112 protein-coding genes and 1 tRNA gene (2 of these 113 only partly in view) are annotated in these 110914 nt (G+C 68.4%); 49 read left to right on the forward strand and 64 right to left on the reverse strand.

The genetic code is table 11. The features are described from left to right. Together ACIPV5_RS13660 and ACIPV5_RS13665 are read right to left on the reverse strand one after the other, a co-directional pair. On the reverse strand, positions 1-800 hold the 5' portion of the coding sequence (locus ACIPV5_RS13660) for a flavin-dependent oxidoreductase (RefSeq protein WP_072591913.1). The gene continues 463 nt to the left of window position 1, outside the view; only the first 800 of its 1263 coding nucleotides appear in the window; the start codon lies at positions 798-800; its stop codon lies beyond the left edge, outside the window. Between the two features lie 94 nt (positions 801-894). Next, a complete protein-coding gene (locus ACIPV5_RS13665; RefSeq protein WP_400341345.1) occupies positions 895-1551 on the reverse strand; it encodes a TetR/AcrR family transcriptional regulator in 657 nt (218 codons plus the stop codon). A gap of 162 nt (positions 1552-1713) precedes the next feature. On the opposite strand from ACIPV5_RS13665, the gene ACIPV5_RS13670 reads away from it, so the two are divergent. The 5 genes from ACIPV5_RS13670 to ACIPV5_RS13690 are packed head-to-tail and all read left to right on the forward strand — an operon-like array spanning position 1714 to position 8465. Beyond that, positions 1714-3414 (forward strand): amidohydrolase, encoded by a 1701-nt coding sequence (locus ACIPV5_RS13670; RefSeq protein WP_400341348.1) that lies wholly within the window; start codon positions 1714-1716, stop codon positions 3412-3414. Then, on the forward strand, positions 3411-5069 hold the full coding sequence (locus ACIPV5_RS13675) for an ABC transporter substrate-binding protein (RefSeq protein WP_400341350.1): 1659 nt from the start codon (positions 3411-3413) through the stop codon (positions 5067-5069). The genes ACIPV5_RS13670 and ACIPV5_RS13675 overlap by 4 nt, the downstream gene beginning before the upstream one ends. Next, positions 5066-6022 carry an ABC transporter permease gene (locus tag ACIPV5_RS13680; protein ID WP_400341352.1) on the forward strand — a complete coding sequence of 319 codons (957 nt, stop codon included), beginning with the start codon at positions 5066-5068 and terminating at the stop codon, positions 6020-6022. Before ACIPV5_RS13675 ends, ACIPV5_RS13680 begins: the two co-directional genes overlap by 4 nt. Next, complete coding sequence (locus tag ACIPV5_RS13685) at positions 6019-6885, forward strand: ABC transporter permease (protein WP_400341355.1); 867 nt, start codon at positions 6019-6021, stop codon at positions 6883-6885. The genes ACIPV5_RS13680 and ACIPV5_RS13685 overlap by 4 nt, the downstream gene beginning before the upstream one ends. Continuing rightward, positions 6882-8465: an ABC transporter ATP-binding protein gene (locus tag ACIPV5_RS13690; RefSeq protein ID WP_400341357.1), complete on the forward strand. Its 1584-nt coding sequence runs from the start codon at positions 6882-6884 to the stop codon at positions 8463-8465. Before ACIPV5_RS13685 ends, ACIPV5_RS13690 begins: the two co-directional genes overlap by 4 nt. Before the next feature lie 42 nt (positions 8466-8507). Here ACIPV5_RS13690 and ACIPV5_RS13695 read toward each other — a convergent pair whose 3' ends face one another. The 8 genes from ACIPV5_RS13695 to ACIPV5_RS13730 all read right to left on the reverse strand — a co-directional run bounded on the left by ACIPV5_RS13695 (position 8508) and on the right by ACIPV5_RS13730 (position 18003). Then, positions 8508-10184 (reverse strand): amidohydrolase, encoded by a 1677-nt coding sequence (locus ACIPV5_RS13695; RefSeq protein ID WP_400341359.1) that lies wholly within the window; start codon positions 10182-10184, stop codon positions 8508-8510. Positions 10185-10188: 4 nt separating this feature from the next. After that, a complete protein-coding gene (locus tag ACIPV5_RS13700) occupies positions 10189-10656 on the reverse strand; it encodes a DUF3237 domain-containing protein (RefSeq protein ID WP_400341361.1) in 468 nt (155 codons plus the stop codon). Then, positions 10653-12356 (reverse strand): nickel ABC transporter ATP-binding protein NikE, encoded by a 1704-nt coding sequence (gene nikE / locus ACIPV5_RS13705; RefSeq protein ID WP_400341362.1) that lies wholly within the window; start codon positions 12354-12356, stop codon positions 10653-10655. Before nikE ends, ACIPV5_RS13700 begins: the two co-directional genes overlap by 4 nt. Next, positions 12353-13216: an ABC transporter permease gene (locus ACIPV5_RS13710; protein ID WP_400341364.1), complete on the reverse strand. Its 864-nt coding sequence runs from the start codon at positions 13214-13216 to the stop codon at positions 12353-12355. Before ACIPV5_RS13710 ends, nikE begins: the two co-directional genes overlap by 4 nt. After that, the gene (locus ACIPV5_RS13715) at positions 13213-14160 is read right to left on the reverse strand and encodes an ABC transporter permease (RefSeq protein WP_295100879.1); all 948 of its coding nucleotides are present in this window, start codon (positions 14158-14160) and stop codon (positions 13213-13215) included. The genes ACIPV5_RS13710 and ACIPV5_RS13715 overlap by 4 nt, the downstream gene beginning before the upstream one ends. A gap of 30 nt (positions 14161-14190) precedes the next feature. Next, positions 14191-15840 (reverse strand): ABC transporter substrate-binding protein, encoded by a 1650-nt coding sequence (locus tag ACIPV5_RS13720; RefSeq protein WP_400341365.1) that lies wholly within the window; start codon positions 15838-15840, stop codon positions 14191-14193. A 73-nt stretch (positions 15841-15913) separates the two neighbouring features. Next, a complete protein-coding gene (locus tag ACIPV5_RS13725) occupies positions 15914-16348 on the reverse strand; it encodes a DUF3237 domain-containing protein (protein WP_400341367.1) in 435 nt (144 codons plus the stop codon). Next, positions 16345-18003: a CocE/NonD family hydrolase gene (locus ACIPV5_RS13730; RefSeq protein ID WP_400341369.1), complete on the reverse strand. Its 1659-nt coding sequence runs from the start codon at positions 18001-18003 to the stop codon at positions 16345-16347. Before ACIPV5_RS13730 ends, ACIPV5_RS13725 begins: the two co-directional genes overlap by 4 nt. Before the next feature lie 146 nt (positions 18004-18149). Between ACIPV5_RS13730 and ACIPV5_RS13735 the strand changes: the two genes are divergently transcribed. Both ACIPV5_RS13735 and ACIPV5_RS13740 read left to right on the forward strand, forming a co-directional pair. Further along, a complete protein-coding gene (locus ACIPV5_RS13735) occupies positions 18150-18719 on the forward strand; it encodes a TetR family transcriptional regulator (protein ID WP_400341371.1) in 570 nt (189 codons plus the stop codon). Between the two features lie 168 nt (positions 18720-18887). After that, positions 18888-19322: an NUDIX domain-containing protein gene (locus ACIPV5_RS13740; RefSeq protein ID WP_400341374.1), complete on the forward strand. Its 435-nt coding sequence runs from the start codon at positions 18888-18890 to the stop codon at positions 19320-19322. A 170-nt stretch (positions 19323-19492) separates the two neighbouring features. Here ACIPV5_RS13740 and ACIPV5_RS13745 read toward each other — a convergent pair whose 3' ends face one another. Next, positions 19493-20032 carry a hypothetical protein gene (locus ACIPV5_RS13745; protein WP_400341376.1) on the reverse strand — a complete coding sequence of 180 codons (540 nt, stop codon included), beginning with the start codon at positions 20030-20032 and terminating at the stop codon, positions 19493-19495. Between the two features lie 379 nt (positions 20033-20411). Here ACIPV5_RS13745 and ACIPV5_RS13750 point away from each other — a divergent pair, with 379 nt between their 5' ends. Together ACIPV5_RS13750 and ACIPV5_RS13755 are read left to right on the forward strand one after the other, a co-directional pair. Next, the gene (locus ACIPV5_RS13750; protein WP_400341378.1) at positions 20412-20795 is read left to right on the forward strand and encodes a hypothetical protein; all 384 of its coding nucleotides are present in this window, start codon (positions 20412-20414) and stop codon (positions 20793-20795) included. Positions 20796-20876: 81 nt separating this feature from the next. Further along, on the forward strand, positions 20877-21128 hold the full coding sequence (locus ACIPV5_RS13755; protein WP_400341379.1) for a PASTA domain-containing protein: 252 nt from the start codon (positions 20877-20879) through the stop codon (positions 21126-21128). 24 nt (positions 21129-21152) lie between these two features. On the opposite strand, the gene ACIPV5_RS13760 is transcribed toward ACIPV5_RS13755, so the two are convergent. From ACIPV5_RS13760 to ACIPV5_RS13790, 7 genes are all read right to left on the reverse strand, one after another. Further along, complete coding sequence (locus tag ACIPV5_RS13760; protein ID WP_400341381.1) at positions 21153-21500, reverse strand: hypothetical protein; 348 nt, start codon at positions 21498-21500, stop codon at positions 21153-21155. 58 nt (positions 21501-21558) lie between these two features. Beyond that, positions 21559-22170, reverse strand: a complete 612-nt coding sequence (locus ACIPV5_RS13765) for a hypothetical protein (protein WP_400341382.1) — start codon at positions 22168-22170, stop codon at positions 21559-21561. A 23-nt stretch (positions 22171-22193) separates the two neighbouring features. After that, on the reverse strand, positions 22194-22607 hold the full coding sequence (locus ACIPV5_RS13770; RefSeq protein ID WP_400341384.1) for a hypothetical protein: 414 nt from the start codon (positions 22605-22607) through the stop codon (positions 22194-22196). 7 nt (positions 22608-22614) lie between these two features. Beyond that, positions 22615-23175, reverse strand: a complete 561-nt coding sequence (locus tag ACIPV5_RS13775) for a hypothetical protein (protein ID WP_400341386.1) — start codon at positions 23173-23175, stop codon at positions 22615-22617. A 143-nt stretch (positions 23176-23318) separates the two neighbouring features. Continuing rightward, positions 23319-23681, reverse strand: a complete 363-nt coding sequence (locus tag ACIPV5_RS13780) for a cupin domain-containing protein (RefSeq protein WP_233277244.1) — start codon at positions 23679-23681, stop codon at positions 23319-23321. Next, positions 23678-25084: an NAD(P)/FAD-dependent oxidoreductase gene (locus tag ACIPV5_RS13785; protein WP_400341388.1), complete on the reverse strand. Its 1407-nt coding sequence runs from the start codon at positions 25082-25084 to the stop codon at positions 23678-23680. The genes ACIPV5_RS13780 and ACIPV5_RS13785 overlap by 4 nt, the downstream gene beginning before the upstream one ends. A gap of 25 nt (positions 25085-25109) precedes the next feature. After that, complete coding sequence (locus ACIPV5_RS13790; protein ID WP_053097765.1) at positions 25110-25577, reverse strand: Lrp/AsnC family transcriptional regulator; 468 nt, start codon at positions 25575-25577, stop codon at positions 25110-25112. 100 nt (positions 25578-25677) lie between these two features. On the opposite strand from ACIPV5_RS13790, the gene ACIPV5_RS13795 reads away from it, so the two are divergent. Next, entirely contained in the window at positions 25678-27111 is a 1434-nt protein-coding gene (locus ACIPV5_RS13795; RefSeq protein ID WP_400341390.1) for a gamma-aminobutyraldehyde dehydrogenase, read from the forward strand. A gap of 14 nt (positions 27112-27125) precedes the next feature. Here the strand turns inward: ACIPV5_RS13795 and ACIPV5_RS13800 are convergent, their stop codons facing one another. Beyond that, positions 27126-27413: a hypothetical protein gene (locus ACIPV5_RS13800; RefSeq protein WP_053097764.1), complete on the reverse strand. Its 288-nt coding sequence runs from the start codon at positions 27411-27413 to the stop codon at positions 27126-27128. A gap of 157 nt (positions 27414-27570) precedes the next feature. Between ACIPV5_RS13800 and ACIPV5_RS13805 the strand changes: the two genes are divergently transcribed. Genes ACIPV5_RS13805 through ACIPV5_RS13815 form a run of 3 tightly spaced genes read left to right on the forward strand, consistent with a single transcriptional unit; the run spans position 27571 to position 30937 of the window. Then, positions 27571-28710, forward strand: coding sequence for an ROK family transcriptional regulator (locus tag ACIPV5_RS13805; protein ID WP_072591897.1), 1140 nt, complete (start codon positions 27571-27573; stop codon positions 28708-28710). After that, positions 28707-29615: a polysaccharide deacetylase family protein gene (locus tag ACIPV5_RS13810; protein ID WP_056279274.1), complete on the forward strand. Its 909-nt coding sequence runs from the start codon at positions 28707-28709 to the stop codon at positions 29613-29615. Before ACIPV5_RS13805 ends, ACIPV5_RS13810 begins: the two co-directional genes overlap by 4 nt. After that, positions 29612-30937 carry an MFS transporter gene (locus ACIPV5_RS13815; RefSeq protein ID WP_400341393.1) on the forward strand — a complete coding sequence of 442 codons (1326 nt, stop codon included), beginning with the start codon at positions 29612-29614 and terminating at the stop codon, positions 30935-30937. Before ACIPV5_RS13810 ends, ACIPV5_RS13815 begins: the two co-directional genes overlap by 4 nt. Positions 30938-30943: 6 nt before the next feature. Here the strand turns inward: ACIPV5_RS13815 and galE are convergent, their stop codons facing one another. From galE to galT, 3 genes are all read right to left on the reverse strand, one after another. Then, positions 30944-31921 (reverse strand): UDP-glucose 4-epimerase GalE, encoded by a 978-nt coding sequence (galE, locus tag ACIPV5_RS13820; protein WP_400341395.1) that lies wholly within the window; start codon positions 31919-31921, stop codon positions 30944-30946. A 94-nt stretch (positions 31922-32015) separates the two neighbouring features. Beyond that, positions 32016-33212, reverse strand: coding sequence for a galactokinase (gene galK / locus ACIPV5_RS13825; RefSeq protein ID WP_400341397.1), 1197 nt, complete (start codon positions 33210-33212; stop codon positions 32016-32018). Then, positions 33209-34441, reverse strand: a complete 1233-nt coding sequence (gene galT / locus ACIPV5_RS13830) for a galactose-1-phosphate uridylyltransferase (RefSeq protein ID WP_400341399.1) — start codon at positions 34439-34441, stop codon at positions 33209-33211. The genes galK and galT overlap by 4 nt, the downstream gene beginning before the upstream one ends. Positions 34442-34599: 158 nt before the next feature. On the opposite strand from galT, the gene ACIPV5_RS13835 reads away from it, so the two are divergent. The 7 genes from ACIPV5_RS13835 (at position 34600) to ACIPV5_RS13865 (ending at position 42302) form a co-directional block, all read left to right on the forward strand. After that, complete coding sequence (locus tag ACIPV5_RS13835) at positions 34600-35553, forward strand: LacI family DNA-binding transcriptional regulator (protein WP_400342150.1); 954 nt, start codon at positions 34600-34602, stop codon at positions 35551-35553. A gap of 237 nt (positions 35554-35790) precedes the next feature. Further along, entirely contained in the window at positions 35791-36954 is a 1164-nt protein-coding gene (locus ACIPV5_RS13840; protein WP_400341400.1) for a Gfo/Idh/MocA family protein, read from the forward strand. A gap of 2 nt (positions 36955-36956) precedes the next feature. Further along, positions 36957-38129 (forward strand): dihydrodipicolinate synthase family protein, encoded by a 1173-nt coding sequence (locus tag ACIPV5_RS13845; protein ID WP_400341402.1) that lies wholly within the window; start codon positions 36957-36959, stop codon positions 38127-38129. After that, complete coding sequence (locus tag ACIPV5_RS13850) at positions 38126-38989, forward strand: sugar phosphate isomerase/epimerase family protein (RefSeq protein ID WP_400341403.1); 864 nt, start codon at positions 38126-38128, stop codon at positions 38987-38989. Before ACIPV5_RS13845 ends, ACIPV5_RS13850 begins: the two co-directional genes overlap by 4 nt. A gap of 327 nt (positions 38990-39316) precedes the next feature. Then, positions 39317-40075, forward strand: a complete 759-nt coding sequence (locus tag ACIPV5_RS13855) for a sugar phosphate isomerase/epimerase family protein (RefSeq protein ID WP_400341405.1) — start codon at positions 39317-39319, stop codon at positions 40073-40075. A gap of 71 nt (positions 40076-40146) precedes the next feature. Next, entirely contained in the window at positions 40147-41205 is a 1059-nt protein-coding gene (locus tag ACIPV5_RS13860; protein WP_400341407.1) for a LacI family DNA-binding transcriptional regulator, read from the forward strand. Then, a complete protein-coding gene (locus ACIPV5_RS13865; RefSeq protein WP_400341408.1) occupies positions 41202-42302 on the forward strand; it encodes a glycerate kinase in 1101 nt (366 codons plus the stop codon). Before ACIPV5_RS13860 ends, ACIPV5_RS13865 begins: the two co-directional genes overlap by 4 nt. A 577-nt stretch (positions 42303-42879) precedes the next feature. Here ACIPV5_RS13865 and pgm read toward each other — a convergent pair. Continuing rightward, positions 42880-44523, reverse strand: a complete 1644-nt coding sequence (gene pgm / locus ACIPV5_RS13870; protein ID WP_400341410.1) for a phosphoglucomutase (alpha-D-glucose-1,6-bisphosphate-dependent) — start codon at positions 44521-44523, stop codon at positions 42880-42882. 62 nt (positions 44524-44585) lie between these two features. Between pgm and pheA the strand changes: the two genes are divergently transcribed. Beyond that, complete coding sequence (gene pheA / locus ACIPV5_RS13875; RefSeq protein ID WP_053097750.1) at positions 44586-45536, forward strand: prephenate dehydratase; 951 nt, start codon at positions 44586-44588, stop codon at positions 45534-45536. 15 nt (positions 45537-45551) lie between these two features. Here the strand turns inward: pheA and ACIPV5_RS13880 are convergent, their stop codons facing one another. The 11 genes from ACIPV5_RS13880 to ACIPV5_RS13930 all read right to left on the reverse strand — a co-directional run bounded on the left by ACIPV5_RS13880 (position 45552) and on the right by ACIPV5_RS13930 (position 56701). Continuing rightward, entirely contained in the window at positions 45552-47618 is a 2067-nt protein-coding gene (locus ACIPV5_RS13880) for a molybdopterin oxidoreductase family protein (RefSeq protein ID WP_400341411.1), read from the reverse strand. Continuing rightward, positions 47615-49159, reverse strand: a complete 1545-nt coding sequence (locus ACIPV5_RS13885) for an FAD-dependent oxidoreductase (protein WP_400341413.1) — start codon at positions 49157-49159, stop codon at positions 47615-47617. Before ACIPV5_RS13885 ends, ACIPV5_RS13880 begins: the two co-directional genes overlap by 4 nt. Before the next feature lie 2 nt (positions 49160-49161). Continuing rightward, the gene (locus ACIPV5_RS13890; RefSeq protein WP_372984559.1) at positions 49162-50553 is read right to left on the reverse strand and encodes an MFS transporter; all 1392 of its coding nucleotides are present in this window, start codon (positions 50551-50553) and stop codon (positions 49162-49164) included. Positions 50554-50678: 125 nt separating this feature from the next. Further along, entirely contained in the window at positions 50679-50963 is a 285-nt protein-coding gene (locus ACIPV5_RS13895; RefSeq protein ID WP_056279307.1) for a DUF6457 domain-containing protein, read from the reverse strand. Beyond that, complete coding sequence (locus tag ACIPV5_RS13900) at positions 50960-51709, reverse strand: molybdenum cofactor guanylyltransferase (protein ID WP_400341416.1); 750 nt, start codon at positions 51707-51709, stop codon at positions 50960-50962. Before ACIPV5_RS13900 ends, ACIPV5_RS13895 begins: the two co-directional genes overlap by 4 nt. Beyond that, positions 51706-52938, reverse strand: coding sequence for a gephyrin-like molybdotransferase Glp (gene glp, locus ACIPV5_RS13905; RefSeq protein WP_400341417.1), 1233 nt, complete (start codon positions 52936-52938; stop codon positions 51706-51708). The genes ACIPV5_RS13900 and glp overlap by 4 nt, the downstream gene beginning before the upstream one ends. A gap of 134 nt (positions 52939-53072) precedes the next feature. Then, a complete protein-coding gene (locus ACIPV5_RS13910; protein WP_053099248.1) occupies positions 53073-53282 on the reverse strand; it encodes a hypothetical protein in 210 nt (69 codons plus the stop codon). Between the two features lie 231 nt (positions 53283-53513). Next, complete coding sequence (locus tag ACIPV5_RS13915; RefSeq protein ID WP_400341419.1) at positions 53514-54434, reverse strand: hypothetical protein; 921 nt, start codon at positions 54432-54434, stop codon at positions 53514-53516. Between the two features lie 438 nt (positions 54435-54872). Then, positions 54873-55913, reverse strand: a complete 1041-nt coding sequence (locus tag ACIPV5_RS13920; protein WP_157538247.1) for an LLM class flavin-dependent oxidoreductase — start codon at positions 55911-55913, stop codon at positions 54873-54875. A gap of 63 nt (positions 55914-55976) precedes the next feature. Then, positions 55977-56213: a DUF2795 domain-containing protein gene (locus ACIPV5_RS13925; RefSeq protein ID WP_400341421.1), complete on the reverse strand. Its 237-nt coding sequence runs from the start codon at positions 56211-56213 to the stop codon at positions 55977-55979. A gap of 65 nt (positions 56214-56278) precedes the next feature. After that, on the reverse strand, positions 56279-56701 hold the full coding sequence (locus ACIPV5_RS13930; RefSeq protein WP_053097741.1) for an Hsp20/alpha crystallin family protein: 423 nt from the start codon (positions 56699-56701) through the stop codon (positions 56279-56281). Positions 56702-56824: 123 nt separating this feature from the next. Here ACIPV5_RS13930 and ACIPV5_RS13935 point away from each other — a divergent pair, with 123 nt between their 5' ends. Both ACIPV5_RS13935 and ACIPV5_RS13940 read left to right on the forward strand, forming a co-directional pair. After that, positions 56825-57109 carry a MerR family transcriptional regulator gene (locus ACIPV5_RS13935; RefSeq protein ID WP_187250757.1) on the forward strand — a complete coding sequence of 95 codons (285 nt, stop codon included), beginning with the start codon at positions 56825-56827 and terminating at the stop codon, positions 57107-57109. A 75-nt stretch (positions 57110-57184) separates the two neighbouring features. Beyond that, entirely contained in the window at positions 57185-58915 is a 1731-nt protein-coding gene (locus ACIPV5_RS13940; protein ID WP_053097739.1) for a sodium:proton antiporter, read from the forward strand. A gap of 63 nt (positions 58916-58978) precedes the next feature. On the opposite strand, the gene ACIPV5_RS13945 is transcribed toward ACIPV5_RS13940, so the two are convergent. The 5 genes from ACIPV5_RS13945 to ACIPV5_RS13965 all read right to left on the reverse strand — a co-directional run bounded on the left by ACIPV5_RS13945 (position 58979) and on the right by ACIPV5_RS13965 (position 62499). Next, a complete protein-coding gene (locus ACIPV5_RS13945; protein WP_053097738.1) occupies positions 58979-60406 on the reverse strand; it encodes a dicarboxylate/amino acid:cation symporter in 1428 nt (475 codons plus the stop codon). Between the two features lie 141 nt (positions 60407-60547). Continuing rightward, on the reverse strand, positions 60548-60886 hold the full coding sequence (locus ACIPV5_RS13950; protein WP_053097737.1) for a hypothetical protein: 339 nt from the start codon (positions 60884-60886) through the stop codon (positions 60548-60550). A 127-nt stretch (positions 60887-61013) separates the two neighbouring features. Continuing rightward, positions 61014-61244 (reverse strand): helix-turn-helix domain-containing protein, encoded by a 231-nt coding sequence (locus ACIPV5_RS13955; protein ID WP_400341424.1) that lies wholly within the window; start codon positions 61242-61244, stop codon positions 61014-61016. Beyond that, positions 61241-61876, reverse strand: coding sequence for a hypothetical protein (locus ACIPV5_RS13960; protein ID WP_320490650.1), 636 nt, complete (start codon positions 61874-61876; stop codon positions 61241-61243). The genes ACIPV5_RS13955 and ACIPV5_RS13960 overlap by 4 nt, the downstream gene beginning before the upstream one ends. Positions 61877-61878: 2 nt before the next feature. Beyond that, positions 61879-62499, reverse strand: a complete 621-nt coding sequence (locus ACIPV5_RS13965) for a DUF2975 domain-containing protein (RefSeq protein WP_053097734.1) — start codon at positions 62497-62499, stop codon at positions 61879-61881. A 226-nt stretch (positions 62500-62725) separates the two neighbouring features. On the opposite strand from ACIPV5_RS13965, the gene ACIPV5_RS13970 reads away from it, so the two are divergent. From ACIPV5_RS13970 to ACIPV5_RS13985, 4 genes are all read left to right on the forward strand, one after another. After that, the gene (locus ACIPV5_RS13970; protein ID WP_053097733.1) at positions 62726-65251 is read left to right on the forward strand and encodes an ATP-dependent Clp protease ATP-binding subunit; all 2526 of its coding nucleotides are present in this window, start codon (positions 62726-62728) and stop codon (positions 65249-65251) included. A gap of 124 nt (positions 65252-65375) precedes the next feature. Next, a complete protein-coding gene (locus tag ACIPV5_RS13975) occupies positions 65376-65879 on the forward strand; it encodes an amino-acid N-acetyltransferase (protein ID WP_042539928.1) in 504 nt (167 codons plus the stop codon). 9 nt (positions 65880-65888) lie between these two features. Continuing rightward, on the forward strand, positions 65889-66548 hold the full coding sequence (locus tag ACIPV5_RS13980) for a hypothetical protein (protein ID WP_053097731.1): 660 nt from the start codon (positions 65889-65891) through the stop codon (positions 66546-66548). A 279-nt stretch (positions 66549-66827) separates the two neighbouring features. After that, on the forward strand, positions 66828-67238 hold the full coding sequence (locus ACIPV5_RS13985; protein ID WP_053097730.1) for a hypothetical protein: 411 nt from the start codon (positions 66828-66830) through the stop codon (positions 67236-67238). Positions 67239-67523: 285 nt separating this feature from the next. Here the strand turns inward: ACIPV5_RS13985 and radA are convergent, their stop codons facing one another. Further along, positions 67524-68891: a DNA repair protein RadA gene (radA, locus tag ACIPV5_RS13990; RefSeq protein WP_400341428.1), complete on the reverse strand. Its 1368-nt coding sequence runs from the start codon at positions 68889-68891 to the stop codon at positions 67524-67526. Positions 68892-68991: 100 nt separating this feature from the next. On the opposite strand from radA, the gene ACIPV5_RS13995 reads away from it, so the two are divergent. The 5 genes from ACIPV5_RS13995 (at position 68992) to cydC (ending at position 75659) form a co-directional block, all read left to right on the forward strand. Next, complete coding sequence (locus ACIPV5_RS13995) at positions 68992-69672, forward strand: ArsR family transcriptional regulator (protein WP_295104657.1); 681 nt, start codon at positions 68992-68994, stop codon at positions 69670-69672. Positions 69673-69765: 93 nt separating this feature from the next. After that, positions 69766-71181 carry a cytochrome ubiquinol oxidase subunit I gene (locus tag ACIPV5_RS14000; protein ID WP_053097727.1) on the forward strand — a complete coding sequence of 472 codons (1416 nt, stop codon included), beginning with the start codon at positions 69766-69768 and terminating at the stop codon, positions 71179-71181. A gap of 14 nt (positions 71182-71195) precedes the next feature. Then, entirely contained in the window at positions 71196-72218 is a 1023-nt protein-coding gene (cydB, locus tag ACIPV5_RS14005) for a cytochrome d ubiquinol oxidase subunit II (RefSeq protein WP_056279330.1), read from the forward strand. A gap of 106 nt (positions 72219-72324) precedes the next feature. Further along, positions 72325-73992, forward strand: coding sequence for a thiol reductant ABC exporter subunit CydD (gene cydD, locus ACIPV5_RS14010; protein WP_400341430.1), 1668 nt, complete (start codon positions 72325-72327; stop codon positions 73990-73992). Continuing rightward, positions 73989-75659 carry a thiol reductant ABC exporter subunit CydC gene (gene cydC / locus ACIPV5_RS14015; RefSeq protein ID WP_400341432.1) on the forward strand — a complete coding sequence of 557 codons (1671 nt, stop codon included), beginning with the start codon at positions 73989-73991 and terminating at the stop codon, positions 75657-75659. Before cydD ends, cydC begins: the two co-directional genes overlap by 4 nt. A 333-nt stretch (positions 75660-75992) precedes the next feature. On the opposite strand, the gene ACIPV5_RS14020 is transcribed toward cydC, so the two are convergent. After that, positions 75993-76769: a hypothetical protein gene (locus tag ACIPV5_RS14020; RefSeq protein WP_295104665.1), complete on the reverse strand. Its 777-nt coding sequence runs from the start codon at positions 76767-76769 to the stop codon at positions 75993-75995. Positions 76770-76896: 127 nt separating this feature from the next. Here ACIPV5_RS14020 and ACIPV5_RS14025 point away from each other — a divergent pair, with 127 nt between their 5' ends. From ACIPV5_RS14025 to ACIPV5_RS14050, 6 genes are all read left to right on the forward strand, one after another. Then, positions 76897-77943, forward strand: a complete 1047-nt coding sequence (locus tag ACIPV5_RS14025) for a hypothetical protein (RefSeq protein WP_400341434.1) — start codon at positions 76897-76899, stop codon at positions 77941-77943. 57 nt (positions 77944-78000) lie between these two features. Then, a tRNA-Ser gene (locus ACIPV5_RS14030) sits at positions 78001-78091 on the forward strand. Positions 78092-78723: 632 nt separating this feature from the next. Beyond that, on the forward strand, positions 78724-79422 hold the full coding sequence (locus ACIPV5_RS14035) for an HIRAN domain-containing protein (RefSeq protein ID WP_400342152.1): 699 nt from the start codon (positions 78724-78726) through the stop codon (positions 79420-79422). A gap of 350 nt (positions 79423-79772) precedes the next feature. Further along, on the forward strand, positions 79773-79952 hold the full coding sequence (locus ACIPV5_RS14040; RefSeq protein ID WP_400341436.1) for a hypothetical protein: 180 nt from the start codon (positions 79773-79775) through the stop codon (positions 79950-79952). Continuing rightward, a complete protein-coding gene (locus ACIPV5_RS14045; RefSeq protein WP_400341438.1) occupies positions 79927-80241 on the forward strand; it encodes a hypothetical protein in 315 nt (104 codons plus the stop codon). The genes ACIPV5_RS14040 and ACIPV5_RS14045 overlap by 26 nt, the downstream gene beginning before the upstream one ends. Before the next feature lie 138 nt (positions 80242-80379). Beyond that, positions 80380-80880 carry a tetratricopeptide repeat protein gene (locus tag ACIPV5_RS14050; protein ID WP_400341439.1) on the forward strand — a complete coding sequence of 167 codons (501 nt, stop codon included), beginning with the start codon at positions 80380-80382 and terminating at the stop codon, positions 80878-80880. Between the two features lie 174 nt (positions 80881-81054). On the opposite strand, the gene ACIPV5_RS14055 is transcribed toward ACIPV5_RS14050, so the two are convergent. Both ACIPV5_RS14055 and ACIPV5_RS14060 read right to left on the reverse strand, forming a co-directional pair. After that, positions 81055-81198: a hypothetical protein gene (locus ACIPV5_RS14055; RefSeq protein ID WP_400341441.1), complete on the reverse strand. Its 144-nt coding sequence runs from the start codon at positions 81196-81198 to the stop codon at positions 81055-81057. Positions 81199-81275: 77 nt separating this feature from the next. After that, the gene (locus ACIPV5_RS14060; protein WP_400341443.1) at positions 81276-81998 is read right to left on the reverse strand and encodes a hypothetical protein; all 723 of its coding nucleotides are present in this window, start codon (positions 81996-81998) and stop codon (positions 81276-81278) included. Between the two features lie 387 nt (positions 81999-82385). Between ACIPV5_RS14060 and ACIPV5_RS14065 the strand changes: the two genes are divergently transcribed. Then, on the forward strand, positions 82386-82520 hold the full coding sequence (locus ACIPV5_RS14065) for a hypothetical protein (protein WP_285225713.1): 135 nt from the start codon (positions 82386-82388) through the stop codon (positions 82518-82520). A gap of 18 nt (positions 82521-82538) precedes the next feature. Here ACIPV5_RS14065 and ACIPV5_RS14070 read toward each other — a convergent pair whose 3' ends face one another. The 9 genes from ACIPV5_RS14070 to ACIPV5_RS14110 form a co-directional block, all read right to left on the reverse strand. Further along, a complete protein-coding gene (locus ACIPV5_RS14070; RefSeq protein WP_400341445.1) occupies positions 82539-82748 on the reverse strand; it encodes a hypothetical protein in 210 nt (69 codons plus the stop codon). 19 nt (positions 82749-82767) lie between these two features. Further along, positions 82768-83889: a hypothetical protein gene (locus ACIPV5_RS14075; protein ID WP_400341447.1), complete on the reverse strand. Its 1122-nt coding sequence runs from the start codon at positions 83887-83889 to the stop codon at positions 82768-82770. 13 nt (positions 83890-83902) lie between these two features. Beyond that, complete coding sequence (locus ACIPV5_RS14080) at positions 83903-84661, reverse strand: hypothetical protein (RefSeq protein ID WP_400341449.1); 759 nt, start codon at positions 84659-84661, stop codon at positions 83903-83905. Beyond that, positions 84658-85038 (reverse strand): hypothetical protein, encoded by a 381-nt coding sequence (locus ACIPV5_RS14085; RefSeq protein WP_400341450.1) that lies wholly within the window; start codon positions 85036-85038, stop codon positions 84658-84660. Before ACIPV5_RS14085 ends, ACIPV5_RS14080 begins: the two co-directional genes overlap by 4 nt. Positions 85039-85111: 73 nt before the next feature. Continuing rightward, the gene (locus ACIPV5_RS14090; RefSeq protein ID WP_400342154.1) at positions 85112-85798 is read right to left on the reverse strand and encodes an SOS response-associated peptidase; all 687 of its coding nucleotides are present in this window, start codon (positions 85796-85798) and stop codon (positions 85112-85114) included. Positions 85799-85902: 104 nt separating this feature from the next. Beyond that, the gene (locus ACIPV5_RS14095) at positions 85903-87498 is read right to left on the reverse strand and encodes an ABC transporter permease (protein WP_400341452.1); all 1596 of its coding nucleotides are present in this window, start codon (positions 87496-87498) and stop codon (positions 85903-85905) included. Then, on the reverse strand, positions 87498-88409 hold the full coding sequence (locus ACIPV5_RS14100) for an ABC transporter ATP-binding protein (protein WP_400341454.1): 912 nt from the start codon (positions 88407-88409) through the stop codon (positions 87498-87500). Before ACIPV5_RS14100 ends, ACIPV5_RS14095 begins: the two co-directional genes overlap by 1 nt. A 138-nt stretch (positions 88410-88547) precedes the next feature. Then, the gene (locus tag ACIPV5_RS14105; protein WP_400341455.1) at positions 88548-89174 is read right to left on the reverse strand and encodes an HXXEE domain-containing protein; all 627 of its coding nucleotides are present in this window, start codon (positions 89172-89174) and stop codon (positions 88548-88550) included. Positions 89175-89197: 23 nt separating this feature from the next. Then, the gene (locus ACIPV5_RS14110) at positions 89198-89788 is read right to left on the reverse strand and encodes a TetR/AcrR family transcriptional regulator (RefSeq protein WP_400341457.1); all 591 of its coding nucleotides are present in this window, start codon (positions 89786-89788) and stop codon (positions 89198-89200) included. Between the two features lie 67 nt (positions 89789-89855). Here ACIPV5_RS14110 and ACIPV5_RS14115 point away from each other — a divergent pair, with 67 nt between their 5' ends. Further along, positions 89856-90914: a hypothetical protein gene (locus ACIPV5_RS14115; RefSeq protein ID WP_400341458.1), complete on the forward strand. Its 1059-nt coding sequence runs from the start codon at positions 89856-89858 to the stop codon at positions 90912-90914. 64 nt (positions 90915-90978) lie between these two features. Here the strand turns inward: ACIPV5_RS14115 and ACIPV5_RS14120 are convergent, their stop codons facing one another. Next, the gene (locus ACIPV5_RS14120) at positions 90979-92244 is read right to left on the reverse strand and encodes a hypothetical protein (RefSeq protein ID WP_400341460.1); all 1266 of its coding nucleotides are present in this window, start codon (positions 92242-92244) and stop codon (positions 90979-90981) included. A gap of 1201 nt (positions 92245-93445) precedes the next feature. Here ACIPV5_RS14120 and ACIPV5_RS14125 point away from each other — a divergent pair. Both ACIPV5_RS14125 and ACIPV5_RS14130 read left to right on the forward strand, forming a co-directional pair. Next, entirely contained in the window at positions 93446-93802 is a 357-nt protein-coding gene (locus tag ACIPV5_RS14125) for a cupin domain-containing protein (RefSeq protein WP_400341461.1), read from the forward strand. Positions 93803-93984: 182 nt separating this feature from the next. Then, a complete protein-coding gene (locus ACIPV5_RS14130; RefSeq protein WP_400341463.1) occupies positions 93985-94374 on the forward strand; it encodes a tetratricopeptide repeat protein in 390 nt (129 codons plus the stop codon). A gap of 235 nt (positions 94375-94609) precedes the next feature. Here ACIPV5_RS14130 and ACIPV5_RS14135 read toward each other — a convergent pair whose 3' ends face one another. Beyond that, a complete protein-coding gene (locus ACIPV5_RS14135) occupies positions 94610-96967 on the reverse strand; it encodes an arylsulfatase (RefSeq protein WP_400341465.1) in 2358 nt (785 codons plus the stop codon). Positions 96968-97209: 242 nt separating this feature from the next. Between ACIPV5_RS14135 and ACIPV5_RS14140 the strand changes: the two genes are divergently transcribed. After that, entirely contained in the window at positions 97210-97701 is a 492-nt protein-coding gene (locus ACIPV5_RS14140) for a DUF1269 domain-containing protein (protein WP_201471033.1), read from the forward strand. A gap of 229 nt (positions 97702-97930) precedes the next feature. Continuing rightward, positions 97931-98881, forward strand: a complete 951-nt coding sequence (locus ACIPV5_RS14145; protein ID WP_400341467.1) for an FUSC family protein — start codon at positions 97931-97933, stop codon at positions 98879-98881. A 43-nt stretch (positions 98882-98924) separates the two neighbouring features. On the opposite strand, the gene ACIPV5_RS14150 is transcribed toward ACIPV5_RS14145, so the two are convergent. Further along, positions 98925-99107: a hypothetical protein gene (locus ACIPV5_RS14150; RefSeq protein WP_400341470.1), complete on the reverse strand. Its 183-nt coding sequence runs from the start codon at positions 99105-99107 to the stop codon at positions 98925-98927. Between the two features lie 45 nt (positions 99108-99152). Further along, positions 99153-99296 (reverse strand): hypothetical protein, encoded by a 144-nt coding sequence (locus ACIPV5_RS14155; RefSeq protein ID WP_157538179.1) that lies wholly within the window; start codon positions 99294-99296, stop codon positions 99153-99155. Positions 99297-99525: 229 nt separating this feature from the next. Between ACIPV5_RS14155 and ACIPV5_RS14160 the strand changes: the two genes are divergently transcribed. Beyond that, a complete protein-coding gene (locus ACIPV5_RS14160) occupies positions 99526-99657 on the forward strand; it encodes a hypothetical protein (RefSeq protein WP_268776162.1) in 132 nt (43 codons plus the stop codon). Positions 99658-99835: 178 nt separating this feature from the next. Here ACIPV5_RS14160 and ACIPV5_RS14165 read toward each other — a convergent pair whose 3' ends face one another. Then, entirely contained in the window at positions 99836-101077 is a 1242-nt protein-coding gene (locus ACIPV5_RS14165) for a Fic family protein (protein WP_400341472.1), read from the reverse strand. 733 nt (positions 101078-101810) lie between these two features. Here ACIPV5_RS14165 and ACIPV5_RS14170 point away from each other — a divergent pair. Then, the gene (locus ACIPV5_RS14170; protein WP_400341474.1) at positions 101811-102251 is read left to right on the forward strand and encodes a GNAT family N-acetyltransferase; all 441 of its coding nucleotides are present in this window, start codon (positions 101811-101813) and stop codon (positions 102249-102251) included. Positions 102252-102323: 72 nt separating this feature from the next. Here the strand turns inward: ACIPV5_RS14170 and ACIPV5_RS14175 are convergent, their stop codons facing one another. The 3 genes from ACIPV5_RS14175 to ACIPV5_RS14185 form a co-directional block, all read right to left on the reverse strand. After that, entirely contained in the window at positions 102324-102980 is a 657-nt protein-coding gene (locus tag ACIPV5_RS14175) for a hypothetical protein (protein WP_400341475.1), read from the reverse strand. Between the two features lie 107 nt (positions 102981-103087). Continuing rightward, positions 103088-104716, reverse strand: coding sequence for an MFS transporter (locus ACIPV5_RS14180; protein WP_400341478.1), 1629 nt, complete (start codon positions 104714-104716; stop codon positions 103088-103090). A gap of 163 nt (positions 104717-104879) precedes the next feature. After that, positions 104880-106247, reverse strand: a complete 1368-nt coding sequence (locus ACIPV5_RS14185; RefSeq protein WP_400341480.1) for a D-alanyl-D-alanine carboxypeptidase family protein — start codon at positions 106245-106247, stop codon at positions 104880-104882. Between the two features lie 141 nt (positions 106248-106388). On the opposite strand from ACIPV5_RS14185, the gene ACIPV5_RS14190 reads away from it, so the two are divergent. From ACIPV5_RS14190 to ACIPV5_RS14200, 3 genes are all read left to right on the forward strand, one after another. Then, positions 106389-107039 (forward strand): hypothetical protein, encoded by a 651-nt coding sequence (locus tag ACIPV5_RS14190; protein WP_053097678.1) that lies wholly within the window; start codon positions 106389-106391, stop codon positions 107037-107039. A 131-nt stretch (positions 107040-107170) separates the two neighbouring features. Then, on the forward strand, positions 107171-108013 hold the full coding sequence (locus tag ACIPV5_RS14195) for a CPBP family intramembrane glutamic endopeptidase (RefSeq protein WP_400341482.1): 843 nt from the start codon (positions 107171-107173) through the stop codon (positions 108011-108013). 48 nt (positions 108014-108061) lie between these two features. Beyond that, the gene (locus ACIPV5_RS14200) at positions 108062-108574 is read left to right on the forward strand and encodes a GNAT family N-acetyltransferase (RefSeq protein WP_400341484.1); all 513 of its coding nucleotides are present in this window, start codon (positions 108062-108064) and stop codon (positions 108572-108574) included. A 17-nt stretch (positions 108575-108591) separates the two neighbouring features. Here the strand turns inward: ACIPV5_RS14200 and ACIPV5_RS14205 are convergent, their stop codons facing one another. The 4 genes from ACIPV5_RS14205 to ACIPV5_RS14220 form a co-directional block, all read right to left on the reverse strand. Then, a complete protein-coding gene (locus ACIPV5_RS14205; protein ID WP_187250164.1) occupies positions 108592-108945 on the reverse strand; it encodes a hypothetical protein in 354 nt (117 codons plus the stop codon). Between the two features lie 67 nt (positions 108946-109012). After that, a complete protein-coding gene (locus ACIPV5_RS14210) occupies positions 109013-109330 on the reverse strand; it encodes an NIPSNAP family protein (RefSeq protein WP_053097674.1) in 318 nt (105 codons plus the stop codon). Between the two features lie 40 nt (positions 109331-109370). Continuing rightward, positions 109371-109814 (reverse strand): hypothetical protein, encoded by a 444-nt coding sequence (locus tag ACIPV5_RS14215; protein WP_400341487.1) that lies wholly within the window; start codon positions 109812-109814, stop codon positions 109371-109373. 141 nt (positions 109815-109955) lie between these two features. Next, positions 109956-110914, reverse strand: partial view of a DUF1254 domain-containing protein gene (locus ACIPV5_RS14220; RefSeq protein ID WP_400341489.1) — the 3' portion only. The gene runs 337 nt beyond the window's last position; 959 of the gene's 1296 nt are visible here — the last part of the coding sequence; the start codon falls outside the window, past its right edge — the gene reads right to left on this strand; its stop codon occupies positions 109956-109958.

The raw sequence follows: 110914 nt of genomic DNA on the forward strand, positions 1-110914 counted from the left end.
ACATCGAGCCAGTCGAAGCGCCAGTCGCGGAAGAGCTCGGCGATCGGTCCGGGCTCGACCTGGCGGTTCCAGTCGGCGTCTCCCGTGCCGCCGACGCGGCGTTCGGCGATGAAGTTCACCAGCATCCGTCCGTCGGCGTCGGCGTCTGCGGGTGCGAGCGGATACGCGACGAACTTCTGCTCGCCGTCGCCCGCCATGATCATCGTGCGGCCGTCGAGGAACGCCGGAATCCGCGTGACCCCGCGCCACAGGGTGAGGCCGCTCCAGGGCGGGGCTCCTTCACTCGGGTAGCGCAGAGCGCGCAGTGCCGAGTGGATGCCGTCGGCGCCGATGATCACGTCGGCGGTCTCCTCGACCGTGCCGTCGGCGGTGGCGAAGCGCGCGGTCTCGGTGCCGTCATCGTTCGTGGTGACGTCGATGAGGCGGTGATCGAGGCGGATGGGCTCTGCGAGTCGCGCTGCAGCGAGGTCACGCAGAGCGAGTTGCAGACGACCGCGGTGCACCGACAGCTGCGGCCAGCGGTATCCGGCCTCGCGCCCGCGCGGTTCGCTCCAGATCGGCTGCCCGAAGCGGTTGTAGTAGGCCAGCGTCTGCGGTTCGACCCCCAGCTCGGCGATGGTGTCGGCGATGCCGAGTTCGGTGAGCTCGCGCAGTGCGTGCGGCAGCAGGTTGATGCCCACGCCGAGCCCACGGATCGCCGTGCTCCGCTCGAACACGGCGACGTCGCGCAACCCGGCCTCATGCAGGCTGACCGCTGTGGCGAGTCCGCCGATCCCCGCCCCGATGATGATGATCTTCATTGATCGCTCCTGTTCGCGGCTCATCCGAGCCGCCGTCAGATATAGTTTTGTCACAAAACCATATCCAGCGCAAGAGGCGGATCGACAGAGCTCCTCAGCGAGCGGCGGCCGTGCGTGCGGCCTCGATGATCACGTCGACGCCCAGCAGGAAGAGCTCCCGGTCCTGCAGGTCCGACAGCAGCGCGCTGTTCTCGGCGATCAGGGGGAACTGTCGCGGATCGGCGAGCAGCGGCGAGTCGATCCAGGGGCTGTCCTCGCCGCCGTGGCTGCGATCCGCTCTCGCTCGAGCGATCCCCGCGGCGCCCGAGAGCACGTGCGAGGCGAGCAGTGCGTAGTGCCGCACCAGCTCCTGCCCTCGCAGCCCGGCGCGATGGAAGGCATCGAGCATCAGCTCGATCGCCGCGAGCTCGCCCGCGCCGTGCGTGGTCAGGCTCGTCGCCTCCGCGCCGATGGCCGGGTAGCGGGTGAAGGAGGCGAGGGTCGCTTCGCTCAGCATGCGCAGGCGGCCCGCCCAGTCGTCGACCGGAAGGTCGACGCTTGCTGCGGCCTGGCCGTTGAGCTCGTCGAGGAGTGCGCCCATCAGGGCGTCCTTGCTCGCGAAGTGACGGTAGATGGCGGTCGGGTCGGCGCCGAGATGGGCACCGAGCTCTCGCACCGAGATGGATGCCGCTCCGGTCTCGGCGAGCTTCATGCCGGCGTCGATGATCGTCGCCCTGTCGAGCCGCACGCGCGCGGATGCCTTGTTCGCCATTCGTCTCTCCGGTCTTCTCTGCTCCATCGTGCCATGCGATGCGGCGATCCCGAGCCGATGGCAACGGAATCGCATCGCCTCTGACAACACTGTTGACACCATAGATGACCGAGGATACGTTTGTCGCGTTCCAGCAGCATCGACGATGAGGGAAGGTCCACTATGGCGAACGAGTTCGTCTTCCACGGAGGTCTCGTGTTCACCGGCAGCGGTTCTCCGCTCGCGGATCATGCCGTCGTCGTACGCGACGGTCGCATCGCGGCGGTCGTCCCGGAATCCGAGGCGGACCTCGACACCTTCCCCGACTCGTGCCGCATCGACCTCGGCGGGGCGCTGCTCAGCCCCGGCTTCCAGGACGCGCACATCCACCCGGTGGGCGGCGGAATCGAGCTGCTGCAGTGCAATCTCTCGGACGCGGCCGATGCGGACGACACCGTCGCGATCATCCGCGCGTACTCACAGGCGCACCCGGAGGAGGAATGGATCCTCGGCGGAGGCTGGAGCATGGACCACTTCGCCGGGGGCAACCCGCGGCGTGAACTGCTCGACGACGCGACAGGCGGTCGGCCCGTGCTGCTGCAGAGCCGGGATCACCACAGCACGTGGGCGAGCACGGCGGCCATCGAGCGGGCGGGGATCACGGCCGAGACGGAGGACCCGGCGGACGGCCGGATCGTCCGCGATATCGACGGCTCTCCCGCCGGTACGTTCCACGAGGGCGCCGGCGACCTCTTCGCCGCGGTGCGCCCCGCGACCTCTGCCGATCTCGCCTACCAGGGACTGCTGCGTGCACAGGAAGAGCTCATCGCCCTCGGCATCACCGGGTGGCAGGACGCCATGGTCGGTGCGGACTCCGGCGGGATCTCGGATCCGCTCGCCGCGTATGAGCGGGCCGCGGCCGAGGGGCGATTGCTCGTGCACGTCGTGGGGGCGCAATGGTGGTTGCGAGACGGCGGAGTCGACCAGGTCGCCCGCATGACCGAACGCCGCGAGCGCGCCGCCGCCGCTCATCCCGATCGCCGGATCGATCTCGGAACCACGAAGATCATGGTCGACGGCGTCGCAGAGAACCAGACCGCGGCGATGCTCACCCCCTATCGAGACGAGTCCGGACACGACACGTGCAATCACGGACTGAGCTTCATCGACCCGGACCGGCTGCGCGAATACGTGACGGCCCTCGACGCCTCGGGTCAGCAGGTGCATATGCACGCGCTCGGCGACCGCGCCGTGCGCGAGGCCCTCGATGCCCTGCAGGTCGCCCGTGACGCCAACGGCGACACCGACGGACGCCACCACCTCGCGCACCTCCAGGTCGTCTCGGAGGACGACACCACCCGCTTCGCGCCGCTCGGCGCGATCGCCAACATCCAGGCGCTCTGGGCGACCCACGAAGATCAGCTCGACGACCTGACGCTGCCGTTCCTGCAGGACGGACAGGTGGACCGCCAGTATCCGTTCGGCGATCTCGTGCGACAGGGTGCGCGACTGGCGGCGGGCAGCGACTGGCCGGTCTCCACGGCAGATCCGCTCGCGGCCATCCATGTCGCCGTGAACCGCTCGTATCCGGGGTCCGAGCGGCCGCCGCTCGGGGGAGCGCATCAGCGACTCGACCTCGAGACGGTATTCACCGCGTACACCTCGGGGTCCGCGTACGTGAACCGGCGCGATGACGATACCGGCAGCATCCGCGAGGGGTACCTCGCCAATCTCGTCGTGATCGAACCGAATCCCTTCCGACTGCCGGTGGCGGAACTGCACCGGGCGCGCGTCACGTCCACCTGGATAGACGGGCGCCGCGTCCACACGACAGACGCTCTCGCCTCCACCTCGCCCGGCACCGACCGCAAGGAGTCCCGATGAACCGCACGCTCCGCTCCCGTTCCCTCGCCCGAGGAGGCGCGACCGCGCTCGTCGGCGTCCTCGCCGTCGCGGCGCTCGCCGGCTGCGGCCCGGCCGACACGACCGGCTCCGGGACGGACGAGCCGATCGACTGGGAGCTGACCGAGACGACGGCCGCGCCCAGCGGCGACATCGACTCGTTCACGTTCGCGACCTATGCCGAGCCCTACTCGCTCGACTTCGCCTACGCCTTCGACTACGCCGACAACTCGATCCTCGCCAACACCTGCGAGTCTCTGCTGCGGCTGAACCCGGACTACTCCCTCAGCCCCGGCCTCGCCGAATCGTTCGCGCATCCGACGCCCGACACCTGGGTGTACACGATCCGAGAGGGCGTCACCTTCCACGACGGCACTGCGCTCACGGCGGCCGATGCGGTCGCGTCGATGAGCAGACACCTCGACCCGGCCGTCGGATCGTTCTGGTACTCCGTGTACCAGAACGTGAAGTCGATCGAGCAGACCGGCGAGCGCGAGGTGACGGTGACGATGACGGGGCCCGACTCGCAGTTCAATCTCGGCATGGGCGGGTCCGCCGGTGTGATCGAGTCGGCCGCGACTCTGGCCGAGAAGGGCGCCGACTACGGCAACTCGACGGGCGGTGTGAACTGCACCGGTCCCTTCGAGCTGACCTCGTGGGAGTCCGGTGAGTCGATCACGATGACCCGCTACGACGACTACTGGGATGAGGGTCTCCGAGCGCGGTCCGGCGAGGTCGAGTTCGTCTTCATGACCGACCCCACCGCGCGCATCAACGCACTCAAGTCCGGAAGCGTCGACGGATCGTGGATGGTTCCCATGGAGGCCGTCTCCACGCTCCGATCGGCGGGCAAGGGAGACGTGCTCTTCGGGATGAGCACCGCGGTGGGCAACATCGTGGTCAGCGATCTCGACGGTCCTCTCGGCGACGTGCGCGTGCGCAAGGCCCTGCTGCTCGCGATGGACCGTGACGGCATCCTTCAGGCTGCGTACCGAGGCGTCGGCGAGACGACCGACGTGATGACCACCCCGTCGGTCTGGCAGGACGCCTCTGATGCCGCGCGCACCGCTGCGTTCGACGACGTCACCTCCTACGAGCAGGACCTCGAGCAGGCGAAGAGCCTCATCGCCGAAGCCGGCGCCGAAGGAGCCGAGCTGACCTACGTCACCGCGCCGATCAGCAACGACTTCGCCGTCATCTCGCAGGCGACCGTCGCCGCTGCCCGGTCGATCGGGCTGACGGTGAACGTCGAGACCGTCACCCCGAACGCCTACACCGCGCTGTTCTCCGACCCCACCGCCCGCGAAGGCGTCGACCTCTTCTACACGAGCTGGTATCTCTCGAGCCCGGATGCGTTGGAGATGTACTCCGTGCTTCGGACAGGCGACTTCAGCAACTACGGTGGGTGGTCCGACCCGGAGTTCGACGCGATCCTGCAGGAGGCCGTCACGATCGACGACCCGGCCGCGCGCAGCGAGCTCACAGCCGAGGCCCAGCGGATCGCGAATGCGGAGCTGCCGTGGCTCCCGCTGTATCAGGCGCCGATATCGCTCTATCTGGGCGAGAGGATCACCGGAGTCCAGCCGTCGATCGCCTTCATGTACTATCCGTGGGCGGCCACGATCGGCGCCCGATGACAGCCGCGCGCCGGGTCGCCGGGAAGCTCGGTGGGCTGCTGCTGACCCTGTTCCTGGCATCGCTGCTCGTCTTCTTCTCGCGCTTCCTCGTGCCCGGCGACCCGGTGAGCTTCCTGTTGCGCGGGCGCAAGCCCAGTGCAGAGGCGGTGGCGCAGGTGACCGCCCAGTACGGACTGGACCTGCCGCCGTGGGAGCAGTACCTGCGATGGGTTCTCGGTCTGCTCCACGGCGATCTCGGGCGCTCCCTGCAGTACCGGCAGGACGTCACCGAGGTGATCGGCGACCGGCTTCCCGTGACCCTCATGCTCGTCACGATGGCGGGGACGATCGTGCTGGTCGCCGGCGTCGTGCTCGGTGCTGTCGCGGCGCTGAACCGCGGGAGGGCGCTGGATCGCTTGGTCCTGATCGGACTCACGGTGCTCGGCGCGATCCCGTCGTTCGTCGGAGCGATCGTCCTCATCGCGGTGTTCTCCGTGCAGCTCGGCTGGTTCCCCTCCTTCGGGTCGGGCGAGGGCTTCATCGACATGGTCTATCACCTGACCCTGCCGTCGATCGCCCTGGCGCTCGTCTTCATCGTGCTGGTCGGCAAGGTGACCAGGTCGGCCATGGTCGATCAGCTGAGCCGCGAGCACGTCGAGGTGTCGACGAGTCGGGGCGTGCGTCGATCGATCGTCGTGCGGCGGCACGTGCTGCGCAACGCCCTCGGTCCGATCCTGACCGTGAGCGGCGTGCTCGTGGCGGGGCTCATCGTCGCCAGCTCGATCGTCGAGGCGGCGTTCGGGCTGTCGGGGATCGGGTCGCTTCTCGTGCAGTCCGTCGATCGGCTCGACTTCCCCGTGGTGCAGGCCATCGTCCTCTTCGTCGTCTGCGCGTTCGTCGTCATGAACGCGATCGTCGACGTCCTCGAACCCTGGATCGACCCCCGATCCGCTGCAGGAGCTGGTGCCCGATGACCTCCTCGACTCCGACGCTCGCGATGCGGGTGCTGCGCGCACCTCGCGGGCGCCGCCCGCGATTCCTCTACCTGGCCAGCGTCGTCGTTCTCGGCGCGGTCGTGCTGGCGGCGATCTTCGCCCCCTTCGTGGCACCCTACGACCCGGATGCGGTGGACTTCACGTCGTTCCTCGCGCCGCCGTCCGCGGCCCACTGGCTCGGCACCGACTCCCTCGGACGTGACCTGCTGAGCCGCCTCATCTACGGCGGTCGCACGGCGCTCATCGGCCCGCTGCTCGTCGTGCTGTTCTCCACCGTCCTCGGCATCCTGCTGGGGCTGTGGGCCGGGTGGCGCGGAGGGTGGATCGATGCCGCACTCAGCCGGATCTTCGACGTGCTGTTCGCCTTCCCGTCTCTGCTGATCGCGATCATGGCGGTCGCGCTGTTCGGCAAGGGGCTGGTCGCCCCGGTCATCGCCATGAGCATCGCGTACGCGCCGTTCGTGGCACGGCTCACGAGGTCGCTGGTCATGGCCGAGCGCTCGCGGCCGTATGTCTCGGCCTATCGGGTGCAGGGGTTCGGCGGAGGCTGGATCGCCTTGCGGCGAGTGCTGCCGAACGTCACGCCGATCGTGGGCGCGCAGTCGACCCTCAACTTCGGATACGTGCTCGCCGAGCTCGCCGGCCTGTCGTTCCTGGGGCTCGGCGTGCAGGCGCCGACCGCCGACTGGGGCGCGATGATCAACGAGGCGCAGTCGGGAGTCGCCGCAGGGCAGTTCCTGCCGGCGATCGCCCCGGCCGTAGCCGTCGTGCTCGTCGTCGTGTGCGTGAACATCATCGGTGAAGAACTGTCCGACCGAATCGGCGGAGGGAACCCCTCATGAACGCTCTGCTCGACATCCGCGACCTGACGCTCGATCTTCCGAACGGCACCAGACTGCTGCACGGCATCTCGCTGCGGATCGCCTCCGGCGAGACCGTCGGCCTCGTCGGCGAGTCCGGCTCGGGCAAGTCGCTCACGGCCCGTGCGGTGCTGGGTCTTCTTCCCGATCGTGCGACCGTCGGCGGAGCCGTCGCTGTGAACGGACGGTCCCCGCTCGCGGGCGCGGCGGAGCGACAGGAGATCCGTCGGCACGAGGCCGCGATGGTCTTCCAGGATCCGCGCGCCGGCATCAACCCGATGCGGACGATCGGCGATCACATCACCGAAGGGCTGCGGCTCTGCGAGGGGTGGGCGAAGGAGGCCGCTCGCACCCGCGCCGTCGAGCTCCTCACCGCTGTCAGGCTGCCCGCTCCGGCGGAACATCTGTCGCAGCATCCGCACGAGCTGTCGGGCGGCATGCTGCAGCGGGTCATGATCGCCGGGGCCCTGAGCACATCTCCCGGCCTGCTCGTCTGCGATGAGCCGACCACCGCTCTCGACGTCACGACACAGGCGGAGATCATCCAGGTGCTGCGGGATCTCTGCGAGCAGAGCGGGATGGGGATGCTGTTCATCACCCACGACCTCAACCTCGCGGGGTCGCTCTGCGATCGGCTCGTCGTCATGAAGGACGGCGCGATCGTCGAGGAGGGGGTGGCGCGGGACGTGCTGGTGGCGCCGACCGCCGAGTACACCCGACGTCTGGTCGCCGCGACGCCCCGCATCTCGGGGGAGATCTCACCGCCGACGGCCGTGTCGGGTGCCGAGGCGCAACTCATCGTGACGGGGGTGGGCAAGACCTATCGGCGCCGCGGTGCAGAGCCGGTCTCCGCGGTGATCGATGCGGATCTGGTCGTTCCCCGCGGCGGTGCGCTCGCCGTCGTGGGCGAATCCGGGTCGGGCAAGTCGACTCTGGCGCGGATGATCGTCGGACTCGAGGAGCCGGATGCCGGAGCGATCACGATCGGCGGCCGATCCATGGCGGGCATCCCGCGATCGCGCGCCGAGCGGCGGGAGCGTGCCAAGAGCGTGCAGATGGTCTTCCAAGACCCGTACCTCTCGCTCGATCCGCGAATTCCCGTGGGGCGAGCGATAGAGGATGTGCTGAGACTCCACGGCGGCCGCACGGGGAACGACGCGGCCGAGCGCGTGCGCGAACTGATCACCGCCGTGGGGCTGGGGGAAGAGCATCTCACCGCTCGCCCGCGCACGCTGTCAGGCGGCCAGCGTCAGCGTGTGGCGATCGCCAGGGCGCTCGCCGTCGAACCCGAGCTGCTGGTGATGGACGAGGCGACGAGCGCACTCGACGTGTCCGTGCAGGCTCAGGTGCTCGATCTCGTCGCCCGGATCCGGCGGGAGCAGGGGCTGACCCTGCTCTTCATCAGCCATGATCTGGCGGTCGTGCGAAGAGTCTGCGCCGAGACGATCGTGATGCGTCGCGGGGAGATCGTGGAGGCGGGCGCGACAGAGCGTCTGCTGAGCGACCCCCAGCACGAGTACACCCGGTTACTGATCGACTCGGTGCCCGTGCCGATCACGTGAACCGAGGCGGCGACGCACGGGACGGTGCGTCGCCGACTCGATTCACTCGCGCGTGTGCACGACGGCTCCGCCCACGATCATGACGGCGGTGCCCACGCTGATCAGCGCCTCGGCCGGGATGGCGAACGGATCGACGGTCGACACCGCGATGTCGGCACGGCCGCCGATGCGCAGCATCCCCCCTCCGCCCAGCACGAGCTCGGCGGATCCGCTGGTGTACGCGGCGAGCGCCTCGGTGAGGGTGAGACGCTGGGTGGCGTCGAGGGGTTCGCGCGGCTGCCCGTCGGGGCCGGGGAGAGTGCGGTTGACGGCGACGTGGATCGCGAGCCACGGGTCGGCCGGCGATACGGGCCAGTCCGACCCCATGGCGATCGCGGCACCGCTGTCGGCGATCGCCCGGAACGGGTAGCCCGCGCGCATCCGCGCGTCGCCGATCATCGGCACGACGGCCGGGTCGACGGATGCCCAGAGGCCCTGGATGTTCGCGGTGATGCCGAGAGGGCCGAAGCGGCGGGCATCGTCGGGGTGGACCATCGACAGGTGCGCGAAGTGATGGCGCTGACCGGTGCCGTTGGCGCGTCGGGCAGCCTCGACCGCGGCCAGGGCGACACGCACGCCGCGGTCGCCCATGATGTGCAGGTGCATCGCGAACCCCGCGGCGTCGAGCGAGACGACGAGTGCCTCCAGTGCCTCGGCGTCGATGTGCAGTTCCCCGCTGCCGGCGTGGCTGCAGTACGGCTCGAGCAGCGCCGCGGTCTCGCCGTGGGGAACGCCGTCGACCATCGCCTTGGCGGTCGATGTGTCGAATCCGGCGGCCGCGTTCGCTGTTCGCACAGCGACGAAGCGCTCGACCAGCTCGGGCACCTGCGCGGCGGTGGTGCCGGGGGGAACCCAGAGCGCGCCGGACGTGCGGCTGCGGAGAGTGCCGTCGGCGATGGTCGCGAGATACGCGGCAGTGCAGTCGGCCTTGCCGTTGTACTCGCCGAGGATGGCCTCGTGCCAGCCGGTGATGCCGAGCGTCCAGAGGAAATCCTGCGCGTTGAGCAGACCAGCCGATATATCGGCATCGGTCGACGCCGGGATCGCTCGACCGACGAGCTCGGCCGCCGTCTCGTTGAGGTATCCGGTCGGTTCGCCCTCGTCGTCATGGTGGATGTGACCGTTCGGCGGCGCCGGGGTGTCGCGGTCGACTCCGGCGAGCTGCAGCGCGCGCGAGTTGACCCAGAGGGTGTGGTGCCCGGCGTCGCTGAGCGCCACAGGGCGGTCGGGCACGATCGCGTCGAGCAGCTGCCTGGTCGGGTGCGGGAACAGTTCGTGGCTCCAGCCGCCGCCGGTGATCCACTCGGCATCCGTCGCCTCGGCCGCTGCCGCGATCAGCGACAGCGTCTCGTCGACCGTGCTCGCGCCGGTGAGATCGCAGCTGAGCCGCTCGACACCAGCGAACGCGGCATGGATGTGCGCGTCGACGAAACCCGGAAGGATGCCGCCGCCGGCCGCCTCGATCACCCGGGTGTCTGAGCCAGCCAGGGCACGGATCTCGTCGTCGGAGCCGATCGCGATGATGCGCTCGCCGCGGATGGCGACGGCGGTGTCGGCGGTGACCACCCGGCCGTCGAACACGTGGCCGTCGACGATGCACAGATCGGCGGTGAGGGTGCGGGTCATGGTCGTGCCTCTCGTCGTGGCGGCTGCGCCGCTCTGGTCGTGCTCGTCGATCATCTCGTCACACCACCCGGAAGACGCGGATGACGACCTGGTCGTCTCCCGGTCGCGCGTAGCCGACGAACTGCGACTCGGCGAGCCAACGCAGGGGCTCCGCATCCGTCTGGAACACGAACGCCGTGCGGTAGTAGAGATCGTGCTCGGACGGCTGTCCGCCCGACTCGAACTGCGCGATCGCCGCCTCGTTCGCCCGCCAATAGCCGCGGTTGACGACATCGACGAGATGGCCGTCGATCTCGATGAGATACCGCGCATCGAGCTGGGTGGTGACGCCATGGTCGACCCACCAGTCGCCTCCGCCCGGAACGACACGCCCTTCAGCGCGAGGCCCGGTGACGCGGCCGCCGATGATCGGAGTGAAGTGCAGCTGGCCGCCCTCACCCCGACCGATGCGCTGAGGCGGGGTCACATCGACCTGCAGCTCGAAGCAGAACTCGAATGCGGGGGTCATCAGCTCGGTGTCGGTCATCGCCGTCTCCTCGTGGTCGGTCGGTCGAGTCCGATCGTCGGGATCGGAGTGGTGCGCACCGGAATGCGCCGCTGCGGTGCCCAGCCCTCGCTCGGGATCGAGTCGAGAAGCAGGCGGGTGTACTCAGCCTGAGGGTCGTCGAGCACGGTGCCGGTAGCGCCGCGCTCCTCGATGCGGCCCTCGCGCATCACCACCACGTCGTCGCACAGTCGGCGGATGACGGTGAGGTCGTGTGTGATCATCAGCAGCGCGACGCCGGTCTCGAGGCGGATGCGTTCGAGCAGCGTCAGGATCTCGACTCGGGTGGTGACGTCGAGCGCCGACACGGCCTCGTCGAGCACGAGGATGCGCGGCTCGGCGGCCAGTGCCCGCGCGATCGCCACGCGCTGCCGCTGGCCTCCGGAGAGCGAGCGCGGACGCGCGTCGAGCAGGGCGGGGTCGAGGCGCACGGACTCCATCAGTGCGCCCACTCGCGCGGAGAGCGCGGCGCGGTCGTCGTCGTGGCGGTGCACGCGGATCGCTTCGGTGAGGCACTGTCGCACGGTCTGGCGTCGGTCGAGCGACTGATACGGATCCTGGAAGACCATCTGCGCGGTCTTCGCGCGGATGCGGCGCTCGGTGCCCGAGGCGGCGGGTGTGCTCCAATCGGAGCCGCCGACGTGCACGGTGCCGGCATCCGTGCGCTCCAGGCCGCAGATGATGCGGGCCGTGGTGGATTTACCCGACCCGGATTCCCCGACGATGCCCAGAGATCCTCCGGCAGCGAGGGTGAACGAGACGTCGTCGACGGCGGTGAGCACCTCGTGCCCGCGCCCACGGGCCGCTCGCACGCGGAATCGCTTGGTGAGACCGTCCACTCGCAGGAGCGGCTCGGTGTCGGCGGAACTCGACGGCCCCGCGGGCGCGGTCAGCGGCACGGCGTCGAGCGAGGCCGACATGAGGATGCGCGTGTAGTCCTGCGTGGCATCCTCTCTCATGCTGCCCGCCCGCAGCGTCTCGATCGTGCGCCCCTCTTTCATCACCACGACCCGATCACACACGGCACCGGCGAGAGCGAGGTCGTGGGTGATGAACAGCAGCGACAGGTCGCGATGGCGACGCAGGTCGCCGATCACCGCCATGACCTCCTCCTGTGTGGTCACATCGAGGGCGGTGGTGATCTCGTCGGCGAGCAGCAGGCGCGGATCCATCGCCAGAGTGGATGCGATCATGACCCGCTGCAGCAGGCCGCCCGACAGCTCGGCCGGTCGCTGACGCAGTCGACGGGCGGGAGAGGGGACTCCGACCTCGTCGAGTAGCTCTATCGCACGACGCTCGGCGGCGTCGACCGTGAAGCCTGCCACGGTGACCAGCGCCTCGGTGAGGAAGTCGCCGATCGTCCGCAGCGGGTTGAGGTGCGCGCGGGGCGTCTGGAACGCCATGCCGATGCGCAGCGCCCGCAGCTCGCGTCGCCCGCGGTCGTCGAGGGACGCGAGGTCCTGGCCTTCGACGCTGATGCTTCCCGCCGTCGTGAAGGACTCGGGCAGGAGGCCGGCGATCGCCCGCACGCTCAGCGTCTTCCCCGAGCCGGACTCGCCGACGAGGCCGACGGACTCGCCGAGGTCGACGTCGAGCGTGCAGTCGTGAACCAGCATGCGGGGCCCCTCGGGAGTCGGCATGCCGATCGCCAGGCCCTGCAGTTCGAGCACCGGTGCCGTCATCGTTCCTTCTCCTCTGCCCAGGTGGTGGTGCGTGCGCCGATGATGCCGACCGCGAGCACGGTGACGACGATCAGCGCCGCCGGGAAGAGCGACTGCTCGGGAGCCCCGGCGAGTATGGCGGCCTGCCCTCCGGCGATCATGGATCCCCAGTCGGCGGCGGGAGGCTGCTGGCCGAGACCCAGGAACGAGATCGCGGCGAGGTCGAGCATCGCGTAGCCGAAGCCGACCGTCGCCTGGGCCGCGACGACCGGGATGAGTGCGGGGATCAGATGACGGAAGCAGATCGCCGCGCTCGACACCCCCTGCACCCGCAGCGCTGCGACGTAGGGACGACCCAGTTCGCGCGAGGCCGCCGTCTGGGTGAGGCGCGCGACGACCGGGATGTACGCGATCGACAGTGCGATGACCGGGGCGACGAGTCCCTTGCCGAGCATGGCCACGGCGAGGACGGCGAGTACCAGGCCCGGGATGGCGAAGATCACGTCGATGATGCGCGCGATCGTGCCGCGGACGAATCCGCCGAACCAGGCGGAGGTGACGGCCAGCGCCATGCCGAGCGTGGTGGAGAGCACGACGACGATGACCGGGGCCGTGACACTGGCCGAGGCGCCGGCGAGAACCCGCGACAGGATGTCCCTGCCGAGGTCATCGGTGCCGAACGGATGGTCGAGGGAGACCACGCCGTTCGTGGGCCCGACGTAGAGCTGGTCGGGTGAGTAGGGTGCGAGCCACGGGCCGGCGACGGCGATCACGGCGATGACCGCGAGCACGACGGCGGCCACGACCACGAGCGGGTCCCGTAGGGCGAGACGACGTGCGGCGACGGGGATGCGCCCCGCGGCGAGCTGACCGACGCTCATGCGTTCCTCCTGGTTCCCGCACTGTCGGGATCGATCGCCGCCGCCAGCAGGTCGGCGATCGCGTTCAGCACCACGAACAGCGTGACGAGCAGCAGCGAGACGACCTGCACGACCGGGAGGTCTTTGCGGGCCGCAGCCTCGGTGAGGAGGGAGCCGATGCCGCCGAGGCCGAAGGCCTGCTCGGCGATTGCCGAGGCCGCGAAGAGCCCGGCGATCGTCGTGCCCGAGATCGCCAGGATCTGCGGCGCCGCGTTATGGAAGACGTGTCGACGGAACACCCGCGGCCACGGGATGCCGCGGACCCGGGCCGTCTCGACATGCTCGGAGTGCAGCTGCGCCACGAGAGCGCTGCGCGTCACCCGGCTGATGTACGCGATGAACATCAGCGCGAGCGACGCCGCCGGCAGAACGAGGTGCCAGAGCCGATCGAGTCCTTCGTCACCCGCCCCGAAGGTCGGGAACCAGCCGAGCGAGGTGGCGAAGATCCAGATCAGCAGGATCGCGACGATGAACGTCGGCAGAGCCATGCCGAGCGATGTCGAGACTGAGACGATCATGTCGGTACGGCGGCCGCTCACCGCGGCGAGGATGCCGGAGCCGAGGCCGAACACCGCGATCAGGGCCGTCGTGAGCAGCACCAGTTGGAAGGTCACCTCGAAGCGGGCCCCCACGAGCACGGAGACGTCGGTCTTGTAGACGAACGACCGGCCGAAGTCGCCGGTGACGACGCCGCCGAGCCAGTGCAGGTACTGCAACCAGACCGGGTCGTCGAGTCGGTACTCGGCGCGGATGGCCGCGATGAGCTCCGGGGTCGGACGAGCACCGCCCGCCAGCGCCGACACCGGGTCTCCGGGCGTCAGCAGCAGCGCCGAGAAGATGATGACGCTGGCGAGGAAGAGCGTGAGCGCGAGTCCGCCCAGCTTTCCGAGCACCGTCCTGATCATGAGGGGATCCGTTCTGTCGTCCTGGACGACTCACTCGCCGCCGAGGTGCAGCGCCCAGGGGGAGCTGTAGATCGCGACCGAGGTGGTGATCCCGGTGAGGTCGTCGGACAGGTAGGTGAGCTGGTAGGCGCCGGCGAGGGTGACCTGCAGCTGGTCGGCGGCGAAGATCTCCTGTGCGCTCACGAACGCGTCGGCCGCTGTGGTGGCATCCGTCGCTGTGCGCGCCGCCTGGAGGTCGGCCGTCACCTCGTCGTTCGCATAGCCCGACCAGTTGAAGATGCCGCCGATCTCGGCCGGCAGCATGAACAGCTGCGGGTAGCCGAGCACGCCGGGCACCTCGAGGTATCCGGTCGTCGCGACGAAGTCGATGCCCTCGCGCAGCTCGGGCGTGTAGAACAGTGCCCCGAAGTCGGCGGGCTGGCGTTCGTCGATCGAGATGGTGAGGCCGATGTCCTTGGCCGCGCTCTGCACGATGGATGCCGTCTGCGAGAACTCCTTCGCGCCGGCAGGCACCGCGAGCACAAGGGGCACCGAGGTGTCGATGCCGGACTCGGCGATCAGCTTCTTGGCCGCATCCAGGTCGACCTCGGGTGCGGGGAGGGCGTCGTAGGCATCCTGGTAGATGTCCTTCGCCTCCATGCCGCTCCACACGAACGGGGGCACGATCGTCTTCTGCACCTCGCCGAGCCCCTGCAGGACGGTGTCGATGTAGACGTCGCGATCGATGGCGAGGCTCAGCGCCTGCCGCACTCGCGGGTCGGCGGCCGCGCTGTCGGCCGACGCGGGGCCGAAGCTGTACGAGGCCGTGGAGGGTCCCGCGATCAGGCGGCCGGCGCCGCTGTCGGCCTCGAAGCTCTGCCGCGATCCGGGAGGCACGGTGAATGCACCGTCGATCTCGCCAGCCGTCAGGGCGGAGGTGAGCGTGGGGCCGTCGGTGACGAACACGAAGCGGATGCGGTCGGTCAGCGGAGCGCCGTTCCAGTAGTCAGGGTTCGCGGTGACCGAGATCTCGGAGCCCGGCTTCCACTCGTCGAGCTGGTATGGGCCCGCGCACATCAGGCCGCCGCCGGAGGTTCCGAGGTCCTGACCCGCGGTGGCGCCGAAGGCGGAGCTCATGACGGCTCCGCCTCCGCCGCCGAGGGCATCGCGGAATGTCGTGTCCGGGGCTGCGAAGTGCACGATGACGGTGTCGTCGTCGGGCGTCTCGATGCTCGAGACCAGTGCGAAGGCCGCGTACCACTGCGACGCGGGGGTGCGGTTGCGCTCCAGGCTGTAGGCGACGTCCGCGGCGGTCACCGGAGTTCCGTCCCAGAAGGTGACGCCATCGCGCACCGTGATCTCGAAGGTCACGGGATCGACCCACTCGGCCGTCTCGGCGATGCCCGCTTCGAGGGTGAAGTCGGGTTCGACCGTGAGCAGGCTGTCGCACAGGTTCGGGATGATGATGTTGGCAGAGGACGACGGGTCGAGCGTCTGAGGTTCGCCCTCGACGACCGCCCACGTCACCTCGTCGACGGGCGTGGTCGCCGCGGGCAGCGCGGTGACCAGCGACGAGGCGTCGATCTCGTCAGTGGACGAGTCTGTCGTGCCGGCGCGCGGTGCACAGGCGGTGGCGGCGAGAACGGTCGCGGTCGCCAGGGCGGCGGCGACGGTGAACCGGCGTCGGGTGGTGCGGGTCATGTCGGGTCCTCTCAGGTGCGTGCAGCGGGAGCGTCGTCGACCCCGCCGGGGGTGGTGGTGCGGGCGGTGCGGGTCATCTGACGACGTAGACGCGGATGCAGATCTGCTCGTCCTCGTCGCGGGCGAGGCCGATGAACTGGTTGCGGCTCAGCCAGCTGTGTTCGGGTGCGTCGGTCTGGAAGACCGGGGCGGTGCGGAAGTACGACGAGCCGTCGGCCTCTTCGCGGTAGTAGCCGCAGTTGAGGATGTCGATCGCCGCACCGTCGGCTGCGCGCAGCAGGTAGCGCGCCTCGAGCTGGAACGTGCCGTCGCGCTCGACAGACCAGTCGCCTCCACCGGCGATAACCGTGCCCTGCAGCAGGGGGCCATCGATCGTGCCCCCGGTGATGGGGGTGAAGGCGAGCACCTCGTGCGGTCCACGGCCCAGGTGGATGTCGGTGTCGACGTCGACCCGGATCTCGAAGGCGTACTCGAGGATCGGCTCGGGCTGAGGGGTGTTCGTGGTCATGACAGTTCTCCATCCAGGACGGGGAGGTGGATCGTGAGCCCGTCGGGGCCCCCGACGGTGAGGTGCTGCTGATTGGTCGCGGTCGGCCCCCAGGCCCACGGGTCGGCGCCGGTGCCGGTCTGGGGGATGAACTCGGGATAGTCGCTGCTCGACACGTGAACGCGGAGGCAGTGGCCGGCCTGGAGCCGGTATCCGATCTGCCCCAGGCCGATGTCGATGGTCGCGGGCGTCGTGGCTTCGGCGATCTGACGCTGCCCGCGGGCGATGCGCAGTGCTGTGCCGTCGGGTGAGACGTCGAGCAGTCGGACGAACAGGTCGAGCACGGGGCCGTCGGAGCGGACCGTCGCGGTGGCGCTCACGGGGCCGGCGAGGTCGACATCGGCGGCGACCGGAGACGACGTGAAGACGAGCACATCGTCGCGGGCGCCGATCGGTGCGTCATCCGGCATCTCGAGGAGGAACGAGAAGGCGTCCTCGGCGCTCGATGGCACGAGGTCATCGGGGTCGTGCGTCCACGTCAGCTCGGTCGGCTGCGCCGCAGCATCCGTGCGCAGCCCTCCCTCTGCGGTCGCCTGCAGCGTGACGGTGCGGATGCCGGCGGGCGGCCACGCCGCATCCGTCCGCTCCTCTGTCGTACCGGCGAGGTTCCAGCGCACTGCGGGGATGTCGGACGGGGCGCCGTGGCCGCGCAGGTAGACCTCGAAGAACTCGAGCGCGGGGTCGAGAGTGCGGGGGAGGAGCGCACGCACCTGGTCGTCGGTGCGCTCGGCCACGCGGTCGGCCGGGTCGCTGAGCAGCTCGTAGCCCTCGTGGTCGATCGACTCGATGCGGAGGTGATGGTGAGCGGCCCACGCCGGACTCTTCGCGATGTCGTCGACATCGGCCCACGACAGGGGCGAGCAGTTGTCCCACCAGCCGATCGTGTGCAGCGCTGGAACCGAACGGCCGGCGAAGGGCGAGCCGAGCGGGAAGCGCGGCAGGTGAACAGGCCGCGGGTACCACTGGTCGTAAGAGATCGAGCGCTCTCCGGCCTCGGCGAGAAAGTCTTCGACCTGGGCGGCGAAGTCGCGCCGAGTCCAGTCCGGCTCCCACATGTAGGTGTCGTTGCCATGGAAATGGCTCACCGGATAGAGGTAGGTGATCGCCCACTCGACGTCCGAGACGCGCTCGCCGGGTGCGCGATGCACGGGTTCGCCGAGGCGGGTGCCGGTGACGCGAGGCGCGATCGCCTTGAGCGCGGGGTGGCCACTGGCCGCTGCCGCCCACTGGGTGTAGCCGTAGTAGCTGTCGCCCCACATCGCGACCCGGCCGTTCGACCACGGCTGCTGCACGATCCAGTCGAGCGTGTCCTCGCCGTCCCGCACCTCGTTGACGAAGAGCAGCGCCTCGCCCTCGGAGCGGAACTTGCCCCGCACGTCCTGGGCGACCACGCGGTAGCCGCGGGCCATCAGGTACTCGGCGATCAACGGGATGTAGGTGTAGGTGCCGCTCTTGTCGTACGGCAGGCGGATGAGGATGGTGTCGCCGGCGCGGTCGCCGCCGTCCGAGGGGAGGTAGACGTCCGCCGCGAGCAGCACGCCGTCGCGCATCCGGATGCGGGCGGGACGCGCCAGGTCGCTCTCGGGTGCCGCGGGGATGCGGATGTAGCGGGTCATTGCTCTCCTTCGAAACCTCTGCGCCGGGAAGACCGCGGTGCTCGATGAATCACAACGTAAGTCCGTCGAAGTTAATAGTCAAGTCTGACTAGACTAAAAACTTGTAACATCTATGTATCCTGCTGATGCAGGGAAAAGGGGGAACGATGGCACGTCCGACCGTGGCCGCAGAACGACGCGACCAGATCATCGAAGCCACCTTGCAGACCGTGGCCCAGCACGGCATCGCCGGAACCTCACTCGACCGCATCGCCGAGGCGGCAGGGATGTCGCGCGGACATGTGCGGCACTTCGTCGGGAACCGCGATCAGCTGCTCGCGGAGACCGCGCGGCACGTCTTCTCCGATGAGAAGGGCGGGCTGACGATCCTCCCGTCCACCCTGACGTCGTTCACCGAGGCGCTCGACTACCTGTTCGGCGAGGACTTCACCCGATCGGATGCCGAGAACGCCGTCGTGCTCGGTTTCGTCGAGCTCTCCCGCACGAACCCCTCCATCGCCGAGGTCCTCACGGAGGCATACGGCAGCACGCGCACCACCCTGGCCGCGCTCGCGGCAGCGGAGTACCCGAACGCCGGTGCGGCGACCTGCGAGCTGGTCGCCGACGGAACACTCTCAGCCGCACTCGGCAACGTCTTCATGGGTGATTTCGACCCCGACGAGGTGCGGACAGCGCGGGTGCGCCGCGCCGTCGAGGTGCTGGTCGCGGCACTCTGAGATCGGGCGGCGGGCGGCTGTTGCGCGTCTGCCGCCGGTGCGATGCCGCTGTCCTGCCGGAAACTATCCCCATCCTCGGCACCTCACGCCGGGTCCCAGCCCTCGGCTATCCTGGCGGGCGCGCCGTATGCGTCGGATCGCCAAGCGCTTCGACCTTGAGAGGGAGCTATGAACCGTCCGCACAAGGTGGTCGCTTATATCGTCAGAGATGACCGGATGGTGGTGCTGAGGCACGCTGATCTGCCCTGGGACGAGGCTGGATTGCAAGTGCCTGCTGGGACGATCAGATCAGGAGAGCTCCCAGAGGATGCGGTGCTTCGAGAAGCGCGCGAGGAAACCGGACTGGAGGGGTTGCGCGTCGTGCGATTCCTAGGGGCCGGCGAGTACGACATGCGCCCGTACGCTGAAGCCATTCATGCGCGGCACTATTTCCACCTCACCACGGATAGCGCTGATCTGCCTGAACGGTGGGAGGCGTTTGAAGAGAGCGACGGCGCGGGCGAGCGCATCCGATTCGAGCTCTACTGGATCCCACTTAGGAAAGCCCACGTCATCGGTGGCGGCCAGGCGGCATTCCTTGGCCGCCTGGCCGCGGAACTCTAGTCGGGACGTCCCACTGAGCTCCGGCCGAAAGGGCCCGCCCATAGCGGGTTATGGCTCACGTTTCCGGAGGCTGGTCGAGACGGCGGAGCGCTCGAGCGCCGCAAAGGATCGTTTTCGGCAGGAGTCGAACGCCTCCCAATTCTCCGCATCACTACGGAGCCAGTGAGCGATCAGCTCAGGCTGTTCTTGGAGATGACGAGTAGGAGCAGCTGTGCCACGCCGGTGGCAGTGAAGATCACGGCAACGGTAGTCACGCGCCGTTGCCAGGCCGGCTCGTCGGCACGTAACAGGTAAGCGGCGCTGATGCCCACTCCGAGGGCGGGACCCGAGACCACGGGGAGCACGGGAATGAAGGCGAGAGCCATCCACTCCCGGTCCAGCGCGAAGAGAAACGGCAGCCACAACATCGCGAGGGTGAACAGTATGGCGGGGGCGCCGGTGATGATGGCTACGGCGAGAAACCAATCGGCGTCCGCGTCATCGTCGAGCGGCGCGGCCGCAACGTGAGAGACCAGAACGCAGCCGACAATCAGCAACATCGCCAGATAGAAGGACGTCGGGTCAAAGTTCTCCGGGGCGCTCAAAAAGAAGGAGTGAATGCTCGCAAGCACTGTCACCGTCAGTACTGCGCAGCCCGCGGCCACGAGAAGCACGGAGACGGCTCTGCGCTTCGCTTGTCGCGATGGGGGTGCTTCTGTCGTGTTCACCACGTGTCCACCGTAGTCAGCGTGGCTCCGCGAATACCCTGACGTCTCCAATGAACCCGTATCGAACGATGGTCAGCCGTCAGGGATCGCCCCGATTGCTGAAGGCACCTGGGTGAGCATCGGCGATGACTCCCAACTGCGCGATCGACACTGGTTCCCGCTCGTACTGTCATGCCGAACTACTTGACAACCTCAACCTCCGGAAACGGGTGTCAGAACCAGGTTTTGAACCCCGTTTACGGCAAGGCGTTTACGGCGCTCGACGCGACTGCTCCGTAACGATCGATTGCGGCAGGCGACCTTCGAGCAAAGAGCCCCCTCGGCCCCTGACCAGAAGTCGTACTCTGGCGGGTACGCGTCTGCCCCTGATACCGTCGGGCTCATGGCAGCCCAGATCGCCGAGCAGGGTTCAACGGCGGCTCCGCATCGTCGGCCGCAACTCCGGCCCATCGCGATCCTTGCACTCGGCGTTGTCGTCGTCCCGCTCGCCTTTGCGACGGCATTCAACAGCTGGGGCGCACTCACCGAAGACACCGCCATGCGCATGGCGTTTGCTACTGTCGCCGGCCAGGTTATCGCCGTTCTGACCGGATTCTTGGTGGTCGGAATTGCGTGGAAGCGCCGATACCGTCTCACGCAAATCGCGGTTCTCGCCGCCATCGCGGTCGCTATCACCATCAACGCGTTCGCGATCGTTGCGTCGACCGGAGACCTGCTGTTGTCCCGTCTCGACCTCATCGCCGAAACGAATCTTCTCAACCAGTAGCGCGAAACGGTATCAGTCGTTGCTGACGTACACGGTAGATGTCGGACACGAGTGGGCCTTCGGCGGCGTAGTGTCCATCTCATGTGGGAGAGCGTGGGAGAAGCGGTCACGGTTCCACTGGTCGAGGGCATGTCATTCCGGGCCGCCCAAGAGATTGCCTCGGCCGCGGGTGTGACCCTCGCCAATCCAGACCCTGACGGTCCGCCGATCGGCGCACTGGCATGGGGGCGGAACTACCTCGTCTTGCATCAGACGCCCCCTGCCGGGACGGTCGTGACCCGGCACTCATCGGTAGCGATTCGCGTCGAAGAAAAGCTTCACGAGGAACGCTGACGACGCGGACCCGTCGGTAGCGGGTTAGTGGTACAGGGGAGGCGGCGTAGCCAGCACGGCGATCAACGCCCCCATCACGAGGACCGTGCTGAGCCCCACGATGCTCCATACCGTGGCACGTCGCTCGCGCTTCGGATACACGTCGCCTAGCCCCACCAGCACGGCCGACAGCAGCAGCACGAGCCAGACCACAAGCGCGATGATGCCCATCCCGATACCGATCGCCCGCTCGGTATCGTCCGAATCGGCGTACTCGATGACCGTGAGGCCGGGGCCCGCCAAGCTGAGGCCGGCTAAGCCGAGCATGAGAGCCCCGAAAAGTCCGATGAGCGTCGCGGTGATGGTCAGGGAGGCACTGCCGACGATCCGCACGGCCCCATAGTGGCACGTGGCGGGCGCGAGCGCAGTCACGAGCGTCGGCAGCGCACAGCTACTGGCAGTTCGGCGACTGCAGCAGCGGAAGCTCGAACCTGGTCAGCCTCGCGGCCGGTCCGGGCTCGAGGGCGAACCATCCGGCGATCTGCCCGTTGGCGATCCGCGTGCCGTAGTCGCCGGCGGTGAACGGCTGATGGCCGTCGTCCGCGCTCGTGTGCAGGACTGGGGTGGCGAGCAGCCCATCCTGCTCGAGCACGTCTATCGATGACAGGAAGAGGAAAGACCTCTCTTCGACGACGTATCCCGATTCGCCCCCGTCGGCCAGTAGGGGGGTGACGAGCCACGGCATGGTCAGAAACCCCCAGAACACTGCCACCACGGTTCCGCCGATCGACAGCAGTCGCCCGATCACGATCAGTCCGAGCCAGCCGGAAGGCGCCGAGACGGTGCAGAGCATGTAGCTGATCGCGATGAACGCGAGGATCGTGGATGCTCCGATGATGTGTCGTGACGGCAAGGTGCCGAGCAGCAGCTGAGCATCGCCACCGGATGCGGAATCGACCACGGCCACGCCGATCACCGCGATCGTCGCTGCGGCCACTGCCACTGTCGCCGCTGTCTGCAGCATCCGCGGGTGCCGGGATGCCGTGAGGGTGCGCTCACTCATCGCCGCTCTCTTTCACGAACGCATCACGAGCAGGACAGGTGCGAATACACCTCGATGACTCGCTCGATATCGGGGTAGCCCGCTTCTTCCAGAGCGTCCCGCACGTCCTCCCGCACGGATTCCAAGTAGGCGGACCCTCGGAGCCTGATCTCGGGAACGGAGTCGAGGTCAGGATCATCGTCGAGGAGCGAATACCACTCCGACCACTGAGACTCGCTGACCACCGCCTCATCGAGAGCTTTGGTGGCGATGCTGCTGGCCTCGGCGGGCGGATCGTCGACCGCGGGACTGAGCCACCATTCGATCTCGCACGTGCCACCCGGCACAGACACGGTTTCGGAGCGATCGGGACCGCTTGCCGGCGCCACGAGGCCGCAGCCGGTCATCGCCAACAGGGCCGCCACCAGAGAACCACCGAACAGCCAAGGTCGACGCATGCAGAGATCATAGGTGAGCGTTCTGAGCATGCTCCGTCGTCAGCTCGACGAGCATTGCCTGACCAGCGGACATCGGTTCGGTCGTGAGCTCCACGGATCCGAAGGGGAAAGGGTAGAAGAACGTCCCTGTTCCGTCCCACTCGGTGATCGGGATCATCGCGAACCAGATCTGGCTGATCGCGACCGAGACGACGGCGAGGATCGCAATGGCAACAGCGGCCCGATCGAGGTATCGGATTGCTGAGGGGATGTCTTGCGCGCGGCGCAGCACCGCGGTGATCGCCGCCAATACGATCGCGGCGAACGCGAAGAGGATCAACGGGCTGGGCTGCAGAGCGAGATACACGCACGTCGGCGCGGTCTCGGTCGCGTTGCCGGCTGCATCGATGAAACCGCCGTCCGCTGCGACGCCACCTGGACAGTATCCCTTGCCGCTCGTCATGAACGTCGAGTAGCCCAGAGCGGCGACCAGCGCGACCACGACCAGGCGCCGAACGCGAGCGATGATCTCCATGCCCGGCACTGCGGACTCTGTCGTCGGCGCCTCCCGCCTCGCGGTCTGAGACACGTTGACCCCCCTTGTGCTTTGCCCATGACACTATCGACGGGCGCGCCGAACATCCACCGAGGAATTGGTGATCGGAACGAGCTCGCCGACGGATGGCACACACTCATGCGCAGCATCCAGGCGGTCGCCGTCGATGCCGCACGTCAGGCGATATATATCTTCCGCAGCGTCTCGGTGACCGTCCACGCGGTGCGCTGCCCCGCGGCGAGGCGCACGACCGACCCGGGGCCGACCTCGACGGCGGGCAGCGGGGGGTCGACGAACTCGATCCGCGCCTGACCGGTCAGCACGACGAAAACCTCGTCGACCTCGGTGTCCGATGCCGTGCCGGGCGTCATCTCCCAGATGCCGATCTCGACCTCACCCAGAGTCCCCAACGCCTGCACAGCCGTCGTCGGGCGACCGATGAGCACGTCCACCGCAGGCAGCGGTTCGTGCATCAGCGGCAGCGCCGCGGCATCCACTCCGGTTCCCGGCGCGAGCTCGCCCGGCGCGAGCTCGCTCACGAGTCGAAGCCCATGCCGACGGCATCCAGCGTCTTGAGGAACAGGTTGCGCTTGCCCTCGTTGTGATCGGCCCGGTTCATCGCCGCTCGCACGAGGTTGACGCCGATCGAGGCGACGGGCTCGGGCGGGAACGGGATCGGCTTCTCGCGCACCATCGCGAGCTCGGTGCGCTCGGTCGGCTCGCCCGACAGCTTGTCGAGCATGACGTCGGCGGCGAAGCGCGCGGCGCCGACGCCGAGCCCGGTGAACCCGGTCGCGTAGGTCACGCGTCCCTTGCGGGCGGTGCCGAAGAACGCGCAGAAGCGACTCGACGAGTCGATCGCCCCCGCCCACCGGTGCGTGAAGCGCAGCCCCTCGAGCTGGGGGAACGTCGTGAAGAAGTGCGAGGCGAGCTTGCGGTGGCTCTCGGCGCGATCCTCGTACTCGGGTCGCACCTTGCCGCCGAAATGGTAGACCGCGTCGTATCCGCCGAACAGGATGCGATTGTCGGCGGTGAGGCGGTAGTAGTGGAACTGGTTGGCGCTGTCGGCCAGGCCCTGGCGGTTCGACCACCCGATCGACGCCAGCTGCTCGTCGGTCAGCGGCTCGGTCATGAGCACGTAGTCGTAGACGGGAACCGTCATCAGGCGGTTGCGCTTGAGCAGCGAGGGGAAGACGTTCGTGGCGAGAGCCACGGCATCCGCTCGCACCTGCCCGCCGTCACGTGTGACGAGCGTGATCGCGCTCGATCCGTCGCCGATGACCTCGCGCACGAGCGACTGCTCGTAGATCTCGACCCCGAGTTCGACCGCGACGCGCGCCAGCTCGAGACCGAGCTTGGCGGGGTGCACGAGCGCACAGGCATCGCGCTCCCAGGCGCCGGCGAGGAACGTGTCGGAATGCACCTCGGCCTGCACGGCCTCGCGGTCGAGGAATCCCTCCTCCTCGCGCAGCCACTCCACCTGGTGCGGCTCGACGGCCACGGCGAGTTGACCGGTGCGCTCGAAGTCGGCATCCATGCCGTACCGCTTCACGGTCTCTTCGATGCCGTCGAGGTTCTCGATCCCCAGCTCTTCCAGGCGGTCGATCTCGTCGGGCCAGCGCGTGAGGCCGTTCTCGTGCCCGTGTGTGAGGCTCGCCTCGCAGAACCCTCCGTTGCGGCCCGACGCGGCCCACGCGATGCGCGACGCCTCGAGCAGCACGACCTTGCGCTGAGGATCGCGCTCCTTCGCGCGCACGGCGGTCCAGAGGCCGGCATAGCCACCGCCGACGATGGCGAGGTCGGCGGTGATGCTGTCGGTGAGCGCGGGGTGCGAGACGCGCTCGACGTCATCGAGCCAGAACACGCTGAACGCGGTGTCGCGCAGCGAGGCATCGATCACGGCATCCGCGGGGCGGCGACGTTCGAAGACCGTGGTTCCCATGGTGTTCTCCTTCCGGACCCGCGCCTCAGCGCGTGCCCCAGTTGTAGAGGTCTTTGTAGAGCCCTGCGTAGAGCAGGCTCTCGGTGTGCGTGATGCCGGGAATCGTACGGATGCGGGTCGCGATCAGATCGAGCAGGTGGCTGTCGCTCTCGCACACCGCCTCGACGAGGATGTCGAACGTGCCGAGCGTCACGACGACGTACGCGAGCTCGGTGATCTTCGTCAGCTCCTCCGCGATCAGCCGCGGGTCGCCCGTGACGCGGATGCCGATCATCGACATGCGGTTGAAGCCGAGCTGCATCGGGTCGGTCACGGCGACGATCTGGATGATGCCCGCCTCGGTCATCCGCTGCACGCGCTGACGGGCCGCCGCCTCGCTGAGCCCCACCTCTCGGCCGATCTCGGCATAGGGCCGTCGACCGTCCTCCTGCAGCAACTCGACGATCCGCTTCGAGATGTCGTCCAACACGGGCTGCTTCGGCGTGGTGCTCATGTGTCGATATTGACAGGATCGGCGCTCCCTGGCAACTGATTCCATCGTCAAGGTCACTTCACTCTTCTGTATTCGTGATCCGATCGCTAGCATGGCGAGCATGGCCACAGAACTCCTACAGAACTTCATCGGCGGGCAGTACGTTCCCGTGAGCGGGCAGCAGCGGATGCCGTTGATCGACCCGGTGACCGAGGAGGCCTACGGCGAGCTGCCGGTCTCGGACGCCTCCGACGTGGACGCCGCCTATGCCGCCGCATCCGCCGCGTTCCCGATCTGGCGCGACACCACTCCCGCCGATCGCCAGCTCGCGCTGTTCCGCATCGCCGATGAGATGCAGAGCCGCGCCGAGGAGTTCGCCGACCTCGAGTCGAAGGACACCGGCAAGCCGCGAGCCAGCCTCGTGGCCGACGAGATCCTGCAGTCGATCGACCAGCTGCGCTTCTTCGCCGGAGCCGCCCGCAGTCTCGAAGGACGCGCGGCGGGTGAGTACCTCGCCGGCCACACCTCGTTCGTGCGCCGCGAGCCGATCGGCGTGATCGGACAGGTCACCCCCTGGAACTATCCGCTGAACATGGCCGTGTGGAAGATCGCCCCGGCGCTCGCCGCAGGCAACACGGTCGTGCTGAAGCCCGCCGAGTCGACGCCCCTGACCACCCTGCTGCTCGCCGAGATCGTCGCGCTGCACACGCCCGCCGGCACGCTCAACGTCGTGCTCGGCGACCGCGACACCGGCGTGGCACTGGTCGAGCATCCGACGCCGCAGATGGTCGCCATCACCGGATCCGTGCGCGCCGGGATGGCCGTCGCGCGATCCGCGGCGAACGACGTCAAACGGGTGCACCTTGAGCTCGGCGGCAAGGCGCCCGCGATCGTCTTTCCCGATGCGAACCTCGACAAGGCGGCATCCGGCATCGTCACCGGCGCGTTCTTCAACGCCGGACAGGACTGCACCGCGGCCACCCGCGTGCTCGTGCACTCGTCTGTGCACGACGAGTTCGTCGCCGCGCTCGTCGAGAAGGCGAAGACGGATGCCCGCACGGGCGCTCCGCACGAGGAGGGCGTGCTCTACGGTCCCCTCAGCAGCGCTGCCCAGCTCGCTCAGGTGCAGGGCTTCGTCGACCGCCTGCCTGCACACGCCACGATCGAGACCGGCGGTGCGCGTCAGGGTGAGAAGGGCTACTTCTTCGAGGCGACCATCGTGTCGGGTCTGCATCAGGACGACGAGGCCGTGCAGGGCGAGATCTTCGGCCCGGTGCTGACCGTGCAGTCGTTCGAGACCGAGGAGCAGGCGCTCGAGATGGCGAACGACGTGCCCTACGCCCTCGCATCGTCGGTGTGGACCGCCGATCATGCCCGCGCGATGCGCTTCTCGCGCGACCTCGACTTCGGCTGCGTGTGGATCAACACCCACATCCCGTTCGTCTCGGACATGCCTCACGGCGGTTTCAAGCACTCGGGCTACGGCAAAGACCTCTCGCAGTACGGCTTCGACGACTACACGCGCATCAAGCACGTGATGTCCGCGCTGGACTGACGGCGGGTCTCGGGCTACCAGCGCGAGCGGATGAGCGACCCTCGCGTGAACCGCACCACCGAGATCGTCATCGGCACACTGCCGACGGGGGCATCGAGCGCTCGCGCGAGCAGCAGCTCTGCGGCCGATCTGACCTCGGCGAGCGTCGCGGCGACGCCGCGCACGTCGAGGTCGGCGACGTGCAGCACCCACCATCCGCGCTCGAGCAGGGCCGTCACCTCATAGGGGTACACGGCCGGGGTAGGAGTGTCGATGCGCGACGACGGACGTCGGTCGAGCCGGTGCGGGATGGTCGGTCGCATCGGATGCCTCCTCCCTGTGGTCGTGCGGGGCCGCGGTGGCTCCCTGAAGCAAGACGCGCACGGCCGCGGATCATGACGCGGATCAGGATCCGGATCTCTCGACACGTATGACGCGATGTGTCAAGCTGGGGCGGACGTCGAATCCGGGGGGATCAACTTGGCACGACCACTTGCGGGGCCCCAGACCCTGCTCCGAACACTCAACGGCCGCGCGATCCTCGAGACGCTCGCGCGCCGAGGCCCGCTCACCCGCGCCGAACTGGTCGCCGAGACCGGTCTCTCGCGCACTGCGGTGACGCAGGTGCTGCGGATGCTCGAATCATCGTCGGCGGTCGCCGCTGCGGGCGTCGACCGTGACACGCGGGGACCGGCAGCAGGGCGCGTCTCGCTGCATCCTCATCTCGGACTCGCCGCGGCAGTGCACGTCGACGCCCACGCCGCCCACGTCGCGCTGGTCGACCCCACCGGAGCCGTGCGGGCCGAGAGCCACGCCGCCTTCCCCGTGCGCGGGGACCGCGTGCAGCACATCGCCGGCCTCATCGATGCCTGTCAGAGGGCGGTGGCCGGTCCGCTGCTGCTGGCGGTCGTCGGCATCCCGGGCATCGTCACCGCCGACGGGGGCATCCGCGATGATCAGGGTCCCGACGGCGGCGCGTTCAAGAACGCCCTGTCGACGCGCCTCGGCTGCCCGGTGCGGGTGGAGAACGACGTCAACCTCGCGGCGCTCGCCGAGCTCTCCGAGGGCGCCGGCGCGGCGCTCAGCAGCTTCGCGCTGCTGCTCCTCGACGACGGACTCGGCGCCGGCATAGTGATCGACGGCTCCCTGCACCGGGGCTTCTCGGGCGTGGCCGGCGAGGTCATGTATCTGCCGCAGAGTCCGCTGCCGATCGGCGCTCCCGTGCTCGGTGACGCCGTCGTGCGCGACCTCGCCCTGGCGAACGGGCGTGACCCGGACGAGACGATCGACCAGCATCTCGACGCCGCCTCCGCCGGCGATCCGGCCGCACTCGCCATGGCCGCCGAGATGGGACGCAGACTCACCCTGATCGCGGGCAGCATCGCGCTCGTGCTCGACCCCGAGGCGTTCCTCCTCAGCGGCACGGCCGCCCACCCGGCGCTGGCCCGAGCGGCGGTCGCCTTCGCCGAAGAGCTCGCCCCGCAGCTCCCGCTCACCCTCCTCGTCTCGTCGTTCGGCCCGGAGGCGCCGCTGGTCGGCGCAGTCGGTGAGGCGGCATCCGCTCTTCGCGCGACCGTGTTCTCGCGGTTGCTTCCCGCATCGGACAGGAGTCGGCGATGACCTCGGACCTCGCGGATCGCCTCGGCCTCGCGCCGGGAGCCAGGGGCGTGATCATCAACGCCGACGACTTCGGCATGTGCCACGCGGCCAACACCGCGATCATGCAGCTGCTCGATGCGGGGCACATCGACTCGACGACGCTCATGGTGCCGTGCGCGTGGGCACCCGAGGCGCTCGCTTTCGCGGCCTCGCGCGCCGACCTCGACGTCGGCGTGCACCTCGTGCTCACGAGCGAGTGGACCGACTACCGCTGGCGGCCCCTCACCGGCACCGACACCACCCTCGTCGACGACGCGGGGTACTTTCCCGCCGGCGTTCTCGCGATCGAAGAGCTCGCGTCGGTCGACGACGTCACCGCCGAGATCGCCGCACAGCTGCAGACGGCGTTGGATGCCGGGGTCGACGTGACGCATCTCGACAACCACATGGGGTCTGTCTACGGTCTGCTCACCGGGCGGGACTTCCTCGGCCCGGTGTTCGAGCTCGCCGCCCGCAACGGCCTGCCGTTCCGGCTGCCGCGCAGCATGGACGGGACCGGCGACGACGCCGCCCTGCAGGCGAAGCTCGCCGAGGCCTCGGCCGCCGCCGACGCGCTCGGCGTCGAGATCATCGATCGGCTGTGGAGCCACCCGTTCGAAGAGGCGCCGGACGAGTCGTACGAACAGGTGCGCGACGGGTTCATCGCGCTGCTGCGCGCGGTTCCGGCCGGAGTGACCGAGATCTACCTGCATCCGATGGTCGACGACGACGAGCTGCGCGCGGCCGTCGACTTCGGTGCGGCCAAACGCGGGCACGAGCTTCGCCTGCTCTCCGACCCCGAGGTGCTGCAGGTGTTCGCCGACGAGGGACTGGTGCGGCTCGGATGGCGCGATCTGCGCGATCTGCAGCGGAGCCGACGCGCATGACCTCGCTGACGACGCGGCTGCGCGACCGACGACTCGACGCCGCACCCACGAGGGCTCAGTCCATCGCGTTCGGAGCATCGGGGTTCCCGACCCAGCTCATGGCGCAGACGTTCTCGGCGTTCGTCGTCTACTTCTACGTCACCCACCTCGGTGTCGCGCCAGCATGGGTGGCCGCGGCGATGATCGCGCACGGCGTGCTGAACGCGGTGCTCAACCCGGTCGTCGGGGCGCTGTCCGACCGCATCCGCACGCCGTGGGGCCGCCGTATCCCGTGGATCGGTCTCGGCATCGTGCCGCTCGTGGTCGCCTTCGCGCTGGTGTGGATGCCGCCGGAGCTGCCGACCGCCGGGCTGATCGTCTGGTTCCTGATCGTGGTGGCGGTGTACGACATCGCCTTCGTCGTGGTCGTGCTGAACATCTCGGCGCTGTTCCCCGAGATCTTCCGCACCACCGATGAGCGGGCGCGTGGCAACGTGCCCCGGCAGATCTTCGCGATCCTCGGCATGGTGCTCGGCACCGCGGGTGCCCCTGCGTTGTACGACTCGATCGGCTGGCCGGGAATGGCCCTCGTGCTCTCGGCGGTCTGCCTCGTGCTGCTCGTCTGGTCGTTCTTCGGCGGCATGATCGAGCGTCGAGTGCCCGAGGCCGCATCCGAGGCGATGCGCTGGGGCGACCAGCTGAAGTACACGTTCGCGAACCGGGCGTTCGTGCCCTACGTGCTCGGCTCGCTGTTCATCCAGACCTCGATCGCCGTCATCCTCGCGGCGCTGCCGTTCTACGTGCGCTACTCGCTGGGCGCCGCCGAGGGCGAGGCGAGCCTGCTGCTGGGGGCGATCTTCGTCACAGCCATCCCGTCGATCGTGCTGTGGAGCGCGATCGTGCGCCGCACCTCACCCCGCGCAGCGCTGCTGTGGAGCGTCGCCGTGTTCGGGATCTCCGTGCTCGGCTACCTGCTGCCGTCGACCGTGCTCGCCGCAGCGCTCATCGGCGTCGCAGTGGGCGTCGGCGTCGGCGGTCTTCTGCAGCTGCTCGAGGTCGTGCTCGCCCAGATCATCGACGAGGACGCCACGCGCACCGGTCATCGACGCGAGGGCGCGTATTTCGGGGTGAACGGCTTCGTCGTGCGCGGCTCGGTCGTGCTGCAGGCCGTCGTGGCGGCGGTGGTGCTCACGGCATCCGGCTTCGACGCCTCGCTCGGCGATGCGCAGCCGGAGGCCGTCGACGGCGGGATCCGCGTCATGGTCGCGGTGGTCCCGCTCGTCTTCGCCGCCCTCGCGTGGCTGTGCTTCTGGCTCTACCCGATCCGCACGCGCGACCTCTGACCGACGTCAGGACGCGGCCCGACGGGCCTCCCAGCCCGTGCGCACCATCTCGTCGACCGTGTATCGCATCTTCCAGTCGAGGTCACGCGCGGCGAGCTCGCCGGTCGCGACGATGCGGTCGGGGTCTCCCGGACGCCGAGGGCCGATCTCAGGGGTGAAGTCGATGCCCGTGACGCGCGCGACCGCGTCCATGATCTGCTTCACGCTGAGGCCGTCGCCCGAGCCGAGGTTGTACGCGGCCTCGATCGGCTCGCCACCGGCGAGACGCTTCGCTGCCGCGACGTGGGCGGCGGCGATGTCGCCGACGTGCACGTAGTCGCGCACGTTGGTGCCGTCCTCGGTGTCGTAGTCGTCGCCGTTGATGCGGGGGGTCTCGCCGGCGATGAGCTTCTCGAACACGATCGGGAAGAGGTTGTGCGGGCTCACGTCATAGACCGACGGGTCGGCCGAGCCGACCACGTTGAAGTAGCGCAGCGAGGTGTGACGCAGCGGCTTGTCGGAGTCGGCGGTCGCGATCGCCTGGTCACGGAGCAGCCACTCGCCGATGAGCTTGGACTCGCCGTAGGGGCTCGCCGGCTTCTTGGCGGTCTCCTCGACGACGAGCGGCACATCGGGCGTGCCGAACACGGCCGCCGACGACGAGAACACGATGTTGGTGACGCCCGCGGCATCCATCGCCTCGAGGATCACCCGAGTGCCCTCGACGTTCTGCGCGTAGGTGTGCAGCGGACGCTGCACCGAGACGCCGGCGTACTTGTATCCGGCGACGTGGATGACACCCTCGGCGTCGTGATCGCGCAGCGCCTTCTCGACCAGTTCACGGTCGAGGATGCTGCCCTGCACGAAAGCCACGCCTTCGGGCACGAACGATGCGACGCCGCTCGAGAGGTCGTCGAGGACGACGGGCGTGAGCCCGGCATCCGCCAGTGCGCGAACGACGTGCGAGCCGATGTAGCCGGCGCCGCCGGTCACGATCCAGGACATTGTGCTCCTCAGGGTGGGGAAGTGTTCAGTATCTCAGGTCGCGATCGGCGGACTCTGAGGCCGCTCGTTCACGACGTGGTCGAGCGGGCAGCGGTCACGCGTCGCGATGCGCTCCGGCCGACGGCGTGACGGTGAAGATCACGGGGGAGGTGAAACCGGATGCGGCGAACGCCGCCGACACGGCATCCGTCACCTGCTGCACCGAGTCCTGCTCGATCAGCGCGATCGCCGCACCGCCGAAGCCTCCGCCGGTCATGCGAGCACCGAGTGCGCCGGCCGCGAGGGCCGTCTCGACCGCCGTGTCGAGCTCGGGGACCGAGATCTCGAAGTCGTCGCGCATCGAGGCGTGCGAGGCCACGAGCAGGTCGCCGATCGCACGGGCACCGTCTTCGCGCAGCACCACCACGGTGTCGAGCACGCGCTGGTTCTCGGTGACGACGTGCCGCACGCGGCGGAACGTCACGTCGTCCATGAGCTCCTCGGCGCGGGGCAGGTCGTCGACCGAGACGTCGCGCAGGCTCGGTACGCCCATGATGGCGGCACCGCGCTCGCAGGCCGCACGGCGCTCGCCGTATCCGCCCGTGGAGTGCGCGTGCTTGACCCGGGTGTCCATCACGAGGATCGCGAGGCCGGCCTCGGCGATGCCGACCTGCACGAGGTTCGCATCGAGCGAGCGGCAGTCGAGGAAGATCGCGGCATCCGGCTCGCCGAGCATCGACGCCATCTGGTCCATGATGCCGGTCGGGGCGCCGACCGCCTCGTTCTCGGCCTTCCGACCGACGCGGGCGAGGGCGACGCGGTCGAGCCCGGCGGCCCAGAGGTCGTTGAGCGCGGATGCCGTGGCACCCTCGATCGCCGCCGACGACGAGAGCCCCGCGCCCACGGGCACGTCGGACGCGATGGCGATGTCGAGCCCTGAACCGGTGGCCGCGGAGGGAGCGACACCGTCGGCCTGGCGCAGCGCCCACGCGACGCCGAGGGGGTAGGCGGCCCACTCGGGCACGCGCGGCGCGGTGCCGGTCGGGGTCGGGAACAGCTCGTCGAGGTCGTCGAGGGAGACCTCGACCGGCTCGTCGGCGAAGGTCGAGGCGACGCGGATGCGGCGGTCGTCACGGATTCCCACGGCGGCGACTGTGCGATGCGGGATGGCGAAGGGCAGCACGAATCCGTCGTTGTAGTCGGTGTGCTCGCCGATCAGGTTCACGCGCCCCGGCGCCGACCAGACGCCTTCGGGGGTGCGACCGATGAGGTCGGTGAAGAGTGCGCGCGCGGCGTCCTGGGTGGTGGTCATGCGGATGCCTCGTCTGCGTTCTGGTCTGCGTTCCGGTCTGCGGATGCGGTGTGTGCGGCGTCGGCCCTCGCGATGGCATCGCGGATGCGGGCCGCACCCTGCTCGGGGGTGACCTCGGCGGCCCAGGCCCACATCGCGGCCTCGGATCCCGCGAGGAACTTGAGCTTGTCGGCCGCCCGGCGGGGGCTGGTCAGCTGCAGGTGCAGGCGCACGCTGTCTCGGCCGACGTTCACCGGGGCCTGGTGCCAGGCGGCGATGTAGGGCGTCGGGGTGTCGTAGAGCGCGTCGACACCGCGGAGCAGTCGCAGATAGAGGGGCGCGAGCTCGTCGCGTTCGGCATCCGTCGTCTCGGCGAAGTCCGGAACGTGGCGGTGCGGCATGAGGTGCACCTCCAGCGGCCAGCGGGCGGCGAAGGGCACGAATGCCGTCCAGTGCTCGCCGCGGAAGACGACCCTCTCGGATGCCTGCTCGGACTCGAGGATGTGCTGGAACAGGTCGGGCGCGGTGCGGTCGATCGAGTCGAGCAGGCGCGTGGTGCGCGGCGTCACGTAGGGGTAGGCGTAGATCTGGCCGTGGGGGTGGGGGAGCGTGACGCCGATGGCCTCGCCGCGGTTCTCGAACGGGAAGATCTGCTGGATGCCCGGCAGCTTCGACAGGGCGGCGGTGCGGTCGGCCCAGGCCTCGATCACTGTGCGGGCGCGCGTCACCGACTGGGTGCCGAACGAGCCGGTGTGCTCGGGGCTGAAGCACACGACCTCGCAGCGTCCGACCGAGGTGCGGGTGCGGCCGAGTCCGAGGGCGGCGAGATCGTCGAGCCCGCGGGGAGGGTTGCTCGCCTCAGGAGCGGTGCCGGTCGCCTCGGCGAGGGCGGGGCCGAAGGCGGGCGAGCGGTTCTCGAACACGGCGACGTCGTAGAGCGACGGCACCTCCGAGGGGTTGGTCGGCGACTGCGGAGCGAGCGGATCGGCGTCGGCGCTCGGCATCATCACGCGGTTCTGCCGGTTGGCGGCGACCGTGATCCAGTCGCCGGTCAGCACATCGAGGCGCATCGTGGCGGTCTCGCCGCGGGCGTCGAGCGTGCGGCTGTCGACGGCGCGGTCGGCGCCGAGCGTCGTGTCGGGATCATCGAAGTAGATCAGTTCGCGGCCGTCGGCGAGCGTCGTCGCGCGCTTGACGATGCCGGCGGAGAGGGTCTCGGTTCGCAACTCGGGAGATTCGGGCGTGTTCACGTAAACATGGTACGCACAGCGCCGTGGTAACGTCAACATTCCAGAGTTGTGAGCGCGTAGAGAGGGTGCCCGTGGACGACGAGCTGCTGCGCGACGATGATCTGCGTCGCGGCGCCGCGCGCCCGCGCCGCCGCCAGGCCCCGTCCGGTCGTGTCTCGATGGCGATGGTCGCCTCCCGTGCCGGCGTCTCGGGTCAGACCGTGTCGCGCGTCGTCAACGACAGCCCTCGCGTCGACCCCGCTACCCGCCGGCGCGTCGAAGCCGCGATGGCCGAGCTCGGCTACCGCCCCCACCGCGCAGCCCGCGCTCTGCGCACCGGACGCTCGCAGACCATCGGACTCGTCGTCACCACTCTCGCGACGGTCGGCAACTCGCGGATGCTGCAGGCCACCGCCGAGGCCGCGGCTGAACGCGGCTACGCCCTCACCCTCGTCACCGCGGGCGACAGCGTGGCCGACGCCTTCGAGCGCCTCGCCGAGCAGGAGGTCGACGGCGCGATCGTGCTGAACGAGGCGTCGGCGCTGGTGCCCGCAGCCGATCGGCCCCCGGGACTGCGCCTCGTGGTCGTCGATGCCCCCGGGTCTGCGGATCTCGCCGTCGTGCACAGCGACCATGTCGGAGGCGCCGCTGCGGCGACCGCTCACCTGCTGGGCCTCGGCCACGAGACGGTGCACCACCTCGCCGGGCCTGCCGACTCGTTCGCGGCCGCCGAGCGCGAGCGCGGATGGCGGAAGGCGCTCGCGGATGCCGGGGTCGTGGCGACCGAGGTCGTCCGCGGCGACTGGACCGCCGAGGCGGGGTTCGCCGCGGGCGAGGCGCTGCGAGCAGCATCCGCCGTCTTCTGCGCCAACGACCAGATGGCGCTCGGGCTCCTCCGTGCGCTCGCCGAGTCGGGGCGGCGGGTTCCCGAGGACGTCAGCGTCATCGGCTTCGACGACGTGCCGGATGCCGCCAACTACCGCCCGCCGCTGACGACGATCCGTCAGGACTTCGCCGCCTTGGCGCACCGCGCTGTCGACCTGCTCGTCGCCGACATCGAGGGCGCCGCGGACGGTGCGGCATCCGCTGTCGTCGTGCCGACGCTTCTGGTCGAACGCTCCAGCACCCGCTGACCCGCGCCGCCCCCCCACCCCCCCTACGGTGCGTGGCCAGAAACGCACCTGAATCGCGCCTTTCGGATGCGTTTGTGACCACGCACGCGGCAGGGGCGGCCATGCCACCGCCCCGCGAACCCGGATAGCGGTTTCCACCCGCCGCTTGCGCGCCCGACGGAGTCGTGGCATGCTGACGGAAAGCGCTTACCCACATCGGGCGACCGGCGCACGGGCTTCCCACAGAACGGACCAGCAATGTCACAGGCGACACCCCGCGAGATCGGGATCATCATGAACGGCGTCTCCGGGCGCATGGGCTACCGGCAGCACCTCGTGCGGTCGATCCTCGCGATCCGCGACCAGGGCGGCATCGAGCTGCCCGACGGATCCCGCATCACGGTCAAGCCGCTGCTTGTCGGCCGCAACGAGGCCAAGCTCGCCGAGCTCGCCGCGAAGCACGGCATCGACGACTACACGACCGACCTCGACGCAGCGCTCGCCGACCCGAAGTGGGAGATCTACGCCGATTTCCTCGTGACCAAGGCCCGCGCCTCGGCCCTTCGCAAGGCGATCGCGGCCGGCAAGGCGATCTACACCGAGAAGCCGACCGCCGAGTCGCTCGACGAGGCCCTCGAGCTCGCGCGTCTCGCGGACGAGGCCGGCGTCAAGACCGGCGTCGTACACGACAAGCTCTACCTGCCGGGCCTGCAGAAGCTCAAGCGCCTCATCGACTCCGGTTTCTTCGGCCGCATCCTCTCGGTGCGCGGCGAGTTCGGCTACTGGGTCTTCGAGGGTGACTGGCAGCCCGCGCAGCGCCCCAGCTGGAACTACCGCACCGAAGACGGCGGCGGCATCATCGTCGACATGTTCCCGCACTGGAACTACGTGCTCGAGAACCTGTTCGGCGAGGTCAAGAGCGTCTACGCGCAGGCGGCCGTGCACATCGCGGACCGCTGGGACGAGAACGGCGAGCACTACACCGCCACCGCAGAAGACGCGGCATACGGCATCTTCGAGATCGAGGGCGGCATCGTCGCCGAGATCAACTCCAGCTGGACGGTGCGCGTCAACCGCGACGAGCTCGTCGAGTTCCAGGTCGACGGCACCCACGGATCCGCGGTCGTCGGACTATTCGGCGCGAAGATCCAGCCCCGCAACGCGACTCCGAAGCCGGTCTGGAACCCCGACCTCGAAGACAGCCACGACTACGACGCCGACTGGCAGAACGTCCCGACCAACGATGTCTTCCTCAACGGCTTCCGTCAGCAGTGGGAGGAATACCTGGTCTCGTTCGTCGAGGGCACGAAGTACCCCTTCGACCTGCTCTCGGGCGCCCGCGGCGTGCAGTTCGCCGAGGCGGGGCTGACCTCCAGCGCCGAAGGCCGCAAGATCGCACTCACCCCGCTGACGCTGGGTTGAGCATGACCACTCTCCGACTTCTCGACGCCGCGGGCGCGGTGACGGATGCCGAGCTGCGCGAAGGCGGCGGGTACACGCGTCCGGCCTCTCCGCTGCAGAGCCGCGTCGCGTACGCCGCAGCCCACGTCGTGCCGAAGGTGCACGCCGACAACACCCCGGGGCAGCCCGCCGACATCGACTGGGACTCGACTCTGGCGTTCCGCCGCAACGTGTACTCGTGGGGTCTGGGCGTCGCCGACGCCATGGACACCGCTCAGCGGAACATGGGGCTGGATGCCGCGGCGACGCGCGAGCTCATCACGCGCAGCGCCGAGGTCGCGCGCGAGGAGGGCGGCTCGGTCGTGGTCGGCGTCAACACCGATCACGTCGCCGAGTCGCACATCTCGCTCGACCAGGTGATCGACGCCTACAAGGAGCAGCTGCACTTCACCGAGGAGCAGGGGGCGGGCCCGGTGCTCATGGCCTCTCGCCACCTCGCCCGTGTCGCTGAGAACGCCGACGACTACCGTCGCGTCTATCGCGAGGTGCTCTCGTCGGCCACGGTTCCGGTCGTGCTGCACTGGCTCGGCACGGCTTTCGACCCCGAGCTCGCCGGGTACTTCGGCGCGGACGACTGGCAGACGGCATCCGCTGTGCTGCTCGACGTGATCGCCGAGAACCCCGACAAGGTCGCCGGCGTGAAGATGAGCCTCCTGAACGCCGAGTCGGAGATCTCGGTGCGCGAGCGACTGCCGCAGGGTGTGCGCATGTTCACCGGCGACGACTTCAACTACGTCGGCCTCATCGGCGGAGACACCGTGGGGCAGGGTGACGGGCACTCCGACGCGCTGCTCGGCGCGTTCGCGGCCATCACCCCGGTCGCCTCCGCGGCGATCCAGGCGCTCGATGCCGGGGACCCCGAGCTCTACCTCGAGATACTCGGCCCGACCGAAGAGCTCAGCCGCCAGGTGTTCGCCGCGCCGACCTTCTATTACAAGACCGGTGTCGCCTTCCTCGCCTGGCTCAACGGGCACCAGCCCGCGTTCCAGATGGTCGGCGGACTGCACTCGGCGCGCAGCCTTCCGCACCTCAGCCGCATCGTCGAGCTGGCGAACGCGTCGCTCGCCCTCGAGAATCCCGAACTCGCTCGCGAGCGCTGGCACGGGATGCTGCGCCTGAACGGAGTTGACCTGTGACCGTCGACCCGCGCCTGTCGATCAACCAGGCCACGATCAAGCACGCAGACCTCGCGACGGCACTGCGGGTGACGGCGGATGGCGGCATCCAGGCGATCGGCCTGTGGCGCGAGCCCGTGAACGAGGTCGGGCTCGACGTCGCCGCGCAGATGCTCGCCGATTCGGGGCTGCGCTTCACGACCCACTGCCGCGGTGGTTTCTTCACCCTTCCGGAGGGGCCGGATCGCATTGCTGCGCTCGACGACAACCGCCGAGCGATCGAGGAGACCGCGACCCTCGCCGCCGCGGGCGCCGACGGATCGACGGCCGTTCTCGTGCTCGTGGCCGGCGGCATCCCGGTGGGATCGCGCGATCTGATCGGCGCGCGCGAGCGTGTGCGCGATGCGATCGGCGTGCTCGCGTCCGACGCGAAGGCGGCGGGCGTGACGCTCGCGATCGAGCCCCTGCATCCGATGTACGCCTCCGACCGCGCCGTCGTCTCGACGCTCGGGCAGGCGCTCGACATCGCGGCCGATTTCGATGCCGACGTCGTGGGCGCGGCGGTGGACACGTTCCACATCTGGTGGGATCCGCAGGTGCTCGAGCAGATCACGCGCGCCGGCCGCGAAGGGCGCATAGCGACGTACCAGGTGTGCGACTGGAAGACCCCGCTCGCCGCCGATGTGCTGCTGTCGCGGCACTACACGGGTGACGGCGTGATCGACTTCGGCTCGCTCACGCGGGCCGTGATCGACACCGGATACGACCGTGACATCGAGGTCGAGATCTTCAACGCCGACATCTGGGCGGACGCTCCCGAGCACGTCGTCCGCCGTACGGCCGAGACCTTCGGCACCGCGATCTCGCCGCATCTGCGCTGACGGCCGCCGAGATTCGGTCGGGGTCGGGGTCCGGTCGGGCACCGGGCGCGAACGTCCGCGAGTGCGCCACGCTTCTACCGTTGGCAGGACCCGAGCACGGATGCAGGGCCATGACACCGTTTCTGTCCTGCATCCGTGCCTGGGTCCTGCAGATGGGACGGGGCACGGCGGTCTTCTCGGACCGGACGGGACCGGACCGGAAAAGACCGGACGTACAGAACGCCGCCGAAGACCGGATCCCCACCCGGGAACCGCCCAGCTGTACGCGGCGGTCGCGCACGGCGCAAGCCCCGAGACACCCCGCCGAACGATTGAGAGGATGAAGTCATGACGAAGATCCGCCCAGGACTCTGCTCGGTGACCTTCCGGTCGCTGAGCGCCGAACAGGTGGTCGACCTCGCTGCCGACGCCCGACTCGAGGTCATCGAGTGGGGAGCCGATTCGCACGTGCTGCCCGGCGACGTCGAGCAGGCCGCGAGGGTGGCGACGCTCACGACGGATGCCGGGCTCGTCGCGTGCTCCTACGGCTCGTACTTCCGTGCCGGTGCCGACGAGCCGATCACCCCCGTGCTCGACACCGCCGAGGCGCTCGGTGTCGATCGCGTGCGCGTCTGGGCAGGGCCGATCGGGTCCGACGAGGCGTCGCCGCAGGACTGGGCGTCGACGATCGCCCGACTGCAGGATGCTGTCGATGAGGCCGCCGCCCGGGGAATCTCGCTCGCGCTCGAGTTCCACTCCGGGACGCTCGCCGACACCGCCCCGACGACGCTGCGGGTGCTCGATGAGGTGGCTCGGCCGACGCTCAGCTCGTACTGGCAGCCGACGGTCGGTGCCACGGTCGATGCGGTGCTCGACGAGTACCGCGCGATCGCCGACCGGGTCAGCGCCGCGCACGTGTTCTCATGGTGGCCGGATCACGAGAGGCTTCCGCTGCGGGCGAGGGATGCCCTGTGGACCCGCTTCTTCGCGGAGGCGCTGTCCGCGACGACTCCGCCCCGCGATGCGCTGCTCGAGTTCGTACCCGGCGATGATCCGACGCTGCTGCGTGGCGAGGCGGCGACGCTGCGCGCCTACCTCTCCCTCTGAGCGATGCGCCCCCGCAGCCCGGTCGCCGGACCCTCCCCGGCATCGCCCTCACCGCGCAGTATGCTCAGGGCATGAGTGAGCAGGAAAGCCCTTCCCGCGTGCGTCAGCCGCGGCATTCGCGGGGCGCGGCCCCGACCCTGCACGACGTCGCCCGTGAGGCCGGGGTCTCGCTCGCCACGGCATCCCGTGTTCTCAACGGATCCGAGCGCAAGGTGGCCGAGTCCTTCCGTGAGCGCGTCGAGCAGGCGGCCGCCGAACTGGGCTACACGGCGAACGCATCGGCGCAGGCGACCGCCCGAGGAAGCTCGCCCGTCATCGCACTCCTGGTCGCCGACATCGCCGACCCCTACTTCGGACTCATCGCGGCCGGTGTCGCTCGCGGAGCCGACGAACAGGGCCTTGTCGTGACGATCGCGATCACCGAGCGAGATCCGGCACGCGAGGCGCGCATCGTGCGGGCCCTCCGTGGGCAGCGACCCCAGGGCCTGATCCTCGCCGCATCGCGCACGAACGAGCCGACGGACTCCGACACCTCACGCGAGCTCGCGGAGTACGCCCGCTTCGGTGGACGCGTGGTCACGTTCGGCGCCGGCAGCGCAGACAACCGCCACGTCGAGATCGACAACCGCGCCGGCGCCGAAGCGCTCGGTCGCCGCATGGCGTCTCTCGGATACCGCTCCGCCATCGCGATCGGTGCGGCCGAGGGAGTGCTGACGTCGGACGAGCGTCTCGCCGGATTCCGCGCCGGCTTCGAGACCGACGGCGGGGCGATCGAGCGGGTGATCCGCGGCGACTTCCGCCGCGAATCGGGTGCGCAGGCGATGACGGCGGCCCTCGCCGACGGCGTCGAACCCGGCACCCTCGTGTTCGGCATGAGCGACGTGGTCGCGATCGGAGCGATGGCGGCGATCCGCGAGGCCGGTCGTGAGGTCGGCGCCGACATCGCGGTCTGCGGCTTCGATGACGTGCCCTCGAGCAGCGATGTCACCCCGGCCCTCACCACCGTGCGCGTGCCGCTCAGCGAGGTCGGATATCAGGCCTTCCGTGCGACGGTCGACGCCGACTGGCAGCAGGCTCCGCTTCCGCTCGAGGTCATCGTGCGGGCGAGCACCCCCGGACTCACCCGATGACCCGCGTGGTGCTGGCGCCGGACAGCTTCAAGGGCACGATCACCGCGGCGGATGCGGCGGCATCCCTCGCCGAAGGCTGGTCATCGGTCGAGCCGACCGCGACGTTCGTGCACCGCCCCATGGCTGACGGCGGCGAGGGCACCGTCGCCGCGTTCGAGGCGGCCGTGCCGGGAGCGCGACGCATGCCGGTCGTCGTCGACGGACCCGCGGGGCTGCCGCTGGAGACGAGCTGGCTGCTGCTTCCCGTCTCGGGGGATTCTCCCGGGGGGACCGCCGTCGTCGACCTCGCCTCGACCTCGGGTATCGAACTGCTCGACGAACTGCGTCCGTGGGATGCCGACACCACCGGATTCGGTCAGGCGATCGCCGCAGCCCTCGACCACGGCGTCACGCGACTGGTCGTCGGCATCGGGTCGAGCGCGTCGACCGACGGCGGCACCGGGATGCTGACCGCCCTCGGTGCGCGATTCCTCGATGCCGCCGGTGAGCCGGTCGCGCGAGGAGCCCGCGGTCTCGCCGACATCGCCTCCGTCGACCTGAGCGGTCTGCGCACGGCGCCGCGGGTGCGCGTGCTCACCGACGTCACGAATCCCCTCGTCGGCCCGCGGGGCGCCGCCGCCGTGTTCGGGCCGCAGAAGGGTCTCGCCGGCCCGGAGCTCGCCGCGGTGGATGCCGGACTCGCGGGCCTCGCCGAACTGCTCGGCCTCGACTCCGCACTTCCGGGCACCGGAGCCGCCGGTGGCACGGGCGGTGCGCTGGTCGTCTGGGGTGCGACGCTCGCCCCGGGCGCCGCCGAGGTGGCGGACCTGATCGGCCTCGCCGACGCGATCGCCGACGCCGACCATGTCATCACAGGGGAGGGGTCGTACGACGGTCAGTCCGGAGACGGCAAGGTGCCCTCGTTCATCGCCGGCCTCGCGTCGACGACCGGTGCGACCGCCCTGCTCGCCGCCGGACGCATCACGGCCGACTCCGACACCGCGCTGTTCACTGCATCCGCGTCGCTCACCGAGATCGCCGGATCGTCGGATGCCGCGCTCGCCGACCCCGCCCGCTGGTTGCGCGAGGCCGGAGCCCTGCTCGCCCGCTCGGTCTGACGCATCGCGTCCGCGCGCGTCGGCCCACGGTGGGGTCGCTGTTGCGCAGCATCCGTCCGCATCCTTCCGCCCGGGTTGCCCCCGCCCCCCGCAGCATCCGCCCGCCAGCCAGTCGGGACCACTTTCGCAGCCGGCTCGCCAGCCGGGGCCACTTTCGCACCGGGGATGGCCGTTTCGGGTGCGTAATTGACCCCGCACACGCAGGGGGCGAGCACGAGGGCCGGAAGGCAACTCCGTCCGCTAGCCGGGGCCACTTTCGCACCGGGATCGGCCGTTTCGGATGCGTAATTGACCCCGCACACGCAGGGGCGGCGAGATAGGGCGCGAGGGCATCTCCGTCCGCCAGTCGGGGTCAATTTCGCATCGCGGATGCCAGTCGGGGTCACGTTCGCACCGGGATCTGCCGTTTCGGTTGCGTTATTGGCCCCGCACGCACGAGGAGGGGATGCCGTGGGGCAGTCCGCCCCCGGATTCTCCACGCGGGCGTTCCGCCACGAAAGCGTTCCGGTCCCGGATGCACTTCTGCCCCCACACGGGCGACGTGCGGGGGCAGAAGAACAGCCCGAAGGGCGCGGGATCAGCCCCCGAGGGCGGCGGACACGACGGCGCGAGCCTCCGCCTGCACCTTGGCGAGGTGCTCCGGGCCGCGCAGGCTCTCGGCGTACAGCTTGTAGACGTCTTCCGTGCCCGAGGGGCGGGCGGCGAACCAGGCGTGCTCGGTCTGCACCTTGAGGCCGCCGATCGCCGCACCGTTGCCGGGGGCGTGCGACAGCTTGGCGGTGATCTCCTCACCCGCGAGGGTCGTCGCCGAGACGGCATCCGGAGCGAGCTTGCCCAGCGTCGCCTTCTGCGCGGGCGTCGCCGGGGCGTCGACGCGCTGGTAGGCCGACGAGCCGAAGGCCTGCTCCAGCTCGGCATACCGCTCCGACGGCGTCTTGCCGGTGACCGCGATGATCTCGGCCGCGAGCAGGCACAGCAGGATGCCGTCCTTGTCGGTCGACCAGACGGTGCCGTCCTTGCGGAGGAACGATGCTCCGGCCGACTCCTCGCCGCCGAACGCGACCGAGCCGTCGAGCAGACCGGGCACGAACCACTTGAAGCCCACCGGCACCTCGAGGAGGCGGCGTCCGAGCGATTCGGCCACCCGGTCGATGATCATCGACGACACGAGGGTCTTGCCGATCGCGGCGTCGCGCGGCCACTCGGAGCGGTGCGAGAACAGGTAGTCGATCGCGACCGCGAGGTAGTGGTTCGGGTTCATGAGCCCGGCGTCGGGGGTGACGATGCCGTGGCGGTCGGCATCCGCGTCGTTGCCCGTCAGCACGTCGTAGTCGCCCTTCTTGGCGACGAGCGAGGCCATGGCCGACGGGGAGGACGGATCCATGCGGATCTTCTCGTCCCAGTCGAGTGTCATGAAGCGCCAGGTCGGGTCGACCTCGGGGTTCACGACGGTCAGGTCGAGGTCGTAGACCTCCTTGATGAGCGCCCAGTACTCGACGGATGCGCCACCGAGCGGATCGGCGCCGATGCGCACTCCGGCGGTGCGGATGGCGTCGATGTCGATGATCGTTGCCAGGTCGCGCACGTAGGCGTCACGGAAGTCGTACCCCGGAAGCGCGTCCCAGTCGATGTCGGCGAACCGCTCGCGCTTGACGTCGACGAGACCGCCGGCGATCAGCTCGTTGGCGCGGTCGGCGATCCAGCCGGTCGCGTCGGTGTCGGCCGGTCCGCCGTGCGGCGGGTTGTACTTGAAGCCGCCGTCGCGGGGCGGGTTGTGCGACGGGGTGACGACGATGCCGTCGGCGCGGCCGGCGGCATCCGGCGCGAGGTCGCGGTTGAAGGTGAGGATCGCGTGGCTGAGCGCGGGCGTCGGCACCCAGGCGTCGCGCGAGTCGACGCGGACGTCGACGCCGTTGGCCACGAGCACCTCGATGGCGCTGCGCTCGGCGGGCAGCGAGAGCGCGTGGGTGTCGCGGCCGAGGAACAGGGGACCGGTGATCCCCTGGCTCGCGCGGTAGTCGACGATCGCCTGGGTGGTCGCCAGGATGTGGTTCTCGTTGAAGCTCTTGGTCAGCGACGACCCGCGGTGACCGCTGGTGCCGAACGCGACCCGCTCGGCGGCGACCCCGGGGTCGGGCACGCGGTCGTAGTAAGCGGCGATCAGCTCGTCGACATCGATCAGATCAGATTCCTCGGCAGGGAGGCCGGCGCGGCTCGTCATGCAGACAGTCTGCCCCCATCTCGGCATCCGCGCATCTTCTGGGCGTGTGCCGGTGCCCTAAGGTGAAACGCGTGACTGAACGCCGCACCTACAGCTATCTCGGCCCCGCCGGAACATTCACCGAAGCGGCGCTCGAACAGGTCGCTGAAGCACGGGGTCAGGACTGGCGTGCCGTGCACAACGTCGGAGAAGCCCTCGCGGATGTGCTCGAGGGGCGCAGCGACGCCGCGATGATCGCGATCGAGAACTCGATCGAGGGCGGCGTCTCGACCACGCAGGATGCGCTGGCCACTCTGCCGGGCCTCCGGATCATCGGCGAGTACCTCGTGCCGGTGAACTTCGTGCTCGTGGCGCCTCGGGGCACGACCCTGGCGGACATCAGCGTGATCGCCGCTCACCCTGTCGCCTACGCTCAGTGCCACGGCTGGCTCGGGGAGCACCTGCCCCGGCACTCGCATGTGCCCGCGGCGAGCAACGTCGCGTCGGCGATCGGCATGCTCGACGGCGGTCTTCCGGCCCAGGCGGCCATCGCCGCCCCGGGCGTCGTGAAGCACCTCGACGTCGACGTGCTGGCCGAGGACATCGGCGACAACGCCCAGGCCGTCACCCGCTTCGTGCTCGTGACCCGCACCACCACGGCGCCGGCGCCGACCGGGGCCGACAAGACCTCGCTGATCGTCGAGCTGCCGAACGATCATCCCGGATCCCTGCTCGAGATGCTCGAGCAGTTCTCGACCCGCGGCATCAACCTCTCGCTGATCCAGTCGCGTCCGATCGGCGACGAGCTCGGCCGCTACCGGTTCGTGATCGACGCCGACGGCCACATCGAGCACGAGCGCATGGCCGACGCCCTGCTCGGCATCCGCCGTTTCAGCCCGCGCGTGGTGTTCCTCGGGTCATACCCGCGAGCCGACCGGCAGATCGTGCAGTATCCCGAGCGCTACTCCGACGACATCTTCGTCGAGGCGCGCGACTGGCTGCGCGGCATCCTCAGCGGCGAGCCGGACGACTGAGCGCCGCCTCCACGATCAGACCGCGCGGAGCTCGACCAGAGCCCGCTTGAACTCGGGCATCGCCGAGTGCGGATCGACCCGGTCGTCGGTGAGCAGATTGGCGCTCTCGGCATCCGCATAGTGGAACGGCAGGAACACCGTGTCGGGCCTGATGTCGTGCGTCAGCTCGGCCCGCGCCCGCAGGGTGCCGCGGGAGTTCGAAAGACGGATGCCGTCGCCCTCGCCGATCCCATGACGACGCGCGGTCGCAGGGTGCAGCTGCGCGACGAGATCGGGCCGCTTCTCGGTGAGCTCGGGGATGCGGCGGGTCTGCGCTCCGCTCTGGTACTGCTCGAGCAGGCGCCCGGTGATCAGGGTGAGCCGGTCGGCGCTCGCCGTCGGATGCTCCCGAGCCCGCACGGCGACGAGCTTCGCGCGCCCGTCGGCGTGCGCGAAGCGGTCGGCGAACAGTCGAGGGGTGCCGAGGCTCCCGATCGGGAAGGGCCAGTGCGCCTCGATGCCGAGGTCGAGCAGTTCGTGGCTGAGGCCGGAGTAGTCGGCGCGGCCGCCGGCGGAGGCGCGGGCCAGCTCGCCGAACACCTCCGACGGCACGAGGCTCCAGGTGCCGGGGGCGTCGAGGCGACGGGCGAGCTCGGCCATGATCCACAGCTCGCTGCGGGCGCCGGCGGGGGCATCGACCGCTCGGCGGCGACGCAGCACGCGGCCCTCGAGGTTGGTCATCGTGCCCTCCTCCTCGGCCCACTGCAGCACGGGGAGCACGATGTCGGCGGCCCTCGCGGTCTCCGAGAGGAAGAAGTCCGAGACGACGAGCAGATCGAGCCGGCCCAGGGCCTCGCGCACGGTCGACACGTTCGGCGCCGACACGAACACGTTCGAGCCGTGCACGAGCAGCGCTCGCACGCCGCCCGGGAGTCCGGCGCTCTGCAGCAGCTCGACCGCGGGGATGCCGGGCCCGGGAAGGTCGTCGGGGTCGACGCCCCACACGGCCGCGACCGAGGCGCGGGCGGCCGGGTCGCTGATCGACTGGTACCCCGGAAGCTGGTCGGCTTTCTGTCCGTGCTCGCGTCCGCCCTGGCCGTTGCCCTGCCCGGTCAGCGTGCCGTAGCCGCACCCCGGTGTCCCCGGAAGACCCAGGAGCAGTGCGAGGTTGATGGCGGCCGTCGCGGTGTCGGTGCCGTCGACGTGCTGCTCGACGCCGCGGCCGGTGAGGATGTAGGTCGAGTCGGAGTCCGCCAGTCTGCGCGCCAGACCGCGGATGCTGCGCGCCGGCACCCCGGTGACGGTCTCGGCACGCTCGGGCCACCACGCCGACACCGACTGGCGGAGGGCGTCGAAGCCCGATGTGCGCTGGCGCACATAGCCGTCGTCGTAGAGCTCCTCGGCGATCACGACATGGATCACTGCGAGCAGCAGCGCGAGATCGGTGCCGGGCACGGGCTGCACGTGAATGCCGGCGCCGTCGGCGCTCAATCGTGCCGTCGAGCTGCGGCGAGGATCGACGACGATGAGACCGCCGCGGGCCCTGGCGCCCTGCAGATGCGAGACGAACGGTGGCATGGTGTCGCCGACGTTCGATCCCAGCAGCAGCACCGTCTCGGCGGTGTCGAGGTCGGTCAGCGGGAACGGCAGGCCGCGGTCGATTCCGAAGGAGCGATTGGCGGAGGCCGCAGCGGATGACATGCAGAAGCGGCCGTTGTAGTCGATGCGCGACGTGCGCAGTGCGATGCGGGCGAACTTGCCCAACTGGTACGCCTTCTCGTTCGTGAGCCCGCCGCCGCCGAAGACGCCGACCGCATCGGGGCCGTCCTCCTCGGCGATCAGACGCAGCCGCGCGGCGATCAGATCGAGAGTCACGTCCCAGTCCGCCGGGTGCAGTTCGCCGTCGGTCCCGCGCACCAGGGGAGTGGTGAGGCGACCTGCGTCGGCGAGCAGCTCGGCCGAGGTCCACCCCTTCTTGCACAGCCCGCCGCGGTTCGTCGGGAAGTCGCGTCCGGCGACGGCGACCGGCAGCGGTGCGCCCACGGTCGGGGTCAGCGTCATCGCGCACTGCAGCGCGCAGTAGGGGCAGTGGGTGTCGGTCATGCGACGGCCCCCGCGTGGGCGTGCAGCATCTCGGTGATGCGGGCGCGGCATCCTCCGCATCCGGTGCCGGCGCGGGTGCACTCGCCGACCGCAGCCACCGACGAGCAGCCGTCGTCGATCGCGTCCTCGATCTGGCCGACGGTGACGGCGTTGCAGATGCAGAGGGTCGCGTCACGACCGGCCGGTGCGATCGCATCGGCGTCAGGATCATCGAGACGCAGCAGCAGCGAGCGGTCGGCGGGCAGCTCGCCGCCGCGCAGATACAGCACGCTCAGTTCGGCGGCGGCCCGCGGCATCCCGACCGCCACGAATCCGGTGAGGATGCCGTCGCGCGTCGCCATCTTCACGTAAGTGCCGTGCTCGGGGTCGGCCCAGACGGCGATGCCGGGGGCATCCTCACCGGCCGGGACAGGGGCGAAGGGGTCGGCCGAGACGTCGCCCGCGGATGCGATGTCGACCAGCTCGCCCTTGAGCACGACGACGCCGGGGTGCTCGTCGGCGAACTCACCCGGGTGGTCGTCGGCACTGTCGAGCTCGGCGGCGATGGCCGCGGCGAGCCAGCTCGCCTGACGCCAGCCGGGGCCGACGAGGCCGTGCGGTCCGCCCGGCACCTGGCGGTCGTGCAGGAACTCGGCGGGGTCGGCGATGTGGGCGCAGTCCCCGATCGCATGGATGCGCGGATCCGACCACGAACGCAGTGCGCCGTCGACGAGCACGCCGTTGCCGACGCGGAGTCCCGCGGCCTCGGCGAGCTCGGTGCGCGCCCTGACGCCGCACGACAGCACGAGCAGATCGCCCTCGATGCGCTTGCCGTCGGAGCTCGCGAGTGCACGGAACCGGCGGATGCCGTCGTCGCCCTCGACCCCGATCACTCCCTCGGCACGGGTGTGCGGCACCAGCGTGACGCCGGCCGAGGCGAGAGCGGTCGAGAGGATGCTCGCCGACCCCCGGTCGAGTTGGCGGGGCATCGGCATCGGACCGAAGTGGGCCACGGAGGGCACGGCGCCGGCGTCCGCGAGCAGCATGGCGAGCTCGATCCCCAGCACGCCGGCTCCGAGCACCACGACCCGGCCGCCGCGTGCGACCACGGCGCGCACCTGCTCGGCATCCGACAGATCGCGGAGCACGCAGACCCCTGCGGTCAGGCTGCTGTCGAGGCCGGTGGTGTCCGGACCGAGGGTCTCGAGGCCTTCGAGCGACGGGACGATCGATCGCGCGCCGGTCGCGAGCACCAGGCGGTCGTACCCGACGGCGGATCCGTCGACCAGCTCGACGACCCGCGCATCCCGATCGATCCGCACCGCTCGCGCCCCCAGCCGCAGATCCACACCGAAGAGGCTCGCGGCAGTCGCGAGAGTGAGCTCGTCGGACGAGGCCTCGCCCACGGTGTACTCGGCGAGCAGCACCCGGTTGTACGGATCCGCCGTCTCGGCGCCCAGCACGGTGACCGTCGCCCGACCCCCTGCCACGAGCGGCAGGAGCTCTTCGGCGAAGCGGATGCCGACAGGCCCCGCGCCGATGACGACGATGCGCTCGGTCATGGTCAGATCCGGTGTCCGGCGAGCGAGGGCCGAGGCATCAGATAGACGAAGACCGTGATGAGGAGCAGCACGATGTAGGCGGCGACGAATCCGCCGAATGCCGGAGCGTACGATCCTGTGCCGCTCTTCGCCGCCGCCAGAACCTGCGGGATCACGAATCCGCCGTAGGCGCCGATGGCCGAGATCAGCCCCAGGGCGGCCGCACCCTTGCGCTGGGTGCTGACAGCGAGCGCGTCGCCTGCGGTCGCGGCACCGCGTGCGGCGAAGACGTTGGGGATCATCCGGTAGGTCGCGCCGTTGCCGACGCCCGCCGCGACGAACAGCAGCAGGAAGCATCCGAGGAAGAGCGCGAAGCTGTTCGCCTCGAGAGTGACGAGCAGCGACAGGGCGCCGACGATCATGAGCGAGAACGCGGCGATCGTCATCCGTGCTCCGCCGAAGCGGTCGGCGAGCTTTCCTCCATAGGGGCGGGCGAGCGAGCCGACGAGGGCCCCGAGGAAGGCCAGCGACAGCGAGGCGCTGCCGATCTGGAACGTCGAGAACTCGGGGAAGGTGTCGGCGATGAGCTTCGGGAAGACGCTCGAGAAGCCGATGAACGATCCGAACGTGCCGATGTACAGCAGCGACAGCACCCACAGGTGCGGTTCGCGCAGTGCGGCGGCGGCCCCGGCGAAGTCCGCCTTGGCCGACGACAGGTTGTCCATGTGGCGCCATGCTCCCCACACGGCCACGAGGATCAGCGGCACCCACATCCAACCGGCGAACGACAGGCTGAAGGTCGACGCGGCGGTGATCGACACGACGATCGGCACCGCGAGCTGGGCGACCGAGGTGCCGAGGTTGCCGCCGGCGGCGTTGAGCCCGAGCGCCCAGCCCTTCTCCTTCTGCGGGAAGAAGTAGGTGATGTTCGCCATGGAGCTGGCGAAGTTGCCGCCGCCGAAGCCGGCGAGAGCCGCGACGGCGAGCAGCACGCCGAACGGGGTCTCGGGATCCTGCACGACGATGCCGAGCAGGACGGCGGGGATCAGCAGCAGCAGCGCCGAGACGATGGTCCAGTTGCGTCCGCCGAAGCGGGCGACGAGGAACGTGTACGGGAACCGCAGCGTCGCGCCGACGAGGCTCGGCAGCGAGATCAGCCAGAACGACTCGGTGGTGCTCAGAGTGAACCCGGCGGCGGGGAGCAGCACGACGACGATGCTCCAGAGCTGCCAGATGATGAAACCGAGGAACTCGGCGAAGATCGACCAGCCGAGGTTGCGGCGGGCGATCGCCTTGCCCTCGGTGGCCCAGAAGGCCGAATCCTCGGGGTTCCAGCCGTCGATCCACCGGCCGGGGCGGCGTGTGAGGGTCACGGCGGCGGTGTCGACGCTGCTTCTTCCGGTGATCTGGGACATCGCGGCTCCTGCGTTCGAGAGGTGAATGCTCTGAACGTAGGCGGCGGATGTTGCAGGGCCGCACGAGTGCGATTACCGGACGATTACTTCTCGATCACATCGGCGAGGTGGGCGATGAGAGAACTTCAGGAATCCTGGTCGTCGGCGCGCCATTCCCCGGCCAGCTCGGTGATGGTGGCGACCGCCGCAGCGGTGTCCTCGCGGCTGCCGCCCGCGCGACCTGCGGCGAGGCCGGCGAGGTAGGCGCTGAGCGGTGCGGCCGGGCGGGCGACGCCGTGCGCGACATCCCGGGCGAGATCCAGGAGCAGGGCGACATCGACGGACTCGCGATCGATCCCGAGCGCGCTGCAGACCGCCGTGGTCCAGTCGTCCAGGGCTTCGACCGGAAGGTGTTGCGGCTTGTCGGTCATGTCGTCTCCTCGTCTGGTGCTCCGTTGCGCGGGGGCATCGGTGCCGCGGCGCGGGCCCGTTCGAGATCGTCCCACGTGTCGACATCCGTTGCCAGGTCTCCTGCCGGAATCGCGCCGATGCGCAGGCGCGCCAGCAGCGATCGCAACGACGCGTCGCGGCCGCCGTCGGGGAGAGCCGCGGCGGCGGATCGCAGGGCATCGGTGCGGTAGCGGCCGACGAGCCACTGCATGCGTCCCGACGCGTCGATCAGGCAGACGCCGTCGATGCCGTGCGCACCATTCGTGCTGGGGGCGTCGTCGTCGCCACCCTTGCCGGTCGTGCTGTCCTTGCCGGTCGTGCTGGGGGCGTCGTCCTTGGTGTCGGCGGAGAGGGGCGGATGCCGGCGCAGCAGTGCCACGGCGCCTTCGGCGTTCGGCAGGTCGGCCGCCAGCACCAGGACGTCGGCGGTGTCGACGAGGGCGAGGCCTGCGGCGATGCCGGCGACCGGTCCGCCGAACTCCCGGGTCTCCCGGGTCCATACGACGCGAACACGGGTCGGCGCCGGCGGACCAACGACCACGATGGGGTCGCAGCCGTCGACGGCGGCGATGGCGCGGTCGAGCAGGGTACGGCCGCCGACCTCGAGCAACGGCTTGGCAGTCCCGTCGAGTCGTGAGGCCCGCCCGCCGGCGAGGATGATCGCGGCAGTCGGCCCGGACGCCGGTGTCGCGGCGTCCGGTGTCTCGGTCGTGCGCGTCCCGGTCACGAGAGCAGCATGACGTCGACCAGGTCGCCTGCCGCGACGGCTGATACGTCGGCGGGCACGACGGCATAGGCATCCGCTCTGGCGAGTCCTGCCGCCAGATGCGCGCCCGACGACCCGTCGGCGGCCGCCGGGCGCACCGACCAGGCGGCCGGGTCGGATCGGTCGAGGGCGACGGGCACGTACTGCTGTCGTCCCACCGGGCTGCGCCACGCTGCGGTGCTGGCGAGGCGGAGCATCGGGCGCTGCAGGCCTGCGCGACCCTGGAGAGCGAGCAGCGCCGGCCGCACGAAGGCCTCGAACGACGCGGCGACGCTCGCCGGATTGCCGGGCAGTCCGAACACCAGCGCGTCGCCGAGGCGCCCGAAGGCCTGAGGCCTGCCCGGCTGCATGGCGACCGCCACGAACTCGATGCGATCGCGTAGCACGTTCTTCACGACCTCGTGGGCTCCGGCGCTGACTCCGCCGGACGTGACCACGACATCGACGCGCGCATCGACGAGCGCGCGATCGAGGAGTGCGGTGAAGGCGGCATCCTCGTCTGTCACCGTGTCGACCGAGACGACGTCAGCGCCCGTCTCCGCGCACAGCGCAGCGAGCAGCACCGAGTTCGACTCGGGGATCTGCCCGCGGGCGAGGTCGGCGCCGGGGGCGGCGAGCTCGCTGCCGGTCGAGATGACCGCGACGCGAGGACGACGATGCACCGGCACAGTGTCGATGCCGGTGGCCGCGATGGCCGTGAGCTGGAGCGGCCCGAGGGTGGTGCCCGCTGTCGCGACGACGGCTCCGGCGCGCAGCTCCTCGCCGCGGCGGCGGATGTTGGCACCCGCGCGAGTCGGCGCAGTGACCACGATCGCAGGCGCATCCCACGCCTGCAGGCCGTCGCGGGTGTGCTCGAAGGGCACGACGACGGTCGCCGTGTGCGGCACAGGCGCGCCGGTCATGATGCGTGCGGCCCGTCCCTCACGCAGCTCGGGTTCGTCGGCCGACCCCGCCGGGAGGTCGGCGATCACCGCGAGCTCGACGGGGTGCTCGGCCGTGGCCGACTCGACGTCGGTGAACAGGACCGCGTATCCGTCCATCGCCGAGTTGTCGAACAGCGGCACATCGACCCGAGCGTGCACGGTCGCGGCGAGGATGCGGCCCGCCGCCTGTGCGAGCGGCACCGATTCGGCATCCAGCGGTCGGGTGGCGGCGATCACCTTCGCCCGCTGCTCCTCGACCGTCAGCATGCCGGCTGCTCCTCGACCGTCAGCATGCCGGAGGAGCGAGGGGAGTGGTGATTCGCATGCAGTCAGCGTACGACGGTCGCGGGGATGCCCCGCGACCGCGCCGCCCCTCTGCCCCTTGTGTCCCCGTTCGAAAGTCAGTGCTCGCGGAACATCGGCCAACCGCTGCCCGGCAGCATGTGCGAATGCAACGCGCCCTTCGCCGATTCCAGGGTCGGGTACGTGCCTGTCGCCGCATCGGATCCGGCCATGACGACGGTGTATCCCTCGTCGTCATGCCGGATGCTGCCGACGACGCCGTTCGTGCCGTACGCCACCCAGAGGGCCAGGGTCTTGGTAGTGCTCATCATCGAACCCCTTCCGTTGCGGGTGACCCTACGCCCCGGCGCACCGGAATACCAGCCCCTGACGCGGAGTCTTGGCGGCATTCGCCACATGGCGCCGGTGATGCGGGGCCAGTTGTGCATCGCAAACGGATGATCCGGATGCGGAACTGGCCCCGCCTGGACGCCGGATGCGGAAATGGCCCCGCCTGCGGGCGTGGGAGGGGCGGGGCGGGACGCAGAGATGTGCGAGCGTCAGCGACGGGATGCCATCGCGCGACGGATGCGGTCCATCAGCGGTCGCCCGTCGTCCAGGTCGAGCTGAGTCACGCGGATGACGATCCAGCCGAGGTCCTCGAGATCTCGCTGCCGCTGGATGTCGCGGCGCCACTGATCGCGACTCGTGCGGTGGCCGTCGCCCTCGTACTCGATCGAGATCCTGAGGTCGGGATAGGCCATGTCGCTGCGCGCGATGAGGAGCCCGTTCTCGTGGATCTCGTACTGCACGACGGGTTCAGGAAGACCTCCCGCGACGATGAGCAACCGCGTCTCGGTCTCCTTGGGCGATTCCACTCCTTCGCGCGCACGGGACAGCGCGTCACGGACTCGTCGAGAGCCGGGGAAGCGGCCCCAGGCCTGCAGGCGCTGTTCGATGTCGGTCTCTGTCAGGGGAGGGCGCCCCTGACGCAGCCCGGGATAGTTGTCGGCCGTGGTCAGCACTGCGTCGAGGGCGATGACCACCTGGTCGTCGGTCAGCGTCGCGGCGCACATGAACAGAGCCGCGGCCGGATCGACGACCGGAATTCCACCGATTCGCCAGGGATGGGCCCGTCCCTCTGCCAGGCGCCGGCCAGTGACGCAGCGGCGGCGGGCGCGCGCCGAACCCGTCGTCACGACCACGAGGATCGGTGCCTCGACGTTCCAGATGCCGGGATGCGGATACCCCCACACGCGCATCGCCGTCTCCCCGCCGATGAGCTGACCACGGTGCAGGAGGGGCGCGAGGGCGACGACGCGATCGAGTGGTGTGTCCGCGGCCGTGACCGAACGCACCCCGCGGAAGGGCCGGTCGAGATCGCGCGCGGATGCGCGACCCCGACCGACACCTGCGGCCGCGGCCTGCCGCACGGAGAAATGGCGCCCGAGTTCGTCGGGCAGGAGTATCCGATGGCGCATCCCATCAGGCTCGCTGGTCGGATGCGTCTTCCGGGCCTGATGACCGCGAGATCCCGAGAGATGTGGACAAGTCGCGCCTGTGGACAGATTGAGCGCCGCATTCCTCCGGCGTGGTGCGGGGCCAGTTCTGCATCGGGTGCCGCGAGCGGGGCCAGTTCTGCATCGGGTGCCGCGAGCGGGGCCAGTTCTGCATCGGGTGCCGCGAGCGGGGCCACTTCTGCATCTGAAACCGACGTTTCGGATGCACAAGTGGCCCCGCCTGGCGGCGGGATGCGGAAGTGGCCCCGCTCGCGTGCGCGAGCGCGCGCAGCGACAAGCGAGTGGTGACCAGCGCGGCGACCAGCGCCCGGCGACGAGCGCGCGACGGCCCAGCGCGCGACGGCACGCGGCGCCCCCTTCGCCTACAGCCCGGCGCCTACAGCGCGGCGCCCGCGGCGCCTACAGGGCGGCGGCGATGAGCTCGAGCGTCTGGGCGCGGCCGGCGGCGGCGTCACGAGGCTCGGACTCGTATGCACCGGCGACGGGCGACAGCATGACCTCGTCGACGCCGTACTTCTCGGCGAACGCGCGCACCTCGGCGGCGACCGACTCGCCGGTGCCGACGAACCAGCGCGAGCGGGCGGCTTCGACGACCTGGTCGGTCGCGGCATCCGATTCTGCGGCGAGGGCCTCTTCGACGGTCTCGAGTGCGATGAGCGGCTTGTTGAGGCGCAGGCGCGACATCATGCGCAGCTGCGGAAGGGCGCGCGCCTCGGCCTCTTCCTGTGTCGGCGCGGCGACGACGTTGACCGTGAGGAACGTCCGCGGCTCGGGGTGCTCTTCGCTCGGCTGGTAGCCGGTGCGGTAGAGGTCGAGTGCGCGCTCGAGGCCCTGTCCCGAGAAGTGGTTGGCGAAGACGTAGGGCAGGCCGTGGGATGCCGCGAGCTGCGCCGAGTAGTCGCTCGATCCGAGCAGCCACACCTCGGGGCTTCCGGTGGCGGCCGGGGTCGCGTGCACCGTGTACTCGCCACCCGAGGTGAAGCGCACGGTGGCGCCCTCGCCCGAGATGAGTGCGGCGATGTCCTGCACGTTGCGCGGGAACTGCTCGACGTCGCTGGTCGTGCCCGATCCACGCAGCAGCTGGGTGATGACGGGGTCGCTGCCGGGCGCGCGGCCGAGGCCGAGGTCGATGCGTCCGGGCGCGATGGCCTCGAGGGCGGCGAACTGCTCGGCGACGATGAGCGGTGCGTGGTTGGGGAGCATCACTCCGCCGGATCCCAGACGGATCTGCGTCGTGCGCATCGCGGCGGCGGCGATCAGCACCGGGGGAGTGGTGGATGCCACGGCCGGCATGTTGTGGTGCTCGGCGAACCAGTAGCGGCGGTAGCCGAGCCGGTCGGCGGTCGCGGCGAGATCGAGGGAGGAGGAGATCGCCTCGGCACTGGTCTGGCCGGTGCGAACCGGGACGAGGTCGAGGACGGAGAGCGCGGTGGAAGTCATCCCCGAATGCAACGGCGGGGGCGGGCGGGGCATTCCCGTCCGCCCCATCGTCGCCGGTGCGTCTCAGACAGCGACGAGACCTGCGGATGCCGAGGGCGCGAACTCCTCGGTGAGCGCGCGTCGCGTGAGGTGATAGCGGATGTGCCAGGCGGCGCTGAAGCTCTGCTCGGAAAGCTGGGCGAGGGCCGTTCGGTCATCGGGGCCGAGGCCGTCGCGGGCTGCTTCGCGGAGCAGGTCGTCTCGTGTCGCCGGGTACTCCATGCCGCGGAGGAACCGGTCGAGAGCAGAAGAGGTGCGCATGGGATCGTCCTTTCCGAAGGGAGAGCGGGGTGGGCCGGGGTGTGCGCCCCCGGCCCACCGAAGGGTCAGGCGGTGATCGACTGTCGGTTGTCGCTCGACTCGACCTCGATCTTGCGGGGCTTCGCGCGCTCGCTGACCGGGATGATCACCGAGAGCACGCCGCTCTCGTACGAGGCGCTGATCGCGTCGAGGTCGACGCCGTCGCCGAGCGAGAACTGGCGGAGGAACGAGCCAGCCCCGCGTTCGCGTGCGAGCCAGCGGACGCCTTCGCGACCGTCGGCCGTGCGCTGCGCGCGGATCGTGAGCTGTCCGCCGTCGAGGTCGACGTCGATCGAGCCCGGATCGATGCCGGGGAGGTCGGCGTGCAGGATGTACCTGTCGCCGTCGCGGTAGAGGTCCACCGGCATGAGACGCGGTGCGCGGACGGAGTCCAGCACGCTCGCAGCGAAGCGGTCGAGCTGACTGAACGGATCGAAGGACATGGCCATGAGTGTCTCCTTTCGTGTGGCCCGAGCGGGCGTTCTCCGGTGCAGATTATCTGCAACCGTTGCTATAGATTTTTTATAGAACAACGCGAGATAGAATGCAAGTGCGTCGAGAGGGAGGTGCCCATGGGTGATCGTGATCCGAGCATGCCGGTCTACGGCATCGCCGTCGCCGCGCAGCTCAGCGGGGTCCCCGAGGCCAGCCTCCGACTCTTCGAGGCGAAGGGGCTGGTCACGCCCGCGCGCAGCGAGGGCGGCACGCGCCGCTACAGCGATGACGACCTCGAGCGCATCCGCCGGGTGACCGGGCTGCGCGTCGAGGGCATCAACATCGTCGGCATCCGTCGCGTGCTCGATCTGGAGGACGAGAACGCCGGCCTCCGCGACGAGCTCGCCGACGAGCGCCCCTGATCCGCGGCCTGCTGCGCCCCGTGACCGACGCGGCTGCGCCCCGCGACCGACGCGGGAGGGCAGTACTTTAGGGGCATGGATGCCGAGATCTTCTACGTGCTCGTCGGTGCTGTCGTGGTGGCCGCGATCGCCCGATGGCGCGGCTGGCCGGCGCCGCTCCTCGTCACTGTCGTGGCGCTCGCGGCATCCTTCCTTCCCTTCGTGCCGGATGTCGAGATCGACGGCCATCTGCTGCTGAACCTCGTGCTGCCGCCGCTGCTCTATTCGGCGGCCCTGGACGTCTCGTTCGTCGGCTTCAAGCGCAGCCTCCCGCAGATCCGCCGGCTCGGCATCTGGCTCGTGCTGCTCACGGCGCTCGCGGTGGGGTTCGTGGCCTGGTGGATCATGCCGTCGCTGACCCTGCCGGGCGCCCTGCTGCTCGGCGCGATCGTGGCGCCGCCGGATGCGGTGTCGGCCGCCGCGATCGGCCGCAAGCTCGGTCTGCCGCGCCGCATCATGACGGTGCTCTCGGGCGAGAGTCTGATCAACGATGCGACCTCGTTGACGCTGTACCGCGTGTTCGCGGCGATCCTCGCGGGCGCGACCGTGTCGGTGTGGGGCGGCGTGGGGCAGTTCCTGCTGGCCGTCGCCGTGGGTGTCGCGATCGGACTCGTCTTCGGCATCCTGCTGCATCAGCTCCGGATGCGGATCAACGACGCGGTCGTGATCGGGACCTTCGGACTGCTCGCACCGTTCGGCGCCTATGCGATCGCCGAGCACCTGCTGGGTTCCGGAGTGCTCGCGGTCGTCGCGATGGGCCTGTACGTCGGATACAACTCGCCTCGCACCGACTACACGACCCGCCAGCAGGAGAAGCCGCTCTGGCTGTCGGCGGATCTGCTGCTCGAGAGCTTCGTGTTCGCGTACATCGGTCTGCAGTTCCCCCGGGTGCTCCGCGACCTCGGCAGCGAGTCCGTCGAGCAGATCCTCGTGCTGTCGGGCATCGTGCTGCTGGTCGTGCTCGTGGTGCGTCCGCTGTACATCTATCCGACGAGCGCGTGGGCGAACTTCCAGGACCGCAAGCGCCTTCAGCGCTGGGATCGCGGCGTCGAGAACGGGGAGTTCGAGAAACGTCACGAGAAGTCCCGGCGGTGGGGGCAGTTCACGGCCGACGAGCTGCGCACGCACATCGTGCGCGACCAGATGGCCGGGCTGCAGCTGACCTGGAAGGACAGCGCGGTGATCTCATGGGCCGGTATGCGCGGCGTCGTGACGCTCGCGATCGCTCTCGCGGCCGCCGATCTCGCGACGCTCGACGAGGAGGCCTCGCACGCGATCGTCGTGGTGGCGTTCGTGGTGACCGTGGGCACGCTGCTGCTGCAGGGGCTCACGCTGCCGATGCTGATCCGCCGCCTCGGGATCGAGGGAGACGTCGATCACGACGACGACCAGCGTGCGCTCGCCGCGGTGCGGGAGAAGAGCCGAGAGGCCGGCAAGGCGTTCCTGGCCGAGAAGCGCGTCGAGTGGGAGGCCAAGTACGGTGAGGTCGACCTGGGAGTGTTCGATGCGTTCACGAAGCGCATGACCCGCGTCGAGAAGGACACCGACGACGCGCAGCAGGTCGAGGATGCCGCCGCTCGCCCGTCCTTCGACGACCTGGCTGCCCTGAGCCGGGGATGGCTGCAGGTGCGCCGCGACATCCTTCTCGCGGAGAGGGACGCGGGCAACCTCGATGAAGAGCTCATGCGCGAGCTGATGACGGCGATGGATGCCGAGGAGCTCGCGCTCGACACCCGCGGTGCCACCCGCCAGCAGGGTCGCGCATAGCGGGAGACGGACGAGCGCCCCGCCCCGGAAGGGACGAGGCGCTCGGGCGGTGACGGAGAGAGGTCAGCGGGTGCTGGCCGGCTCGGTCTCGGATGCCGCGGCATCCGCCTCGGGTGCGTCGTCGTCGGCCGAGTCGTCGGCGAACGGCAGGCCCTCGCGGGGCGCGTTGTAGAGCTCCTCGTCGAGGATCCCCTCGCGCTTGGCGACGATGGTGGGCACGAGCGCCTGGCCCGCGACGTTGACCGCGGTGCGGCCCATGTCGAGGATCGGGTCGATCGCGAGCAGCAGGCCGACGCCCTCGAGCGGCAGGCCGAGCGTCGACAGCGTCAGGGTGAGCATCACGGTCGCGCCCGTGGTGCCCGCGGTGGCCGCCGAGCCGACGACCGAGACGAGCACGATCAGCAGGTACTGCACGAGGGTGAGTTCGATGCCGAAGAACTGTGCGACGAAGATCGCGGCGATGGCCGGATAGATGGCGGCGCAGCCGTCCATCTTGGTGGTCGCGCCGAACGGCACGGCGAAGGAGGCGTACGAGCGGGGAACGCCGAGGTTGCGCTCGGTCACGCGCTCGGTGAGGGGCAGGGTGCCGATCGACGAGCGGCTGACGAACGCCAGCTGCACGGCGGGCCAGACGCCTGAGAAGTACTGCCTGATCGACAGGCCGTTGGTCTTCACGAGCACCGGGTAGACGACGAAGAGCACCAGGGCGAGACCGATGTACACGGCGATCGCGAACCAGCCGAGCGAGGCGAGCTTCTCCCAGCCGTACTCGACGACTGCGGCGCCGATCAGGCCGAAGGTGCCGATGGGGGCGATGCGGATGATCCACCACAGCACGCGCTGGATGACCTTGAGCAGCGACTCGGTGAACGCGAGGAAGGGCTCGGCCTTCTTGCCGGCCTTGAGCGCCGCGATGCCGACGGCGACCGCGATCACGATGACCTGCAGGATGTTGAAGTTGACGCTCGAGGAGAACGTGCCCTCGGTCGCGCCGGGGTTGGTGCTGACGCTGAGGCCGAGGAAGTTCTGCGGGATCAGACCGAGCAGGAAGTTCCACCAGGTGCCCACGGTGTAGGGCGCGCTCGGGGCGAGGTCGTCGCCGGCGCGCGACCCGGGCTGGATCACGAGTCCGAGCACGATGCCGATGCTCACGGCGATGAACGCGGTGATCGCGAACCACAGCAGCGTCTGACCGGCCAGGCGTGCGGCGTTCTGCACGCGCCGCAGGTTCGAGATGCTCGCCACGATCGCGGTGAAGATCAGCGGCACGACGGCTGTGCGCAGCAGCGTGACGTACGAGCTGCCGATCGTGTCGAGGGTGGCCGAGAGGCCGTTCGGCTCGTCGCCGGTCGCTCCGAGCTGACGGGCGATCAGGCCGGCGGCGATGCCGAGGACGAGTGCGGCGAGGATCTGGAAGCCGAACGACGTCAGCAGCTTCCGGACGGGACCGCGGGTGTCTGGCGCCTTCGTGGCGCGGACGGTGGTGCTCATTGGATCGGGGACTCCAGAATCGGTGCGCGCCGTGTGCGCGCTATCCGTCCACGCTAGGAGCCGCGCCCGCGACCGGAGGCGGAGATGACGAAGGATGACGGATGCCGCAGCATCCGTCCTCCTTCGTGGTCGGCCCGGGGGTCAGCCCGCGCACTTCTCCAGGTTGTCGGTGAGGATCTGCGTGGTGAGTGCCTTGTCCTCTTCGCTGGACTGCTTGTCCTCGCCGTTGGCGATGTAGGTGAGGGTCTCATTGCTCAGGTCGGAGTCGACGAGGGCGTCGGCGAAGCAGGTTGCGACGTCGTCCGTCACGACATCACCGAGTCCCTGCTCTTCGTAGACCTTCTGGATGCCGTCGGCGACGTCGTCGACCGCGGGGCGGGACGTTCCCCCGCAGGCGGCCAGCGAGAATGCGAGTGCGGCGATGGGCAGAGCCATGAGGATGCGGGAGGGTGTGCGCAGGTTCCGGTCGTTGAGCTTCATGGGGTCAACGCTATCGACCCACAGGAGATTCATAGAAGGGGTTGCGCTGAGCATGCCGTCCGTGATGCTGTCCCGCGCCGTCACCCGAGGGCGGTCATCGAAACAGGAGCCCCCACCGCGGTCCCCCCTACGCGAGCACCAGCAGGTCGCCGACCTCGCAGTCGAGCGCGTCGCAGATCGCGCGCAGGGTCGAGTACCGGATCGCCCGCGCGCGGTCGTTCTTGAGCACCGACAGGTTGACGATGCTCACCCCGACGCGTGCGCTCAGCTCGGTCAGCGTCAGCCCTCGCTCGGCGAGCAGCTCGTCGAGCCGGCAGTGGATGCCGGTGAGCTCGTCGTCGTTCTCCGCCGGGCTCATACGAGGCCCCGAGTCTCATCCTCGAGGGCCGCGTTCGTGCGCTGCAGGCGGATGCCCTGACGGAACGCTGCTGCGATGAGGCCCACCGCGACGCCGGTCGCGAAGATCGGGACGATGGACCAGAAATCGATCGGATGCACCGGCTCACCCGTGCCGATGCCCACCGCGGCGGACACCCCGTTCAGCCCCAGTTTCTCGAGCAGCACGATGAACATCGGAGCGAGCACGAGGGTCCAGCCGATCGCGTCGAAGGCCCGTGCGTTGCTCCGCACGAAGAAGCGTCCGCGGAGGAAGTTCCAGGCGACGAGCATCACGCCGACGATGACGATCAGCGGGGCGAGCGCCCAGAGGACGAGAGAGCCGATGATCGCTGCGGTCGAAGCGGCGTCCACCCCGGTGGCGAACACCATCGCCTCCTGAGCGATCCCCTCGACCGACGCGGCTCCTGAGCCGACGGTCGCGTCGATCGGCTGCTCGTCGATCGGAATGGACCACGCGATACCTTGATCTCGGAAGGTCCCGAGCACCCGGAACACGGTGCTGATCGACGTGACCAGCAGAGCGGCTGCGCCGAAGAGGATCACGGTGATCGCATCCGCGGTCTGCGAACGTGTCGCGGTGGTCGTGCTCATCATCAGACGAGCCCGTCCGTGTCGCGCTGCAGCCGGTCGCCGATCACGAAGACCGTGCTGATGAGGGCGATGACGAACGCCCCGAGGACGAACGTGAACGGCTCGACGCTGATCACGGCGTTGTCCACTCCGTTGTCGGTGATCCTGGCGACCGTCGCGTTGGCCAGCATGTTGTCGAAGAAGCGCACGGTGGCGAACCCGACCAGGCCGGCGATCCCGGCGGTCGCGACGAGAGCGGTGTTGCGGCGGCTGAACACGCGGCCGGTCAGCACGCTCCGCGCCAGCAGGATCAGGCATCCGATGACGAGGACGATCGTGAGGATCTGCGCGACCTGCCCGATGATGCCGGGCACGGCGGCGATCGCCGGAAGCTGCGGGGCGGTGATGATCGCACTGTCGAGACCGACCGTGATGGAGTCGCCGGTGCTGAGGGGCAGCTCGACAGGCGCCGTCGAGCCGACGAACTCGACCAGCACGGGCACGTCGACCCCGCGAGCCAGTTCGATGATGCGGATGATCGAGAACACCGTGATGTAGGCGGCGATCAGTGCTCCTGCGATGCAGAAGCCGATCAGGGCTCCGGAATCGCCGCGAGAGATCGTGCGGTCCTTCGTCGAGGTCATCGTCCACTCCTTATCGAGAGTCGTTATTACCGATAATCGTTAACATAACGACTGTCGATAAGTCCGTCAATCCCGATGGTCCAGGAGACGCGTCACCGGCGGTCACGGCACTATGCCGACGGCGAACACGGGCATACTGCCTGCGCACGGTGGTTACTCTCGATGTACAAGCGCTTCACGCGTCTTCGCCAGTGTCGAACAACACGTGCGAATAAGGAGTCACAGCATGTTCGAGAGATTCACGGACCGAGCCCGTCGAGTGGTCGTCCTCGCCCAAGAAGAGGCGAAGATGCTCAACCACAACTACATCGGCACTGAGCACATCCTGCTCGGCCTCATCCACGAGGGTGAGGGTGTCGCAGCCAAGGCGCTCGAAAGCCTCGGCATCTCCCTTGACGCCGTCCGCGAGCAGGTGCAGGACATCATCGGTCAGGGCCAGCAGCAGCCCACCGGTCACATCCCGTTCACGCCGCGCGCCAAGAAGGTGCTCGAGCTCAGCCTCCGCGAGGCCCTGCAGCTCGGTCACAACTACATCGGAACCGAGCACATCCTGCTCGGCCTCATCCGCGAGGGCGAGGGGGTCGCAGCCCAGGTCCTCGTCAAGCTCGGCGCCGACCTGAACAAGGTCCGCCAGCAGGTCATCCAGCTGCTCTCGGGTGCCCCCGGACGCGAGCCGGCAGCCGTCGGCGCGCAGTCGAACGACACCCCGAGCGCCCAGGGCGGCTCGCAGGTGCTCGACCAGTTCGGCCGCAACCTCACGCAGGCCGCGCGCGACAACAAGCTCGACCCGGTCATCGGGCGCGAGAAGGAGATCGAGCGGGTCATGCAGATCCTGTCTCGCCGCTCCAAGAACAACCCCGTCCTGATCGGCGAGCCCGGCGTCGGCAAGACCGCCGTCGTCGAGGGCCTCGCTCAGGCGATCGTCAAGGGCGATGTGCCCGAGACGCTGAAGGACAAGCAGCTCTACTCGCTCGACCTCGGCTCGCTCATCGCCGGTTCCCGCTACCGCGGTGACTTCGAAGAGCGTCTCAAGAAGGTCACCAAGGAGATCCGCACGCGCGGCGACATCATCGTCTTCATCGACGAGATCCACACCCTCGTGGGTGCGGGTGCCGCCGAGGGCGCGATCGACGCGGCCAGCATCCTCAAGCCGCTCCTCGCTCGTGGCGAGCTCCAGACCATCGGCGCCACCACCCTCGACGAGTACCGCAAGCACTTCGAGAAGGATGCCGCTCTCGAGCGCCGCTTCCAGTCGATCCAGGTGAACGAGCCGAGCCTCCCTCACACGATCAACATCCTCAAGGGACTGCGCGACCGGTACGAGGCGCACCACAAGGTGCAGATCACCGACGGCGCGATCGTCGCGGCATCGAACCTCGCCGACCGCTACGTGTCGGACCGCTTCCTGCCCGACAAGGCCATCGACCTGATCGACGAGGCCGGCGCACGCCTGCGCCTCAGCATCCTGTCGAGCCCGCCCGAGCTGCGCGAATTCGACGAGAAGATCGCCAAGGTCCGCGAGCAGAAGGAAGTCGCGTCCGAGGACCAGGACTTCGAGAAGGCCGCATCGCTGCGCGACGAGGAGAAGAGCCTCCTCGCCGAGCGCCTGCGCCTCGAGAAGCAGTGGCGTTCGGGTGACGTCGCGACCGCTGCGGTCGTCGACGAGGGTCTGATCGCCGAGGTGCTCGCACAGGCCACCGGCATCCCGGTCTTCAAGCTGACGGAAGAGGAGTCCTCGCGACTCGTCTTCATGGAGAAGGCGCTGCACCAGCGCGTCATCGGTCAGGAAGAGGCCATCGCGGCGCTCTCCAAGACGATCCGCCGTCAGCGCGCCGGCCTCAAGGACCCGAAGCGTCCCTCGGGCTCGTTCATCTTCGCCGGCCCCACGGGTGTCGGAAAGACCGAGCTCGCCAAGGCGCTCGCCGAGTTCCTGTTCGACGACGAAGCGGCTCTCATCTCGCTCGACATGAGCGAGTTCGGTGAGAAGCACACCGTCTCGCGTCTGTTCGGTGCCCCTCCCGGGTTCGTCGGATTCGAAGAGGGTGGCCAGCTCACCGAGAAGGTGCGCCGCAAGCCGTTCAGCGTGGTGCTGTTCGACGAGATCGAGAAGGCCCACCCGGACATCTTCAACTCGCTGCTGCAGATCCTCGAAGAGGGTCGCCTGACCGATGGTCAGGGCCGCGTGATCGACTTCAAGAACACCGTCATCATCATGACCACCAACCTCGGTGCGCGTGACATCGCCGGTGGTCCGGTCGGATTCCAGATCGAGGGCGTCAACTCGACGAACTACGAGCGGATGAAGGGCAAGGTCAACGAAGAGCTCAAGCGCAACTTCAAGCCCGAGTTCCTCAACCGTGTCGACGACATCATCGTGTTCCCGCAGCTGTCGAAGGAGGAGCTGGTGCAGATCGTCGATCTGTTCACGAAGCGCCTCGGCGAGCGTCTGCTCGACCGCGACATGACGATCGAGCTCTCGCAGGCCGCCAAGGAGCGTCTCATCGAGATCGGGTTCGACCCGGCGCTCGGTGCCCGTCCGCTGCGTCGCGCGATGCAGCACGAGGTCGAGGACCGTCTGTCCGAGAAGATCCTGCACGGCGAGCTGAACCCCGGCGACCACGTGAAGGTCGACGCGAAGGACGGCGAGTTCCTCTTCGAGCACGGTCCCCGTGGCGAGAAGGTCGCGGTCGGCGTCAACACCGGTGGAGCGATCTCCGGCACCCCCGACCTGGCGGTCGCCAGCGGGGAGTGACCTGATCACAGAAGGGGCGGATGCTGCGGCATCCGCCCCTTCTGTGATCACGGGGGACTCCAGCACTCCGGCATTCCGGGCTCGCTCAGGGTCTGGGGAGGTGACGGGTTCTAGGCTTGACGGTGTGAGCGAGTACATCGTCCGGCCTGCGCGCAGCGCCGACATCATCGGCATCCGGAACCTCCTGCAGCCGATGGTCGAGCAGCGCATCCTGCTCGGCAAGGATCTCGCTGTGCTCTACGGCGCCGTGCAGGAGTTCGTCGTGGCCGAAGCCGACGGCGAGCTGATCGGGTGCGGTGCGCTGCACGTCTTCTGGGAGGACCTCGGCGAGGTGCGCACCCTCATGGTCCGCGGGGACTGGCTGCACCACGGCGTCGGCGGCGCGATCGTCGGCGCGCTCGAAGAGCAGGCTCGCGAGCTCGGGCTCAGCCGACTGTTCTGCCTGACCTTCGAGGTCGACTTCTTCGGCCGCCGCGGATACTCGATCATCGGCGAACAGGTCGTCGACCCCGACGTCTACTCTCAGCTGCTGCGCAGCGGCGACGCGGGTGTCGAGGAGTTCCTCGATCTCGCGCATGTCAAGCCGAACACGCTCGGCAACACCAGGATGCTGAAGAGCCTCAACTAACCTGAATCAATGCCTCGCCACTCCGCCGCCGTCTATCGTCGCCGACGATTGGTGACCCTCGTCGCGGCGATCCTGCTCGTCGCCGTCATCGGCGCCGCGGTGTGGCTGCTCCTGGCGCGCCCGTGGGCCAGCGCCGCCGAGGCGACGCCCTCGCCGAGCGCCTCGGCCTCGGGATCCCCGTCGCCGGATGCCACGACCTCAGAATCGCCCGCAGCCGAATCGCCGTCTCCTGAGCCGTCGGCCGATGAGACACCCGGGATCGTCGCGTGCGAGGCCAAGGACGTCGAGGTGGCGGCCGTGACAGATGCCGATTCGTACGATCCCGGCGTGCTGCCGCAGCTGTCGATCTCGCTGACGAACCGCGGGTCGACCGACTGCGCGATCGACGTGGGGTCGACGACTCAGCGGATGACGGTGTCGAGCGGCACCGATGTCTGGTGGACGTCGACCGACTGCCAGGAGAACCCGAGCAGCATGGTCGCCACTCTGACCGCCGGCGCGACCGTGACGAGCAAGGTGCCGGTCACCTGGGACCGCACGCGGTCGAGCGTCGAGACCTGTGCGGACGAGAATCGGCCGCGAGCTCCCGGCGGCGGAGCGTCGTATCACGTCGCTGTCGAGATCGGCGGCTTCAAGGGCACGACGACGAAGCAGATCCTCCTGTATTGAGGCAAGAACTAGCCAAAGGTCTTGAATACAGTCCTGCACTCAGTTTCGGGTGACACTGCTGTTTCTTTGGGATACCATTGGAGTGACCCTCGCAGACTTGCGGCGCATGCCATCCCCAGTGGCGTCGAGCACAGCGTCCCCAGCGCTTCGACATGCCGCCCGAGGGTCCGTGGGCCCTCTCGAGTACCCCAGTCCCCAATGGATGACTCGAGAGGGCCCCTTTCTTCTCCCGGCTCGGTTTCGGACCGCGCTGCGGCATCCGCTGAATATGCTGGATGCATGGCAGCGAAGAAGTCGAAATCCGCGAAGAGCAAGCCCGCACCTGAGGATTTCCGGTCGGATGCCCTCGCCCAGGCGTTGGAGAAGCAGGACATCGCGGCGGTCGCTCTCGCACTGCGCCACGGCACCACGGTCGTGCCGCTCGTGAAGCCCGGCGCTCGCGACAATCCTCTCGACAGCGGCGAGGTCTGGACCTATCGCGACCCCAACTCGGGCGATCTGGCGCTGCTGCTGTTCAGCGATGCCAAGAACAAGCCGGCCAACCTCCCGCCGGGGGTGGGCATCTACAGCGCGGAGTGGCTGCGGAAGTTCCTCGGCGCGCACCCGATCACCACGGTGTTCCTCGACATCGCGGGACCGCACCCGATGCAGGCCTCTCCCGAAGAGCTGCTCAAGGCCCTCGACGCCTGAGTAACGGCGCGAGCTCGCGTGCTCTCGCGACCGGCGCAGGCCCCGCGGCCCGTGCCGGGTCACTTTCGCATCGGATGACCTCTGCGGGGTCAGTTCCGCATCCCGATCGCCCGTTTGCGGTGCGGAAGTGGCCCCGCATGGCGGTGCGGTGCGGAAGTGGCCCCGCATGGCGGTGCGGTGCGGTGCGGTGCGGAAGTGGCCCCGCTTGGCGGTGCGGTGCGGAAGTGGCCCGCTTGACAGTGTTCGACCCGGCTGAGCGCGGGACAGGCGCTCATCGCCGCGGGCTCAGAACGGCGGGATGTCGGCTTCGCTGCGCCTGCTCGTGTTCCGCGCACGCACGTCGTTGAGCGCCGCACGCAGCGTCTTCGAGCGGTCGTCGACCACCTGGTCGTAGCCGAGCCGCGACGCCTCGGACCGACGCTGCGCCGACTGGGTGACGGGGCGGATCTCGCCGGCGAGGCTGAGCTCTCCGACGGCGGCGACCGTGCGAGGCACCGAGATCTGCTGGATCGACCCCGCCACGGCGATCGCGATCGCGAGGTCGGCCGCAGGCTCGGTGAAACGCACCCCGCCGACGGTCGAGACGTAGACGTCGAGGTTGCTCGTCTTGATGCCGGCGCGGCGTTCGAGGATCGCGAGCACCATCGCCACACGCGACGAGTCGAGTCCGTGCACCACTCGACGGGGATTCGGCGCGGTGGTGGTGATCGTCAGCGCCTGCACCTCGACCGGCAGCGCCCTGCGGCCCTCGAGCGAGATCGCGACGCAGGTTCCCGGCTCGGTGGCACCCTGCGAGAGGAAGAGACCGGACGGGTCGGGCACCTCGGAGATGCCCGCACCCGTCATCTCGAAGCAGCCGACCTCGTCGGTCGGGCCGAAGCGATTCTTCAGCGCGCGGACGAAACGCAGCGACGTCTGACGGTCGCCCTCGAAGTGGCAGACGACGTCGACGAGATGCTCGAGCACGCGCGGCCCGGCGACGGTTCCGTCTTTCGTCACGTGCCCGACGAGGATGACGGGCAGCCCGCGGTCCTTCGCGACGCGGATCAGCGTGGCCGCCACTTCTCGGACCTGGCTCGGCTGACCGGCCGCGCCGTCGATGAGCGACGACGACACGGTCTGCACCGAGTCGACGATCACGAGCTGCGGGGCGACCTCGTCGATGTGGCCGAGGATCGTCGCGAGGTCGGTCTCGCTCGCCAGGTACAGCTCGTCGTGCAGCGCGCCTGTGCGCTCGGCGCGCAGGCGCACCTGTGCCGGAGACTCCTCGGCGCTCGCATAGAGCACCCGACGGCCGGAGCGGGCGGCTTGAGCGGCGACCTCGAGCAGCAGCGTCGACTTGCCCACACCTGGTTCTCCGCTGAGCAGGATCGCCGCGCCGGGAACGATGCCCCCGCCGAGCACGCGGTCGAACTCGCCGACCCCGCTCGTGCGACGTGGAGCGTCTTCGGTGGTGATCTGCGTGATCGGTCGCGCGGCCTTCGCCGCGGTCGGCGCGAGCGGCGTGATCCGGCTCAGGATGCCCGTCTGGGTGCCCTGCTCCTGCACGGTTCCCCACTGCTGGCACTCGGCGCAGCGACCCACCCACTTGGCGGTCGTCCACCCGCATTCGGTGCAGACGTACGCAGGAGCAGCGGGTTTTCGGGTGGCCATGCAGCCAGGCTATCGCCGAGATCAGACATCCCTATCGCCTGGGGCATTATTCACGGCCGAACCACCCCATGGCGCCGAGCCCCCGCGGGATACTGGATCCATGGCCAACGGCGGGCCCGTCTGCGGGCCGATCTCGACCTTCTCGCGAGTGCAGATCCTGCACGCGCTGTTCGAAGGCGGCCCCCGCATCGATGGCGACGCCGAGCACGACGGCGGACCCGTGCGGACCCGCGGGGAGCGCACGATCGGCGAGCTGTGCGAGGCCACCGGCCTGCATCCCAACACGGTCCGCGAGCACCTGCAGCGCCTCATCGAAGGCGGCTACGTCATCCAGGCCAGTGAGCGCCGCACCACTCGCGGCCGTCCGCGCACGCTGTACAGCGCAGTGACCGGTGCGGCGGATGCCTCGAGTCCCATCGCCCGCGACAAGGCGAAGGCGGCAGCCGTCCGCGGCGATCTGCTGCGTCGGGTCCTGCCTGCGTCGGCATCCTCTCTCGGTCGCCATGCGACCTACCAGCTGGACGCCCTGATCGAACACTTGGAGGAGAGCGGCTTCGAGCCCGTCGTCGATGACGAGCAGCTCACCGTCGATCTCAGCCCGTGCCCGCATGCCGCGGGTCGCGCCGAAGACCGTCCGATGCTGTGCTCCGTGCACCTCGGCCTCATGCAGGGGGTGCTCACCGAAGCCGGTGGGCCGCTCGCCGCCGAGGCCGTTCGCACCTCCGCCCTGCCGGCGGACTGCACCGTGCAGCTGCGTCTGACGGAGATGTCCGCCGCCTAGGCGCGCATCTGCCTTATTCACGGTCGGCGGCCCATCGGGGGCAGCAGGCCCGTCGTTAGCGTGGCACCCAGGGCGCGGAAGAAGGAGTGGCTCATGGAATGGTTGGACCCGCTGGTCCTGTCTCGATGGCAGTTCGGTCTCACGACCGTCTATCACTACCTGTTCGTGCCGCTGACGATCGGCATGGCGCTCGTCGCCGCGATCTTCCAGACCGCGTGGGTGCGCACCGGCAAGGTGCAGTACCTGCACCTCACCCGGTTCTTCGGCAAGATCTTCCTCATCAACTTCGCCATGGGCGTCGTGACGGGCATCGTGCAGGAGTTCCAGTTCGGCATGAACTGGTCGGACTACTCGCGCTTCGTCGGCGACGTCTTCGGTGCTCCGCTCGCGTTCGAGGGGCTGCTCGCCTTCTTCTTCGAGGCCACGTTCATCGGCCTCTGGATCTTCGGATGGGACAAGCTGCCGCAGAAGCTGCACCTCGCCACGATCTGGTGCGTCTCGATCGGCAGCATCCTCTCGGCGTACTTCATCATCGCCGCGAACGCCTTCATGCAGAACCCGGTCGGGTACGTCTTCAACCCCGAGACCAACCGTGCCGAGCTCACCGACTTCTGGGCGCTGCTGACCAACCCGGTCGCGCTCGCCGCCTTCCCGCATACCATCTTCGGCGCGCTGATGTTCGCCGCCGGCGTCGTGATCTCGGTCTCGGCCTGGCACCTGGCACGCGGACAGCACTTCGACACCATGCGCATCTCGCTGAAGTTCGGCCTGTGGGCGATGATCTTCTCGACCGCCGGGGTCGTGCTCACGGGTGACCAGCTGGGCCTCGCGATGTATGCCGCTCAGCCGATGAAGATGGCAGCCGCCGAGGCGACCTTCAACACGGTGTGCGGGCCGGATGCCTCCTTCAGCCTCTTCACGCTGGGCACCCCAGACGGCAGCTCCGAGCTGTTCTCGATCCGCGTGCCGTACCTGCTGTCGCTGCTGTCGACCCACACGTTCGACGCGTGCGTGCACGGCATCAACGACCTCAACGCCGAGTACGCCACCACCTTCGCCGACACCGGACTCACCGAGTTCGCTCCGATCCTCTGGGTCACGTACTGGGCGTTCCGCTGGATGATCGGCCTCGGCATGGCCGCCGCCCTCGTCGCCGTGGTCGGCCTCTGGGTCACCCGCAAGGGCGCCAAGAACCCGCCGGCGCCGTGGATGTGGAAGCTCGCGATCTGGTCGTTCCCGCTCGCGCTCGTCGCCAACATCATGGGCTGGGTCTTCACCGAGATGGGCAGGCAGCCCTGGATCGTCTTCGGACTCATGACCACGCAGGACGGCGTCTCGCCGGGTGTCAGCGGCGTCGAGGTGCTGATCTCGCTGATCGCCTTCACGGCGATCTACGCCGCGCTCGCCGTGGTCGAGATCCGCCTCATCATCCGTGCGGCCCAGAAGGGTCCGGACACCGAAGAGCAGCCCCACGAGGAGACGGCCCAGCTGCCGTCCGTCGTGTACTGAGAAAGGGATCAGTCATGGAATACATGTGGTTCTGGATCGTCGCCTTCCTCTTCGTCGGCTACTTCGTGCTCGACGGGTTCGACTTCGGCGTGGGCATGTCGCTGCCGTTCCTCGGCAAGAACGACGTCTCGCGTCGCCAGGTCATCAACACGATCGGCCCCATCTGGGATCTCAATGAGACCTGGGTGATCGTCGCCGGCGCCTGCCTGTTCGCGTCGTTCCCCGAGTGGTACGCGACACTGTTCAGCGGGTTCTACCTGCCGCTGCTGCTGATCCTGCTCGCGCTGATCCTGCGCGGGGTGTCGTTCGAGTACCGGCACCAGCGTGAGGGCGCTCAGTGGAAGCGCGGCTTCGACCGGATGATCGTGATCGGCTCGGCCGTGCCCGCGCTGCTGTGGGGTGTCGCGTTCGGCAACATCGTGCAGGGCGTGGCGATCGACGAGAACCACATCTACGTGGGCGGGTTCTTCGCACTGCTGAACCCGTATTCGCTGCTCGTCGGCATCACGACGCTGCTGCTGTTCTTCCTGCACGGCGTGCTGTTCGTCTCGCTCAAGACCGACGGCCAGGTGCACGCGGACGCTCGTCGTCTGGTCAAGCTCGCCGCCGGGCCGACGGTGCTCGCCGCCGCTGGCACCGTGCTCTGGACGATCGGCATCGCCTGGGATCGCGAGTCTCCGCTCATGCTGATGGTCATCGGATGCGGTCTCGTCGCCGCGCTCGCCCTGATCGCGTCGGTGCTCTTCTCGATGCGCGGACGTGACGGACGGGCCTTCACGGCGGGCGCCGTCACCGTGGCATCCGCTGTCGTGATGCTGTTCGCGGCGCTGTTCCCCTACGTGATGCCGTCGACGATCGACCCGGCCTTCAGCCTCACGATCGAGAACGCCTCGAGCACGCCGTATACGCTGACGATCATGAGCTGGACCGCCCTGATCGCCCTGCCGCTGGTGCTCGCGTACCAGACCTGGACGTACTGGATCTTCCGCAAGCGCGTCACCCGCAGCTCGATCGAGGGGGCTCCGGCGCACGCGTGAGACACGACTTCTGCTCCGGTCGGAGTTCGCGCCGCCTCTCTGATCGGGGAGCGGCACGAACTGCGACCGGAGTGACCTGTCTGACCACGGCTGAGGGGGTGGCGCGGTGAAGCCGGTCGACATCCGCCTGCTGCGGTATGCGAGCGCCGCCCGCGGATTCCTGCTGCTCTCCGGCGCGATCGGGGTCGTGCAGACTGCGGTGACCATCGCGTTCGCGTGGATGCTGACGGATGCCGTCACCGGCGCGCTCGCCGGGCGCGATGTCACGGCATCCCTGCTCTGGCTGCTCGGACTCGCGGCCCTGCGGGGCGTGCTGATCGCGGCCTCGGATGCCGCCGGGACCCGCGCCGCGGCGAAGACGGGGATGCAGCTGCGTGCCGCTCTGATCGCCGCCGTCGGCCGCCTCGGACCCGGATGGCTCGCGCAGCGCAATCAGGCTGGCCTCGCCGTCACCGCAGGGCACGGGCTGGAGGCGCTCGACGCGTACTTCGCCCGGTACATCCCGCAGCTCGTGCTCACCGTCATCGCGACGCCGGTGCTGCTCGCGGTCATGTGGTGGCAGGACTGGCCGAGTGGACTGACGGCGCTCATCACGCTGCCGCTGATCCCGTTGTTCCTGATCCTCATCGGCATCGCGACCCGCACGGTGCAGCGCACGCAGTGGCAGACGCTGCAGAGGCTCGCGGCACGGTTCGCCGACACCGTGCAGGGGCTCTCGACGCTGCGTCTGTTCGGGCGCGAGCGCCGGGCCGCCGCACAGATCGAGCACACGGCCGACGAGTACCGTCGCGAGACCATGAAGGTGCTGCGGTTCTCGTTCCTGTCGGGCTTCGCGATGGAGCTGCTGGCCTCGCTCGCGGTGGCGCTGATCGCCGTGGCGGTGGGCTTCCGGCTGCTGTCGGGTGACCTGTCGCTCGAGGTCGGGCTGTTCGTGCTGCTGCTCGCGCCCGAGACGTTCCTGCCGATCCGCCAGGTGGGCGTGCAGTTCCACGCCGCGTCCGAGGGGGTCGCGGCGACCGAGGATGTGTTCGAGGTGCTCGACGCGGCCGGGGCTCGGGCGGACTCGCTCCATGACTCCGGAGCTCCGGCGACGGTCGGGTCGGATCCTGCCGATCCGGCCGGTTCTCCGGATGGATCTCCGGAGTCATGGAGCACGAACGCGCGAGATCTGGTGGTCACCGACCTGCGCGTGCGCGATCTGGCACCCGTCTCATTCATCGCGGCGCCTGGCACCATCACCCTGATCGAGGGGCCGAGCGGCGCGGGCAAGTCCAGCCTGCTCGCGGCGCTGCGCGGTGCCGTCCAGTTCGAGGGGTCGGCCACGGTCGGAGGAGTCGGCGTGGGCGACCTCGCTCCGTCCGAGTGGCTGGCGTGGAGCGGACAGCGCCCCCAGCTGAGCCGCGGCACGATCGCCGCGAACGTCGCGCTCGGTGACGACGAGCCCGACGACGACGGCATCCGCCGCGCCCTCGACGACGCGTGCGCGACCGACCTCGATCCGGCGCTCGAGCTCGGCGTGCAGGGGAGCGGTCTGTCGGGCGGCCAGGCGCAGCGCGTCGCCGTCGCACGGGCGCTGTATCGGCACGCCGCTCATCCCGACGCGGTGCTCGCTCTCGACGAGCCGTCGAGCGCCCTCGACCCCGACACCGAAGCACGGCTCTGGTCGTCGCTGCGCGACCGAGCGGATGCCGGAGCCACGGTCCTCCTCGTCTCGCACCGCCGCTCGGCCAGGGCCATCGCCGATCGCGTCGTCGAGCTGGGGGTGCACGCATGAGCATCAGCGACTCCGCCCGGATCCGCGACGTCCTCCGACTCGCGCAGCCGCCGATGCGCCGCTTCCTCCCCGGCGCGATCTGGGGTTTCCTGTCGGCGGGCGCCGCGGTGAGCCTGCTCGCGGTGAGCGGCTGGCTGATCGTCAGCGCATCGATCGTCGACTCTCTCGTGCCGCTGTCGATCGCGGTGGTCGGGGTGAGGTTCTTCGCGGTGTCTCGTGCGGTGACCCGGTATCTGGAACGGCTGAGCGGCCACGATGCGGCGCTGCGTCAGCTCGCCTCGACACGCGCCGACATGGTGCGGCGCCTCACTCCGCTGTCGCCTGCCGGACTCGGACGAACCGACCACGGTCGCGTGCTCTCGGCCCTCGTCGACGATGTCGAGAACCTGCAGAACCTGCCGCTGCGGGTCGTGCAGCCGCTCGCAGTCTCGGGGCTCGTCGCCCTCGGCGCCGTCGGATTCCTGGCGTTCGTGTCGCTGCCGGCCGCACTCACTCTCTCCGCATGCCTCGTGGTCGCGGCCGCTGCGGCGATCGGACTGGGCTGGGTGTTCGGCTCTCGGGCCGAGGCCGCCGTCTCTCGCCGTCGCGGCGACCTCTCCGCCGCGCTGACCGACTACTTCGGCACGCTCGATGTGCTGCTCGCCTATGGAGCCGAGCCGCAGGCCCGCGAGCGGGTGCGGCAGGCGGATGCCGAGCTGCGCCGCGCCGTGAGCACGGCATCCCTGGCGCAGGCGATCGCAGCCGGCGTCGTGTCGGCGGTCGCGGGCGCGGCGTCGGTCTGGGCGCTGGCTGTCGCGGCTCCCGGGCTGACGACCGGGGCGATCGACGGACCCTGGCTCGCCGTGGCCGTGCTCGTTCCCATGGTCGTGTTCGAGGTCTTCGGCGCCGTGCCGATCGCCGCGGCATCCTGGCGCAGTGTGCGTTCGAGCGCCGAGCGCATCGTCGACGTGCTGCCGGCGGAGATGCCGGCCGAGCTGAGGTCGGACAACGGCGTGGATGTGACGATCGTCGGAGTTCCCGCGCTGCGACTCCGTGATGTGCGCGCGTGGTGGCCCGGGGGGGCGCCGGCGCTCCGAGGAGTCGACCTGGACCTGCGTCCGGGAGAGCGTGTGCTGGTGGCCGGTCCGAGCGGGGCGGGCAAGAGCTCGCTCGCTGCCGCGCTCGTGGGGTTCCTGCGGATCGAGGGGGAGTATTCCGTCGGAGGCATGAATGCGGCGGAACTCTCCGGTCCCGCGTTGCGACGCACGATCGGGCTGTGCGAGCAGAGTCCACAGCTGTTCGACGAAGACATCCGCCAGAACCTGCTGTTCGCCCGAGAATCCGCGACCGACGATGAGCTGCTCGCGGTGCTCGACCGCGTCGGCCTCGGCGCCTGGGTGCGCGAGCGGGGCGGACTGGATGCGCGGGTCGGCGACCGCGGCGGACTCGTGTCCGGCGGGCAGGCGCAGCGGATCGCTCTGGCTCGCGCGCTGCTCAGGGGCTTCCCGGTGCTGGTGCTCGACGAGCCGACCGCGGGTGTCGACCCCGATGCATCCGATGCGCTGCTGCGCGACCTGCTGCACGCGGCGGGGGAGCAGTCGGTGCTGCTGATCTCGCACGTCGCCCCGCCCGCGGGCGCCGTCGACCGGGTCGTGCGGTTGGACGACGGGCGCACGGTCGCGGAGTAGTCCGGCGGCTGTCGGGGTCCTGGGGCGACTTCTCGCCGCTACCCCCGGGCACAGTGTCGGACGTCTAGGGCGGCGTGCCCTGGCATCCGTTCGTCCGTTCGGTGTGTCGGGGGTGGAGTCCGACGTCGTGCCGGGGTTCGGGAATGACAGGCCCGCCCGGTGTCGTGTCGGCGACCGTGTGCAGGACGGAAGCACCGATGTCGGTTCAGAACCGCGTTCTGGTCCTGCATACGTGCATCGGTCCTGCAGACGGACGCCAGCCCGGCCGAGTTCAGATGCCGGACCTATCGGGGCGGGGCTCCGTCGTCATGCCCGACCGAGGAAGCGCGGAGGTCAGACGCTGAGGTCGGCGCGCGGTTCCATCACGATGCCCTGCGCCTCGAAGACGCGGCGGCGCTCTTCGATGCGACGGTGGAGTTCGACCTGTGCGTCGTCGACGAGCTGCGGGTCGAGGTCGACGGTCGCCGGGTGCGGGTCGCCGTGGTTCGCCTCGATGTAGGCGTCGAGCTCGGGACCCGACGTCCACGAGGTGATGAGGGCGTACCGCGGGGTCGTGCCGCGATGCCAGACCGCGTGCCAGAAGCGCTGGGTGTCGACGATGATGCGGGATCCCTCGCGCAACGGCAGGCGGATCTCGGTCGCCGGGTCGAAGCGGTCGGAGCGCAGGAGCAGCAGCGAATCCGTGTCATCGGACAGGTTGTAGTAGCCGCGCACGACCCAGCCGGTGCCGTCTTCGTTGAGGCGGTTGTTGTCGTCCTGGTGCAGGTTGTAGACGGCATCCGCGTAGTCGTTGGGCTGCAGTTCGATGACGCGGCAGCGCCCCACTCCGGCGCCCGGCTCGAGGGCGCGTCGCTGCAGGGTCGGGGCGATCGCGACCTGCGACTCGATCCACACGCCGTCCTTGTCGGTGCGGGGAGGGGTCTGGTTCCAGAAGCCATTGCATTCGATCGCGCCGGCGTAGCTGGCGAGCGGCGCGAAGCGGGTGACGCCCGACGAGCGCCAGCCGATGTACTCGAGGTCGAGCCACTCCGCGGGATCGGATGCCTGATCGTGGTCGTCGAGCACGACGTAGCCGGTCTCTGCCAGCGCCTCCGATGTGATGAAGCCCATTGCGTCCCCTCCGTGCCTCGACTCCGCGGCGCACCCTGCGACGGATGCCTTTAGGACAGCCTAACTTGGAGGCGCGGCGTTCGTCCGAGAGGCTGCCGGAGAAAACACGCGCCGATAACCTGGATGCATGACTCAGCCGCAGGGTGCCCTCCTCGTGGGCAGTGTGAACTTCGACGACGCCGAGACCACGATGCGCACCGCCGCCGAACTGCTGGGTCCGCGACTCCGCCGCATCCCCGACGGTGAGGTCGGCAAGCGATTCCACTGGATCATGTTCCAGCCCGACGTGCTCGGCGAGGCCGACGGCATCGAGCGCATCGGCGACGAGCCCATCCCGTTCAGGGCCGGCATCGACGCTCGACCGCTGCGCATCGCCGACGGGGTGGATGCGGCGAGCATCCAGCTCCCGCCGCTGGGATATGCGGATGCCGCGATCGAGTCGTACGCGATCTTCTCGCGCCTGCGTGACGAGGGCGTCGTACCTGCCGCGACCCGCTTCCAGGTCTCACTTCCGACGACGGTCGCGGTCGTCTCGTCGTTCTTCTTCGGCGATGACCGCGCCGCCATCGACCCGGTCTACACCGCCGCGCTGCGGCGCGAGGTCGACAGCATCCTCGCGGCGATCCCGCATGACGACCTCGCGATCCAGTGGGACGTGGCGAGCGAGATGGGGATCATCGAGGCTGCGCCGGCGTTCGGGCGAGTCATGGACGTGTGGTGGGAGGGCGACCCGTTGCCCGGTCTCGTCTCGCGCCTCGCGGCACTGATCGACGCCGTGCCGGCCGACGTCGAGGTCGGAGTGCACCTCTGCTACGGAGACGTCGCCGAGAAGCACTTCTTCGAGCCGACGGATGCTGCGAACCTCGTCCGCTACGCGAACGCCGTGATCGCCGCATCGGCCCGCCCGCTGACCTGGCTGCACCTGCCCGTGCCGATCGAACGCGATGACGAGGCGTACTTCGCGCCCCTCGCCGACCTCGCGTACGACGGTGAGCTGTACCTGGGGCTCGTGCACCGGGAAGACGGCGCGGAGGGAGCGGAGCGGCGCATCGCCGTGGCCCAGCGCTTCGCTCCGCAGTTCGGCGTCGCGACGGAGTGCGGCATCGGCCGGGCCCCCGAGGGGACGACCGACGGCATCCTGCGCACGCACGCGGAGGTCGCCGCCGCCTGGTGATCCGGTGCTGACCCACTCGATTCGCGCCGTGGCGCGGGTTGTCGTAAGCTAGTCCGCGGTGACGTGTCCGAGCGGCCGAAGGTGCAACTCTCGAAAAGTTGTGTAGGGTAACCCCCTACCGTGGGTTCAAATCCCACCGTCACCGCCACCACGAAGGCCCCGAATCCCCTGGAAACACTGGGATGCGGGGCCTTCGTCATGTCTGAAGCGACGGGTGCGGTAACCCAGCGGTAACGCGTTCACGTGTTCTGTGGTCAGAGCGGGATTGCGCTAGTACGAGCGGCGCTCGTCTGAGGTGCTCGCGCTTTCTCGATCGCAGGCGCTCTCTTTGATCACTGGATCCTCGACCGGGAAGCGGCCCCGGGGCGATAGATTCTCGATAGCCAGACGTGTTGTAAGACGAGGGGATCCCCAATGACCACCGCTTCTCCACCGGTTCCTGCCGCGTGGCATCCTGACCCCTCCGGTCGAAATCAGTATCGCTACCGGGACGGCGTCACCTGGACTGACTGGATCGCGAACGACGGCGTTCAGGGGACGGACCCTCTTCTTCCGCCCGCCGCGCCTTCCGAGGCTCGGAAGAGGAGTACCGCAGCCGAACCACTCACGAGCAACAACAGGCGTGAGCGGGAGAAGGCGACGCGAAATGGGTATCTGCTGCTGGGCGCGGACGGATACCCGAACACCGAGGTCGCTGGCGAGTTCGCTCGGATGGACAGCATCCACTAGGCGATCGGGCGGAAACCGAAGAAGGACGAAGAGATCGAACGCAATGATCTGATCGCTGTTCTCGTTCCAGAACCGACCAACCCGCACGACAAGAACGCCGTCATGGTGCAGATCAACGGCCAGCACGTCGGATATCTGGAGAAGGAAGTAGCCGTCCTCTACGTCTCCGCGATCAGCGATGTCTGGAATTCCGGCCATGTCGCTGCGACCGGCGCTCGCATCTGGGCGTCGGCCCGGGAATCGTGGGACTCGTCGCGCAAACTGAAGTATGTGGCGCGAGTTTCGATCGCCCTGAACGAGCCGCATCTCCTGTTGCCGATGAATGAGCCTCCGGCCGGCAGCTACAGCATCCTGCCCTGGGGGTCGGCGCTCCAGGTCACTGGGGAGGAGCAGCATCAGGATGTCCTTTCGGACTTCATCACTGGCATCGGTGACGGAATCGCCCTGGGAACGCTTGCGGTGATCGACGGCGGGACAGCGCGCGCACCGAAGACGCTGATCGAGATCCGGATCGATGGAGAGCGGGTCGGTCAGCTCACTCCCGCGTCCAGTCAGCACTTCGTGCCGACCGTCCGCCATCTGGAAACGCAGGGACAGGCAGCGGCGGCCTGGATCAGAGTGAAGGGGAGTGCGATCGCTGCTCAGGCAACCATCCAAGCTGCGAAAGCACACGAGTTGCCGGCAGATTGGTTCGAAGAGCCGAACACGATCCCGGTATTGCAGCGAAATGCAGGACCAGCGCGAGACTGAAGCTATCGCCCTGACCAGCTCAGGTGTCGCGCCACACTCCAACCACTCTCGCTCGCGTGACCATGCCTCCCCGGATAGTCCGGATAAGTGGTCTTATCGTGGCCAATGGGCCAGACGTTGAAGTGAGATGGGGCTGAGTAGGTACCTGGTGTTTGAGCAGTGGCCGAGCGGGATCGCGAGGCTGCGAGCGTCTGCAAAGTAGTTTCGGTGTCAGCGTCGCAATGAGACACCCGTCGGCAACCTCGGCGCCAGCGACCTCCTCTCAGCCCTCGACGAGTGAGGAAGGATTTTCGGCGGCGACTGGAACCACGAGCCTGTGCGGATTGCGATCCTGCGCATAGGCTCTGCGCATGGAACCGAACCCGCTGCTGCCGTCGTTCCCCGACTTGCTGCTGATACTCGGCATCGCTCTGGCCGTCATCGTGCTGCTCGGCGTCGTGCTCGGGGCGTGGCTGTCCAATCGCGCGCGGGCGCGGAGAGGCTCCGCCCGAGACGATACTCAGGATGGAAACAACGATGCAGGCCGGTGATGGCGACGACCGGTCGTCCGAGGCGGAACTGAGAGCTCAGCTTCGAAGTATCGAGGCCGAGCACGCAGAGTTGCTGTCTACGACGATCGGAATGGTCAGCGTGGGAAACGCAGAGCTTGCAGAGCGGGCCAACGAGCTAGAGCGCGAAGCTGATGTCGTTCGCGCTCGTCTTGGGGAGCCGACCCGGCAGCCACCGGAACCGTCTCATCGCCGCGTGATTCTGGGGTGGGTCACCCTCTGCGCGGCCGTTGTGGCGATATTGACGATCGTGCTGCTCCTGCCTCACTGAACGCCGGGGACCACGCAGCCGTTCCGCTGCGGATATAGGTGCGGAGAGGGGACTGACCCGGCGACGTCGGGTTCTGAAGCGTGTGCTTCGGATAGCGTGGCCGAGTACGGTTCCACCGCCGTGCACCGGGGGGCCACGATGGCAACGGACAAGCTGAACGCTGAGCTGGATCGCATCTTCCAGGAGCGAGACCGCGAGAACATGGCGCCGACGATCGCGGCGCTTCGCCCGATCCTGGAGAAGCACCCGCACGATCCGCGCGTGCTCTACGAAGTCGGCGGCGCGTTCGACACCGCGGGCGAAGAGGTCATGGCGAAGGGCTACTACCGGCGCGCCCTCGAGAACGGACTCCACGGCGACATCCGGCGTCGGTGCTTCCTCCAGTACGGATCCACGCTGCGTAACCTCGGCGATCTGGACAGGTCAGCAGAGGTATTCAGGACGGCTCGCGAGGAGTTCCCGGACGACGTGGCGCTGGGCGCGTTCGAAGCGCTGACGCTTCATGCGCAGGGACGCGCGAGCGCTGCGCTGGGCAGCCTGCTCACACTGCTCGCGGATCATGTCCACACCGAGGAGCTCGACCGATACAAGCCGTCGATGCGCGGCAACGCTGAGTACCTCGTCTCACTCGACGCCTAACTGGGTCTTGCGGGAACGGATTCGAGCGAGGATCCTGAACCTGCCAGATGGCGCCGGGGGGCGATCATCTGGCCGGAGTGACTCCGGCGGGCATCGGCGTCACTCGGGGCGCCTCGCATCAGCGTTTCCTCCCTCGCGCGAGGCGTCCCGTACCCGTCCTCGGTCGTTTCTCAGTCAGGTGATCTCGCCTGCCTTCAGCGCGCGCTTGATCTCTTTGAGCGACCGCCAGGGGCGACCTTTCAGCGCGTCGTCCTGCGTGATGACGATCGCGCGAATGTGCCGGGCGGTCTTCTTGTCGATCGGTTTGGGTTCAGACACGGGGTCGTCCTTTCGGGCGCGCGAAAGAGCCGCCTGGGGCGGAGGGGGCCAGGCGGCTCTTGATGGGAGATGTCAGATCAGGAGGTCAGCGCAAGCGCGAGCTCCTGCTCAAACGGCTCGCCGGCGGCTGCTCGCTCGAGCACGGTGCGGAGCCGCGTGTAGCCGCGTGGGATGCTGTGCTCGCTTCGCAGGTCGTCTCCGTCCAGCATCCGTTGCAGGTTGTTGTGCTCGTCCCGGCGAACTCCGATGCTCACGTTCGGGCTGTTCTCATCGAACCGCACGATGGGCAGTCCGATCATGGTGGCAGCGAGGATCACTGCGCCGTTCGAGACGTAGAGACCCATCGGAGCGAGCAGGCGCTCGACCGTGTGCTTCATCTCGTAGCTGCTCACCCACTCGCGCGAGTACATGTCGATCAGGCTGGTGTCGAAGGGGATCCCCGACGCGGTGATCGGTGGAGTGCCGCCCGGCGCGAGCGTCTTCGAGTGAGAGAACAGGTTTAGAGCCTCGACCGACAGAAGCACCTCGCGGAGCATCTCAGATGAGAGATCGTCCCTCATGGCCGAGTCGGCGTGCAGACCAGTGCGGCCGAACTTGCCGGCGTAGCCATTCAGGCCGAGGAGCGGATCCTCCTCGAGCACGCGGAGCAGGTCGCGCACGACGATGCGATCGCCGAGGATGCCCTGGTGGAGCGGATCCTCGATGAGGCGCAGCGCCTCGGTGTACTTCACGCCGGCGGCATCGCGCCAGGCCTTCGCGTCGCGCGTGATGGCGGGACCGCGGGTGGTGAAATCAGACAACTCGAACTCATTTCCGGACGTCACACCCCACGCCTGCGATGCCCTCATGAGGGAGAAGGTGATTCGACAGGTACTGCAGCTCTGGATCCGCCTCGGTTGTCCTCTGCGTCTGACCCGCGTGGGGAGGCAGACTCGGAGCGTGGCGGTCCAGACCGCCGAAGTATCAGTGTAGGTACGGGCTGGGACGTCCTGGTCAGTCGCCTCTGACGATCAGGGGCGCAAGGAGGAGTGCGCCTGACCGTGCCCTGGTGCCCACGGCTGACCCGAGCCCTCTGCCGAAGAGGAAGAAGGGAGGGCATCGGCCGCTCGCGCGCTGCAGACGCCGGCTGACGGGATCCGTCGCGCGGGGGATGACCGCGTGCACGCCGAGTCCGTAGCGTGAAGCGCATGGATATCGCTTCGATGATCATGGGCGGCTCGATCGTTTCGATCGGGTGGATCGCGTTCTGGCCGTGGGCACAGCTGAAACGACTTCGCGAGCTCGAGGCGACGGCGGCCGCAGATCCCGATCAGTCTTCGTAGCCGCGCCACAGGGTGGCATCAGGCGTCGTCGTTCGGTTCCCGTCCCTGGAGGGCGTAGCGCTCCACCGTGTCTGCGGCATCATCATGTCGCCGGATGAACTCGAGCGTCTCGTCGGTCGTGAAGGTCTTGCCTCCGCGCTCCGCGAGAGCCTCGATGCGAAGCGCCTCCATGCCCTCTCGGATCTCCTGGAGACGTGCGAGACGCGCCTGGTCTTCTGGGTCGGTCACGGTGTCTCCGTTCAAGTGCTCAGGTGGTCGCGATATCAGGAGTCAGGTCTGACGCGCCCGTCGGTTCTACATCCCGCTCGGGGTCGATCTCGCGCGTGCGCATGACAGCGTCGACGCCGAGAAGTCCTGCAAACCGCACAGCATCGCGCCCGCCGATGATGCGGTTCAGGGCGAACTTCGGCGGGAACTGCGCGAGGACAGAGATCTCCTCATCGAAGTAGTCGCCGGTCATCATCGCGAAGATGCGCGTGGTGTCCAGGGCGCGAAAGCTGTCGATCGACAGGATCGATGTCTTCACGCCGCCCCAGATGAGGCGGTCGAACTCTTTCTGGTTGGTCCAGTGCTGACGGATGCGCTTAGCGATCCCCGCGGACTCGGATGACGCGCCGACGTAGACCTGCCGGTACTCGTCGAGAACCATGATGTAGACCCCAGGCACGCCAACCCATTCGGTGAGATCTGTCACCTCGACCATGTCCGGGTGGCCGTCGAGCGCCAGCTGCAGAGTGGCCTCGAACTCGATCGGGTCAAGCGAGGCGAAATGGGCCATGTTCATGTCGAAGTTCGCCAGCGCGTCGGCCTGGTGCGAAGCGCACCACTCGTCGGTGAGGATGCGGTGCTCGTCGTCATCGAAGTAGCGACTCTGCCGGTCCCACGCTTCCGGGTTGGCATCCCGTGACCCGCGAGGCATCGAGGATCGCTTGTTGATCGTGGCGTACGTGTCGCGGGAGATCTTGAGGCCGAGACCGACATTGCTGCGCACCTTGGTGCCGAAGTGCGTGGCTCTCTCGATGCCGTCAGCACGCGGCCGACGCTTGCGCGGTATCGCGATGTTGACGCCCCATACCTTCCGGGCGAGACGCGTCTGCCAGTGGTGCCAGATGAGCAGGTGACCGGAGTCCGTCAGCGCATGCAGAGACGCGTTGGCGTTCGGACCGATGCCTACGTCGAAGATACGCGCGGGATCGAACTCGAGGTGCTCACCTGCGGGGATGAGACCGGCGCTGGTCAGCTCGAACGGGTCGGCATCGCGCACGAGGTAGCCGGACTCTTCGAGCTCGTGACGCAGCTCTTGCGCCCCCTTGGACGACTGAGCCCACACGAGTGTCTCGCGGGGTGTGACGGTGATCTCGAGGTGCATGCGGGAGCGCCGCTCAGAAGACGCGGATGCGGAAGCGATCCGCCGCGGTCTTCAGGTCGTCGTCGGTGACGAGGATCGGCTCAGCGGCCAGAGCGAGCACGTCGCGGGCTTCAGGGTGATCGAGCCAGATCGCCTTGCACCAGGCGGCGCCGTGCTTGCTGCCGAAGTGCACCCCGAGGGGCGTGCTGCCGGTGTCGAGAGTGAGGCCGTGCAGGTGCTCGGCGATGCGGGTGGTGACGTGACGCTTCTCGCTGCGGAGCGTGCCGGTGGTCAGGTGGGTGACGTTGAAGCTCGCCAGCAGTGGCCCGATCGCACCCTCGATGGCGGAGATGGAATCGGGGTGCTCGACGTCGACGAGCCAGCCGGGATCGGGGAGCACGACAGGGATGAGCCCGCGGTCGTATCGCCAGCCGGCGGGGATGGCACCGAGACCCATGAAGTCGCGATCCGACCACTCGCGAGCGATCTCCTCGATGTACTCCTCGAGGGAGAGCCCAGCGAACTCGGCATCCTTCGTGAGCGTGTCTGTCGCGCCGTTGGCGCGCTTGAAGCCGGAGAGCACCTCGGCATAGGCCGCAGATCGCGTCTCTGCGACGTAGAAGGTCTGACCGGGCACATCGTAGCGACCCCATGCCTGGCGCCACTTCGCAGCAGCGTCACGGGGCGCGCCAGACAGCGCGGGATAGTCGTTCTTCCCGACGTGGAAGCCGTAGGCGCCGGGGTCTGAGATGAGTCGGAGGCCGGTGACAGAGCAGGTCCGCGCAGTCGTCACGCGTCGGCGGTCCCGGCGATGAACGACTCGACCGCGTCAGCGACCTCACCATGACGGCCCTCGCGGATCGCCGTGATCGGGGTGTCTTCCCGCAGGTGTGGGTTTCCACCGATGAACCACTGCCGGGCGACGTGATCGCCGTCCGCTGCAGACAGGAGACTCCACTGGCGGTGAGCGAACGTCAGACGGTTCGACGCGTCCGAGCGCGGCTCAGGGCCGTCAGCCTTGGCCCAGCGGATCGGGAGCTTGCGGTCCTTGGAGCCCGCGAGCCCAGCGACGAGCGTCGGGCCGAGGGCCGCGTTGAGCTCGCGCACGATGTCATGGATGTCCATCCGCATCGTGCGGCTGTGCGCTGTGGTGGGGGTCAGGGTTTCCATGAGAGCAGTTTACCTCCTTACTACCCTATAAGCCACCCTAGTTACACCGACCGCAATACGCGCAGATCGCTGCTCAGGCGACCGGCTCCAGCAGGGTCGGGTCAGCCGGATCGACGGTGCGACTATTGCTGACTTTCCGGTCGACGATGTACTCACGGATCGTCGAGGCGACATCACTCGAAGTGTGCTCGAGCATCGCCAAGGTCTCGATCTTCCGATCCCCGGTGAGCTTCTCCGGTGTGAGCCAGGCATCCCAGGTGTCGGGCGCGAGGAACGCGGGCATCCGGTCGTGCACCTCGCCACTTGCGTCGCGTGCCTCACGGGTGATGACGACGAAGCAGCGTGACTTCTCGCCGTTCGGCAGTTCCATCGACCAGGTGAGCCCCGCGGCCGAGAGCAGCCCGTCGCCGTGAAGGAAGTGCGGAGTCTTCGGGGTCTTGTCGCCCGTCCACTCGAAGTAGCCCCGCATCGGAACGATGCATCGAGCAGCCGAGAAGGCGGGCGCCCAGAAGCCTGCTGCCAATTTTTCCATGCGGGCGTTTATGACCGGCCCGCCCTTGGGACGGTTCGCCGGCTTCTGCCAGTCCCAGCGCACGAGCTCGAGGATCCGACCCTCACCACGGTCACGCACGATCGGCGCGTTCTGAGTTGGAGCCACCGAGTAGGCGCCAGCCCACGACTTCCACCAGTCTTCGGGCTTACCGCCGTCGGCGACGTACTCCCGGATCAGCTCGTCGGTCTTATCGGCGGAGCGCAGTATTCCTTAGGGAACTATTCCCTCCATGTGGTCGGCGGCGGAGCAGTTCAGTCCTCGTGCCGGTGGCTCCGAACGATCTGATCCTCGACGCTCGACTTTCTCTCGGGTCAGGAGCGCGCGAGGTCTCGCCGGCGGAAACCTGCGAAGCCCAGGGCGAGGAAGAGGAGGGTGACGAGGCTGATCCAGATCAGTCCAGTCCAGTCAGCGTCACTCGAGGTGACGTTGGGGATGTGCCAGAACGGGCTGATGGCGAGGATCCAGTCCCAGAGCTGGAAGGTCGGACCGAGGATGGTCAGTGCGAACGAAGCGAGGACTCCGAGCCAGGCGGCGATGGACACTTGGGGACGGGCACCGATCACGGCCACTGCGAGTGCGACGACGGTCCATACCGCAGGGATGGTGGCCGTTGCTTGGAGGAGCACGTCGCCGAACGTGGCGCCGATATCTGCTGCGGCGGTGAGCCATCCGATGAGGCTACCGGCGACGAGCATGTAGATGGCCGGGGCGCCGAGGGCGATGAGCACGTTGCTGAAGTAGTAGCGAGGACGTGCGGTCGCGGTGGCGATGACGGGCTCGAGCCGGTCTTCCATTTCCTCGGTTCGGACTTTGAGCATGGTCTGGACGCCGGGGATGGCGGCGAGGATGCCGACCATGCTGAGGATGGTTACGAGGAATGCGCTGACGAGGTCGTCGGATGTGGCGGCACCGGCGGCGAGCATCTGTTGGATGGCCGGGTCCGATCCGAAGATGTCGGAGACTGAGGTCGCGAGGTAGCCGAACACGAAGCCGAGCGCGACGAATGCGATTCCCCAGCTGAGGATCGGGCCGCGGTTGATCCGCACCGCGAGCCGCCACGTCGAGCGGTCTTTCCCGCGTGCGGGTCCGGGTCCAGGGGCGACCGCTCCCGCCCCGAACTCCCGCCGCGATTGCAGCAGGAAGGCCACGGCGAAGAGGACGATGGTGAGCGCGACGGCCAGCAGCAGCGGCCACCAGTTGTTGTCGAGGGCCGGCTTGGTTTCGGTCATCCATCCGAGCGGGTTGGCCCAGATCACCCAGTCCGGCGCCTCCAACGCGTAGCTGACGCCGCGACCGATGAAGAGCACTCCGAGCGTCGCGACGGCCAGGGAGTTCGATGTGCGCGCGTCGGATCCCAGCTGTGCGGTGACGGCGGCGACGCCTGTGAACATCCAGGCGGTTGCGGACATGGTCGCGGCCAACAGCATCGAGGCGTTCCAGTCCCCGCCGCACAGCACCGTGACGAGTCCGGTGACGAGGCCCAGGATGATGGAAAATCCAAGGCACATTGCCACTGCTGCCATCAGCCGGGAGGCACGCCCCATCACTCCGGAGGCGAGAAGTTCCGCCTGTCCGGAGTCTTCCTGGGCGCGAGTTGCTCGGGTGACAGCGAAGATGACGCCGAGACCCGCGATGAGTCCGCCGAGAGCGAGCGAACGCCAGGCATTGAATCCGTCGGCGGTGGACAGGTCGAATGCCGGCCCGAAGATGATGGCCATCGCCGGGTTGGCGCCTACGGCACCGGCGAACGCTTGGCGGTCCTGCTCGGTCGGGAAGATGAGCGGGTACAGCATGGAGGACGCGGACAAGACGGTGGTCAGCAGCGCCCAGGGGGCGAGCATGCGGCCGTCATACCGGACATTCGCCCGCAGGAGGGGCGGCGTGCCAGCGATGGCTGTGCTGGCCATCAGGACGCCTCCTGCTCGGGGGTTCCAGGCTCGTAGAGACGCAGGAACAAGGACTCCAGCGACGGCGGCTCGACGGTCAACGCGGTGATCCCGAGCGGCGTCAGGCGCGCCATGGCCTCTCCGACCTCTGCGGCGTCGACGCTCGCGGTGAGCTTCGCACCATCCACGTGCACGTCGCTCAACCCGTGCAACACGGACTCGGTGATCGGTTGAGCGAACGTGGCGTGGATGGTGCTGCGGGCGCCCTTTTGCAGATCGGCGAGTGTGCCGTTCTGGACGATCTTTCCGTCGCGAATGATCGACATGCGGTCCGCGAGTGATTCCAGCTCCGAGAGGATGTGGCTGGAGAGCAGCACGGACGTTCCTCGTGCTTTGGCTTCGCCGATGACCTCTTGGAAGACGTTCTCCATGAGCGGGTCCAGCCCACTGGTCGGCTCGTCCAGAATCAGCAGCTCCACGTCCGATGCGAGAGCGGCGACAATCGCGACTTTCTGTCGATTGCCTTTCGAATATTGCCGGCCCCGCTTCGTTGGATCCAGTTCGAAGCGGTCGATCAGATCCTTGCGCCGCGTCTCGTCGAGACCACCTCGTAGAGTGCCGAGCAGGTCGATGGCTTCGCCGCCGCTCATCCCGGGCCATAGCGACACGTCACCCGGCACGTATGCGAGCCGCCTGTGCAAGCCGACAACGTCTTTCCAGGGGTCGCCGCCCAGCACGCGCGCCGTCCCACCATCGCCGCGCAGCAGCCCGAGCAGGACGCGGATCGTGGTGGATTTCCCAGCACCGTTGGGGCCGAGGAACCCGTGCACTTCGCCGCGAGCCACGTTCAGATCCAGTCCGCGGAGAGCTTGGAAGCGTCCGTAGGACTTGGTCAGCTTGTCTACCTCGATGACTGCATCCGTTGTCGACATAATCTTCTCCTTGAAATTGGGAGTACGAAGCTGCGAGGACGTCCCCGTTGAATAGCGTGCTGGCTACCGGATTGGCCTGAACGTGGGCACAAGTCTGGCAGCAGCGGCATCGCGGGTTCTAGGGCGACATGTCCCGGTCTACTGGACGGTTGGTGGGGTGCCCTTGATGTTCTTCGCGATGTTGCCGAGGAACTCGGAGTACGGCATGCCGCTGCTGCGGACGACGGTGAACTGCGCGATGGCGAGGGCGAGGATCAGGTAGAGGCCCGCCCACAGATAGTCGAGGCCATCGATGAGACCTTGCTGCGAGCCGATGACGATCCCCGTGATGGCGATGGGCAGCATCAGCACGACTGCGGTGAGCATGCCGGGTGAGTACGGCTTCTTCAGACGGAAGATGCCGATGGCCGCGACGTGGGCAAACGCCTCGAGGAAGCCCAGGTAGAGGGCGGCGACCTGCATGAAGACGATCTGCGGGAAGAAGAACGGGATGAACAGGACCACGATGACGAGGATGCCGGTGACGATCTCACCGAAGTGCCGGCTCTTCGCGGTGAAGTTGAGTTTGTTTGCGATCAGGTCGGTGAATCCGCCGGGGAATCGGCCTTCTTCCCAGAGGTGCAGGACGACGGCGAGGGACATCAGGCCCGTGGCGCGCTGGAGGACGGGCATTGAGGGCCATGCGATGAGCGTGTAGATGCCGATGGCGAGGCCGATGGCGGTGAAGATGTACAGGTTGTAGCGGGCGAGGAACTTCATGGTCATGCCCTTCATTTGGTGAGCGGCCGCTAGGCCGGGTGGGGTTCGAGAGAAAAGCCGAGGAGGACTCCCTGACGGATCTCGGCGGTCGGGGTCTGCGGGTCGATGGCGACCCTCAGCACGAATCCGAAGAGTGCAGAGAGCACGGCGTCGGCGGCTTCGGTGGCTGTGGCAGGCGGCTGGTGCGCCTCGATGTACGGGGTCAGCGCCTGGGTGAGAAGCATGCGGAGCTTGCGCAGATTGTCGCCCATGAGTTCGGCGAGCTCGGCATCGCGGGGCATTTCCGCCCAGACCTGTAGGAGGACGTGCGCCTGCGCCACTTCCGCTCCGATCTCGCTCAGCAGGTGACCGAGCAGCCTGCTCGGGGCGATCTCGCCGCCGTCGCGGACTTCGTCGAGCATCCCGGTGAAGCGGTCCTCGAGAACGCTCGACACGGCGAACCGGAGGAGCTCGGCCTTGCTGTCGAAGTGCGAGTAGATCGACCCGGACGACAACCCGGCCTCGGTGATGATGTCCGCCATGGACGTGCCGGCGAAGCCCTGACGCGCGAAGCACCGCAGCGCCGCTTGCGCGATCTGGTTTCGGCGTTCGGTCCGTCGAGCCTCCGTGATTCTTGGCATACAAAAAGACTGCCTGATCTGTTAGCGTGTGTCAAACAGATTGCTCAATCTCTTTGGAAGGATCATCATGGCGTTCGCCACATCCCAAGGGAAGCCCGACGCTCCCCGCCCGCACACCAAATGGGGAACGGCCCTGGGCCTCGGCATCCTGGGCTCGCTTGCAGTCGCCCTGATCTTGCTCGCCTTCACGTGGCCGAGCAAGACATCGGAACCCCAGAACCTCCCGGTCAGCATCGCCGGCCCCGAGGCGGCAGTTACGGCGTTCGAAGACCTCATCGACACCGCATCGCCCGGACTGTTCGACTTCGTCGAAGCGGACGACCGTGGCGATGCTGTCGACCAGATCAAGACCCGGGAGACGTACGGTGCCATCATTCTCGCCGCACCTCCTGAGGCGCCCGAGGTCCTCACCGCGCCCGCAGCGAACGCCGCGGCAACCCAGATGCTGACCGGCGTCGCAACGCAGCTCCAGACGCAACTCACTGCACAGGTCACGGCGGCCGGCGGCGACCCGTCGACCGCGACCGTGACCGTGACCCCCGTCGTCCCCCTCGCTGAGAGCGACCCCACAGGTGCCGGACTGGCCGTCGCCGCGCTCCCGCTCACCATCGGTGGGATGCTCGGCGGCGTGCTCGTATCGATGCTCATCGTCGGACCCATGCGCCGGCTGCTTGCACTCGTCGGCTTTGCTACCGCCTCGGGCCTGTTGCTCACTCTCATCCTGCAGACGTGGTTCGAGTACCTTCAGGGCGATTTCTGGTTGAACTCGCTCGGTATCGGGGTATCGATCCTCGCCACCGCCGCGTTCATCGCCGGCTGCACGTCACTCATCGGACCCCGGGGGCTCGGCGTCGCGGCAGCGATCACGATCCTGTTTGCCAACCCCCTGTCCGGTGCGGCCATGCCGTGGCAGTTCCTCCCCGAGCCATGGGGTGCCATCGGCCAGTACTTCGTACCCGGCGCAGCCAACGACCTCCTCCGCTCGCTGAGCTACTTCCCCGACGCCAACACCGCACCGCAATGGCTCATCCTCAGCGCGTGGATCGCGTTCGGCGTCATGCTCACGCTCGTTGGCCACTACCGGACCCGCTCTTCTGTACGAGCCGCAGAAAATCCCGTCACCTGACTCGCGCGCATCAGGAGCTTGTCCTTGGCGAGAAGGGGAGGACGGCTGGCTGCGCAAGCGATCCCTATCGGCGCAGCCCCGGGTAGGTCGACCAGGTCCCGCCGGCCTTGCTCTTTCGGCGGTCGGCGGTGTGGTTGCCGATCCCGATGACGTCGGCAACCACCGCCGCGGGCATGCGCATCGCCGGCAGGTTCATCCGTGTTTCGCGGGAGATGCGTGTGCGGATCCCGATCTCCGTGAGGCGCAGCCGGATGTAGGCCGCGGTCATGTGCCGGCCGGGTGAGAGCCCCTCGAACAGCCAGCCGGAGTCCCCTGCGGCATACCCTCGCCGGGATGGTGCGGAGAGTTGTCTGCGGACGAGGTTGCCGACTACGTCGTCGAGCACGACAGGGGTGATACCGAACTGCACTGTCACCCGCTCCGCAGTGGCGTCAATCTGATCGCGAGTCATACTGACGGCGCGGCCAAGTATCTGGGCATAGAGCAGCACGAAGAGCCCGGCGACGCGCACTTCAAGCTCCACATCCTCATCATCGAGGAGACGGTCGATGCCACTCCACAGCTCCTCTTCTGTCATGTTTGACATCGTGTTCCGGGCGGCGCGGACATTTGTGCTGAGATCGCCGGCCAACCGTGATCGGGTCGCCCACCGCACGAAGTGCTCGACAGGCTCCCGCGTCTTCACGCGGGCGATGTAGCGGTCGAGCGTGCGCTGATCCAGGTCGCCGACGGTCAGCTCTCTGGCATCCATCCAGGTCAGGAATCGGACGACCGCAGCGAGATGGCTCCGCTGTCCGCGGAAGGCTTCCAAGGACAGGTCTCGACCATGGTCTCGGTAGCGGCGGTGCAGTTTCGGCAGGATGGCCCCTCTGTAGAAGCGGCGAAGCTTGTTTCCGGTGGGGCGCTCGAGCGTGGCCGCCAAGGCGGCGACGTGCAGCGTGAGCTCGTGCTGGAACACGTGGATCTGCGGCAGCACACCGGCCTCGATGAGCAGACGCCGGAAGTAACGCGTTGACGGCCGTTGCGGCAGAAGATCAAGTGCCGAGTGGTCGAGAGGCAGTGCACCGGTTGCCATGCCTCTCAGCGTTTCGGTCACGTGCGGTCGCCGGAGCCAGCGGACAATCGAGCGCGGGTCCATCGGAGCCTTCGCGAGGTGTTCGCGGAGCCTGGTCAGCTCGACAGGCGCCTCTGCCACGGTGCCGATGAGCTCGTCCAGACGCGCCTGCAGCCTGCAGCGGCCGCAGTTAGTTCCGGTCAGGAACTCCTCACTGCCGCAGGTGCGGCACGCAAATCGGGGCGATTGGCCGGCGCAGGCCGCGCAGGTGATCACGCCTTCATCGGTGATGAAGGCGAGGACTCGGATGTTCCCGCACGACGGGCACTCAGCCGGGTTCCGAGGGTGACGGGTGGCAGCGCGTGGAGATCCCCTTCTCCGATTTCGCAGCTCCAGCATGGGCGCCGGACGCCGCCTTCGATCCGACCTCTGTGACGCAATTGGGGTTCTACCTCGGAGGTGAGGGAGCCGGTGAACTTCGCGTGGACGATGTGGTCACCGTCGTCCAGGCAGTGAACCCGGATCCGGGTGAGGAGCCTGGGGCTGAGAATCCTGGCACCGGCGACCCCTCGAGCGGCGGGGTAGGCGCTGATGGATCCGGGGCTGGGAACGGCGGAGAAGACCTGGCAAGCACAGGAGGGGCTGTCGGGCCGTGGATGTTCGTAGGGGTAATCATCCTTGCCCTTGGAGGAGCACTGCTCGTATGGGGACGTCTGCGCAGGAGCTGACGGAAACGCACGCCGACGTTAACGGCCGCCCCCGATGCAGTGGGGGCGGCCGTCAACGCTCGCTACTTCTCTCCCTTGTTTCGGGCGACGGCGATACGACTCCGGAGTGTGAAGCGTGGATCGACACCGGCGACCACTCGTTTCAGATCGTCGAGGAGCCGCGGCGCTGTGCGTTGCCGGACAGTCCGGATAACTGGTCTAATCGTGGCCAATGGCCTAGAGGTTGAAGTGAGATCGGGCCGCCGGATAGTTGCGATAAGTGGTCTTATCGTCGGTAAACGGCCAGACAGGGAAGTAAGAAGGGGCTGAGCAGATGAGAGCGCGTTTCCAGTGCTGGCGCGGGGTTCCAGCGCGACACGCAGACTTGATGCCGAAGCTGGGAGATCGCAATACGCTCGAGTCGAGTGCCCGTCTGATGTCTACGTTGGGACCATGACTCAACGCGGATCGAAGTTGATGGCTGTCATCGGCGCGTCAGCGGGACTGGTGGGGGCGGCGACAGCCGTGCTGTTCTTCCTCCAGCCCTGGAGAAGCTGTCCCTATGAGGACACATCCGTCGGGTGCGCCATGCTGCCTAACGACGCGGCAGTGATGGTGATCGCGCTTGGTGTCGCCGTCGTTGGCGCCGGGGTGTTCACTGTCGGCAGGCTTCTTTCTCGTCGATCCCAAGGTGTGCGTACTTCCTAGAGCATGTGTCCGGGCGCGCGTTCGCACTAAGCGCCGACCATTTCGTCTGGAAGGATCGAAGGATGCCCGAAGCTGTCGATGTCACCAATGCTGATCACTACGTGTGGGGCGAGGTCTCCGACGGGTGGCGACTACTCGACAGTCCAGGGCTGTCGGTGATCGAGGAGCGAGTACCGGCCGGAGCCGGCGAAGAGTGGCACGTGCACGACACTGCGACGCAGTTCTTCTACGTGCTCGAAGGAACCGCTCAGATGCAGACCGCCGAGGGCGCCGTCGACCTCGAGGCCAGACAGGGTGTCGAGGTCCGGCCTGGGCTCGCTCACCGATTCTTCAATCCAGGTGCCGCGGAGACGCGGTTCCTCGTGATCAGTACCCCGAACACGCGAGGAGACCGACGGCCCGTCGCCGTCGCGCTCTGAGGCGTGTGCTTCGGATAGCGTGACCGAGTACGGTTCCACCGCCGTGCACCGGGGGGCCACGATGGCAACGGACAAGCTGAACGCTGAGCTGGATCGGATCTTCCAGGAGCGAGAGCGAGAACATGGCGCCGACGATCGCGGCGCTTCGCCCGATCCTGGAGAAGCACCCACACGATCCGCGCGTGCTCTACGAAGTCGGCGGCGCGTTCGACACCGCCGGCGAAGAGGTCATGGCGAAGGGTTACTACCGGCGCGCCCTCGAGAACGGACTCCACGGCGACATCCGCCGCCGGTGCTTCCTCCAGTACGGATCCACGCTGCGCAACCTCGGCGATCTGGACAGATCAGCAGAGGTGTTCCGCACTGCGCGCGAGGAGTTCCCGGACGACGTGGCGCTGGGCGCATTCGAAGCGCTGACGCTGCATGCGCAGGGGCACGCGAACAGAGCATTGGGGAGCTTGTTATTGCTACTCGCGGATCACGTGCATGTCGATGAGCTCGAGCGGTACAAGCCTGCGATGCGGGGAAACGCCGACTACCTGGTCTCGCTCGACGCGCATGAGCACCGTTGAACGCAGCGCGCATCTCACAGGACCGGTGCATCGCCCTCGCGAGATGAGGGTCGCGCACCCTCGGGCGGAGATGGTGCGATCCTGAGTCTGTCAGCGGGCGCCGGGGGGCGTGCGCTGACATCGGGTGTGACGCCCGGCGGGCACCGGCGTCACCCGGGATGCCCCGCCGGCGTTACCTCCCTCGAGGCGGGGCATCCCACATCGAGGACGTCTCGCTCCCCGTAGTCTCACGCGTTCATTGCTTGAGCATCGCGACGGCCAGCTTGTGCTCGTCGTCGATCAGGTGGGAGTGGTCGTCATCGCCGAGGTCGATGCGTACCCAGCCGATCGTTCCGGTGAACGCGTTGCCGGTGGCGGCGTAATCGGGCGAGACCGGCGACGCGAGGTCTTGGCCGACATCGACGGTCTCGTCGAAGGTGAACTGGTAGGGGATTGTCTTCTCGATCCGACCTTCGCCGATCTTGTCTTCGCCGGCGAAGAGAGTGACCGTGCCGCCTTTCGCGACGCCGCCTCCGTCGTAGGCGAAGTGTGCTCGCAACTCGCGGTCCCCAATTGGCGCAGGCTCGTCAGAGCGCACGATGTCGACGGTGATGCCGAGCAGGTTGTACGCGAACGCGAGAGCACCATCCTTCAGGTAGAACGACCAGCCTCCGTACGCGCCTCCTTGCGCGATGAGCACACCGTCAGCACCCGCGTCGGGGATCGATACCTGCGCGGTGACGGTCCACGACTTGTTCTTGATGTTGATCGTGGTGTTCTCGCTCATGCGCTTCATACCGGGATAGAACTTCTGCGTGTCGCTGACGACGAGTTGCGGCCGGCCGGCGATGTCCGGGTTCATCCGCTCGGCGGAGCGGATGTCGAGGGGGAGCACGTTGAAGCGTGCCGCCTGGATGAGGAACAGCCGCTGCAGGTGAGCGAGGCGTTCGGGTTCCTCGGCGGCGAGGTCGTTGGACTGTGTCCAGTCTTCCTCGACGTTGTACAGCTCCCAGACGTCGTCGTCGAGGCCATGGGATGACGCGAGCCAGGGATCCTTATGCTTCGCGACGGCCGTCCAGCCCTTGTGGTAGATCGCGCGGTTGCCGATCATCTCGAAGTACTGGGTCTCGTGCTGCTCGGCCGCGTCGGCATCCGCGTCAGTGAAGGTGTAGTTCATCGCCGTGCCCTCGTAGGGGCGTTGGGTGACACCGTTGACGATGCTGGGCTCGGGGATTCCGGCGGCTGCGAGCACGGTGGGTGCGACGTCGATGACGTGACTGAACTGGTTGCGGATGCCGCCCTTCTCCACGCCGCCGTTCGGCCAGCTGACGATCGTGCCGTTGCGGGTGCCGCCCCAGTGGCTCGCCACCTGCTTGGTCCACTGGTATGGGGTGTCCATCGCGTGAGCCCACCCGACGGCGTAGTGGTTGTAGGAGCGCGGGGTGCCGATGTCGTCGATGTGATCGGCGACGTACTGTTCGGTCTCGATCTCGTTCATGTGGTTGATCGTGAAGCTCTCGTTGGTCGTGCCGTGCATCGACCCTTCGGCACTGGCGCCGTTGTCGCCGATGATCACGTAGATGAGGGTGTCGTCGAGGATGCCGAGCTCTTCGTAGGCGTCGAGTAGCCGGCCGACGTGGTGGTCGGCATAGGCGAGGAATCCGGCGTAGACCTCCATCTGGCGGGCGAGAGCGGGCTTGATCAGATCGCTCATCTCGTCCCACGCGGGGATGCCCGGGCTGCGCTCGGTGAGTGCGGCGTCGGGCGGGATGACGCCGAGCTCGAGCTGGCGCGCGAATGTTTCCTTGCGGACCTCGTCCCAGCCCTGGTCGAACTGTCCCTTGTACTTGTCGGCCCACTCAGCAGGCACATGGTGTGGTGCGTGGGTGGCGCCGGGGGCGAAGTAGGTGAAGAACGGCACGTCGGGCGCGAGAGACTTCTGCTCGCGGGCCCAGGCGATCGCTTTGTCGGTCATGTCGCCCATGAAGTGGTATCCGTCTTCGGGGGTGCCCCAGGGCTCCACGGGTGTGGTGTTCTCGTACAGAGCCGGGTACCACTGATTGGTCTCGCCCCCGATGAAGCCGTAGAAGTACTCGAAGCCGTTGCCGGGACTCGGCCATCCATCGAATGGGCCGATCGCGCTCGCCTGCCACACGGGGACCTCGTGGCACTTGCCGAACTGAGCCGTGTTGTAGCCGTTGAGCTTCAGCGTCTCAGCGAGCGGAGCGCAGCTGTTGGGCCGCAACGAGCTGTATCCGGGAGCGGAGGTGGCGATCTCGGTGATCCCGCCCATACCGACGGTGTGGTGGTTGCGACCGCTGAGCAGCGCCGCCCTCGTGGGTGAGCACAGCGCCGTGGTGTGGAACCGGGTGTACTTCAACCCGGCTGCCGCGACGCGCTCGAAGTTCGGGGTCTGCACGGGTCCGCCGAAGGAGCTGGAAGCGCCGAATCCGGTGTCGTCGATGAGCACGATCAGGACGTTCGGGGAGCCCTCAGGGGGGCGCACCGGGGTGATCGGCGGGAACGTGGTGTCGGGGTCGGTCGCGTCGTAGGTGACCGTGCCCGTGTAGGCGAGGTCCGGGATCGGAAGAACAGAACGCTGCACGTCGGACATCGCCACTCCCTGAGGTACGGCGAGCCGCTCTCGCCCTGTGCGGTCGAGCGTATGCGCCACGCTCGAGGCGGAAACGGGCGGGTCACCCTTCGAAGGTGAGGGGCGGGAACGCCCCGTCCCGCTAGGCCGCATCCTGTATCTGGCAGGCGGCGCCGGTGGCGTTGTCCGGCCGTTCCAGGCTCAGAACCATCTGCCGCCGAGAAGGAGCTTCTTGACGGCACTTCCACGAAAGCAGGATCCCCATGGCCGATCTCATCGTCATCGCATACGACTCCGAAGCGGACGCGGAAGCGGCGTACAACCGGGTGCAGGAGCTGCAGGGCGACCTCGTCGTAGAGCTCGCCGGGCTCGCACTCGTCAAGGTTGACGGCGAGGGTAAGACCAAGGTCGAATACCCCGGGACCACCGGCAAAGTGGGCGCCGGTGCCGCCGGCGGGGCTCTCTTCGGCGGACTGATCGGGATCCTCTTCTTCGTCCCCTTCGCGGGACTGATCTTCGGAGGACTCTTCGGTGCCCTGTTCGCGGGCCTGGACAAGACTGGCTTGGACGCCGAGTTCCGCAACCGCGTGAAATCGACGGTCACCGCCGGGAAGTCCGCCATCGTCCTCTACGCCGTGAAGCTCACCGAGGACAAGTTCGCCGCAGCGCTCGCTCCGTACAACGGCACCGTCGTGCAGACATCACTGTCGGAAGAAGACGAGAAGGAACTCATCCACGACCTGGGCTCGCACTGATCGATCGCTACGCGTGCGCTGAGGCGGTCGGCCCCAGATTCGTCGCGCGGGACGAATCTGGGGAGGCTGCTGCACGACCCGTAGCCGACGCACCACCTCCGCAGCCGGCCCCATGCCTCTCAACGCCGGCGTCGGCGATGGGCGGCATCGTCACTCCACCTCGTTCGGGTAGGCCATGAACGATCCTCGTTCGGCGCTGGCCCACCGCCCAATCCAGTGGCATTGGACGATGTTCTTGCTCGGTGCGGTGTACGCCGTGCCCGCGATGATCGTCATGCCGTTCAGCCCAACAGCGGGGCTCGCTCTCGCGGTCGGGGTCATCCCGGTCGCCGCATTCGATCTTCCCGGCTACCGCAGAGGTCGACGCATCATCCCCCTCGTGGGGCTCCTCAGCGCTGTGGGGTTCCTGACCGGCTCTCTCTTGACGCAGGTGCCGTTCCTTGCGGTTTGCGCCATGTTCGGCCTCGCCGTCGGCTGCACCTGGTGGGCGCGGCAAGCTCGAGCGGGCGCGCTGGCACTTGCGGTGGTTTTCCCACTCACGGGCATCGCGTTGTCCTATCGCGATCTCGCGGAAGGTGCCCTGGTTGCGGTCCTCATGCTCGCTGGATCCCTCTACGCGTGGGGCGTGTCGATGCTCTGGCCGGAGAGGCAGGTCGCCCCTCCTGCGCGTCCATCTACCCCGACGCGGCAGGAGGCACTCACATACGGCGCCCTTCTCGGTATGGCAGCCGCGATCGCCGCGCTGCTCGGATACGTGCTCGAACTGGAGCACGTCGGCTGGGCGACGGGAACTGTCCTGCTGGTGATGCGACCCGGCCGAGAGCAACTCGTCTTGCGTGGTGTCGGGCGAGCAGCGAGCGTCGTGGCCGGCGCCTTCGCTGCGGCATACATCGCCGGACTTGATCCCCCTGTCGCAGTCACGGTCGTCACCGTCGGACTGGCCGTCGCTGCCCTCGCGGCAACCCAGGGCAGCCGGTGGTACATCGCTCCGGCGTTCACCACCTATCTCGCGCTCACGCTCATCTTGCAGGGCGTCGGAGAACGACCAGGACTCCGCTTTGCCGAGCGGGCACTCGAAACGCTCATCGGCGTCGCCCTGGCACTGCTGTTCGGCGCCGTGATTCCCATCCTCATCCGAGCGGTGCGCACCGCTTCGCAGAAGCAGGTCTCCAACGGCTAGAGGGCAGGCGACCAGTTGGCGATCACTCAGTGAGCAGATCAGCTTAGAGCTGGGCGGCGCCCGCGGCGTCAAGCGCGAGGATCTCGTCTTCGGGCACCTTCCGCAGCCGCTTGCTGAACGCCGCTTTGGTCACGAGGACTGCCTCGCGCTCGTTGTCGTTGATGACCTGACGCAGAGCGACCAGCTCGTCGGTGTCGTGCGGGGTCGTGCTGTAGATGAGAGCCATCGGTGTCTCCTCGAGGTCGTGTGTGGGGTGAGCGTCGAGCGCAGGTCAGTCGATCTCGCCTGCCTTCAGCGCGCGCTTGATCGCTTTCATCGACCGCCAAGGGCGACCCTTCAGCGCGTCGTCCTGCGTGATGACGAGAGCTCGGATGTGCCGGGCGGTCTTCTTGTCGATCGGTTTCTGTTCAGGCATGGGGCCACTTATTCGGGGTCAGGGTCGGTCGTGACGAGCGGGGTGGAGGCTCGCTGAGCAACTGAGGTTTGTGAGGTTGTAAACACGTAAACCCCGGAATCACGCGGATCGACGAGGACTCCGCATAGTGAGGTTTCTGAGGTTGCGGTCGCCAGCCGCACTGGCTGTCTGACCGGATCCGTCGCGCGGGGGATGACCGCGGGCACGCCGAGTCCGTAGCGTGAAGCGCATGGATATCGCTTCGATGATCATGGGCGGCTCGATCGTTTCGATCGGGTGGATCGCGTTCTGGCCGTGGGCGCAGCTGAAACGGCTTCGCGAGCTCGAGGGAACTGCAGCCGCAGGTCCGGACCCGGATTAGACCTCGTTCAGAGGCAATGCGCGCTCGGATGCGCTCGATTGCTGGGGGTCTCTGTCGAAGTGCCCCAGCAATCGAGCGCACGGGAGCGCGCGAAATCGCCGAGATTCCGGGGAAGTCGGATCGGGGGTCATAAGCAGTGCGGACCCGCCGGGGCTTATGACCCCGCGCTGGCTCGCGGCTAGCCTCGAGTGGTCATCCGGCGGATCTGCTCGGCGTATCCGTCGAGGACCTCGAAGATTCCCCGGTGCTGCCAGACGCGGTTGCGTCCCTGGCCGGTCGTCTCGGTGAGCACCCCGCGATCGGTGAGTGTGTCCAGCGCGCGCAGCGCCGCCATCTCGCCGAGTCCGAGCGCGCTCATGAGGTACTTCGTGTTCACAGCCGGCTGGCCCACGAGCGCGGGAAGGACCCTCCAGACCGCAGCGTCGGAGCGGACGCCCTGGAGTAGAGCGCGGGACTCGTCCAGCTGCGCGACGAGATCGTCGACCAGCTGCGTCCCCGTGGACGCGGCGATGCGACTCGCCATGGCGAACTCGCGGATGATCGGGGCAGCGTCGCCGGCTCGGAAAGCGGTCAGCGCCTGGAAGTAGCGCCCGGTGTTCACGAGCAGTCCTGCAGAGATCGGTACGGCGGTGGAGCCGACGAGACCCTTGTTGCGCAGGATCGACTGCGCGAGCGCGCGGCCGGTGCGGCCGTTGCCGTCGACGAACGGGTGGATGGTCTCGAACTGGGCGTGCGCGACAGCGACCTGAACAAGCACGGAGATGTCCTGGCGCTTCACGAATCTGACCAGGTCACCGATCGCACCGGGAATCCGGTCGTGGTGGGGAGCTATGAACTCCGCCTGGCGGGGGCCGGCGTTGCCGGGGCCGATCCAGACCGGTTCTTGGCGGTAGAGACCTGCTTCGTGCTCGAGGCCGGATTGGTGGCGCAGCAGAGCGTGGTGCATCTGCAGGATCGACTCCTCGGAGATCTCGTCCGAGAGCGCGAGGGCTGCCTCCATGGCGCGGACGTTGCCGATCACCGTGAGCGCGTTGGCCTTGTCGCCTTCATCGATCTCGGCGAGAGCGAGCTGCTTCGCCGACGTCGTCAGCTGCTCGATCTGCGAGCTGGACGCAGACTCTGTGCGCAACAGGATCGCGGTCATCGGACCCAGGGCCGGGTTGTCGGTGCCCAACGTGCGCTTTGCATGCTCGTCGAATGCGACCAGCTGGCGCGTGGCGTCTTCCACGTCAGCGGCGTCTTCGCTCGGGACTTGCGGGCTCCACTCGGCGATCGGAGCCGTGACCGTCGCCTCATACGGCCCGGTCTGACGCACAACCTCGGCCCGCGAGAACATCTCCGGTGCCCGCGGCTTCCAGTCCAGGGTCTCGCTCGAGACGGCATCGATGGGGATGCGGGTGCTGGGCGAAGACGTCGGCATCACATCATGATACCAACACTTATGGAACTAGGTGTTGGTAGGGGGTGGCTTAACCCGCGTCTGGCGCTAAGAGCTATCTGCGGCGAGATCATCTCGCCGGATGAACTCGAGCGTCCCTTCGGTCGTGAAGGTTCTACCTCAACGTTCGGCGAGAGCCTCGATCCGAAGCTCCTCCATGCCCTGTCGGATCTCCTGGAGACGTGCGAGACGCGCCTGGTCTGGTGGGTCGATCATGGTGCCTGTCGATGACCTTGAGCGGTACAAGCCCGCGATGCGCGGCAACGCGGAGTACCTCGTCACTCGATGTCTAGTTGAGTCTTGTGGGAATGGATTCGACCGGGGATCCTGAATCTGCCGGATGGCGCCGGGGGCGATCATCTGGCCGGAGTGACTCCGGCGGGCATCGGCCTCACTCGGGGCGCCTCGCATCAGCGTTCCTCTCTCGCGCGAGGCGTCCCGCATCCGTCCTCCGCGACGAGAGGCCCGGGAGGTCACAGCGGTGATGCCGTGTGTCGACGAAGCCAGCGGATCGCTGAGCTGTCGCCGCACCCAGATCGCACCGTCGGACAGCGCCACGGATCGAGAGGCGGCGCATGATCGAAGAAGAGCTGGGCCGGCCCCGACTCTCCGTCGTCGCGCCAAACTGATGTGGTCTCTGTGGCGACACAAAGGCCAAGGCCGGGTCTACCGGCTCGATCGGGTGAAGGGGCGGCGGACTGTGCTGACGCGAAGATTGACCGCAGATGAAGTGCGCAATCACGCGCCGCGCCTCCTTGAGCTTCAGCACGAGGCGTACGCTGTCGAGGCTCGGCTGATCGGTGACGACCGCATTCCGCCGCTCCATGAGACGGCGTCCGACCTGCTTTCGGCTGGCTTGGAGTGGCTGGTCTGCGTCGACGAGAATCACCAGATCGCCGGAGCGGTGGGATACGTGATCCAGAATGACGTCGTCGACCTCGACCGCCTCATGATCGACCCCACCCATCACCGGAAGGGCCTGGGCGCCGCGTTGGTGGGGCAGGTCATGTCGCTCGCGCCCCAGACGGTCGTCGCGACCGGGCGCGACAATGCCCCAGCTCGAGCGCTGTACGAGTCCCTCGGCTTCGTGCACCAGTCGGATGCCGAGCCGATTCCCGGCCTCTGGGTCAGTCGCTACTCTCGCACCGGAGCGTGAGGAGTACGAGACAGGGCCGACTCACCCTTCGCCTGACACTCGACTCCGGATGCTCCCGCCTCACGCCCGCGCTCACGCGCAGGATTCGTACGGCGGCTCGTCTAGCGTCGTCGCCGTCACTCCCCAGATGATGTCGGTTCCGGCGGTGTAAGTCAGGAAGACCGAACCGGTGCCGGCTTCCGACTCGATCGCGAGATAGCGGCGATCGCCGACGCTCTCGACTTCGACCGCGTCAGGGTAGACGGCCAGCGCCTGGTCGAGCCGAGAACCGAGACCGATCCCCTCAGCGGTCAGCGGGCCGACGGCCGGCTTGCCTTCGAGGTCGACGGGTGAGGCGGACACCTGCACGAGGTCGACCACCGCGGGGTCTTGCTCCGAGACCTCGGGGCGCTGAACGGTGAGCATGTATCCGTCGGTCTCCGTGGACGCGAGCCACGGGCAGGCGTCAACCGGAGCGGCACCCGCCGCCGCCACAGCTTCGTCGTAGGGCGCGCCGAGTTCCACGTCTCCGATGCCCGATGGGCTGACGCCCGCGGTCGGCGTGGAGGATGCGCTGGGCGATGGACTCGGCGCAGGATCAGCGGATGCCGTCACCGTCTGCGTGACCGTCGGGGTGGGGGACGCGGGGGCTGCGCATCCGGCCAGCAGCGCAGCCGTGACCGCCATCCCGAACAGGGGCGAGAGGATGCGTGCACGGCGAACCTGGGGTCGTCTGGTGTCGATATCCATGCTTCGACGCTATCGGCGCGGTCGTGACCAGCCCGTCGATTCTCACGGGATTCCCAGATGCCTCGGCATCCGAAGGCGGATGCCTTCTTCTGTCCCCCTGAGGCCGTTCAGCGCTGAGGTCCAGGTCTCCTGCGGGGCGGCGTGGGCTCGGGAAAGTAGTGCACCTCTCTGGGCTCGCCTTCGGTGTGCGCCCGCGCGGTCGCCTGGATCTCACGGTCGCGACCGGTCAGTCTCTGGGTCTGCTGCCGTCGGTACTCACCCCAGGACGGGACCATGAAGGACTCGAGCAGCAGGTCCTGCTCTTCGCCGCTGCGGAGGAGAGTCCATCGGTACCCGCCGGTTCGCCGCCGCGAACTCTCCACCAGTCGCATGGATTCTCGGAACGCGTCGATGCTGTCGGGGCGCACGGTGTAGGTGATCTGCACGAGAACGGGGCCGTCTGTCGGCTGGGGGTCGAGGACGAGGGTCGGGGTGGGCCACGACATCGAGACGGTCCGGTCGACGGTGCTCGTGCCCGGCAGAAGCGGCAGCCACATCACACTGGCTGCGATGACGACGAGCAGCGCCGCGGCCACGGCCAGCGATGTCGCCGTGCCGACTGCTCCGGCCAGGGCGCCCCAGCCGAACGACCCGGTGGCCATCGTTCCCATGAAGACGAGGATGTAGATCGATGCTCCTCGCGATCGCACCCACTGCGGGAGGGTCAATTGCAGTGCGGCGTTCAGCACGGTGAGCGTGCCGATCCAGGCGACCCCGGCGAGAACGAGCAGCAGCAGCATGGGGACGAACGGCAGCCTTGCCGCGGCGAGCGTGCCGGCTGCGAACAGCACAGCGCTCACCGCGATCACCGCGTTGTCCGAGAACCTCTTGCGGGCGATGGGCAGAACGAAGATGCCCAGCACGGCCCCGGCGCCGAGCGCTCCGAGCAGGAAGCCGTATCCGCTCGCTGTGAGGTCGAGGCGTTTGGCGGTCACGGGAAGCAGCGCCCACAGTGCGCTGGCGGGCAGGGCGAAGAGAGCGGACCTCAGAAGGATGCGGCGCACGAGGTGGGCGGATGAGACGTACCGGACTCCTGCCCGCAGCGCGGCCGTGAAAGGTTCCCTGTCGTCGAGTCCGCTCTGCGGCGGCCGTCGCCACCACAGAAGGGCGACGACTGCTCCGATGAAGCTGAGCGCGTTGATGCCGAAGACCACGGGCGCGCCGAACAGCGACAGCAGCACGCCAGCGAGCGCGGGGCCGACGGCGCGGGCACCGTTCACCGTGACGCCGCCGAGCGCGGAGGACGCGCCGATGAGCGGGCGGGGCACGAGTTCCGGTTGGATCGCCTGCCAGGCCGGGGACGTCAGCGTGGAGGTGATCCCGAGCAGGAACGTGAAGCCGAGGATCGTCCACGGAGTGAGCTCGTTCAGGGCGGCGATGACGGTCAGCGCCGCGGCGATCACGGCGCTCGCCACCGACCCCCAGATCAGCAGTCTGCGGCGGTCGAGGGAGTCGGCGAGAACCCCCGCGGGGAGGGAGAACAGCACGGCCGGGGCCAGACTCGCCGTCTGCACGAGGGCGATGATGGTCGCGCTGGCCGCGGCGTCGACGAGGTACCACTGTGCGCCGACGGTCTGCATCCAGGTGCCGATGTTGCTGCCCAGCTGCGCGAACCACAGCACCCGGAATGCCGGGATGGCCAGCGGCGCCCAGGCGGAGACGGCGGCGGATCTCGGTGCCTCAGGTCGAGAGGTCATCGGGTCCGCTGACATATCCGGCTGTCCTTCCGCAGAGCACATCGGGCCTGGCGCCTCGATGCAGATCGTATAGCCGGAGAACGCAGGCGGAGGCCGATCGGTCGATCTTTCGACTTTCGTCCGAAGGTCGGCACGCAGCGTTCCGATGCGCGGTCGAGCGGCCTCAGCCCTCGGCATCCGTCGCGGAGCCGAGCTCGGACGGGTGGGTGAGGCGCCACCACTCGGTGGGAGGATCGATGGTCCCCGAGATGGTCACCGGCGCAGTGACGGTGTTCGGTCCGGCGGTCCAGGTGACGGTCCCCACGGCCGTGCCGTCGCGGTAGGTGGGAGGGGTGTCGATGTCCATCGTCAGCTCGATCGGCGTGTCCGACCAGGTGAAGATTGATGCGTCCTCGCCGATGACCAGGGTGGCGGTGGACCCCCAGGGTGTCGAGATCGTTCCGATCTCCTGGCCCTCGCTCGCGACGGGCACCTCATGGAAGCCGGAGCGGATGCTCTCGAGCTCGGCGATCACGGTGGCATTCACCGACTCGCGCGATGATCCGCCGAGGACGACGCCGGTGATCGCGAGCGGATCGGCCGCGCCCACGTCGAGCGTCGCCGTGTACAGCAGGCTGTGCGTGCCCTCGCCGAGGTTGCCGGTCTTCAGTCCCGTGATACCGGCGGTGCCGAGGAGGGCGTTCGTGTTGATCAGCTGACCGGCGCCGGGGATCGAGACCGAGGGGGTCGCGGCGATCCGAGCGATCGCCGGATGCGCGGCGGCGAGCTTCGCGACGGCCAGCAGATCGGCGGGCGTGCTCGTGTTGCGCGGACTGATGCCGGTGGGCTCGGTGACCGTCGTTCCGGTGAGGCCGTGGGATGCGAGCCAGGCGCGCGTCGCACTGAGGAAAGCGCTCTGCGACCCGAAGATCCGGGAGGACAGCGCGTCGGCGTAGTTGCTCGCGGAGGGGATGAGCATGACGGCCAGGGCATCGTGCAACGACATCGAGGTGCCGGTGGGCATCGGAGCGATGGTCGCGCCCTGCACGTAGTACTGGTCGTAGAGGTCGTGATCGGCCTTGCCGAACGTGATGGTCGGTCCAGGGTCGTCTGCGGAGGCGAGCGGTGACGCGTCGAGGATGACGAGGGCGGTGATGAGCTTGGTGATGCTCGCGATCGGGAGCGGCTCGCCCGTCCCCGTCGCGGACCACGCGCCGCTCGCCCCCTCGCCCAGGTACGCGTCGGCGCCGGACACGCTGATCGCTGAGGCCGCAGCCGTATGCGTGGCGACGGCAGCCGCGTCGCCGACCGGGACCTGCGGTGCGCGTGCGGTCACGGCCGGCGGATCCACCGGAGCCGTGAGCGCCCACCCGACGTACCCTCCGGTCACGGCCAGCACCAGGACCACGCAGACGGCGGTGATGATGAGTCCTCGTCGCCGGCGTCTTCTGCGCACCGCGGGGTCGACCCGATCACCGCTGAACTCCTGCTCATGCGCCATGAGTTCCGCGAAATCGGACAGCCCATCCACCGGCTGCCCGGGTGCCGTCATCGAGAGCCCCTCATCGCGTCCACCCGTCGCTCGCATTCCGCAGAAAAGGCCATCCTCTCGTATGCCGGCATCCTCCGGTATCCGCCGTTCGGGGGACAGCAACCGGTTGAAAGCCGAACGGCGATCCGATGGACTGACGGGATGCGATCGACGACTCCGATGCCGGGCAACCCCTGGCCGCACGACATGTCCATCACCGTGGAGGACAGGCCACAGCTCCTGCTCGAGTTGCTCTGGATTCGAGAGGCGCACGATCTGCGTCCCGTCGGCGAGACGCTGCCGCCGAGGCTGATCGAGATGCCCGCGGCTGCGGCGAACCCGGTGGATGCCGTCACCCGCGACCGCTGGTCGGCAGCCTGGTCGCGGATCTGGGAGGACGTGCTCGCGCACGCCGCCGTCGAACCCGACCGAGGTCTGCTCGATGCGGTGTTCAGCTCAGACCTGAGCTCGACGGAGCGGGAGCGCCTTCTGCGCGAGCTCGTCGGGCCGGCATGGCGAGACGACTTCGGCGGCGATGTCTTCGACGATGAGGCATATCGGGACTGGGAGCGGCGCGGCTTCGATTCTCACGTCGAGACACGACCGACGACGCTCGCCGAGAGTCCCGAGCATCGAGACGTCGAGGCGCTCGCGGATGCCTGGCGTCGCGGCCTGCTGAAGGTCGTGACCATCCCGTGCCGCGAGTTGCACGTGCGACAGATCGGCCCTCACGCGCTGTTGGTCACCGATGAGGTGCGCAGCGACAGCGCGCAGTATCGGTCGGCTCTGGGCTCGTTCGCTCCGAAGGGGTGAGCGATGTCTCTGCGTCAGTCGGCGAACGACGAGCGGAGGTTCCGCAACCCTAGGATTTGCCAAGGAGACCGGAAGCTCGCTCTCATGCGGCGCCGACGGGGCGCCGTCCGACGAATCAGGGGAGCCTCAGGATGAAGACCGCAATCGAACGTCCCCGCAGCATCTGGCTCGCCCTCGGGGTCGTGGTGTTCTACGTGCTGTGTGCGTGGGGGCTCGGGAACCTCCTCAGCGGGCTGGTCGGCGACGACGGCTCGTTGGCGGACTTCTCCCTCGGTCACTTCATCCCCCTCGCCGTGGGCATCGGCGGCGTTCTGCTGTTCCTGCGGTGGGCAGGCTGGGGTGCCGAGGTGTGGAGGGAGCGACCGACCCCGACCCTCACCCCTCGCCGGTGGTGGCTGATCTCGATTCCCGTGCTCGCGTTCGCCGTGCCGGTGGTCGAGCTGTTCGACGTGCCCTGGGCTGAGCGCTCGCTCGGCTTCCTGGCCGTCGTGGCGCTGGGAACGCTGATGGTCGGCTTCGGTGAGGAGCTGGTGATCCGGGGCGTCTTGCTCACAGCGGTCCGCGCGCGCTTCGACGAGTTCGCCGTGTTCCTCCTCACGTGCTTCGTGTTCGCGCTCGCCCATATTCCGGGTTACCTGTTCAGCGGTCTGCCGCTCTTCATCATCGCCTTCAATGTGATCGCCCTGATGTCAGCCGGCGCCACCTACTACTGGATCCGTCGCGTCACCGGACGCATCTGGGTCGCCATGCTCATTCACGCTCTCACCGACTGGGTCCTCTACGTCGGGTCCGACGTCGGGCTTCCGTCCGCATCGGTCCCCGTGCAGCATTCGCCTGCGGATGACTCGGGGACCGGAGCGCTCGGATACGTGGAGAGCCTGCTTCTGATCCTGCTGGCGACCAGCGTCATCAGCGTCATTCGGGAGAGCCGACGCGACAAGCGCAACGCGCTCAGCGACGGCACGGGGGTCTAGGCAGCGACGGATCTCACGTCGCGTCCCGCGCTCTGGCAGGCTTCTGGCATGCATGTGACGATCACTCCGGCGCCCTCTGCGACGTGGGAACGCTACCGAGACCTTCGGCTGGCCGCGCTCGCAGAGTCCCCGGAGATGTTCGGGTCGACGCTGCAGCGGGAGTCCGCGTTCGGCGACGACGTCTGGCGGAGCCGTTCGACTCATCCCGGAGCATTCATCGCGAGCATCGATGGCGAGGACGTCGGGATCGGCGGCGTCTACGACATGAGTGGCCGCTGGGTGGTCAACGGGGTCTGGGTCGCACCGGGGCACCGGGGTCAGGGAGCCGTCGACGCGCTGATGGTCGCCTGCGCGGACTATGTCTCCTCCCGCGGAGCGGACACGATCCATCTCGGTGTGATGGAGAGCAACCCGCGGGGGATCGCGGCGTATACGCGCCTGGGATTCGCGCCCGATGGGACGAGCGAGACGCTCCCCGACGGACGGATCGAGATCATGATGTCGCGGCCCGTGGCCACGGGCGGGGCCGAACATCCCGGCAAACGGTCGCCTTCGGACTGAGGTATCCGGAGTCCGAGCTAGTCGCGGTCGGCGTCGATCAGCTCGAGGAGTTTGCGCAGCTCGTCGCGGATCTCGGTGTGGTCGTACTGCCCGGCACGGCTCTCACCGGAGATGACTCCCGAGCGGCGTACCGAGCGGAGATCCCCGAAGGGGAAGGAGTACGCCTTCTTCGTCTCGGGGTTCTCGCTCTTGTCGATGCCCAGGTGCCAGTGGGAGAACTCGGTCCATCCGTGCTGCTCGATGAAGCGGTTCTCGTCGTCAGCGCTGGGCGCGGCCTCCGACCAGTCGTCGCGCTCGTCGCGGACGACCTTGCCGTCGCGGACCAGCGAGCGGGCGTGTTCGAGGGCGGGGTGATTCAGTTCGATAGCCATGCGCAGACGCTAGGACGGAGAGCGGCACCGTCGAACCCCCTTGACGCACCGGGCGGGAGCATCCCCCTCAGTCGGCGTCGGCCGAGAAGACGGGGCTGAGGAAGCGGCGCTCGTAGCGGCGGATGCATTGGGTTCTGCGCGCGAACTCGAAGGCCTCGATGCACTCGGGGTCGGTCTTCGATGCCGTGCGGTAGACCTCGTACTCGGCCAACGAGGGGAACGTGAACAGCGCGAACGCCTCATCGCTGTCGCCTTCGCTCGGCATGAAGTAGCCGTGGTGGGTCCCGCCGTGCTTCGCCACCAGACGGATCCATGCCCTGCCGTACTCGGTGAAGTCGTCGAGCTTGTCGGGGTCGATCTCGTAGCGCAGGTGAACCGTGATCATGTCCTTGATCCTGCCAGAGCCGGACCGCGCGTTCCGATCGTCACTCCGCCGCCGCTGCGGCGCTCCGCTCCTGTTCTGAATTCGGCGTCCAGCCGAACCAGCCGTCAGCGCTCTGCACCACGCTCCAGTCGCCGCAGGCGAAGACCGTCTTCACCGTGTACGGGTCCGGGGCGTCGTCGAGCACCCAGGCAGGCGCCGACTGCCGATCCACCTCGACGCAGTCCTCGCCGAGCGCGGATTCGCTGGTGAGCAGGATGACGGCATCCGGGGCATCCTCGATCGTCGATGTCCGCACGGTGATCGCGGTGCCGTCCGCAGGCAGCCAGTCCACGTCGACCTCTGCGCCGTCGTCGAACGCTGCGCCGTCGTCGAAGGTCGACGTGGCCTGCTTGTGGACGATGCTGTCGTACGCGGCGCATCCGGAGAGAGTGAGCGCCCCCGCGAGGAGCAGAGCAGGTGCGGCCAGTGCGATTCGTGCGTTCATGTGTCCAGCCTCGCTGGATCGCCGCGCTGCGGCATCGTGCAAGCGAGGTATCGGCATCCGTCTGGAGGATGATCCGGAGCCCGCCCGCTAGTCGAGTCTGTTCGGATCGTCCCCGGTGTCAGGTGAGGCCGAGGGTGTCGGTCACCGCTTCGGCGCGATCGGTGGCAGCTGATAGGTCCCTTCGGCGATGGCGGTGTCTCCTCCATACGCGCGAATGATGACAGTGAATGCCCCTTCCGGGGCCGGCAGCCAGTTCGCGGCTTCCTCGTCGGATTCCGGGCGCCGGTTCTGGACGTACAGTGTGAGCGATCCGTCGTCTCCGTATCGGATCCCCTCCGTCCGGTCGCCGATGGAGTAGCGGTCGATCTCGTTGGCGCTGAGGAGTCGCTCGGGCAGGGTGTAGAGCGTCGCCGACCAGAAGAAGCGTGCCCGGGGCAGCTGTTCGGCGGTGAATGTGATCGTGTACTCGGTGCGTCCTGAGATGCGCTGGCCCTCGGCGTCGACGAGCCAGCCGCCGTACCATGCGATCGCCGGGGGGAGTCCGTAGAGACCTTTCTTCGCGCCGACGTTCCGGTGGTCGTATGCGCCGGACATCTCCTCACGAGTGCCGAACAGTCCGGTGGAACTCGCCGTGCTCGATGCGACCTGCTCGAGGTGGTCGACGCCGTCGTGCAACCCCTGAAGCAGGGCTGCCCGATCGCTGTCGCCGAGGTCGGCGGTGCGGAACCTTCCCGTGCCGTCCAGCCCCAGGGACTTCATCCGCTCACGCACCTCGCGATCCTCTTCGAGCACGGGGGCGAAGCGAAGGAGAAAGTCCAGGATGTCGAAGAAGCGGATGTCGGTTGCCGCTGATTCGTCCCAGGCGGGCCAGTCGACCGCCTCGACGGACTGAGGTGTCGAGCCGTCGATCTCATGCAGCGGAGTCACGATGTAGGACTGCTGGATGCGTCGCAGCTCCTGGAGGTCGCCATCCGTGAAGGATGTGCGTCCGAGGCACCCGACGAAGTCCGTCGAGGCCGTGATCACGCCATCGATACCCGCGGGCGTCTCCCCGCTCCACGACGGCCCCGCGAGCAGATACTTCCCCGGGGCGGTTCCGG

Origin of the sequence: Microbacterium sp. NPDC090014, from assembly GCF_044748285.1 — a bacterium.
Taxonomy (GTDB): Bacteria; Actinomycetota; Actinomycetes; order Actinomycetales; family Microbacteriaceae; genus Microbacterium.

What these genes read in the sequence shown, in the direction of transcription:
- ACIPV5_RS13865 (WP_400341408.1), top strand. Translation starts at nt 41,202, where the DNA reads ATGACCCGCGTGGTGCTGGCGCCGGACAGCTTCAAGGGCACGATCACC.
- ACIPV5_RS14065 (WP_285225713.1), top strand. Translation starts at nt 82,386, where the DNA reads ATGGATATCGCTTCGATGATCATGGGCGGCTCGATCGTTTCGATCGGG.
- ACIPV5_RS13930 (WP_053097741.1), bottom strand. Translation starts at nt 56,701, where the DNA reads ATGGCCATGTCCTTCGATCCGTTCAGTCAGCTCGACCGCTTCGCTGCG.
- ACIPV5_RS13910 (WP_053099248.1), bottom strand. Translation starts at nt 53,282, where the DNA reads ATGAGCACTACCAAGACCCTGGCCCTCTGGGTGGCGTACGGCACGAAC.
- ACIPV5_RS14085 (WP_400341450.1), bottom strand. Translation starts at nt 85,038, where the DNA reads ATGGAAACCCTGACCCCCACCACAGCGCACAGCCGCACGATGCGGATG.
- ACIPV5_RS13710 (WP_400341364.1), bottom strand. Translation starts at nt 13,216, where the DNA reads ATGAGCGTCGGTCAGCTCGCCGCGGGGCGCATCCCCGTCGCCGCACGT.
- ACIPV5_RS14215 (WP_400341487.1), bottom strand. Translation starts at nt 109,814, where the DNA reads ATGAACGCACGAATCGCACTGGCCGCACCTGCTCTGCTCCTCGCGGGG.
- ACIPV5_RS13755 (WP_400341379.1), top strand. Translation starts at nt 20,877, where the DNA reads ATGTGGGAGAGCGTGGGAGAAGCGGTCACGGTTCCACTGGTCGAGGGC.
- ACIPV5_RS13770 (WP_400341384.1), bottom strand. Translation starts at nt 22,607, where the DNA reads ATGCGTCGACCTTGGCTGTTCGGTGGTTCTCTGGTGGCGGCCCTGTTG.
- ACIPV5_RS14105 (WP_400341455.1), bottom strand. Translation starts at nt 89,174, where the DNA reads ATGACCATGAAGTTCCTCGCCCGCTACAACCTGTACATCTTCACCGCC.
- ACIPV5_RS14145 (WP_400341467.1), top strand. Translation starts at nt 97,931, where the DNA reads ATGTTCTTGCTCGGTGCGGTGTACGCCGTGCCCGCGATGATCGTCATG.
- glp (WP_400341417.1), bottom strand. Translation starts at nt 52,938, where the DNA reads ATGCTGACGGTCGAGGAGCAGCGGGCGAAGGTGATCGCCGCCACCCGA.
- ACIPV5_RS13700 (WP_400341361.1), bottom strand. Translation starts at nt 10,656, where the DNA reads ATGACCGACACCGAGCTGATGACCCCCGCATTCGAGTTCTGCTTCGAG.
- ACIPV5_RS13880 (WP_400341411.1), bottom strand. Translation starts at nt 47,618, where the DNA reads ATGACCGACACCCACTGCCCCTACTGCGCGCTGCAGTGCGCGATGACG.
- ACIPV5_RS14140 (WP_201471033.1), top strand. Translation starts at nt 97,210, where the DNA reads ATGGCCGATCTCATCGTCATCGCATACGACTCCGAAGCGGACGCGGAA.
- ACIPV5_RS13720 (WP_400341365.1), bottom strand. Translation starts at nt 15,840, where the DNA reads ATGACCCGCACCACCCGACGCCGGTTCACCGTCGCCGCCGCCCTGGCG.
- ACIPV5_RS14150 (WP_400341470.1), bottom strand. Translation starts at nt 99,107, where the DNA reads ATGGCTCTCATCTACAGCACGACCCCGCACGACACCGACGAGCTGGTC.
- ACIPV5_RS14095 (WP_400341452.1), bottom strand. Translation starts at nt 87,498, where the DNA reads ATGGCCAGCACAGCCATCGCTGGCACGCCGCCCCTCCTGCGGGCGAAT.
- ACIPV5_RS13890 (WP_372984559.1), bottom strand. Translation starts at nt 50,553, where the DNA reads ATGTCCCAGATCACCGGAAGAAGCAGCGTCGACACCGCCGCCGTGACC.
- ACIPV5_RS13860 (WP_400341407.1), top strand. Translation starts at nt 40,147, where the DNA reads ATGAGTGAGCAGGAAAGCCCTTCCCGCGTGCGTCAGCCGCGGCATTCG.
- ACIPV5_RS13970 (WP_053097733.1), top strand. Translation starts at nt 62,726, where the DNA reads ATGTTCGAGAGATTCACGGACCGAGCCCGTCGAGTGGTCGTCCTCGCC.
- ACIPV5_RS13935 (WP_187250757.1), top strand. Translation starts at nt 56,825, where the DNA reads ATGGGTGATCGTGATCCGAGCATGCCGGTCTACGGCATCGCCGTCGCC.
- ACIPV5_RS13985 (WP_053097730.1), top strand. Translation starts at nt 66,828, where the DNA reads ATGGCAGCGAAGAAGTCGAAATCCGCGAAGAGCAAGCCCGCACCTGAG.
- ACIPV5_RS14160 (WP_268776162.1), top strand. Translation starts at nt 99,526, where the DNA reads ATGGATATCGCTTCGATGATCATGGGCGGCTCGATCGTTTCGATCGGG.
- ACIPV5_RS13895 (WP_056279307.1), bottom strand. Translation starts at nt 50,963, where the DNA reads ATGACCGACAAGCCGCAACACCTTCCGGTCGAAGCCCTGGACGACTGG.
- ACIPV5_RS13665 (WP_400341345.1), bottom strand. Translation starts at nt 1,551, where the DNA reads ATGGCGAACAAGGCATCCGCGCGCGTGCGGCTCGACAGGGCGACGATC.
- ACIPV5_RS13690 (WP_400341357.1), top strand. Translation starts at nt 6,882, where the DNA reads ATGAACGCTCTGCTCGACATCCGCGACCTGACGCTCGATCTTCCGAAC.
- ACIPV5_RS13835 (WP_400342150.1), top strand. Translation starts at nt 34,600, where the DNA reads ATGGCGATGGTCGCCTCCCGTGCCGGCGTCTCGGGTCAGACCGTGTCG.
- ACIPV5_RS13810 (WP_056279274.1), top strand. Translation starts at nt 28,707, where the DNA reads ATGACCTCGGACCTCGCGGATCGCCTCGGCCTCGCGCCGGGAGCCAGG.
- ACIPV5_RS13940 (WP_053097739.1), top strand. Translation starts at nt 57,185, where the DNA reads ATGGATGCCGAGATCTTCTACGTGCTCGTCGGTGCTGTCGTGGTGGCC.
- ACIPV5_RS14190 (WP_053097678.1), top strand. Translation starts at nt 106,389, where the DNA reads ATGCGATCGACGACTCCGATGCCGGGCAACCCCTGGCCGCACGACATG.
- ACIPV5_RS13675 (WP_400341350.1), top strand. Translation starts at nt 3,411, where the DNA reads ATGAACCGCACGCTCCGCTCCCGTTCCCTCGCCCGAGGAGGCGCGACC.
- ACIPV5_RS14115 (WP_400341458.1), top strand. Translation starts at nt 89,856, where the DNA reads ATGGCGTTCGCCACATCCCAAGGGAAGCCCGACGCTCCCCGCCCGCAC.
- ACIPV5_RS13815 (WP_400341393.1), top strand. Translation starts at nt 29,612, where the DNA reads ATGACCTCGCTGACGACGCGGCTGCGCGACCGACGACTCGACGCCGCA.
- pgm (WP_400341410.1), bottom strand. Translation starts at nt 44,523, where the DNA reads ATGACGAGCCGCGCCGGCCTCCCTGCCGAGGAATCTGATCTGATCGAT.
- ACIPV5_RS13995 (WP_295104657.1), top strand. Translation starts at nt 68,992, where the DNA reads ATGGCCAACGGCGGGCCCGTCTGCGGGCCGATCTCGACCTTCTCGCGA.
- ACIPV5_RS13715 (WP_295100879.1), bottom strand. Translation starts at nt 14,160, where the DNA reads ATGATCAGGACGGTGCTCGGAAAGCTGGGCGGACTCGCGCTCACGCTC.
- ACIPV5_RS13750 (WP_400341378.1), top strand. Translation starts at nt 20,412, where the DNA reads ATGGCAGCCCAGATCGCCGAGCAGGGTTCAACGGCGGCTCCGCATCGT.
- ACIPV5_RS13785 (WP_400341388.1), bottom strand. Translation starts at nt 25,084, where the DNA reads ATGGGAACCACGGTCTTCGAACGTCGCCGCCCCGCGGATGCCGTGATC.
- ACIPV5_RS13950 (WP_053097737.1), bottom strand. Translation starts at nt 60,886, where the DNA reads ATGAAGCTCAACGACCGGAACCTGCGCACACCCTCCCGCATCCTCATG.
- ACIPV5_RS13695 (WP_400341359.1), bottom strand. Translation starts at nt 10,184, where the DNA reads ATGATCGACGAGCACGACCAGAGCGGCGCAGCCGCCACGACGAGAGGC.
- ACIPV5_RS14000 (WP_053097727.1), top strand. Translation starts at nt 69,766, where the DNA reads ATGGAATGGTTGGACCCGCTGGTCCTGTCTCGATGGCAGTTCGGTCTC.
- ACIPV5_RS13765 (WP_400341382.1), bottom strand. Translation starts at nt 22,170, where the DNA reads ATGAGTGAGCGCACCCTCACGGCATCCCGGCACCCGCGGATGCTGCAG.
- galE (WP_400341395.1), bottom strand. Translation starts at nt 31,921, where the DNA reads ATGTCCTGGATCGTGACCGGCGGCGCCGGCTACATCGGCTCGCACGTC.
- ACIPV5_RS13965 (WP_053097734.1), bottom strand. Translation starts at nt 62,499, where the DNA reads ATGACCTCGACGAAGGACCGCACGATCTCTCGCGGCGATTCCGGAGCC.
- ACIPV5_RS13730 (WP_400341369.1), bottom strand. Translation starts at nt 18,003, where the DNA reads ATGACCCGCTACATCCGCATCCCCGCGGCACCCGAGAGCGACCTGGCG.
- galK (WP_400341397.1), bottom strand. Translation starts at nt 33,212, where the DNA reads ATGACCACCACCCAGGACGCCGCGCGCGCACTCTTCACCGACCTCATC.
- ACIPV5_RS14100 (WP_400341454.1), bottom strand. Translation starts at nt 88,409, where the DNA reads ATGTCGACAACGGATGCAGTCATCGAGGTAGACAAGCTGACCAAGTCC.
- ACIPV5_RS14210 (WP_053097674.1), bottom strand. Translation starts at nt 109,330, where the DNA reads ATGATCACGGTTCACCTGCGCTACGAGATCGACCCCGACAAGCTCGAC.
- ACIPV5_RS14050 (WP_400341439.1), top strand. Translation starts at nt 80,380, where the DNA reads ATGGCAACGGACAAGCTGAACGCTGAGCTGGATCGCATCTTCCAGGAG.
- ACIPV5_RS13855 (WP_400341405.1), top strand. Translation starts at nt 39,317, where the DNA reads ATGACGAAGATCCGCCCAGGACTCTGCTCGGTGACCTTCCGGTCGCTG.
- radA (WP_400341428.1), bottom strand. Translation starts at nt 68,891, where the DNA reads ATGGCCACCCGAAAACCCGCTGCTCCTGCGTACGTCTGCACCGAATGC.
- ACIPV5_RS13955 (WP_400341424.1), bottom strand. Translation starts at nt 61,244, where the DNA reads ATGAGCCCGGCGGAGAACGACGACGAGCTCACCGGCATCCACTGCCGG.
- ACIPV5_RS14175 (WP_400341475.1), bottom strand. Translation starts at nt 102,980, where the DNA reads ATGGATATCGACACCAGACGACCCCAGGTTCGCCGTGCACGCATCCTC.
- ACIPV5_RS13925 (WP_400341421.1), bottom strand. Translation starts at nt 56,213, where the DNA reads ATGCGCACCTCTTCTGCTCTCGACCGGTTCCTCCGCGGCATGGAGTAC.
- ACIPV5_RS13725 (WP_400341367.1), bottom strand. Translation starts at nt 16,348, where the DNA reads ATGACCACGAACACCCCTCAGCCCGAGCCGATCCTCGAGTACGCCTTC.
- ACIPV5_RS13680 (WP_400341352.1), top strand. Translation starts at nt 5,066, where the DNA reads ATGACAGCCGCGCGCCGGGTCGCCGGGAAGCTCGGTGGGCTGCTGCTG.
- ACIPV5_RS14180 (WP_400341478.1), bottom strand. Translation starts at nt 104,716, where the DNA reads ATGACCTCTCGACCTGAGGCACCGAGATCCGCCGCCGTCTCCGCCTGG.
- ACIPV5_RS13920 (WP_157538247.1), bottom strand. Translation starts at nt 55,913, where the DNA reads ATGACTTCCACCGCGCTCTCCGTCCTCGACCTCGTCCCGGTTCGCACC.
- ACIPV5_RS13790 (WP_053097765.1), bottom strand. Translation starts at nt 25,577, where the DNA reads ATGAGCACCACGCCGAAGCAGCCCGTGTTGGACGACATCTCGAAGCGG.
- ACIPV5_RS13845 (WP_400341402.1), top strand. Translation starts at nt 36,957, where the DNA reads ATGACCACTCTCCGACTTCTCGACGCCGCGGGCGCGGTGACGGATGCC.
- ACIPV5_RS14200 (WP_400341484.1), top strand. Translation starts at nt 108,062, where the DNA reads ATGCATGTGACGATCACTCCGGCGCCCTCTGCGACGTGGGAACGCTAC.
- ACIPV5_RS14125 (WP_400341461.1), top strand. Translation starts at nt 93,446, where the DNA reads ATGCCCGAAGCTGTCGATGTCACCAATGCTGATCACTACGTGTGGGGC.
- ACIPV5_RS13670 (WP_400341348.1), top strand. Translation starts at nt 1,714, where the DNA reads ATGGCGAACGAGTTCGTCTTCCACGGAGGTCTCGTGTTCACCGGCAGC.
- ACIPV5_RS14195 (WP_400341482.1), top strand. Translation starts at nt 107,171, where the DNA reads ATGAAGACCGCAATCGAACGTCCCCGCAGCATCTGGCTCGCCCTCGGG.
- ACIPV5_RS13885 (WP_400341413.1), bottom strand. Translation starts at nt 49,159, where the DNA reads ATGACCGAGCGCATCGTCGTCATCGGCGCGGGGCCTGTCGGCATCCGC.
- ACIPV5_RS13945 (WP_053097738.1), bottom strand. Translation starts at nt 60,406, where the DNA reads ATGAGCACCACCGTCCGCGCCACGAAGGCGCCAGACACCCGCGGTCCC.
- ACIPV5_RS14040 (WP_400341436.1), top strand. Translation starts at nt 79,773, where the DNA reads ATGGAACCGAACCCGCTGCTGCCGTCGTTCCCCGACTTGCTGCTGATA.
- ACIPV5_RS14205 (WP_187250164.1), bottom strand. Translation starts at nt 108,945, where the DNA reads ATGGCTATCGAACTGAATCACCCCGCCCTCGAACACGCCCGCTCGCTG.
- ACIPV5_RS14165 (WP_400341472.1), bottom strand. Translation starts at nt 101,077, where the DNA reads ATGCCGACGTCTTCGCCCAGCACCCGCATCCCCATCGATGCCGTCTCG.
- ACIPV5_RS14110 (WP_400341457.1), bottom strand. Translation starts at nt 89,788, where the DNA reads ATGCCAAGAATCACGGAGGCTCGACGGACCGAACGCCGAAACCAGATC.
- ACIPV5_RS13840 (WP_400341400.1), top strand. Translation starts at nt 35,791, where the DNA reads ATGTCACAGGCGACACCCCGCGAGATCGGGATCATCATGAACGGCGTC.
- ACIPV5_RS13740 (WP_400341374.1), top strand. Translation starts at nt 18,888, where the DNA reads ATGAACCGTCCGCACAAGGTGGTCGCTTATATCGTCAGAGATGACCGG.
- ACIPV5_RS13795 (WP_400341390.1), top strand. Translation starts at nt 25,678, where the DNA reads ATGGCCACAGAACTCCTACAGAACTTCATCGGCGGGCAGTACGTTCCC.
- ACIPV5_RS14135 (WP_400341465.1), bottom strand. Translation starts at nt 96,967, where the DNA reads ATGTCCGACGTGCAGCGTTCTGTTCTTCCGATCCCGGACCTCGCCTAC.
- ACIPV5_RS14045 (WP_400341438.1), top strand. Translation starts at nt 79,927, where the DNA reads ATGGAAACAACGATGCAGGCCGGTGATGGCGACGACCGGTCGTCCGAG.
- ACIPV5_RS14025 (WP_400341434.1), top strand. Translation starts at nt 76,897, where the DNA reads ATGACTCAGCCGCAGGGTGCCCTCCTCGTGGGCAGTGTGAACTTCGAC.
- cydB (WP_056279330.1), top strand. Translation starts at nt 71,196, where the DNA reads ATGGAATACATGTGGTTCTGGATCGTCGCCTTCCTCTTCGTCGGCTAC.
- ACIPV5_RS13980 (WP_053097731.1), top strand. Translation starts at nt 65,889, where the DNA reads ATGCCTCGCCACTCCGCCGCCGTCTATCGTCGCCGACGATTGGTGACC.
- ACIPV5_RS14020 (WP_295104665.1), bottom strand. Translation starts at nt 76,769, where the DNA reads ATGGGCTTCATCACATCGGAGGCGCTGGCAGAGACCGGCTACGTCGTG.
- ACIPV5_RS13800 (WP_053097764.1), bottom strand. Translation starts at nt 27,413, where the DNA reads ATGCGACCGACCATCCCGCACCGGCTCGACCGACGTCCGTCGTCGCGC.
- nikE (WP_400341362.1), bottom strand. Translation starts at nt 12,356, where the DNA reads ATGACGGCACCGGTGCTCGAACTGCAGGGCCTGGCGATCGGCATGCCG.
- cydC (WP_400341432.1), top strand. Translation starts at nt 73,989, where the DNA reads ATGAGCATCAGCGACTCCGCCCGGATCCGCGACGTCCTCCGACTCGCG.
- ACIPV5_RS13735 (WP_400341371.1), top strand. Translation starts at nt 18,150, where the DNA reads ATGGCACGTCCGACCGTGGCCGCAGAACGACGCGACCAGATCATCGAA.
- ACIPV5_RS13960 (WP_320490650.1), bottom strand. Translation starts at nt 61,876, where the DNA reads ATGAGCACGACCACCGCGACACGTTCGCAGACCGCGGATGCGATCACC.
- ACIPV5_RS14155 (WP_157538179.1), bottom strand. Translation starts at nt 99,296, where the DNA reads ATGCCTGAACAGAAACCGATCGACAAGAAGACCGCCCGGCACATCCGA.
- ACIPV5_RS13685 (WP_400341355.1), top strand. Translation starts at nt 6,019, where the DNA reads ATGACCTCCTCGACTCCGACGCTCGCGATGCGGGTGCTGCGCGCACCT.
- ACIPV5_RS14185 (WP_400341480.1), bottom strand. Translation starts at nt 106,247, where the DNA reads ATGACGGCACCCGGGCAGCCGGTGGATGGGCTGTCCGATTTCGCGGAA.
- ACIPV5_RS13915 (WP_400341419.1), bottom strand. Translation starts at nt 54,434, where the DNA reads ATGCGCCATCGGATACTCCTGCCCGACGAACTCGGGCGCCATTTCTCC.
- ACIPV5_RS14075 (WP_400341447.1), bottom strand. Translation starts at nt 83,889, where the DNA reads ATGCACCTCGAGATCACCGTCACACCCCGCGAGACACTCGTGTGGGCT.